Annotated in this window: 84 protein-coding genes and 3 pseudogenes; 68 read left to right on the top strand and 19 right to left on the bottom strand. The window is 53.1% G+C overall.

Annotation, left to right across the window (positions count from 1 at the left end; all coding sequences use genetic code 11):
* The first annotated feature begins 373 nt into the window (after nucleotides 1-373).
* The gene (locus tag OGX81_RS12130) at nucleotides 374-1,672 is read left to right on the top strand and encodes an MFS transporter (RefSeq protein WP_047461905.1); all 1,299 of its coding nucleotides are present in this window, start codon (nucleotides 374-376) and stop codon (nucleotides 1,670-1,672) included.
* On the opposite strand, the gene OGX81_RS12125 is transcribed toward OGX81_RS12130, so the two are convergent.
* The 5 genes from OGX81_RS12125 to trxC all read right to left on the bottom strand — a co-directional run bounded on the left by OGX81_RS12125 (nucleotide 1,669) and on the right by trxC (nucleotide 7,394).
* Nucleotides 1,669-1,992, bottom strand: a complete 324-nt coding sequence (locus OGX81_RS12125; RefSeq protein WP_058669113.1) for a YfiM family lipoprotein — start codon at nucleotides 1,990-1,992, stop codon at nucleotides 1,669-1,671. The two genes, OGX81_RS12130 and OGX81_RS12125, sit on opposite strands and share 4 nt — an antisense overlap.
* A gap of 48 nt (nucleotides 1,993-2,040) precedes the next feature.
* Complete coding sequence (gene pssA, locus OGX81_RS12120; protein ID WP_012131199.1) at nucleotides 2,041-3,396, bottom strand: CDP-diacylglycerol--serine O-phosphatidyltransferase; 1,356 nt, start codon at nucleotides 3,394-3,396, stop codon at nucleotides 2,041-2,043.
* Between the two features lie 114 nt (nucleotides 3,397-3,510).
* Nucleotides 3,511-6,171 carry a bifunctional acetate--CoA ligase family protein/GNAT family N-acetyltransferase gene (locus OGX81_RS12110; protein ID WP_104868327.1) on the bottom strand — a complete coding sequence of 887 codons (2,661 nt, stop codon included), beginning with the start codon at nucleotides 6,169-6,171 and terminating at the stop codon, nucleotides 3,511-3,513.
* A gap of 35 nt (nucleotides 6,172-6,206) precedes the next feature.
* Nucleotides 6,207-6,905: a tRNA-uridine aminocarboxypropyltransferase gene (gene tapT, locus OGX81_RS12105; protein WP_104868328.1), complete on the bottom strand. Its 699-nt coding sequence runs from the start codon at nucleotides 6,903-6,905 to the stop codon at nucleotides 6,207-6,209.
* Between the two features lie 69 nt (nucleotides 6,906-6,974).
* Nucleotides 6,975-7,394: a thioredoxin TrxC gene (gene trxC, locus OGX81_RS12100; protein WP_047461913.1), complete on the bottom strand. Its 420-nt coding sequence runs from the start codon at nucleotides 7,392-7,394 to the stop codon at nucleotides 6,975-6,977.
* Nucleotides 7,395-7,602: 208 nt separating this feature from the next.
* On the opposite strand from trxC, the gene OGX81_RS12095 reads away from it, so the two are divergent.
* Nucleotides 7,603-8,649, top strand: a complete 1,047-nt coding sequence (locus OGX81_RS12095; RefSeq protein ID WP_104868329.1) for a tRNA/rRNA methyltransferase — start codon at nucleotides 7,603-7,605, stop codon at nucleotides 8,647-8,649.
* A 98-nt stretch (nucleotides 8,650-8,747) separates the two neighbouring features.
* Here OGX81_RS12095 and ung read toward each other — a convergent pair whose 3' ends face one another.
* Nucleotides 8,748-9,437: a uracil-DNA glycosylase gene (ung, locus tag OGX81_RS12090; RefSeq protein ID WP_047461918.1), complete on the bottom strand. Its 690-nt coding sequence runs from the start codon at nucleotides 9,435-9,437 to the stop codon at nucleotides 8,748-8,750.
* A gap of 318 nt (nucleotides 9,438-9,755) precedes the next feature.
* On the opposite strand from ung, the gene grcA reads away from it, so the two are divergent.
* The gene (gene grcA / locus OGX81_RS12085; protein ID WP_012131205.1) at nucleotides 9,756-10,139 is read left to right on the top strand and encodes an autonomous glycyl radical cofactor GrcA; all 384 of its coding nucleotides are present in this window, start codon (nucleotides 9,756-9,758) and stop codon (nucleotides 10,137-10,139) included.
* Nucleotides 10,140-10,185: 46 nt separating this feature from the next.
* Here the strand turns inward: grcA and srmB are convergent, their stop codons facing one another.
* Complete coding sequence (gene srmB / locus OGX81_RS12080; protein ID WP_071258086.1) at nucleotides 10,186-11,523, bottom strand: ATP-dependent RNA helicase SrmB; 1,338 nt, start codon at nucleotides 11,521-11,523, stop codon at nucleotides 10,186-10,188.
* Nucleotides 11,524-11,654: 131 nt separating this feature from the next.
* On the opposite strand from srmB, the gene trmN reads away from it, so the two are divergent.
* Entirely contained in the window at nucleotides 11,655-12,392 is a 738-nt protein-coding gene (gene trmN, locus OGX81_RS12075; RefSeq protein WP_104868330.1) for a tRNA(1)(Val) (adenine(37)-N(6))-methyltransferase TrmN, read from the top strand.
* On the opposite strand, the gene nadB is transcribed toward trmN, so the two are convergent.
* Nucleotides 12,377-13,999, bottom strand: coding sequence for an L-aspartate oxidase (gene nadB, locus OGX81_RS12070; protein ID WP_049009471.1), 1,623 nt, complete (start codon nucleotides 13,997-13,999; stop codon nucleotides 12,377-12,379). The two genes, trmN and nadB, sit on opposite strands and share 16 nt — an antisense overlap.
* Before the next feature lie 273 nt (nucleotides 14,000-14,272).
* On the opposite strand from nadB, the gene rseD reads away from it, so the two are divergent.
* From rseD to acpS, 12 genes are all read left to right on the top strand, one after another.
* Nucleotides 14,273-14,428: a rpoE leader peptide RseD gene (gene rseD / locus OGX81_RS12065; RefSeq protein WP_146209167.1), complete on the top strand. Its 156-nt coding sequence runs from the start codon at nucleotides 14,273-14,275 to the stop codon at nucleotides 14,426-14,428.
* The gene (rpoE, locus tag OGX81_RS12060) at nucleotides 14,425-15,000 is read left to right on the top strand and encodes an RNA polymerase sigma factor RpoE (protein ID WP_006176728.1); all 576 of its coding nucleotides are present in this window, start codon (nucleotides 14,425-14,427) and stop codon (nucleotides 14,998-15,000) included. The genes rseD and rpoE overlap by 4 nt, the downstream gene beginning before the upstream one ends.
* A gap of 31 nt (nucleotides 15,001-15,031) precedes the next feature.
* Nucleotides 15,032-15,682, top strand: a complete 651-nt coding sequence (gene rseA / locus OGX81_RS12055) for an anti-sigma-E factor RseA (protein WP_047461936.1) — start codon at nucleotides 15,032-15,034, stop codon at nucleotides 15,680-15,682.
* Nucleotides 15,682-16,638 carry a sigma-E factor regulatory protein RseB gene (gene rseB / locus OGX81_RS12050; RefSeq protein ID WP_012131210.1) on the top strand — a complete coding sequence of 319 codons (957 nt, stop codon included), beginning with the start codon at nucleotides 15,682-15,684 and terminating at the stop codon, nucleotides 16,636-16,638. The genes rseA and rseB overlap by 1 nt, the downstream gene beginning before the upstream one ends.
* Nucleotides 16,635-17,114, top strand: a complete 480-nt coding sequence (gene rseC / locus OGX81_RS12045) for a SoxR-reducing system protein RseC (protein ID WP_012131211.1) — start codon at nucleotides 16,635-16,637, stop codon at nucleotides 17,112-17,114. The genes rseB and rseC overlap by 4 nt, the downstream gene beginning before the upstream one ends.
* A gap of 282 nt (nucleotides 17,115-17,396) precedes the next feature.
* The gene (lepA, locus tag OGX81_RS12040) at nucleotides 17,397-19,196 is read left to right on the top strand and encodes a translation elongation factor 4 (RefSeq protein WP_047461945.1); all 1,800 of its coding nucleotides are present in this window, start codon (nucleotides 17,397-17,399) and stop codon (nucleotides 19,194-19,196) included.
* 15 nt (nucleotides 19,197-19,211) lie between these two features.
* Nucleotides 19,212-20,186, top strand: a complete 975-nt coding sequence (lepB, locus tag OGX81_RS12035; protein WP_012131213.1) for a signal peptidase I — start codon at nucleotides 19,212-19,214, stop codon at nucleotides 20,184-20,186.
* A 221-nt stretch (nucleotides 20,187-20,407) separates the two neighbouring features.
* On the top strand, nucleotides 20,408-21,088 hold the full coding sequence (rnc, locus tag OGX81_RS12030) for a ribonuclease III (RefSeq protein WP_024130107.1): 681 nt from the start codon (nucleotides 20,408-20,410) through the stop codon (nucleotides 21,086-21,088).
* Nucleotides 21,085-21,990, top strand: a complete 906-nt coding sequence (era, locus tag OGX81_RS12025) for a GTPase Era (RefSeq protein ID WP_104868331.1) — start codon at nucleotides 21,085-21,087, stop codon at nucleotides 21,988-21,990. The genes rnc and era overlap by 4 nt, the downstream gene beginning before the upstream one ends.
* Nucleotides 21,991-22,001: 11 nt before the next feature.
* Nucleotides 22,002-22,739, top strand: coding sequence for a DNA repair protein RecO (gene recO / locus OGX81_RS12020; RefSeq protein ID WP_024130108.1), 738 nt, complete (start codon nucleotides 22,002-22,004; stop codon nucleotides 22,737-22,739).
* Between the two features lie 11 nt (nucleotides 22,740-22,750).
* The gene (gene pdxJ / locus OGX81_RS12015) at nucleotides 22,751-23,482 is read left to right on the top strand and encodes a pyridoxine 5'-phosphate synthase (protein ID WP_012131216.1); all 732 of its coding nucleotides are present in this window, start codon (nucleotides 22,751-22,753) and stop codon (nucleotides 23,480-23,482) included.
* The gene (gene acpS, locus OGX81_RS12010; RefSeq protein WP_049008359.1) at nucleotides 23,482-23,862 is read left to right on the top strand and encodes a holo-ACP synthase; all 381 of its coding nucleotides are present in this window, start codon (nucleotides 23,482-23,484) and stop codon (nucleotides 23,860-23,862) included. Before pdxJ ends, acpS begins: the two co-directional genes overlap by 1 nt.
* A 71-nt stretch (nucleotides 23,863-23,933) precedes the next feature.
* On the opposite strand, the gene yfhL is transcribed toward acpS, so the two are convergent.
* Together yfhL and OGX81_RS12000 are read right to left on the bottom strand one after the other, a co-directional pair.
* Nucleotides 23,934-24,194 carry a 4Fe-4S dicluster ferredoxin YfhL gene (yfhL, locus tag OGX81_RS12005; RefSeq protein WP_012131218.1) on the bottom strand — a complete coding sequence of 87 codons (261 nt, stop codon included), beginning with the start codon at nucleotides 24,192-24,194 and terminating at the stop codon, nucleotides 23,934-23,936.
* Between the two features lie 55 nt (nucleotides 24,195-24,249).
* On the bottom strand, nucleotides 24,250-25,098 hold the full coding sequence (locus OGX81_RS12000) for a MurR/RpiR family transcriptional regulator (protein WP_012131219.1): 849 nt from the start codon (nucleotides 25,096-25,098) through the stop codon (nucleotides 24,250-24,252).
* Nucleotides 25,099-25,213: 115 nt separating this feature from the next.
* Between OGX81_RS12000 and murQ the strand changes: the two genes are divergently transcribed.
* From murQ to tadA, 4 genes and pseudogenes are all read left to right on the top strand, one after another.
* Nucleotides 25,214-26,107, top strand: coding sequence for an N-acetylmuramic acid 6-phosphate etherase (gene murQ, locus OGX81_RS11995; protein ID WP_104868332.1), 894 nt, complete (start codon nucleotides 25,214-25,216; stop codon nucleotides 26,105-26,107).
* Nucleotide 26,108: 1 nt separating this feature from the next.
* Nucleotides 26,109-26,210, top strand: a pseudogene (locus tag OGX81_RS11990) (PTS transporter subunit EIIC); the annotation flags it as partial.
* Nucleotides 26,211-26,213: 3 nt separating this feature from the next.
* A complete protein-coding gene (gene yfhb / locus OGX81_RS11985; RefSeq protein ID WP_012131221.1) occupies nucleotides 26,214-26,849 on the top strand; it encodes a phosphatidylglycerophosphatase C in 636 nt (211 codons plus the stop codon).
* Between the two features lie 17 nt (nucleotides 26,850-26,866).
* The gene (gene tadA / locus OGX81_RS11980; protein WP_012131222.1) at nucleotides 26,867-27,409 is read left to right on the top strand and encodes a tRNA adenosine(34) deaminase TadA; all 543 of its coding nucleotides are present in this window, start codon (nucleotides 26,867-26,869) and stop codon (nucleotides 27,407-27,409) included.
* Nucleotides 27,410-27,442: 33 nt separating this feature from the next.
* On the opposite strand, the gene mltF is transcribed toward tadA, so the two are convergent.
* Nucleotides 27,443-28,990: a membrane-bound lytic murein transglycosylase MltF gene (gene mltF / locus OGX81_RS11975; protein WP_104868333.1), complete on the bottom strand. Its 1,548-nt coding sequence runs from the start codon at nucleotides 28,988-28,990 to the stop codon at nucleotides 27,443-27,445.
* A 267-nt stretch (nucleotides 28,991-29,257) separates the two neighbouring features.
* On the opposite strand from mltF, the gene purL reads away from it, so the two are divergent.
* The 5 genes from purL (at nucleotide 29,258) to glnB (ending at nucleotide 38,391) form a co-directional block, all read left to right on the top strand.
* Nucleotides 29,258-33,145 (top strand): phosphoribosylformylglycinamidine synthase, encoded by a 3,888-nt coding sequence (gene purL / locus OGX81_RS11970; protein WP_104868335.1) that lies wholly within the window; start codon nucleotides 29,258-29,260, stop codon nucleotides 33,143-33,145.
* 1,299 nt (nucleotides 33,146-34,444) lie between these two features.
* On the top strand, nucleotides 34,445-35,875 hold the full coding sequence (qseE, locus tag OGX81_RS11965) for a two component system sensor histidine kinase QseE/GlrK (RefSeq protein ID WP_047461964.1): 1,431 nt from the start codon (nucleotides 34,445-34,447) through the stop codon (nucleotides 35,873-35,875).
* Nucleotides 35,876-35,898: 23 nt separating this feature from the next.
* The gene (gene qseG / locus OGX81_RS11960) at nucleotides 35,899-36,642 is read left to right on the top strand and encodes a two-component system QseEF-associated lipoprotein QseG (protein WP_104868337.1); all 744 of its coding nucleotides are present in this window, start codon (nucleotides 35,899-35,901) and stop codon (nucleotides 36,640-36,642) included.
* Nucleotides 36,642-37,976, top strand: coding sequence for a two-component system response regulator GlrR (gene glrR / locus OGX81_RS11955; RefSeq protein ID WP_024130114.1), 1,335 nt, complete (start codon nucleotides 36,642-36,644; stop codon nucleotides 37,974-37,976). The genes qseG and glrR overlap by 1 nt, the downstream gene beginning before the upstream one ends.
* A 76-nt stretch (nucleotides 37,977-38,052) precedes the next feature.
* Nucleotides 38,053-38,391: a nitrogen regulatory protein P-II gene (gene glnB / locus OGX81_RS11950; RefSeq protein ID WP_002914032.1), complete on the top strand. Its 339-nt coding sequence runs from the start codon at nucleotides 38,053-38,055 to the stop codon at nucleotides 38,389-38,391.
* 95 nt (nucleotides 38,392-38,486) lie between these two features.
* Here the strand turns inward: glnB and hmpA are convergent, their stop codons facing one another.
* Nucleotides 38,487-39,677: an NO-inducible flavohemoprotein gene (hmpA, locus tag OGX81_RS11945; RefSeq protein ID WP_012131231.1), complete on the bottom strand. Its 1,191-nt coding sequence runs from the start codon at nucleotides 39,675-39,677 to the stop codon at nucleotides 38,487-38,489.
* A 325-nt stretch (nucleotides 39,678-40,002) separates the two neighbouring features.
* On the opposite strand from hmpA, the gene glyA reads away from it, so the two are divergent.
* Nucleotides 40,003-41,256, top strand: a complete 1,254-nt coding sequence (gene glyA / locus OGX81_RS11940; protein ID WP_058667916.1) for a serine hydroxymethyltransferase — start codon at nucleotides 40,003-40,005, stop codon at nucleotides 41,254-41,256.
* Between the two features lie 80 nt (nucleotides 41,257-41,336).
* Nucleotides 41,337-41,423: pseudogene (locus tag OGX81_RS22135) on the top strand (hypothetical protein); the annotation flags it as partial.
* A 17-nt stretch (nucleotides 41,424-41,440) separates the two neighbouring features.
* Here the strand turns inward: OGX81_RS22135 and OGX81_RS11935 are convergent.
* Nucleotides 41,441-42,634 carry an ROK family transcriptional regulator gene (locus OGX81_RS11935; protein ID WP_104868338.1) on the bottom strand — a complete coding sequence of 398 codons (1,194 nt, stop codon included), beginning with the start codon at nucleotides 42,632-42,634 and terminating at the stop codon, nucleotides 41,441-41,443.
* 114 nt (nucleotides 42,635-42,748) lie between these two features.
* Between OGX81_RS11935 and OGX81_RS11930 the strand changes: the two genes are divergently transcribed.
* The 4 genes from OGX81_RS11930 to OGX81_RS11915 all read left to right on the top strand — a co-directional run bounded on the left by OGX81_RS11930 (nucleotide 42,749) and on the right by OGX81_RS11915 (nucleotide 49,596).
* On the top strand, nucleotides 42,749-46,015 hold the full coding sequence (locus OGX81_RS11930; protein WP_104868339.1) for a DUF5107 domain-containing protein: 3,267 nt from the start codon (nucleotides 42,749-42,751) through the stop codon (nucleotides 46,013-46,015).
* A 71-nt stretch (nucleotides 46,016-46,086) separates the two neighbouring features.
* Nucleotides 46,087-47,526: a sugar porter family MFS transporter gene (locus OGX81_RS11925; protein WP_049009092.1), complete on the top strand. Its 1,440-nt coding sequence runs from the start codon at nucleotides 46,087-46,089 to the stop codon at nucleotides 47,524-47,526.
* 38 nt (nucleotides 47,527-47,564) lie between these two features.
* Nucleotides 47,565-48,368, top strand: coding sequence for an aldose 1-epimerase (locus OGX81_RS11920; RefSeq protein WP_502873608.1), 804 nt, complete (start codon nucleotides 47,565-47,567; stop codon nucleotides 48,366-48,368).
* An 88-nt stretch (nucleotides 48,369-48,456) separates the two neighbouring features.
* Complete coding sequence (locus OGX81_RS11915; RefSeq protein ID WP_047461985.1) at nucleotides 48,457-49,596, top strand: 3-phenylpropionate MFS transporter; 1,140 nt, start codon at nucleotides 48,457-48,459, stop codon at nucleotides 49,594-49,596.
* On the opposite strand, the gene csiE is transcribed toward OGX81_RS11915, so the two are convergent.
* The gene (gene csiE, locus OGX81_RS11910; RefSeq protein ID WP_058667907.1) at nucleotides 49,591-50,868 is read right to left on the bottom strand and encodes a stationary phase inducible protein CsiE; all 1,278 of its coding nucleotides are present in this window, start codon (nucleotides 50,866-50,868) and stop codon (nucleotides 49,591-49,593) included. The two genes, OGX81_RS11915 and csiE, sit on opposite strands and share 6 nt — an antisense overlap.
* Before the next feature lie 124 nt (nucleotides 50,869-50,992).
* Here csiE and OGX81_RS11905 point away from each other — a divergent pair, with 124 nt between their 5' ends.
* Both OGX81_RS11905 and OGX81_RS11900 read left to right on the top strand, forming a co-directional pair.
* Nucleotides 50,993-51,631 (top strand): DUF1007 family protein, encoded by a 639-nt coding sequence (locus tag OGX81_RS11905; protein ID WP_047461991.1) that lies wholly within the window; start codon nucleotides 50,993-50,995, stop codon nucleotides 51,629-51,631.
* Nucleotides 51,622-52,602: a nickel/cobalt transporter gene (locus OGX81_RS11900; RefSeq protein WP_104868340.1), complete on the top strand. Its 981-nt coding sequence runs from the start codon at nucleotides 51,622-51,624 to the stop codon at nucleotides 52,600-52,602. Before OGX81_RS11905 ends, OGX81_RS11900 begins: the two co-directional genes overlap by 10 nt.
* A gap of 104 nt (nucleotides 52,603-52,706) precedes the next feature.
* On the opposite strand, the gene suhB is transcribed toward OGX81_RS11900, so the two are convergent.
* Complete coding sequence (suhB, locus tag OGX81_RS11895) at nucleotides 52,707-53,510, bottom strand: inositol-1-monophosphatase (RefSeq protein WP_024130116.1); 804 nt, start codon at nucleotides 53,508-53,510, stop codon at nucleotides 52,707-52,709.
* A 118-nt stretch (nucleotides 53,511-53,628) separates the two neighbouring features.
* On the opposite strand from suhB, the gene trmJ reads away from it, so the two are divergent.
* The 11 genes from trmJ to sseB all read left to right on the top strand — a co-directional run bounded on the left by trmJ (nucleotide 53,629) and on the right by sseB (nucleotide 62,537).
* Nucleotides 53,629-54,360, top strand: a complete 732-nt coding sequence (gene trmJ / locus OGX81_RS11890; protein WP_071258072.1) for a tRNA (cytosine(32)/uridine(32)-2'-O)-methyltransferase TrmJ — start codon at nucleotides 53,629-53,631, stop codon at nucleotides 54,358-54,360.
* 231 nt (nucleotides 54,361-54,591) lie between these two features.
* Entirely contained in the window at nucleotides 54,592-55,083 is a 492-nt protein-coding gene (iscR, locus tag OGX81_RS11885) for a Fe-S cluster assembly transcriptional regulator IscR (protein WP_012131246.1), read from the top strand.
* Nucleotides 55,084-55,327: 244 nt separating this feature from the next.
* Complete coding sequence (gene iscS / locus OGX81_RS11880) at nucleotides 55,328-56,542, top strand: cysteine desulfurase (protein ID WP_024130117.1); 1,215 nt, start codon at nucleotides 55,328-55,330, stop codon at nucleotides 56,540-56,542.
* Between the two features lie 27 nt (nucleotides 56,543-56,569).
* Entirely contained in the window at nucleotides 56,570-56,956 is a 387-nt protein-coding gene (iscU, locus tag OGX81_RS11875; RefSeq protein ID WP_002913991.1) for a Fe-S cluster assembly scaffold IscU, read from the top strand.
* A gap of 17 nt (nucleotides 56,957-56,973) precedes the next feature.
* Nucleotides 56,974-57,297 carry an iron-sulfur cluster assembly protein IscA gene (iscA, locus tag OGX81_RS11870; RefSeq protein ID WP_004104506.1) on the top strand — a complete coding sequence of 108 codons (324 nt, stop codon included), beginning with the start codon at nucleotides 56,974-56,976 and terminating at the stop codon, nucleotides 57,295-57,297.
* A 95-nt stretch (nucleotides 57,298-57,392) separates the two neighbouring features.
* Entirely contained in the window at nucleotides 57,393-57,908 is a 516-nt protein-coding gene (gene hscB, locus OGX81_RS11865; protein WP_104868341.1) for a co-chaperone HscB, read from the top strand.
* 15 nt (nucleotides 57,909-57,923) lie between these two features.
* On the top strand, nucleotides 57,924-59,774 hold the full coding sequence (gene hscA / locus OGX81_RS11860; RefSeq protein ID WP_071258070.1) for a Fe-S protein assembly chaperone HscA: 1,851 nt from the start codon (nucleotides 57,924-57,926) through the stop codon (nucleotides 59,772-59,774).
* A gap of 1 nt (nucleotide 59,775) precedes the next feature.
* Entirely contained in the window at nucleotides 59,776-60,111 is a 336-nt protein-coding gene (gene fdx / locus OGX81_RS11855) for an ISC system 2Fe-2S type ferredoxin (RefSeq protein ID WP_012131251.1), read from the top strand.
* An 11-nt stretch (nucleotides 60,112-60,122) separates the two neighbouring features.
* Nucleotides 60,123-60,323, top strand: coding sequence for a Fe-S cluster assembly protein IscX (gene iscX / locus OGX81_RS11850; protein WP_012131252.1), 201 nt, complete (start codon nucleotides 60,123-60,125; stop codon nucleotides 60,321-60,323).
* Between the two features lie 59 nt (nucleotides 60,324-60,382).
* Nucleotides 60,383-61,666, top strand: a complete 1,284-nt coding sequence (gene pepB / locus OGX81_RS11845; RefSeq protein ID WP_049010618.1) for an aminopeptidase PepB — start codon at nucleotides 60,383-60,385, stop codon at nucleotides 61,664-61,666.
* Nucleotides 61,667-61,760: 94 nt separating this feature from the next.
* Complete coding sequence (gene sseB / locus OGX81_RS11840; RefSeq protein WP_012131255.1) at nucleotides 61,761-62,537, top strand: enhanced serine sensitivity protein SseB; 777 nt, start codon at nucleotides 61,761-61,763, stop codon at nucleotides 62,535-62,537.
* Nucleotides 62,538-62,627: 90 nt separating this feature from the next.
* Here sseB and sseA read toward each other — a convergent pair whose 3' ends face one another.
* A complete protein-coding gene (gene sseA, locus OGX81_RS11835; protein WP_024130118.1) occupies nucleotides 62,628-63,470 on the bottom strand; it encodes a 3-mercaptopyruvate sulfurtransferase in 843 nt (280 codons plus the stop codon).
* A gap of 210 nt (nucleotides 63,471-63,680) precedes the next feature.
* Between sseA and OGX81_RS11830 the strand changes: the two genes are divergently transcribed.
* From OGX81_RS11830 to OGX81_RS11775, 12 genes are all read left to right on the top strand, one after another.
* Complete coding sequence (locus tag OGX81_RS11830; protein ID WP_104868343.1) at nucleotides 63,681-68,615, top strand: alpha-2-macroglobulin family protein; 4,935 nt, start codon at nucleotides 63,681-63,683, stop codon at nucleotides 68,613-68,615.
* Nucleotides 68,616-70,928, top strand: coding sequence for a peptidoglycan glycosyltransferase PbpC (pbpC, locus tag OGX81_RS11825; RefSeq protein WP_110123748.1), 2,313 nt, complete (start codon nucleotides 68,616-68,618; stop codon nucleotides 70,926-70,928).
* Nucleotides 70,929-71,076: 148 nt separating this feature from the next.
* A complete protein-coding gene (ndk, locus tag OGX81_RS11820) occupies nucleotides 71,077-71,508 on the top strand; it encodes a nucleoside-diphosphate kinase (RefSeq protein WP_012131261.1) in 432 nt (143 codons plus the stop codon).
* Between the two features lie 285 nt (nucleotides 71,509-71,793).
* A complete protein-coding gene (rlmN, locus tag OGX81_RS11815; protein WP_012131263.1) occupies nucleotides 71,794-72,960 on the top strand; it encodes a dual-specificity RNA methyltransferase RlmN in 1,167 nt (388 codons plus the stop codon).
* 290 nt (nucleotides 72,961-73,250) lie between these two features.
* On the top strand, nucleotides 73,251-74,264 hold the full coding sequence (gene rodZ, locus OGX81_RS11810; protein WP_012131264.1) for a cytoskeleton protein RodZ: 1,014 nt from the start codon (nucleotides 73,251-73,253) through the stop codon (nucleotides 74,262-74,264).
* Nucleotides 74,265-74,290: 26 nt separating this feature from the next.
* Nucleotides 74,291-75,409 (top strand): flavodoxin-dependent (E)-4-hydroxy-3-methylbut-2-enyl-diphosphate synthase, encoded by a 1,119-nt coding sequence (gene ispG / locus OGX81_RS11805; RefSeq protein ID WP_012131265.1) that lies wholly within the window; start codon nucleotides 74,291-74,293, stop codon nucleotides 75,407-75,409.
* Nucleotides 75,410-75,518: 109 nt separating this feature from the next.
* Nucleotides 75,519-76,793: a histidine--tRNA ligase gene (gene hisS, locus OGX81_RS11800; protein WP_104868345.1), complete on the top strand. Its 1,275-nt coding sequence runs from the start codon at nucleotides 75,519-75,521 to the stop codon at nucleotides 76,791-76,793.
* Between the two features lie 13 nt (nucleotides 76,794-76,806).
* Nucleotides 76,807-77,427 (top strand): YfgM family protein, encoded by a 621-nt coding sequence (locus OGX81_RS11795; protein WP_012131267.1) that lies wholly within the window; start codon nucleotides 76,807-76,809, stop codon nucleotides 77,425-77,427.
* Between the two features lie 10 nt (nucleotides 77,428-77,437).
* Nucleotides 77,438-78,616, top strand: a complete 1,179-nt coding sequence (gene bamB, locus OGX81_RS11790) for an outer membrane protein assembly factor BamB (RefSeq protein ID WP_104868346.1) — start codon at nucleotides 77,438-77,440, stop codon at nucleotides 78,614-78,616.
* A 118-nt stretch (nucleotides 78,617-78,734) separates the two neighbouring features.
* Entirely contained in the window at nucleotides 78,735-80,207 is a 1,473-nt protein-coding gene (gene der / locus OGX81_RS11785) for a ribosome biogenesis GTPase Der (RefSeq protein ID WP_047462015.1), read from the top strand.
* Between the two features lie 300 nt (nucleotides 80,208-80,507).
* A complete protein-coding gene (locus OGX81_RS11780) occupies nucleotides 80,508-82,061 on the top strand; it encodes a peptide MFS transporter (RefSeq protein WP_012131270.1) in 1,554 nt (517 codons plus the stop codon).
* Nucleotides 82,062-82,191: 130 nt separating this feature from the next.
* The gene (locus OGX81_RS11775) at nucleotides 82,192-82,407 is read left to right on the top strand and encodes a zinc ribbon domain-containing protein (protein ID WP_058669111.1); all 216 of its coding nucleotides are present in this window, start codon (nucleotides 82,192-82,194) and stop codon (nucleotides 82,405-82,407) included.
* Here the strand turns inward: OGX81_RS11775 and xseA are convergent.
* A complete protein-coding gene (gene xseA, locus OGX81_RS11770; protein ID WP_104868347.1) occupies nucleotides 82,404-83,777 on the bottom strand; it encodes an exodeoxyribonuclease VII large subunit in 1,374 nt (457 codons plus the stop codon). The genes OGX81_RS11775 and xseA overlap by 4 nt on opposite strands.
* 161 nt (nucleotides 83,778-83,938) lie before the next feature.
* Here xseA and guaB point away from each other — a divergent pair, with 161 nt between their 5' ends.
* The 4 genes from guaB to OGX81_RS11750 all read left to right on the top strand — a co-directional run bounded on the left by guaB (nucleotide 83,939) and on the right by OGX81_RS11750 (nucleotide 89,325).
* A complete protein-coding gene (gene guaB, locus OGX81_RS11765; RefSeq protein WP_012131273.1) occupies nucleotides 83,939-85,405 on the top strand; it encodes an IMP dehydrogenase in 1,467 nt (488 codons plus the stop codon).
* 68 nt (nucleotides 85,406-85,473) lie between these two features.
* Entirely contained in the window at nucleotides 85,474-87,051 is a 1,578-nt protein-coding gene (gene guaA / locus OGX81_RS11760) for a glutamine-hydrolyzing GMP synthase (RefSeq protein WP_104868348.1), read from the top strand.
* A gap of 307 nt (nucleotides 87,052-87,358) precedes the next feature.
* A complete protein-coding gene (locus tag OGX81_RS11755; protein WP_200065235.1) occupies nucleotides 87,359-88,549 on the top strand; it encodes a tyrosine-type recombinase/integrase in 1,191 nt (396 codons plus the stop codon).
* A 122-nt stretch (nucleotides 88,550-88,671) separates the two neighbouring features.
* Nucleotides 88,672-89,325, top strand: a complete 654-nt coding sequence (locus OGX81_RS11750) for a hypothetical protein (RefSeq protein WP_200065237.1) — start codon at nucleotides 88,672-88,674, stop codon at nucleotides 89,323-89,325.
* A gap of 577 nt (nucleotides 89,326-89,902) precedes the next feature.
* On the opposite strand, the gene OGX81_RS11745 is transcribed toward OGX81_RS11750, so the two are convergent.
* Nucleotides 89,903-90,874, bottom strand: coding sequence for a LuxR family transcriptional regulator (locus OGX81_RS11745; protein ID WP_407056752.1), 972 nt, complete (start codon nucleotides 90,872-90,874; stop codon nucleotides 89,903-89,905).
* Between the two features lie 77 nt (nucleotides 90,875-90,951).
* Between OGX81_RS11745 and OGX81_RS11740 the strand changes: the two genes are divergently transcribed.
* From OGX81_RS11740 to OGX81_RS11705, 8 genes and pseudogenes are all read left to right on the top strand, one after another.
* Complete coding sequence (locus OGX81_RS11740) at nucleotides 90,952-91,182, top strand: helix-turn-helix transcriptional regulator (RefSeq protein WP_023308174.1); 231 nt, start codon at nucleotides 90,952-90,954, stop codon at nucleotides 91,180-91,182.
* A 5-nt stretch (nucleotides 91,183-91,187) separates the two neighbouring features.
* Nucleotides 91,188-92,045, top strand: coding sequence for a helicase RepA family protein (locus OGX81_RS11735; protein ID WP_116689969.1), 858 nt, complete (start codon nucleotides 91,188-91,190; stop codon nucleotides 92,043-92,045).
* Nucleotides 92,032-92,793 (top strand): ABC transporter ATPase, encoded by a 762-nt coding sequence (locus OGX81_RS11730; RefSeq protein WP_200065241.1) that lies wholly within the window; start codon nucleotides 92,032-92,034, stop codon nucleotides 92,791-92,793. Before OGX81_RS11735 ends, OGX81_RS11730 begins: the two co-directional genes overlap by 14 nt.
* A gap of 687 nt (nucleotides 92,794-93,480) precedes the next feature.
* The gene (traJ, locus tag OGX81_RS11725; protein ID WP_200065243.1) at nucleotides 93,481-93,834 is read left to right on the top strand and encodes a conjugal transfer transcriptional regulator TraJ; all 354 of its coding nucleotides are present in this window, start codon (nucleotides 93,481-93,483) and stop codon (nucleotides 93,832-93,834) included.
* Between the two features lie 81 nt (nucleotides 93,835-93,915).
* Nucleotides 93,916-94,710, top strand: a complete 795-nt coding sequence (trbJ, locus tag OGX81_RS11720) for a P-type conjugative transfer protein TrbJ (protein ID WP_200065245.1) — start codon at nucleotides 93,916-93,918, stop codon at nucleotides 94,708-94,710.
* A 187-nt stretch (nucleotides 94,711-94,897) separates the two neighbouring features.
* On the top strand, nucleotides 94,898-96,289 hold the full coding sequence (trbL, locus tag OGX81_RS11715) for a P-type conjugative transfer protein TrbL (protein ID WP_200065247.1): 1,392 nt from the start codon (nucleotides 94,898-94,900) through the stop codon (nucleotides 96,287-96,289).
* An 81-nt stretch (nucleotides 96,290-96,370) separates the two neighbouring features.
* Nucleotides 96,371-96,799, top strand: a complete 429-nt coding sequence (locus OGX81_RS11710; RefSeq protein ID WP_200065249.1) for a HigA family addiction module antitoxin — start codon at nucleotides 96,371-96,373, stop codon at nucleotides 96,797-96,799.
* Between the two features lie 18 nt (nucleotides 96,800-96,817).
* Nucleotides 96,818-97,153: pseudogene (locus tag OGX81_RS11705) on the top strand (integrase core domain-containing protein); the annotation flags it as partial.
* Nucleotides 97,154-97,436: 283 nt separating this feature from the next.
* On the opposite strand, the gene OGX81_RS11700 reads toward OGX81_RS11705, so the two are convergent.
* Complete coding sequence (locus OGX81_RS11700; protein WP_200065251.1) at nucleotides 97,437-101,351, bottom strand: hypothetical protein; 3,915 nt, start codon at nucleotides 101,349-101,351, stop codon at nucleotides 97,437-97,439.
* Nucleotides 101,352-101,510: the final 159 nt, after the last annotated feature.

Raw genomic sequence — 101,510 nt, 5'->3', positions numbered from 1 at the left:
CCCATGCGAGAGTAGGGAACTGCCAGGCATTAATTAAGTGAAGAGGCCATCCTGAGGGATGGCCTTTTTGCGTTCATGCGTCCGGGCGCAGCCGGATGGCGGCTGCGCCTTATCCGGCCTACAGACTGTGTGCAAAATACCCGGGATGTTTTTACAGGCCGGATAAGGTGTTCACACCGCCATCCGGCATATATGCGCTGTTCTGCCGGATGACTATTCCCTCCGTATACTCCTAAATCGTTTTCCTGCTAACTAAAATATCGATCTCTGTCACAAAATAAATAATAACAATTATATAACATTTCATTCACTAAAAAAGACAGTGAAAAGCACCGACGAGCTCGGGTGGATCTTTGGCGGGAGTATATTTCTAATGACTGAAAGCAGTGTAACTGTAAACGGGTCGCTGGCAAGCAGTGACACCCGTCGTCGCGTATGGGCAATTGTGGGGGCATCATCAGGGAATCTGGTCGAGTGGTTTGATTTCTATGTCTATTCCTTCTGCTCTCTCTACTTTGCGCACATCTTTTTTCCTTCGGGAAATACCACCACTCAGCTTTTACAGACCGCCGGAGTTTTCGCCGCAGGCTTCCTGATGCGTCCCATTGGCGGCTGGCTTTTTGGTCGGATTGCCGATAAGCATGGTCGTAAGAAATCAATGCTTCTCTCTGTTTGCATGATGTGTATGGGCTCGTTAGTCATTGCCTGCCTGCCGGGGTATGCCACGATCGGCACCTGGGCTCCGGCTCTTCTGCTGTTGGCTCGTCTGTTTCAGGGGCTGTCTGTTGGAGGAGAATACGGAACCAGTGCGACCTATATGAGTGAGGTAGCTGTTGAAGGTCGCAAAGGTTTTTACGCATCGTTCCAGTATGTCACTCTGATCGGCGGTCAGTTACTGGCACTGCTGGTTGTGGTTATCTTGCAGCAAACGCTGGAGGAATCTTCCCTCAGAGAATGGGGATGGCGTATTCCTTTTGCATTGGGCGCCGTACTGGCCGTTGTCGCGCTTTGGTTGCGTCGACAGTTGGATGAAACCTCAAAACAAGAAACCCGCGCGCTGAAAGAGGCTGGATCGCTCAAAGGACTATGGCGTAACCGTAAAGCGTTTATCATGGTACTGGGATTTACCGCTGCGGGTTCGTTGTGTTTCTATACCTTCACAACCTATATGCAGAAGTATCTGGTGAATACCGCCGGTATGCATGCCAATGTCGCCAGCGGAATCATGACGGCGGCGCTGTTTGTCTACATGCTAATTCAACCCCTGTTTGGCGCTCTCTCAGATAAAATCGGCCGACGGACATCAATGCTCTGCTTTGGCGCTCTGGCTGCGCTATTCACCGTACCTATTCTGTCAGCATTACAGAATGTCACTTCACCTTACGCAGCCTTTGGGTTGGTGATGTGCGCCCTGTTGATCGTGAGTTTCTACACCTCAATCAGTGGGATCCTGAAGGCAGAAATGTTTCCTGCCCAGGTGCGGGCATTGGGGGTAGGGCTTTCTTATGCGGTGGCGAATGCGCTGTTCGGCGGCTCTGCGGAATATGTTGCGCTGTCTCTGAAGTCCGTTGGTATGGAGACATCATTCTTCTGGTATGTGACCATTATGGCTATCGTGGCATTTCTGGTGTCGCTGATGCTGCACCGCAAGGGAAAAGGGTTACGTCTCTAGTTCCGCGCCATTTGCCAGACGGCGTAACCCGTGGTTGCGCCTGCGACATCCCAGGCGAAATCTTTCCAGCTCCAGCCGCTCCCTCCGGGGCGGCTGTCCCACATCTCTTTTGACGCACCGAGACTAATGGAGAACAGCAGCCCAACGGTTGCACTGCGATCGTGGCTCATTCCCTGATGCCGGGCATACTCATTCCCGGCGGCGGAAAGCATGGCTGATGCAATGAAGTGTTGCGCTTTATCCTGCCCGCTCCAGCTGTCATTGGACATATGGCTACAGCCTGAGAGTAACAACATGCTAAAAAGTATAAGGAAACGCACCGTGACCCTCACAGGAAAAACCCCGTCGCAGGGACGGGGCTTTTTGATTTACAGAATACGGCTGATTAATCTGTCGATTCGAATACGACGGAGTCTGCGGATGAGCTTACGGACTTTGACCGGATAGTCAGCGATGCTTTGTAGATCGCGGTAATGCTTAACAACCGTGGTGTGAGTGCGGATAAGCTCCAGCTCTTTCTCTCTCTGGGGAGCAAGTTCCTGTTTTGGATCGTGAATCAGAATTGCGTTTTCCAGATCCAGACGCCATGCTCGCGGGTTAAGGTTGTTCCCGGTGAGCAGCATCCACTTATCATCAACCCACATTCCTTTCAGGTGATAAGTATTGTCGTCATCTTTCCACAAACGCACTACGAGCTGATCGGTGTTGACGTAATACTGTAAGCGGCTGAGGAAGCGACGCAGGTTAATCTCGTAGAGATAGGGAAGTGCGCCGATGATTTTAAACGGTTCATCCTCAGGGATATAAAAGTCGTTGGCGGTTTTATCACCCACGATAATCTCAACCTTTTTCCCTTCGCGCAGCAGTTGGATGATGTTGCGAACCAGCAGTGCAGGCAAGTTGAAATAAGGTGTGCAAATTGTGAGCTTATGCTCTGCGCAGGGCATAAGATGGAAAATGGTCTTGTTCAGCAGGCTCGATTTTCCCAGCCCAACCAGTGGCGTAACGGAAAGTTGCTCGTTGTCGGCATCGCCCTGGAAATGGTATGACGCATCGCGCAATTCCTGGCGATACAAACGAATGTCGTTTTTAATCTCCGGGCTTTTCGGACGCTGGGCACTGTCCAGGCGATTTACGCCGCGACCGTTAAGCAGATTCTGCGTGACCCATTCATACATGATGTCGGCCATCTTTGCATTACGAATCAACTGGTAACGATCATAACGATATTTATCATGCTGATGCAGATAGACGTCGTTCAGGCTGGCGCCGCTGTAAAGGACGCTATCATCAATGATAAAGCCTTTAAAATGCAGTACGCCAAGCGCTTCACGCGTGTTAATCGGCACGCCGTAGACAGGAATATCGATGCCTGGGTTTTCTTGCGCCATTCGGCAATACCAGTCAGCGTTAGTATTGGACGCGGCTGCGCCAATGCGCCCACGCTGAGCGCGATGCCAGTCGACAAGTACCCGAACATCCAGCTCAGGACGTTGCCGCTTAGCCTCATAGAGCGCGTCGAGTATGCCCTTGCCGCCGTCATCCTGTTCAAGATACAGGGCAATAATGCAAATACGTTGCGTCGCGCTGGCTATCTTCTCCAGCAGAGTCTCCCTGAAATTAGCGGGAGCATAAAAGAAATCTACATCATCAACTGGCTGAGAGATCTTAGGTAGTTGGGCAAGGTGTTGTTGATGTTTATTACGCTTAAATTTTGACAACATCACAGTGCATTTCTTCTCTGTTCATTGAAGGGTCCTCTGTGCTATGCAGACGACATAAGCGAGCAATGATAACACCAGTACCCGTTAAAGTGGTCAACATTTCCAGTACCTTACTCACGATTCCTCGTATTGGGCCAGATTCAGCGTCAGCCCAACAATCCCCTCTTCGAGCTGGATATCAACATCAAACCCGAGCTTTCGGGCCAGTGCCACCATGCCGCGATTGTTTGGCATCGTAATGCCATTCAGGCGTCTCAGTCCGTGATCTCGGGTATAAGCAATCAATTTTTCCATTAATCGCCGGCCTAATCCTAACCCTTTGAGATCTGAGCGAACCAGCACGGCAAATTCCGCATCAATGTTATCCGGGTCGGAGATCGCGCGCGTTACCCCGAGGATCTCTTCAGTTTGATCAATACGGCGCACGGCAACAAATGCCATTTCCCGATCGTAGTCGATCTGCGTCATGTTGGCTAAATCTTCATGAGTAAATTCATTGATCTCGCTAAAATAACGGTAATACAAATCCTCTTTTGTCACCTGAGAAATGAACTGCTGTAGATAAGGCTCATCTTCCGGCAGGATAGGGCGAAACAGGCAACGTTCGCCATTTTTCATCTCAACCCACTCTTCAAGCTGCTGCGGATAGGGGCGAATAGCGAGTCGGCTCTCGTTGTCGCCATCATAAGGGGCGATATCCAGCGTGACGTCCAGCGCGGTAAACTCGCCAGCAGAAGCCAGCAGGGGATGGATATCCAGACGCTGAATTTCCGGGCAATCGACAATCAGGTTCGAGACCTGTACCAGCAACTGGCTTAACCCTGTGATATCCAGTGGGCGTAGCGCGCTCCGGCCACGAATTTTTTTACTTTTGATTCCCTGAATAACCAAATAGCGCGCCAGATTCATGTTTAACGGCGGCAGCGCGACGACGGCCTGCTCTTCGGGTCGCCACTCTACGCCGCCTTCGCCAAGCATAATCAGCGGCCCAAAGACCGGGTCGTGTTCGACGACGACGCGAAGTTCCTGCGCACCGGCACGGTTCGCCATACTCTGGACTAACAGACCGTGAATGCGCGCCTGGGGCCAGGCCATTTTTACACGATCGAAAATGGCATTCGCGGCTTGCTGAACTTCCGTTGCCGTGCGCAGATAGAGCATTACCCCCTGAACTTCCGATTTATGCGGAATATCCGGCGAACGCAGTTTTAACGCTACCGGGTAGCCAATTTGCTCGGCGATATGCACTGCTTCCGCGCTGTCGCCAGCAATCCAGGTGGGGAGCGTGTGTAACCCATACGCCTGCAAGATAGGCTGAACTTCATGGGTATCCAGCGACGTTGCGCCCTCTGCAATCGCCTGCTGTAACAGGTTATGCGCTTGAGCCGTGTCTGAGGTCAGGTTGCCTGGCAACACCGGGGTTTCCCGTAATTGCTTCTGGTTACGCCGGTATTCCACCATGTGCATAAAGGCAGTGATGGTGCCTTCCGGTGTTCGATAGGTAGGTAATCCCGCTTCACTGAACATTTTGCGGGCTTCCTGAGAGGAAAACTCGCCGCACCAGTTGGTGAGCAAGGTGACGAATTTCCCTCTGGGATGATGTTTCACCGCTTCAATGAGCGCGTGCGCGCTCTCGGTGCCAGGTGCGGCGGCGCTGGGTGAGTGGATCACCATCAGCGCATCAAAATCCTGGCTGGCGAGTAAGATATTCAGCGTTTTGACGTAGTGTTCACAGCTGGCATCATCACGCAAATCCAGCGGGTTGGCGATATCGACGTGAGCAGGCAGCGCTTCGCTTAGCTTAAGTCGGGTCTCTTCGCTCAGGGTGGCGAGCTTGCCGTTGCGCGACCACAGCTCATCCAGCGCCAGCGCGGCGGGCGCAGCGCCATTGCTGATGATCATCAACCTGTCGCCACGTAATGGCCGCATATGGCTCAGCGTTTCGACCGCCGAGAAGAGTTCGTGAGTATCCTGCACGCGTAAAAGCCCCGCACGCTGGATGGCGGCATCCCATGCCGGGTCCATGCCGACACTGGTATTTAACAAACGTTGCGCCGCTGGGCTGCGACCGCTTTTAATCACCAGAATGGGTTTATTTCGCGATGCGCTACGGGCGGCGGAGACAAAGCGTCGCGCGTCGCTCAGATGTTCGAGATAGAGCAAAATGGCGCTGGTTTTACTGTCGCGCGCCAGATAATCCAGCAATTCATCAACATCAATGTCCAGACTGTCGCCAAGCGCGATAAAATAAGAAAAGCCCATCTCCCGCTGTTGCGCCCAGTCGAGAATCGTATTGGAGACGGCGGCGGATTGCGAAATAAACGCGAGTTTTCCACGCTTGATCGGAACCGGAGAGAAACTGGCGTTAAGCCCTTGCCAGGGGGCGAGTAAACCCAGGCTATTTGGGCCGAGTAGTCGCATTTTATAGCGTTGGGCAGATGCCAGAAGTTCAGCGTGCTGCGCTGCGGGCGCCGACAAAATAATGCAGGTTTTACAGCCTTTTTCCCCCAGCGCCTCCAGCAACGCGATATTACGGCTGGCGTTGGTGCACAGAACGGCGAGATCCGGTGTAAAAGGCAAACTGGCGACGTCGGGCCAGGCCAGGACGCCTAAGACGGCTTTCCATGCGGGCGTTACAGGTAATACCGGGCCATTAAAGCCTCCTGCCAGCAGGTTACGCATCATCAGGTAACCTGCGCGATTGGGCTTCATCGACGCCCCTAGCACCGCTATCGATTTTGGTCGCAGTAGTGCTTCCAGTCCTCTCTGACTCATGCCGGTCTCCCTTACGCAGAAGTGACCGAATGATTTTAAACGCTTTCTGCTGTTTCTGTTGTGACGCTTCCCTGATGTTGCGTTTTTCCTGCCAGATAGCGCGTTTTAAAGCATGAGAAGTGATCGCCTAAATGGGTTGCCGCGGCCGTGTCGCCCGCCAGATCCAGCAGCGCTATTGCCACTTCGGCAGTGCAATACTGCCCTTCGGCATGAACTTCTCGCAGGTGATAGGCGGAAAGACGCGATAAATCAACGGAAATAACCGGCAGGTTATCGAGATAAGGGCTTTTACGGAACATTTTGCGCGCTTCCGGCCAGGTGCCGTCGAGCATGATAAACAGCGGCGGTTTTCCGGCTGGTGGCGTGAAAATGACCTCGCGTTCTTCCCCGGCATAGGAGGCGGGGAATACGACCATCGGCTGATAATCCGGGTTGTTAACCAGATCGAGCAGCGCCTGCGGCGGTTCGGTACGCGACCATTGAAAGGCCGTTGTATCCGGCAGAATATCGGCAATCAGACGCCCCGTATTGCTGGGTTTCATTGGCTCGGTATCAAACATCACCAGACAAAAACGGCTTGTCGCCTGAGAAGGCGAGAGCGTATCGCACAGGCAGAGTTTCAACGGGAGCAGACAGCGCTGACAGCGACGAATGCGGTTTCCTCTGGCAAGAAAAGGACGCGTGGCGCGTGCGAGGCGTTCGGCGCGTAACTGGAGAACAGCGTTATCAGTCATGGAAGAATACAGTGAAAAACGCTATTGTCGCAGAGGTGAAAACGGGGCACAAGATGCGCCCCGTGGAGATTACAGCGATTCGTTCAGCCAGCTGTCAAATGGCGCTTTAGGAACCGCGCCATTTAACATGTCGATGACTTCGCCGTTCTTAAAGATCATGATGGTCGGGATGCTGCGGATACCGAAACGGGCGCTGAGTTCACGTTCCGCTTCTGTGTTAACTTTCACAAAACGCACCTTACCGCTGCGCTCTTCCGCGACATCTTCAAAAATCGGGGCAAAGTTACGGCATGGGCCGCACCACGGCGCCCAGAAATCGACCACCACAGGGAGATCGTCTTTCAGCAGCTTATCCAGCGTTTCACCGGTCGCATTAATCACCTCTCCATCGAACAGGTCGTGACCACAGCGTCCACATTTTGCCGCATCCTGAATACGATCATCGGGAATGCGGTTGATTGCCTGGCAGCTGGTACAAACGGTATTCATAACTAACCTCTGGATGAGTAGGGTAGACTTTTCCGGCAATCACGCCGATATGTTTCCAATATGTTACATATTATCGATGAGACTGTTTTAAACAACAATGTGTTTTATTCAATGAGTACAATAGTCATTAGCTTTTAAATGAAATAATGGCTAACCGGGTGCACATCGGGTAATCTTCGCGCTTCGCGCAGCGCTGGTGGAGAAAAGCATGAACGATGAATTAAAGAACAAAAGCGGCAAGGTCAAAGTGATGTATGTCCGCAGTGATGATGACTCTGATAAACGCACCCATAACCCGCGTACCGGGAAAGGGGGAGGTCGTCCAGGAAAGTCTCGTACTGACGGTGGCCGTCGCCCCGCCCGCGATGCTCGTGATGAAAGAAGCGGTCAGATTCGCGATCGTAAGCGTGAAGACTCACCGTGGCGTACCGTTTCCCGTGCGCCAGGCGATGACACGCCTGAGAAAGCCGATCACGGTGGAATCAGCGGTAAAAGTTTTATCGATCCTGAAGTTTTACGTCGTCAGCGTGCGGAAGAGACCCGTGTCTACGGCGAAAATGCCTGTCAGGCCCTGTTCCAGAGTCGCCCGGATGCGATTGTTCGCGCATGGTTCATTCAGAGCGTGACCCCTCGCTTTAAAGAAGCGTTACGCTGGATGGCGGCTAACCGCAAAGCGTACCACGTTGTGGATGAAGCTGAACTGGCGAAAGCCTCTGGAACTGAGCACCACGGCGGCGTTTGTTTCCTGATTAAAAAGCGTAACGGTACGACCGTTAAGCAGTGGGTAAGCCAGGCGGACGCGCAGGATTGCGTGCTGGCGCTGGAAGATGTGGCTAACCCGCACAACCTTGGCGGCATGATGCGTAGCTGTGCGCACTTTGGCGTAAAAGGTGTGGTGGTACAGGACGCGGCGCTTCTTGAATCCGGTGCGGCGATCCGTACGGCAGAAGGCGGCGCGGAGCATGTTCAGCCGATCACGGGCGACAGCATTGTGGATGTGCTGGATGATTTCCGTCAGGCGGGTTATACGATCGTCACCACGTCCAGCGATCAGGGCAAACCGTTGTTTAGTACGGCGCTGCCAGCGAGAATGGTGCTGGTGTTAGGGCGTGAGCTGGAGTCCCTGCCGGAAGCCGCGCGTGAACCTGGCGATCTGTGCGTGAAAATTGATGGCACCGGAAATGTTGAAAACCTCAACGTCTCTGTCGCAACCGGCGTATTGCTGGGCGAATGGTGGCGTCAGAATAAAGCATAATCAGGTGTAACTGCCTGATGGCGCTGCGCTTATCAGGCCTACGGCAATGATTCGTAGGCCGGGTAAGGCGAAGCCGCCACCCGGCGCAAAGCAAAAACTTATTCGCTCTCTGCCGGTAATACCGGCATCCAGTCAATCGGCTTCTCGCCGTGCTGCTCCAGCCACTGATTCGCCAATACAAAATGGTTACAGCCAAAGAATCCCCGATGTGCCGACAACGGCGACGGATGCGGCGCTCTCAACACGTAATGGCGCTGGCGATCGATAATCGCCCCTTTCTTTTGTGCGTGCGAACCCCAGAGTAAAAAGACGACCCCTTCACGATGTTCGTTAACAAGGCTGATCACTTTGTCTGTAAAGGTTTCCCATCCCAGACTGGCGTGAGAATGCGCCTGGCCTGCGCGGACGGTCAGCACGGTATTTAATAACAATACCCCCTGACGCGCCCAGCTCTCCAGATACCCATGAGCCGGGCGGGTAAAGCCCGGTATGGACGTTTCCAGTTCTTTATACATGTTCAGCAGAGAAGGCGGTGTGGCAATACCCGGACGAACAGAAAACGCCAGACCATGCGCCTGCCCAGGGCCGTGATAAGGGTCTTGCCCCAGAATCACCACTTTGACATCACCGAGTTCAGTGAAGCGAAACGCGTTAAATACATCCTTCTGTGGAGGATATACTGTCATTCCTGACTGACGTTCGCCCGCAACGGTATGGAGTGTGTTAACAAAATAGGGCTGCTGCTTCTCATCTGCCAGCACATCGTGCCAGGTTAAATCGGTGGCCATCTCGCTCTCCTGCGAATTTTTCAATTTGCATAGCTTAACTGCTTCTTTCTATGGTGCAAAATCGCGTGCGTCACAAACCCGGCTACCCCTTAAAGATAGTTGAAAATTTATGTAAAAAGTTTATGTGTGGACGTGGCGTAAGTTGATGTAAAACAATAAATTCCATGCAATGCCCTCTTTGTGGTGTGGTTTTTGTTGATTTAAATCAAAGAATCAAGGGTGTGTGAGGGGTATATATACACTCAAGCAACAATGGTTTTACCAATTGGCCGCGAACAGGCCGATCATAATCAAACACTTTTGCCGGGGAGGCATCACATGATTACAGGTATCCAGATTACTAAAGCCGCTAACGACGACCTGCTGAATTCTTTCTGGTTGCTGGACAGCGAAAAAGGCGAAGCACGTTGCATCGCAGCGAAAGCCGGTTTTGCCGAAGATGAAGTGGTTGCAGTGAACAAACTGGGTGAAATCGAATACCGTGAAATTCCGATGGAAGTAAAACCGGAAGTTCGCGTTGAAGGCGGTCAGCACCTGAACGTTAACGTTCTGCGTCGCGAAACGCTGGAAGATGCCGTTAAGCACCCGGAAAAATATCCGCAGCTGACCATCCGTGTTTCTGGCTATGCCGTGCGTTTTAACTCCCTGACGCCGGAACAGCAACGCGACGTTATCGCTCGTACCTTTACTGAAAGCCTGTAAGGCTGACTGATAACATAAAAACGCCGGGTTAGCCCCGGCGTTTTTTTTACTCTTCGTTGGACTGCTCCTGCGCGTCCGTACCCGTACCAGCAGGCTTGCGGCGTTTACCAATGTTTTTGGTATCACGGTGACGTTTCTTCACGCGCGGCTTCTCTTTTTCTTGTTTTTTCTTCTCAGCACGTTTAGCCAGCACTTTCTTGGACGGCTTGCCGGTCAGTTTTTCGCTCGGCGCACGAGTGGTTGGACGCAATTCATCAATGACGCGCGCTTTCAGCGTCTCTTCAATATAGCGACCCACTTTTCCCAGCAGCAGATGGTCATGCGCTTCTACCAGGGAAATCGCCGTTCCTTTACGTCCTGCACGTCCGGTACGGCCGATACGGTGCAGATAGGTATCGCTGCTGCGTGGCATATCGAAGTTAAAAACATGGCTTACATCAGGGATATCAATCCCGCGAGCGGCGACGTCGGTCGCGATCAGCACGTTCACGCGGCCATCGGTCAGACGTTTGATCGCTTCGTTACGCTTGCCCTGTACCATCTCGCCTTCGAGATAGCAGTTATTGATGCCTGCTTCGCGCAGCCAGCCTGCCAGCTCATGTACACGCTCACGTTTACGCACGAAGACGATAGAACGGGTGGCTTCAGGTTGTTTTAACAGGTGTACCAGCAAAGCGGTTTTGTGCTGAATATCATCGGCACGGTAGTACCATTGATGAATCTTTTTGCGTTCGCGGGTAGACGGGGTCGCTGAGACCTCGACCGGATCTTCCAGCAGACGTTCCGCAAAATCGTTAATCGCGCCGCCTTCCAGCGTAGCGGAGAACAGCATGGTCTGTTTGCGCCAGCGGGTTTCACCTGCGATATGCTCGATATCCTGGGCGAAGCCCATGTCCAGCATACGGTCGGCTTCATCAAGAATCAGCGTTTCAACCGCGCGGCAGTCAAAGTTTTCTTCTTTAATATATTGCAGCAGGCGACCCGTGGTGGCGACCACAATATCCTGGTTCTCGCTGAACACCTCGGCATGGTTCATATAAGCCACGCCGCCGGTGATTGTCGCAATATCCAGATGGGTGTGTTTCGCCAGTTCACGGGCGTGATCGGCAACCTGCATCGCCAGTTCGCGGGTCGGCGTAAGGATCAGAATACGCGGCGGACCGGATTTTTTACGCGGGAAGTCGAGCAGGTGCTGCAACGCTGGCAGCAGGTATGCCGCCGTTTTACCGGTGCCTGTCGGCGCAGAACCGAGTACATCACGCCCATCGAGCGCAGGCGGAATGGCGGCAGCCTGAATGGCGGTCGGGCGAGTAAAGCCTTTATCCTGGAGGGCATCCAGCAGGCTTTCATCGAGTTCAAGTTCGGAAAAAGTCGTTACAGTCATGTTCTACCTCTGTGTGGGGCGCTGATTATAGACGTTACGGCTGCAATCTTCATCTGTTTGTATGGATATCGCTTCTCAGGTATTGTTTTCACCCTACGCTATTGCCGTTTTTCCAGGAAGGTTGTTCTTTCATGTCCCAGTCTACATCCACACTTCGTCGTAATGGATTTACCTTTAAGCAGTTTTTTGTGGCGCACGATCGCTGCGCGATGAAAGTCGGTACTGATGGTATTTTATTGGGAGCATGGGCACCAGTCGCAGGCGTAACGCGGATCCTCGATATTGGTACCGGCAGCGGTCTGCTGGCGCTGATGTTGGCGCAGCGTACCGACGAAAGCGTCACCATTGATGCCGTTGAACTGGACAGCGAAGCGGCGACGCAGGCGCAGGAGAATATCGCCCACTCACCGTGGCCGCAGCGGATAACGGTGCATACGGAAGATGTCCGGCAGTGGGTGCCGCGCCAGACCGCGCGCTTTGATCTTATCATCAGCAACCCGCCTTATTATGAACAAGGGGTGGAATGCGCAACGCCGCAGCGAGAGCAGGCGCGTTATACCACCACGCTCGATCACGAAGCGTTACTTACCACTGCGGCTGACTGTATTACGGAAGAGGGATTCTTCTGCGTGGTGCTGCCGGAACAGACTGGCAACATCTTCACGCAGCAGGCGTTAAGCATGGGCTGGCATTTGCGTTTACGTACCGACGTAGCCGAAACGGAGTCGCGATTGCCTCATCGGGTACTGTTGGCATTTTCCCCGCGAACGGGGGAATGCTTTAGCGATCGACTGGTGATTCGTGGGCCAGACCAGCTTTACTCTGAAGGGTACACGGCGCTGACCCAGGCGTTTTATTTGTTCATGTAAGCGTTGAGCGGCGAAAGCACCGACGGGCCGGATTCCGGCAGCAATGCGGGGTAATCCAGCGTATAGTGCAGGCCACGGCTCTCTTTACGCATCATCGCGCAGCGCACAATCAGTTCCGCGACCTGCACCAGGTTGCGCAGCTCCAGCAGATTATTCGATACGCGGAAGTTAGCGTAATATTCGTCGATTTCCTGTTGCAGCATCGTAATGCGTCGCAGGGCGCGCTCCAGACGTTTGGTGGTGCGCACAATGCCGACATAGTCCCACATAAACAGACGTAGCTCATGCCAGTTATGCTGGATCACGACCAGCTCATCCGGGTTTTCAACGCGACTTTCATCCCAGGCCGGAAGCGTACTAACGCTACGGGCATACGGCATACGTCTGTCGATATCCTCTGCCGCTGACCAGCCATACACCAGACACTCCAACAGGGAATTGGACGCCATGCGATTCGCGCCGTGCAGGCCGGTATAGCTTACTTCGCCAATGGCATACAGACCGTCCACATCGGTTCGGCCAAAATCGTCGACCATCACGCCGCCGCAGGTGTAGTGGGCGGCAGGTACGACCGGAACCGGCTCTTTAGTCAGATCGATTCCCAACCCCAGCAATTTTTCATAAATCATTGGGAAGTGCTGACGCACAAATGCTTCCGGTTTATGGCTGATGTCGAGGAACATGCAGTCTGCGCCGAGACGCTTCATTTCGTGGTCAATGGCGCGAGCGACGATATCGCGCGGAGCCAGTTCGCCACGCTCATCAAAATCAGGCATAAAGCGCGTGCCGTCCGGGCGTTTGAGATGCGCCCCTTCGCCACGCAGCGCTTCCGTCAGCAGAAAGTTTCGTGCCTGAGGATGATACAGCGCGGTAGGGTGGAACTGATTAAATTCAAGATTCGCGACGCGGCACCCGGCGCGCCAGGCCATCGCGATACCGTCGCCGGAAGAGATATCCGGGTTGGTGGTGTACTGATACACTTTCGATGCCCCGCCTGTCGCCAGAACGACTGACTTCGCGTGGCATGTTTCGACCGACTCTTTATTCCGATTCCAGATCCAGGCGCCGACGACGCGGCGTGTTCCTGGCAGGCCGATTTTATCGGAGATGATCAGATCGACGGCGTTACTCCGCTCCAGTACGCGAATATTCGGATGGTTCTGCGCCTTGCTGACCAGGGTAGTTTCCACTTCTTTGCCGGTGGCGTCAGCCGCATGCAGGATACGGCGATGGCTATGGCCGCCTTCACGGGTCAGATGGTAGCTCTCTTCCCCGTTCGGTTGCACCTGGGTGTCAAATAATACACCCTGATCGATAAGCCACTGTACGCAAGAGCGGGCATTGCTGGCGACAAACTCCACCGCGTGGCGATCGCAAATACCGGCCCCGGCGATCAGCGTATCTTCAACATGCGAATCGATACTGTCCGTCTCGTCGAAAACGGCGGCAATGCCGCCCTGAGCATAAAACGTTGAGCCTTCGCTCACCGGGCCTTTACTCAGGACTATCACCTGATGTTTTTCAGCCAGGCGCAGCGCCAGAGAGAGTCCGGCAGCACCGCTGCCAATAATCAGCACGTCACAGGAAAGTTCAGGAGTCGTAGTCATAGCGTTTGTTTAATTTACTAAACAGTGTTTGGGCAGCATAGCACCATACTGCGCGATACAGCACGTTTTATTTTTGAATGTGTTGCAATGGCTAAACATTAAAGGAAAATTCAAGGGGAAGTAAAACAAAGAAAATATTTTGCGAAGCAGGCCGTTAGCGCCAGATTATGTGATGAAATAAAGTGGCTGTTGGGTTACTCTTCAAGCGGCTAAAAGGGCATTTCTATACAGATAGTGCGTTGTTCAGACTCTGTAGACTTATAATGAGAGATAATGATCTGTCTACAACATGACAAACAAAAACAGATGCGTAACGGAACTTTACGAAAAAGAGACACTCTAAGCTGTTGCTTGCTCATAGTGCAGTTTATGCAGTGGCGTTTCGAGAGCGCGTGGAAATTTGGTTTGGGGAGACTTTACCTCGGATGAGCGAGCAGTTAACGGACCAGGTCCTGGTTGAACGGGTCCAGAAGGGAGATCAGAAAGCCTTTAACTTACTGGTAGTGCGCTACCAGCATAAAGTGGCGAGCCTGGTTTCCCGCTATGTACCGTCGGGCGATGTTCCCGATGTGGTGCAAGAGTCATTTATTAAGGCCTATCGCGCGCTGGATTCTTTCCGGGGGGATAGCGCTTTTTATACCTGGTTGTACCGTATTGCCGTCAATACGGCGAAGAATTACCTGGTTGCTCAGGGACGCAGGCCGCCTTCCAGCGATGTTGATGCGATTGACGCAGAAAACTTCGAAAGTGGCGGCGCATTGAAAGAAATTTCGAACCCTGAGAACTTAATGTTGTCAGAAGAGCTGAGACAGATAGTTTTCCGAACTATTGAGTCCCTCCCCGAGGATTTACGCATGGCAATAACCTTGCGGGAGCTGGATGGCCTGAGCTATGAAGAGATAGCCGCTATCATGGATTGTCCGGTGGGTACGGTGCGTTCACGTATCTTCCGTGCGCGGGAAGCTATTGATAATAAAGTTCAACCGCTTATCAGGCGTTGACGATAGCGGGATACTGGAAAAGGTATTAGGCATGCAGAAAGAAAAACTTTCCGCTTTAATGGATGGCGAAACGCTGGACAGTGAGCTGCTGAAAGAACTGGCTCACGACCCGGAAATGCAAAAAACATGGGAGAGTTATCACCTGATCCGCGATTCCATGCGGGGTGATACCGCTGACGTTCTCCATTTCGATATTTCCGCCCGCGTAATGGCCGCCATCGAAAATGAGCCGGTACGCCAGACGGCGCCGCTGATTCCTGAGGCCCAGCCCGCACCGCACCAGTGGCAGAAAATGCCATTCTGGCAGAAAATGCGTCCGTGGGCGGCGCAGCTCACTCAAATGGGTGTGGCTGCATGCGTATCACTTGCAGTTATTGTTGGCGTCCAGCACTATAATGGACAATCTGAAACGTCCCAGCAGCCCGAAACGCCGGTATTCAATACATTACCGATGATGGGCAAAGCCAGTCCGGTGAGCCTGGGAGTACCTTCTGACGCGACGGCTAACGGCGGTCAGCAACAGCAGGTGCAGGAGCAGCGTCGTCGCATTAATGCCATGTTGCAGGATTACGAACTGCAACGCCGACTGCACTCCGAACAGCTTCAGTTTGAGCAGGCGCAAACACAGCAAGCCGCTGTACAGGTGCCAGGAATTCAAACTTTAGGAACGCAATCGCAGTAATGAAGCAACTTTGGTTTGCCATGTCACTTGTGGCGGGTAGCCTGTTCTTCTCTGTTAACGCCTCGGCCAATACTGCGTCCGGGGCGTTATTGCAGCAGATGAATCTGGCCAGCCAGTCACTGAATTACGAGCTGTCATTCGTCAGCATCAATAAACAAGGCGTTGAGTCTCTGCGTTATCGACATGCACGCCTGGACAATCGTCCTCTTGCACAACTGTTGCAAATGGATGGCCCGCGCCGGGAAGTAGTGCAGCGTGGTAACGAAATCAGCTACTTCGAACCTGGGCTCGAACCGTTCACCCTGAACGGCGACTATATTGTCGATTCTCTGCCGTCCCTTATCTATGCCGACTTTAAACGTCTTTCTCCCTGGTATGACTTTATTTCCGTAGGCCGCACCCGCATTGCCGACAGGCTGTGTGAAGTCATTCGTGTTGTCGCGCGCGACGGCACCCGTTACAGCTATATCGTATGGCTGGATACCGAAACAAAGCTGCCGATGCGGGTGGATCTCCTTGACCGGGATGGTGAAACGCTGGAGCAGTTCCGCGTGATTTCCTTCGCCGTGAATCAGGACGTCGGTAATAGCATGCAGATGCTGGCAAAAGCGAATTTGCCGCCATTGCTTTCTGTTCCTGTGGGGGAAAAGGCGAAGTTCAACTGGAGCCCGACGTGGTTGCCGCAAGGGTTTAGCGAAGTCTCCAGCAGCCGACGCCCGCTGCCTACGATGGATAATCTGCCTATCGAGTCACGCCTCTATTCTGACGGCCTGTTCAGTTTCTCTGTGAACGTGAATCGCGCGACGCAGAACAGCACCGATCAGATGCTGCGAACCGGGCGCAGAACGGTCAGCACCAGCGTGCGTGAAAACGCTGAAATTACGATTGTCGGCGAGCTTCCGCCGCAAACCGCGAAACGCATTGCGGACAATATTAAGTTCGGGGCGGCACAATGATTAAAGAGTGGGCGACCGTTGTCTCCTGGCAAAATGGCCAGGCACTGGTGAGCTGCGACGTCAAAGCATCGTGCAGCAGTTGCGCCTCACGAGCCGGATGCGGCAGTCGCGTGCTGAATAAACTCGGGCCGCAAACCACACATACCATTGTGGTGCCAAGTGCCGAACCGCTGGCGCCTGGTCAAAAAGTGGAACTGGGCATTGCCGAAGGCAGCCTGCTGGGGTCAGCAATGCTGGTTTACCTGTCGCCGCTGGTTGGGCTGTTTATCTTCGCGGCGTTGTTCCAGGTACTGTTTGGTTCTGATATTGCCGCGTTGAGCGGCGCGGTGCTGGGCGGCGTCGGGGGTTTTCTGATTGCGCGCGGCTACTCGCGTAAACTGGCTGAACGCGAGGCTTGGCAGCCGGTCATTCTTAACGTTGCTCTTCCTCCCGGTCTGGTTCGTGTTGAAACACCATCTTCCGAAACGAACCCGTGATATTTTTGCCGGATGGCGGTTTCGCCTGATCCGGCCTGGGAAAGATAAGCAGACCTCCCAGGCCCGATAAGCTCGCGCCATCGGGCATCATGCTTCCCTTACGACGTTTTACATCAGAAAAGCGATGCCGTTTCCGGTTCCCGCTATCCTTGCTGTATGAACATTTCCTCGCCTCAGTGTTGTAGTGTAGAATGCGGCGTTTCAGTTAAACAGACGTTAAGCTCAGAACAGCGACTTCTAAGAGCCTGCTCAGGCAGGCGTAAGGCACAATAATTACTCTATATGAAGAACATACGTAACTTTTCGATCATTGCTCATATCGACCACGGTAAATCGACGCTGTCTGACCGCATTATCCAGATCTGCGGTGGCCTGTCTGACCGTGAAATGGAAGCGCAGGTTCTCGACTCAATGGATCTTGAGCGTGAGCGCGGTATTACTATCAAAGCGCAAAGCGTGACGCTGGATTACAAAGCGGCTGATGGTGAAACCTATCAACTGAACTTTATCGACACCCCAGGCCACGTTGACTTCTCATATGAAGTTTCCCGCTCACTGGCGGCGTGTGAAGGCGCACTGCTGGTGGTTGACGCCGGGCAGGGCGTCGAAGCGCAAACGCTGGCGAACTGCTATACCGCGATGGAAATGGATCTCGAAGTGGTGCCGGTTCTGAACAAGATTGACCTGCCAGCCGCCGATCCTGAGCGTGTGGCTGAAGAGATCGAAGACATTGTTGGCATTGATGCGACCGATGCCGTTCGCTGCTCGGCAAAAACCGGCGTAGGCGTACAGGATGTGCTGGAACGCCTGGTGCGCGATATCCCGCCGCCGGAAGGCGATCCAGAAGGCCCGCTGCAAGCGCTGATTATCGACTCCTGGTTCGATAACTACCTCGGCGTAGTGTCGCTGGTGCGTATTAAAAACGGCACCATGCGTAAAGGCGACAAAGTCAAAGTGATGAGCACCGGGCAGGTTTATAACGCTGACCGTCTGGGGATCTTCACGCCGAAGCAGATTGACCGTACCGAACTGAAGTGCGGCGAGGTAGGCTGGCTGGTTTGCGCAATTAAAGACATTCATGGCGCCCCGGTTGGCGATACATTAACGCTGGCGCGTAACCCGGCAGAGAAAGCGCTGCCGGGCTTCAAAAAAGTGAAGCCGCAGGTATACGCCGGCCTGTTCCCGGTGAGTTCTGATGACTATGAGAACTTCAGGGATGCGCTCGGCAAGCTGAGCCTGAACGATGCCTCTCTGTTCTACGAGCCGGAAAGTTCAACCGCGCTGGGCTTCGGTTTCCGCTGTGGCTTCCTGGGCCTGCTGCACATGGAGATCATTCAGGAGCGTCTGGAACGTGAATACGATCTGGACCTGATCACCACCGCGCCGACCGTTGTGTACGAAGTGGAAACCACGGCGAAAGAGATTATCTATGTCGATAGCCCGTCCAAGCTGCCGCCGCTGAATAACATCTATGAACTGCGCGAGCCGATTGCCGAGTGTCATATGCTGCTGCCTCAGGCATACCTGGGCAACGTCATTACGCTGTGTGTCGAGAAGCGCGGCGTCCAGACCAACATGGTGTACCACGGTAACCAGGTGGCGCTGACTTATGAAATCCCGATGGCGGAAGTGGTGCTCGATTTCTTCGACCGCCTGAAATCAACGTCTCGTGGTTATGCGTCGCTGGATTATAACTTCAAGCGCTTCCAGGCGTCCGATATGGTGCGCGTTGACGTGCTGATCAACAACGAACGTGTCGATGCGCTGGCGCTGATCACTCACCGTGGTAATTCGCAGAGCCGTGGTCGTGAGCTGGTGGAGAAGATGAAAGAGCTGATCCCTCGTCAGCAGTTCGACATTGCGATTCAGGCGGCGATTGGCACGCATATTATTGCGCGTTCTACCGTGAAGCAGTTGCGTAAAAACGTTCTGGCCAAGTGTTACGGCGGTGATATCAGCCGTAAGAAAAAGCTGCTACAGAAACAGAAAGAAGGTAAGAAGCGAATGAAGCAGATCGGTAACGTCGAACTGCCTCAGGAAGCGTTCCTCGCCATTCTGCATGTCGGTAAAGACAGCAAATAATCCTAAGGAGTTGGCATGGCGAATATGTTTGCCCTGATTCTGGTGATTGCCACACTGGTGACGGGCATTTTATGGTGCGTTGATAAATTTATCTTCGCGCCAAAACGTCGGGAACGTCAGGCAGCGGCACAGGCCGCTGCGGGTGATTCACTGGATAAAGCCACGTTGAAAAAAGTGGCGCCTAAGCCGGGCTGGCTGGAAACAGGGGCTTCGGTTTTTCCGGTACTGGCGATTGTGCTGGTGGTGCGTTCATTTATCTATGAACCTTTCCAGATCCCGTCGGGTTCGATGATGCCGACGCTGTTAATCGGTGACTTTATTCTGGTGGAGAAATTCGCCTATGGAATTAAAGATCCGATTTACCAGAAAACGTTGATTGAAACGGGTCATCCGAAACGCGGTGATATCGTGGTCTTTAAATACCCGGAAGATCCGCGCCTGGACTACATTAAACGCGCTGTCGGCCTGCCGGGTGACAAAGTGACGTACGATCCGGTAGCCAAAGAGGTTACTGTACAGCCAGGGTGCCGTTCCGGTCAGGCGTGTGAAAACGCGCTGCCGGTGACTTACTCTGACGTTCAACCCAGCGATTTCGTGCAGACCTTTGCCCGACGTAATGGGGGAGAAGCCAGCAGTGGGTTCTTTGAAGTGCCGTTAAACGAAACGAAAGATAACGGCATTCGTCTGGCGGAGCGTAAAGAGACGCTGGGCGACGTAACCCACCGTATTCTGACCGTACCGATCGCACAGGATCAGGCGGGGATGTATTACCGTCAGCCGGGGCAGCAACTGGCGACCTGGATCGTACCGCCAGGACAATACTTCATGATGGGTGATAACCGCGATAACAGCGCGGACAGCCGTTACTGGGGATTTGTACCGGAAGCGAATCTGGTTGGTAAAGCGACCGCGATCTGGATGAGTTTCGACAAACAGGAAGGTGAATGGCCGACCGGCGTACGCTTAAGCCGTATTGGTGGGATCCATTAATTTCTGATAATCGTTCATGTTGTCGTCATTGCGGCGACAACATGAATTATTTATTGGATAAATCTCCGCAGACTAACGACATCCCCTGTCGTTGTGTATAGAATATTCCCCCGAAGTTTTAGGTTGGCGCCGTCAGGTTGCCACGGCACACTAAACAGCGTTGGTTTCCTCAGGTCTGTTTCGTGTGCTGAATTGTTGACGCATTCATTTATTGGTATCGCATGAACCCCATCGTAATTAATCGGCTTCAACGGAAGCTGGGCTACACTTTTACTCATCAGGAGCTGTTGCAGCAGGCATTAACCCACCGCAGCGCCAGCAGTAAACACAATGAGCGTTTAGAATTTTTAGGCGACTCGATTTTGAGCTTTGTTATCGCCAACGCGCTTTATCACCGCTTCCCGCGTGTGGACGAAGGTGATATGAGCCGTATGCGCGCCACGCTGGTGCGCGGCAATACGCTGGCGGAATTGGCCCGTGAATTTGATCTGGGTGAATGCCTACGTTTAGGGCCAGGTGAACTGAAAAGCGGCGGCTACCGTCGTGAATCTATTCTGGCGGATACCGTAGAAGCGTTAATCGGCGGCGTTTTTCTCGACAGCGATATCCAAACCGTCGAGAAGTTGATCCTTAACTGGTATCAAACGCGCCTGAATGAAATCAGCCCGGGCGATAAACAAAAAGATCCGAAAACGCGTTTGCAGGAATATTTGCAGGGTCGTCATCTCCCGCTGCCGTCTTATCTGGTGGTGCAGGTGCGCGGCGAAGCACACGATCAGGAATTTACTATCCACTGCCAGGTCAGCGGCCTGAGTGAACCGGTGGTTGGCACGGGTTCGAGCCGTCGTAAGGCGGAGCAGGCTGCCGCCGAACAGGCGCTGAAAAAACTGGAGCTGGAATGAGCGAAGATAAAAGCTATTGCGGATTTATTGCCATCGTCGGACGTCCGAACGTAGGCAAATCCACCCTGTTGAACAAGCTGCTCGGACAGAAGATCTCGATCACGTCCCGTAAAGCACAGACCACGCGTCACCGTATCGTCGGTATCCATACCGAAGGGGTGTACCAGGCTATCTATGTTGATACGCCGGGGCTGCATATGGAAGAAAAACGCGCCATCAACCGCCTGATGAACAAGGCGGCAAGCAGCTCGATTGGCGACGTTGAGCTGGTCATTTTTGTCGTGGAAGGCACCCGCTGGACGCCGGACGACGAGATGGTGCTGAATAAACTGCGCGACGGTAAAGCGCCGGTCATTCTGGCCGTTAACAAAGTGGATAATGTACAGGAAAAAGCCGATCTGCTGCCGCATCTGCAATTCCTGGCAAGCCAGATGAACTTCCTCGATATCGTGCCTGTTTCTGCGGAAACTGGCATGAACGTGGATACCATCGCTGGTATCGTGCGTAAACACCTGCCGGAAGCGACTCATCACTTCCCGGAAGATTACATCACCGATCGTTCACAGCGCTTTATGGCGTCTGAAATCATCCGTGAAAAACTGATGCGTTTCCTCGGTGCCGAACTGCCGTATTCCGTGACCGTTGAGATTGAACGTTTCGTTTCTAACGAACGCGGCGGTTATGATATTAACGGCCTGATCCTCGTTGAGCGCGAAGGGCAGAAGAAGATGGTCATTGGCAACAAAGGGGCCAAAATCAAGACCATCGGTATCGAAGCGCGAAAAGACATGCAGGAAATGTTCGAAGCGCCTGTACACCTGGAACTGTGGGTGAAAGTGAAATCCGGCTGGGCCGATGACGAGCGTGCGCTGCGCAGTCTCGGTTATGTAGACGACCTCTGAGTTAGCACTACGTGGAAGGCTGGCAGAGAGCTTTCGTCCTGCATAGTCGCCCCTGGAGCGAAACCAGCCTGATGCTGGACGTCTTCACGGAAGAGTCGGGACGCGTGCGTCTGGTTGCCAAAGGCGCACGCTCTAAACGTTCCAGTCTGAAAGGCGCATTACAACCTTTTACGCCACTGTTGCTCCGCTTTGGCGGGCGCGGCGAGGTGAAAACCTTACGCAGCGCTGAAGCGGTCTCTCTGGCGCTCCCCTTAAGCGGCATCACGCTTTATAGCGGTTTGTACATCAACGAACTGCTTTCCCGCGTTCTGGAATACGAAACGCGCTTCTCTGAACTCTTTTTTGATTACCTGAACTGTATTCAGTCGCTGGCTGGCGCGACCGGTTCGCCCGAACCTGCGCTTCGCCGTTTCGAGCTCGCCCTGCTGGGACATCTGGGCTACGGCGTGGATTTTCTGCATTGCGCAGGGAGCGGCGAGACGGTCGATGACACCATGACCTACCGCTATCGCGAAGAGAAGGGATTCATGGCCAGCGTGGTCATTGATAACAGCACCTTTACCGGGCGGCATCTGAAAGCGCTGGATGCACGAGAATTTCCTGATGTTGATACGTTGCGCGCGGCGAAACGCTTTACCCGCATGGCGCTAAAGCCGTATCTTGGTGGTAAGCCGTTAAAAAGCCGGGAACTGTTTCGACAATTTATGCCGAAACGGCCAGGGCGGGCAGAAAATACGAATAATGATTAACGAGGATTGTCATGGCTGAATTACTGTTAGGCGTCAACATTGACCATATTGCCACTTTACGTAATGCGCGTGGTACTGCTTACCCCGACCCGGTACAGGCGGCGTTTATCGCCGAGCAGGCGGGGGCGGATGGTATAACCGTACACCTGCGCGAGGATCGTCGCCATATTACCGACCGTGATGTACGCATTTTGCGCCAGACGCTGGATACGCGTATGAATCTGGAAATGGCGGTGACTGAAGAGATGCTGGCGATTGCCGTTGAGACGAAGCCGCATTTTTGCTGCCTGGTACCGGAAAAACGTCAGGAAGTGACCACCGAAGGCGGGCTGGACGTCGCGGGTCAGCGTGACAAAATGCGTGATGCCTGCAAACGGCTGGCAGATGCAGGCATTCTGGTATCGCTGTTCATTGATGCCGATGAAGAACAGATTAAAGCCGCTGCGGACGTTGGCGCACCGTACATTGAAATCCATACTGGCTGTTATGCGGATGCCAAAACGGATGCTGAGCAAGCGCAGGAACTGGCGCGTATCGCCAAAGCGGCGACGTTTGCGGCAAGCCTGGGGCTGAAAGTGAACGCCGGTCATGGCCTGACCTATCACAATGTGCAGGCCATTGCCGCGCTGCCGGAAATGCATGAACTGAACATCGGTCATGCCATTATTGGGCGGGCGGTCATGAGCGGCCTGAAAGAGGCGGTCGCCGAGATGAAACGCCTGATGCTGGAAGCGCGCGGCTAATGGCGATTCTGGGGTTAGGCACGGATATTGTGGAGATCGCCCGCATTGAGGCGGTGATCTCCCGTTCTGGAGAGCGCCTGGCAAGACGCGTGCTTAGCGACAACGAATGGACTATCTGGGAGACGCATCAGCAACCGGTGCGTTTTCTCGCCAAGCGTTTCGCGGTAAAAGAGGCGGCGGCAAAAGCGTTCGGCACCGGCATTCGCAACGGGCTGGCGTTCAATCAGTTTGAAGTGTTTAACGATGAGCTGGGTAAACCGCGTTTGCGTTTGTGGGGCGAGGCGTTGAAACTGGCGGAGAGGCTGGGCGTGGCGCATATGCATGTGACATTAGCGGATGAACGTCATTACGCCTGTGCGACGGTGATCATCGAAAGCTAGATTCGGGACTTTGTAGGCCGGATAAGGCGTTTACGCCGCCATCCGGCCTGGCGTCATCCCATCAGGGTGGGTTACAGCTTATCCGCGTGATGCATCAGAACAAACTTATCCCACAGCTGTTCTTCCGTTTCGACATGCGCCGGGTCTTTGAGAATGGTATTGGGGATCGGGCACACCTTCTGGCAGGTCGGCGTTTCGTAATGGCCCACGCATTCGGTGCATTTGTCGCTGTTAATCTCGTAAATGCTGTCGCCCATTGAAATCGCCTCATTCGGGCATTCAGGCTCGCACATATCGCAATTGATACACTTTTTAGTGATTAACAGGGCCATCAGGAAACTCTCAAAACATCACAAACCGGGCGGGCATTATACGCGCATTCTTTGCTCAGACCAGTTTTTTTACCAGGGCCTCACTGTGGCGAATACGCTCCGGCGCGCGCCCCAAATCCTGCTGTACCAGCGCCATAAAGAGCAAATCCGTCAACATCGTCTGCGCATGCGTAGAGGAGATTGCGGCGCTGCGCGTGGCCTGCTCTTCGGCGATCGTATACAGGCAACGAGTGGCGCGTTGTTGCAGGGCATTCGGTGTAAAGCCGGTGATCGCCAGAACCTTTCCTCCCACCCGCAACGTTTCATCCGCCGCCATATTCAACTCTCTGCGCTCGCCGCTATAGGAGATAGCCAGCAGGAGATCGTCCGGCGCCAGCGCCTGCACGGTGGCTAACAGCGCATGCATATCGTGTTCGGCGACGACATTGAATCCTATCTTCATCAGCTTCCAGGCGAAGTTCTGCGCCACCAGGCCCGATGTGCCAATACCGGTTATGACAACACGCCGGGCATTGCGCAGCATCATGACGCTTTCGAACAATTTCTCTTCGCTGTTAACATCGAGCGTTGCGTGCATTGCGGCGACATTTTCCTCGATCAATTTTTCGCCGACAAGCCGCATCGGATCGTCGCCCCGGATCTGATTATGTACCGGAATAGAGTGAGGATTTGGATTGCTGGCCAGCGCTTCGCTGATCGCCAGCTTCAGTGCCGGAAAGCCTTTGAAGCCCAGTTTCTGCGCGAATTTCACCACGCTGGACTGACTGACGCCCGCCTCAACGGCAAGCTGTTGTGAGCTGAGATGCCGTGTATCATCCGGCTGAGCAAGAATATAATCAGCAAGCTTTTTATCGCTTTGTGCGAGGTCCGGATAACGCTGACGTATACGAATCAAACAGTTCATGAGGACTCCTGGCGAAAAACATGACGGGGATCATAAAAAGATTTTCCCTCGCCCGAAAGAATATAATATTCCATTATTATAGTTATTATGAATTAAAAATTCCTAAGGAACAAAAATGAATCTCGGCTCGTTAGTTTCAGAAACCCGCAATCCACAGACTATGGATCTTGACGCACTCCCTACGCTTGAGCTGGTTCATCGTTTTAATCAACAGGATACGCTTGTAGCGCAAGCAGTAAAAGAGACGCTGCCAGACGTTGCCCGCGCAGTAGATGCCGCCGCCGACGCCTTAAAGGCGGGAGGGCGCATTATTTATATGGGCGCAGGCACCAGCGGACGCCTTGGCGTTCTGGACGCCTCCGAATGCCCACCGACGTTTGGCGTACCGCACGGGCTGGTGATTGGGCTGATTGCCGGCGGGCCTGGCGCGCTGCTGAAAGCGGTGGAAGGCGCGGAAGACAGTCAGCAGTTAGGGGAGGACGATCTCCTGGCGCTTAACGTGACCGCGCAGGATCTGGTTGTCGGGCTGGCGGCGTCCGGTCGTACGCCGTACGTCATTGGCGGGTTGAAATACGCGTGTCAGGTGGGCTGCGTCACGGTGGCTATCTCCTGTAATCCCGATTCTCCCATCGCGCGTGAGGCTGACATCGCCATTTCGCCGGTCGTTGGGCCGGAGGCGCTAACCGGCTCGACGCGACTGAAATCCGGTACTGCGCAAAAACTGGTGCTCAATATGATCTCCACCGGGGCGATGGTGAAGTTCGGCAAGGTGTACCAGAACCTGATGGTGGACATGAAAGCCACCAACGTTAAGCTCGTCGACAGAGCGTGCCGGATGGTGGTTGAGGCTACCGGGATTATGCGTGAAGAGGCCGAAGCGCTGCTTAAGCAGACAGATTTCGAGGTTAAACCGGCCATTCTGATGGCGCTTACTGGGCTGAATGCCGAAGACGCAAGGGCGAAATTGTCCACTCACCAGGGATTTCTACGGGCGGCGTTAGAACGCTAACGTTACCGGAAAATTGAGGTTCTATCTGTTAGTCTATCTGGTAACGATTATCGCCGGGTTTCGGTTAACCCGACTATTGGGCTTCAACAATCCAGAGGAGTAGGGTTTGGTTAATCACGAGCGTCGTGTCGTATTTTTTGATTTGGACGGTACGTTGCACCAGCAGGATATGTTTGGCAGTTTCCTGCGTTATCTGTTGCGTCGCCAGCCGCTGAATGCGTTGCTCGTGCTGCCGTTATTGCCGGTTATCGGGATTGGCTTGTTGATTAAAGGTCGGGCGGCGCGTTGGCCGATGAGCCTGCTGTTATGGGGTTGTACCTTCGGTCACAGTGAAGCGCGGCTCAAGGCGCATCAGGCGGATTTCGTTCGCTGGTTTCGCGATAACGTCACGGCGTTTCCGGTTGTTCAGGAGCGCCTGACGACCTATCTGTTAAGCTCTGACGCTGATATCTGGCTGATTACCGGCTCTCCGCAATCGCTGGTGGAACAGGTCTATTTCGATACGCTCTGGCTGCCACGCGTGAACCTGATCGCCAGCCAGATGCGGCGTGGCTACGGCGGCTGGCTGCTGACTATGCGCTGTCTGGGGCACGAGAAGGTTGCCCAACTGGAACGCCAGATTGGTGCGCCGTTACGTCTGTACAGCGGCTACAGCGACAGTAAGCAGGATAACCCGCTTCTCTATTTTTGCCAGCATCGCTGGCGCGTCACGCCGCGAGGGGAGCTCCAGCAACTCGAATAGAGTTAACGATAGCGCCCATGTATAATGCGCCCGCTTTTATTACCGGAGTGTCTCCTTTGTCTGATGTTGAATTTAGCCACGAATACTGGATGCGTCATGCGTTGACGCTGGCAAAACGCGCCTGGGATGAGCGTGAAGTGCCGGTTGGCGCGGTATTGGTGCATAACAATCGCGTCATTGGCGAAGGCTGGAACCGTCCGATAGGTCATCATGATCCCACTGCGCACGCTGAAATCATGGCGCTACGTCAGGGCGGGCTGGTGCTTCAGAACTACCGTTTGCTGGATACCACGCTTTACGTGACGCTGGAGCCGTGCGTGATGTGCGCGGGAGCAATGGTACACAGCCGTATTGGTCGGGTGGTATTTGGCGCTCGCGACGCGAAAACCGGCGCGGCAGGGTCGCTGATGGACGTATTGCATCATCCGGGCATGAACCACCGCGTAGAGATCACCGAAGGTGTGTTACGCGATGAGTGCGCAGCGCTGCTCAGTGATTTCTTCCGCATGCGTCGCCAGGAGATCAAAGCGCTAAAAAAATCTTCGCAAGAATCGTTGTAGGGCGGCCACGCGAAAGCGTCCAGCCCTGTGAGATTAGTTTTCGTCTTTCTTCTTCAGTGAAAACGGCAAAGAAGGAGAGTGTGACAGGTAGTTCGATGACGGCTGCGATAAGAAAGAAGAGAAAGGAAATGTCTCCGTGTCAAACTCGGTCGGAGACACTGCCGGGTAATCCTGCGCCAGCTTTATCGCTTCTGCCGTCTGCTTCTCTTTTTCTTGCAGATAGCCGACCAGGCTAATCTGATACTTCCGAATATTTTCCACATAAGCGTAGGCTTCATGCCCGCGCGCATAGCCGTACGTCAGCTTGCTGTAATATTGTTTCTGGCTGAGCAGCGGCAGCCGTTGTTTTACATCGGCCCAGCTATCCGGGTTGCCCCTGGTCTTGACCGTCAACGCACGGGCGTCAAGCATATGCGCATAGCCCATGTTATAGGCGGCGAGCGCAAACCAGATACGCTCCTCTTCCGGCACGGTTTCAGGCACTTTGCCCATCATATCCTGGATATAACGCACACCGCCGCTGATGCTCTGTTCCGCATCGGTACGGTCCGTCAGCCCCAGACTTTGCGCGGTGTTTTTGGTGAGCATCATCAGACCGCGAACGCCCGTCGGGGAGGTGGCCAGCGGGTCCCAGTGTGACTCCTGATAGGAAATTGCGGCCAGCAGGCGCCAGTCTATCTCCTGCGCGTATTTTTCAAACAACGGCTGGAGATCGGGCAGTACGCCGTCCACGGCCCGCAGGAAGGTGCGGGTATCGACATAATCAAAATCGTCGCCGTGCCCCAGATACTTCTCTTCCATACGCGCCAGTGAGCCGTCTTCATTAATAGCGTTGAAGAAATCGAGCAGCGCAGCGGAAAGCGTGTTGTCATCGTCCAGTTGGCTAAACCAGGTGACAGGCTGCTCATCGGTGACATCCAGCGCGACGGCCAGTTCAGGATGTACGCGCTGGAACAGGCTGATCGCGACAGAATCGGCAATGGTATAGTCCAGATTGCCGCTGATGACTTCGCTGAGCAGCGCCGCCGTCCCTTTTTTGTCATCGACTTTCCAGCTCAGATCGGGAAATTTTGTCTCTTTCAGCGCCTGCAAGTCATTCACCACGACATGCCCAGGCGCGATAGAGAGCTGGCTTTCATTCACCGTGGCCAGCGTGCGAGGCCGGTATTGTCCTACCCGGTAAACCAGCTGTTGCGAAACGGAATAGTAGGTCGGGCCGGGTTGATAGTTCTTCACGCGCTCGCTGTTGTAAACCAGTCCTGCCGCCAGCAGATCGGCGTTGCCGTTATCTAAATCGTCAAATAGCTGGCTGATATTCTGGCGTACGGTAATTTTCAGCTTTACGCCAAGATAGCTGGCGAACTGCTGTGCCAGTTCGTAATCCAGACCGTATTTTTTTCCGTTAATGCGGGCATAGGTCAGCGGCGACTCTATTGTTGAGACGCGTAACTCTCCCCGCGATTGGATCGCGGCGATACGATTGTCGGCTTTGCCGAACCAGGGGATTGATGGCCAGAGGGCCGCTGCCAGCAGCAGAGTCAATATGCCGATGAACAGATAATTAATCTTTAATTTTTTCAATTAGTTAATTCTCTGAATCGTGCGTAATCTCAGCCTGCTAATGTCATTTTGGTGGGTTAAAATCATCATGAATGTGCGGCATTTTGCGCAACAATGCGCCAGTTGGCAACTAATTAGAATGATTGGCCGCACCGTATGATAAGAAAAGGAGGCGATTTTATTTCGACGCAAACGGTTTCGTCGGGGCGTCAGATTCTTTATAATGTCGCCCGTTTCCCCCCTTGCGCACACTTAAAGCGCCTCAGGCGCTTCGAAGACGAGAGACTTATGATGGAAATTCTGCGTGGTTCGCCTGCACTGTCTGCATTCCGTATTAACAAACTGCTGGCGCGTTTTCAGGCGGCCAATCTTCAGGTCCACAATATTTACGCTGAGTATGTCCATTTTGCTGACCTGAGCGCCCCCTTAAACGAGGATGAGCACGCGCAACTTGCACGTTTGCTGAAATATGGGCCGAGCTTAAGCAGCCATACCCCTGAAGGAAAGCTGCTGCTGGTCACGCCGCGTCCTGGCACCATCTCCCCCTGGTCTTCCAAAGCGACTGATATCGCCCATAACTGCGGTCTGCAACAGGTAAGCCGCCTGGAGCGCGGCGTTGCATACTACGTTGAAGCCGCTACGCTCACGGCTGAACAGTGGCAGACGATTGCCGCTGAACTGCACGACCGGATGATGGAGACCGTGTTCTCTTCTTTATCTGATGCGGAAAAACTGTTTGTTCATCACCAGCCTGCGCCGGTTGCCAGTGTGGATCTGCTGGGTGAAGGGCGTCAGGCGCTGACTGACGCCAACCTGCGTCTGGGTCTGGCGCTGGCGGATGACGAAATTGATTACCTGCAAGACGCCTTCACGAAACTGGGGCGCAATCCGAACGATATCGAGCTGTATATGTTCGCACAGGCAAACTCCGAACACTGTCGCCATAAGATTTTTAACGCTGACTGGGTTATCGACGGGAAACCGCAGCCGAAGTCGCTGTTTAAGATGATCAAAAACACCTTTGAAACCACGCCGGATCATGTGTTGTCTGCCTATAAAGATAACGCGGCGGTGATGGAAGGTTCTGACGTGGGACGCTACTTCGCTGACCACGAGAGCGGTCGCTATGACTTCCATCAGGAGCCTGCGCATATCCTGATGAAGGTGGAAACCCATAACCACCCGACGGCGATCTCGCCGTGGCCGGGCGCGGCGACCGGTTCCGGTGGTGAAATTCGTGATGAAGGCGCAACCGGACGCGGCGCGAAGCCAAAAGCGGGTCTGGTGGGCTTCTCCGTGTCTAACCTGCGTATTCCGGGCTTTGAACAGCCGTGGGAAGAAGATTTTGGTAAACCAGAGCGTATCGTTACCGCGCTGGACATTATGACTGAAGGCCCGCTGGGCGGCGCGGCGTTTAATAATGAATTTGGTCGCCCGGCGTTGAACGGGTACTTCCGTACTTACGAAGAAAAAGTAAACAGCCACAACGGCGAAGAGCTGCGCGGCTACCACAAGCCGATCATGCTGGCGGGCGGGATCGGCAACATCCGCGCCGATCACGTACAGAAAGGCGAGATCGTCGTTGGCGCGAAGCTGATCGTGCTCGGTGGGCCGGCGATGAACATTGGCCTGGGGGGCGGGGCGGCGTCCTCTATGGCTTCTGGTCAGTCGGATGCGGATCTCGATTTTGCCTCCGTACAGCGTGATAACCCGGAAATGGAACGTCGCTGCCAGGAAGTGATCGACCGCTGCTGGCAGTTAGGTGATGCCAACCCGATCCTGTTTATTCACGACGTCGGGGCAGGCGGTCTCTCCAACGCGATGCCTGAGCTGGTGAGCGACGGCGGGCGCGGCGGTAAATTTGAGCTGCGCGATATCCTCAGCGATGAGCCGGGCATGAGCCCGCTGGAAATCTGGTGTAACGAGTCTCAGGAGCGTTATGTGCTGGCCGTGGCCGCCGACCAGTTGCCGCTGTTTGATGAGTTGTGCAAGCGTGAACGCGCGCCGTATGCGGTGATCGGTGAGGCCACCGAAGAACAGCATCTGTCCCTGAACGACAGTCACTTCGATAATCAACCGATCGATCTGCCGCTGGACGTGCTGCTGGGTAAAACGCCGAAAATGACCCGCGACGTGCAGACGCTGACAGCGAAAGGCGATGCGCTGGATCGTGCTGATATCACGATTGCTGACGCGGTTAAACGGGTTCTGCATCTGCCGACCGTGGCGGAGAAAACATTCCTGGTGACCATCGGTGACCGTACCGTGACCGGTATGGTGGCGCGCGATCAGATGGTCGGCCCGTGGCAGGTGCCGGTGGCGAACTGCGCGGTGACCACCGCCAGCCTCGACAGCTACTACGGTGAAGCGATGTCTATCGGTGAACGTGCGCCGGTAGCGTTGCTGGACTTTGCCGCTTCCGCCCGTCTGGCCGTTGGCGAAGCGCTGACGAACATCGCCGCGACCCAGATTGGCGATATCAAACGCATCAAGCTGTCCGCAAACTGGATGGCGGCGGCCGGTCATCCGGGTGAAGATGCCGGTCTGTATGACGCGGTGAAAGCGGTAGGCGAAGAACTCTGCCCGCAGCTTGGCCTGACGATTCCGGTGGGCAAAGACTCTATGTCGATGAAAACCCGCTGGCAGGAAGGCAACGAGCAGCGCGAAATGACCTCGCCGCTGTCGCTGGTGATTTCCGCGTTTGCCCGCGTGGAAGATGTGCGTCATACCATCACGCCGCAGCTCTCGACCGAAGATAACGCGCTGCTGCTGATCGATTTGGGTCAGGGGCATAACGCGCTGGGCGCAACGGCGCTGGCGCAGGTGTATCGTCAACTGGGCGACAAACCGGCAGACGTGCGCGATGTGGCGCAGTTGAAAGGCTTCTATGATGCGATTCAGGCGCTGGTGGCGCAGCGTAAACTGCTGGCGTATCACGACCGTTCCGATGGCGGCCTGCTGGTCACGCTTGCCGAGATGGCCTTTACCGGTCACTGCGGCATCCAGGTTGATATTGCAACATCTGGCGACGATCGTCTGGCGGCGCTGTTTAACGAAGAGTTGGGCGCAGTGATCCAGGTGCGGGCGGCCGATCGCGAAGCGGTCGAGGCGCTGCTGGCGAAGCACGGTCTGAGTGACTGCGTACACTATTTAGGTCAGGCCGTTTCCGGCGACCGTTTTGTGATTGAATCCAACGGGCAGGTCGTCTTCAGCGAAAGCCGCACCACGCTTCGTACCTGGTGGGCGGAAACGACCTGGCAGATGCAGCGCCTGCGCGACAACCCGGAATGTGCCGATCAGGAACATGACGCAAAAACCAACGATGCCGACCCGGGTCTGAACGTGAAATTGTCGTTCGATATCAATGAAGATATCGCCGCGCCGTATATTGCTACCGGCGCACGTCCGAAGGTTGCCGTACTGCGCGAACAGGGCGTGAACTCCCACGTTGAGATGGCGGCGGCGTTCCATCGCGCGGGCTTTGACGCGATTGATGTGCATATGAGCGATCTGCTGGCTGGCCGTATTGGGCTGGGTAATTTCCAGGCGCTGGTTGCCTGTGGCGGTTTCTCTTACGGTGACGTGCTGGGCGCGGGTGAAGGCTGGGCGAAATCGATTCTGTTCAACAATCGCGTACGCGACGAGTTCGAAACGTTCTTCCACCGCCCGCAGACGCTGGCACTTGGCGTATGTAACGGTTGCCAGATGATGTCTAACCTGCGTGAACTGATTCCGGGGAGCGATCTGTGGCCGCGTTTTGTGCGTAACCATTCTGACCGTTTTGAAGCGCGCTTCAGCCTGGTGGAAGTGACCCAAAGCCCGTCTCTGCTGTTGCAGGGAATGGTTGGCTCACAGATGCCTGTCGCGGTGTCCCACGGTGAAGGGCGCGTTGAAGTGCGTGACGATGCGCATCTGGCAGGGCTGGAAAGCAAAGGTCTGGTTGCGCTGCGTTATGTCGATAACTTCGGTAAGGTTACGGAAAACTACCCGGCCAACCCGAACGGATCGCCAAACGGCATCACTGCCGTTACCACGGAAAACGGCCGCGCCACCATTATGATGCCGCACCCGGAGCGCGTCTTCCGTACCGTCAGCAACTCCTGGCACCCGGAAAACTGGGGCGAAGACAGCCCGTGGATGCGTATTTTCCGCAATGCGCGTAAGCAGTTAGGTTAATCCGCACGTAAATGGCCCGATAAGCAAAGCGCTATCGGGCCTGGACATACGCGTAGGCCGGATAAGGCGAAGCCGCCATCCGGCAAGGAAGCTTCCGTGAAGGGCGTGTATTTATCCGTTAAACGGAGAACCTTTTTATTCTGGTAAATTTTTCCGTTCACTTTATGTCCCGCATTTCTCTGAAGACTCACTACCCGTGAACGTGCAAGGGAGGCTCGCCGCCGCCTCCCTTGCAACCCTGGCTCTCCGGCAAGGAAAATCGCCGCTGCGCGGTTTATTCGCCTTATTCCGTCTGCCTTTCGGGTCGGGGCCGAGCCTGCGTCCCGGCAGGCCGTCCCCTCCGCCCGCGTCCCTGCGGGCGGACCCGGTCAGCCGTCAACGTCTCATCGATTTTCAGCCGGAACAGGGGCATTGCTGCAATGCCCTGATTTTCAGTTGCACCGGTTTTGCTGTTAAAAAAACAAACCGCAGAAATGGTCAGGTGTGGGCAGATCCGGCTGAAAATTGCCGACGTGTTTCCGTAAGGCCGGAGGAACCCGCATGGATGCGGGTTCAGGGCGCGCTTTGCAGGGATGCTACCTCGCGCCCGCCCCGGTAGCCTGGAGGAATAAGCGGAGGGGATTGCGAAGCAACAATTTTCCTGCCGGGAGCGGGGATTGTTAAGGGGGCAGCGATAGCCCCCTTAACGCGTTCACGGGTGATGAAGCGCCAGAGAAATGCGGGACATAAAGTGAACGGCATAATACTCCGGGATACTATGTTCTCTCTTCAGAATAATTCCGCTCACTGGATGGCAATATTTTTTGCCCTGCCATCAACCATAAAGGTGTCGGGAAATGCCGACATCAGTAGATTGTTTGTGTCTCCAAAAGGAGACATTTAACTCATTGATTTATAAAGATAGCGTAAGGTTTGTTTTTAGGTGTCTCTGAATGGCGACATCTTGATGAAATTCTGTTCGTTTTGTAACGGTGATGGTTTCTCTATAAAACCAAATAAAATCATAATGTTAATTGTTTGTTTTTAAAATTGGCACACTTACTGCATAATAGTAACCAGTGGCTCATTCACCTTCTTATGTCAGCCCCTTCGGGAAGCGCTACATAAACTTCGAATGACGCACAACAAGGTGCCTGCCGTCCAACTTCTGATAATAGCGTCGCTTTATCAACCCCCGGGCGAAACGTCGAGTTAGGCACCGCCTTATTCCATAACAAAGCCGGGTTAATCCCGGCTTTGTTGTATCTGATGTTCCCCTCGGTTAGCATCCTTGTATCCTTATCCGATGAGAGTAACGCCTTGAAGCGCTGGTCTGTTTTCCCCCGGTCTTTGCGACAACTGGTTATGCTGGCATTTCTGCTGATTCTGTTGCCTTTGTTGGTACTGGCCTGGCAGGCCTGGCAAAGTCTCAACGCGCTTAGCGCCCAGGCGGCGCAGACTAACCGCACCACGCTGATAGATGCCCGGCGCAGCGAAGCGATGACCAACGTGGCGCTGGAGATGGAGCGCAGCTACCGGCAATATTGCGTGCTCGACGACCGTACGCTGGCGAAGGTGTATCAGAGCCAGCGAAAACGCTACAGCGAAATGCTGGACGCACATGCGGGAGTATTGCCGGACGCTAAACTTTACCAGGCGCTACGCGATGATCTGAACGGTCTTGCACAATTACAGTGTAAAAATAGCGGCCCTGACGCTACCGCCGCCGCGCGGCTGGAGGCTTTTGCCAATGCCAATACGGAAATGGTGCAGGCAACGCGCACGGTGGTGTTCTCGCGCGGGCAGCAGTTACAGCAGGAAATCGCAGAGCGCGGACAATTCTTTGGCTGGCAGGCGCTGGTGCTGTTTCTGGTCAGCCTGGCGATGGTGCTGCTTTTTACAAGGATGATCATTGGGCCGGTGAAAGGGATAGAACGGATGATTAACCGGCTGGGAGAAGGGCGCTCTCTGGGGAATACCGTGTCGTTTACCGGGCCGCGCGAGCTGCGTTCGGTGGGGCAGCGCATTATCTGGTTGAGTGAACGTCTGTCCTGGCTGGAATCCCAACGGCATCAGTTTTTACGTCACCTGTCGCATGAGCTGAAAACGCCGCTGGCCAGTATGCGCGAAGGGACAGAGCTGCTGGCCGATCAGGTCGTGGGGCCATTGACGCCGGAGCAAAAAGAGGTCGTCGGCATTCTGGACGATAGCAGCCGCAACTTACAGAAGTTGATTGAGCAACTGCTTGATTACAACAGGAAACTGGCAGACAGCGCGATTGAGATGGAAACCGTGGAGCTTGAACCGCTGGTGGATATGGTGGTTTCCGCTCACAGTTTGCCTGCGCGCGCTAAAATGATGCATACCGAGGTCAGGCTGGCTATCGACAGCTGTCTGGCCGAGCCGATGCTATTAATGAGCGTGCTGGACAATCTTTATTCCAATGCGGTGCACTATGGCGCTGAATCCGGTAACATTTGTATTCGCAGCAATGTATATGGTTCAAAGGCGCACATTGATGTGATCAATACGGGCACGCCGATCCCGGAAGCGGAAAGGGCCATGATTTTTGAACCCTTTTTCCAGGGAAGCCATCAGCGTAAAGGTGCGGTGAAGGGGAGCGGATTAGGGTTAAGTATCGCCAGGGACTGCATCCGTCGTATGCAGGGGGAACTGTATCTGGTCGATGAGAATGCGCAAGAGGTTTGCTTCCGTATCGAACTGCCGCTATCTGCATCGAAAAACCACTAAAAATGAAGCTAAGCCTGGTGAGTATGCCACACGTTTTTGTTCGAGTTCTGAAGCGATTATTTCCCCGAAGAGGATGGTTAGCGAGTGTGCCTTGCCTGGTGCTGATGGGGTGCGCGCCACATGCCGCGAAGCATGTCGTAAATGATGCGTCGCAGGAAAAAATTCCACCGTATCAGCTGGCGGATTATCTCTCTACCGACTGTTCGGATATCTGGTTACTCAAAGGGCCATCGACGGATAACAATCCGCTTTACTGGCAGCGGGCGATTGATTGTGCCGATCGCCTGTTGCCTGTTCAGTCACGCAATGAAGCGCGGGCGCTGGAAGATGGCAGCTGGCAGAACACGTTCAAACGCGGGATTCTGCTGGCGGATGCTAAAATTACGCCCCTTGAACGGCGCGATATGGTCACTCGCCTCGATGCGCTAAGCGCGCAAATTCCCGCTCAGGTGCGCCCGCTCTATCAGCTCTGGCGCGACGGCCAGGCGCTACAGTTACAGCTTGCCGAAGAGCGTCAGCGTTACAGTAAACTCCAGCAAGCGTCGGATAGCGAGCTTGATACGTTGCGTCAGCAGCATCAGCACTTACAGGCGCAGCTCGATCTCACGACGCGCAAGCTGGAGAATCTGACTGATATTGAGCGCCAGCTCTCCACGCGTAAACCCGCAGGCAACTACAATCCTGACGCGACACACGGAAATGACAAACCCGCAGCGCCTGACGACGGCGCATCTTCCACACCGCCACAAGATGAGGTAACGCCATGATAAGCCGCAAACCGGCACATCTGCTGCTCGTGGACGATGACCCGGGGCTGTTGAAACTGCTTGGGATGCGCCTGACCAGCGAAGGCTACAGCGTCGTGACGGCGGAAAGCGGTCAGGAAGGGCTGCGCGTACTGAATCGCGAGAAAGTGGATCTGGTCATTAGCGATCTGCGGATGGATGAAATGGATGGCATGCAGCTGTTCACGGAAATCCAGAAAGTCCAGCCTGGCATGCCCGTCATCATTTTGACCGCACACGGCTCCATTCCTGATGCCGTGGCGGCGACGCAAAAAGGCGTGTTTAGCTTTCTGACCAAACCGGTCGATAAAGATGCGCTGTATCAGGCCATTGATGACGCGCTTGAACAATCGGCGCCAGCAATGGACGACAGCTGGCGCGAATCAATCGTTACGCGCAGTCCGTTGATGATACGCCTGCTGGAACAGGCGCGGATGGTGGCGCAATCGGATGTCAGCGTGCTGATTAACGGGCAAAGCGGCACCGGGAAAGAGATTTTCGCGCAGGCTATCCATAACGCCAGCCCGCGCAGCAGTAAACCTTTCATCGCCATTAACTGCGGCGCGCTGCCGGAACAGCTACTGGAGTCCGAACTGTTTGGCCACGCGCGCGGGGCGTTTACCGGCGCGGTCAGCAACCGTGAAGGGTTATTTCAGGCGGCGGAAGGCGGCACGCTGTTTCTTGACGAAATCGGCGATATGCCCGCGCCGTTACAGGTTAAGCTGCTGCGCGTTCTGCAAGAGCGTAAAGTCAGACCGCTTGGCAGCAATCGCGATATCGATATTGATGTGCGCATTATCTCCGCAACGCACCGCGATCTGCCTAAGGCGATGGCGCGAGGTGAATTTCGCGAAGACTTATATTACCGTCTGAACGTGGTGAGTCTGAAGATCCCGACGCTGGCGGAGCGTACGGAAGATATTCCGCTGCTGGCGAATCATCTTCTGCGCCAGTCAGCAGAGCGGCATAAACCGTTTGTGCGGGCATTTTCAACGGATGCGATGAAGCGTCTGATGACCGCAAGCTGGCCGGGAAACGTGCGTCAGTTGGTGAACGTTATTGAGCAGTGCGTGGCGTTAACTTCCTCGCCGGTCATCAGCGACGCGCTGGTGGAGCAGGCGCTGGAAGGCGAAAATACGGCGCTGCCGACGTTTGTTGAGGCGCGTAATCAGTTTGAGCTTAACTACTTGCGTAAACTGCTGCAAATCACCAAAGGGAATGTCACCCATGCGGCGAGAATGGCAGGGCGTAACCGGACGGAATTTTATAAGCTGCTCTCGCGCCATGAGTTGGATGCAAACGATTTCAAAGAGTAGTTTTCATGCCGTAAAGTAGCGTGAATTATGTTACGTTTATCAGATTAAAAGACAGGCGACCTTTTCAAGGAATAGCATGAAAAAGATTGATGCGATTATTAAACCCTTCAAGCTGGACGACGTCCGTGAAGCGCTGGCTGAGGTAGGCATTACCGGTATGACGGTTACCGAAGTGAAAGGTTTTGGGCGTCAGAAAGGCCATACCGAGCTGTACCGTGGCGCGGAATATATGGTGGATTTTCTGCCGAAGGTGAAAATTGAAATCGTGGTGACCGACGATATCGTGGATACCTGCGTTGACACCATTATTCGCACCGCGCAGACGGGGAAAATCGGTGACGGTAAAATTTTCGTCTTTGACGTTGCGCGCGTGATTCGTATTCGTACCGGCGAAGAAGACGACGCGGCAATTTAAGCCGCGTCGTGCTTGCCGGATGGCGGTGTAAACACCTTTCAGGCCTACAAAATCCCGTAGGCCTGATAAGCGCAGCACCATCAGGCATGACTTAATTACAGCACTTTATGTGGGCCGAAGCATTCGTAATGAATGTTTTCGCTTTTCACGCCCAGCCCTGTCAGCTGCTTCGCAGCAAACTGCATAAAGCCGACCGGACCGCACAGATAAAACTGCATTGCCGGATCGCTGATCGCACTTTCCAGTTTGTTTAAATCCATCAGACCTGTGCTGTCGAACGCGCCATTCGCACGATCGGCTTCTGTCGGTTCGCGATACCAGGTATGTGCGGTAAAGCGCGGCAGGGTTTTACCCAGCTCGCTCACTTCATCTGCGAACGCATGCACGTCGCCGTTTTCCGCCGCGTGGAACCAGTTCACCTGCGCGGTGTGGTTGGCTTTGGTCAGCGTATCCAGCATGGCCAGCATTGGAGTCTGGCCTACGCCTGCGGAAATCAGGGAAACAGGCGTATCCGTTGCGACATCCATGAAGAAATCACCTGCCGGAGCGGCTAAGTGGACGATATCGCCGACGCTTGCGTGGTTGTGCAGCCAGCTGGAAACCTGACCGCCATCTTCACGCTTAACTGCGATGCGATAACCTTTACCATCCGGCTTGCGGGTCAGGGAATACTGACGGATCTCCTGATGCGGGAAGCCTTCCGGTTTCAGCCAGACCCCCAGGTATTGACCCGGATGATATTCTGCGACCGGGCCGCCATCGACCGGTTCAAATTCAAAGCTGGTAATCAGGGCGCTGCGCGGCGTTTTCGCGACGATGCGGAACGGACGAGTGCCTTCCCAGCCGCCATTCTTGCTGGCGTTTTCGCTGTAGATTTGCGCTTCGCGATTGATAAAGACATTGGCCAGAACGCCATACGCTTTACCCCAGGCATCCAGCACTTCCTGGCCTGGGCTGAACATTTCGTCCAGCGTTGCCAGCAGGTGGCCGCCAACGATGTTGTACTGTTCTGGTTTGATCTGGAAACTGGTGTGCTTCTGGGCGATTTTTTCTACCGCAGGCAGCAGCGCAGGCAGGTTTTCGATATTGCTGGCATAGGCCGCGATGGCGTTAAACAGCGCTTCACGTTGATCGCCATTTCGCTGGTTACTCATGTTAAAAATTTCTTTGAGTTCAGGGTTGTGGGTAAACATGCGATCGTAGAAATGGGCGGTCAGTTTTGGACCGGTTTCAACCAGCAGGGGAATGGTGGCTTTTACTGTGGCGATGGTTTGAGCGTCAAGCATACTGTCTTCCTTTATCTGAGACTTTAATGATGTATGTCAAATGCATCTTATAAAAAATAACCCTGTATTGTAAATGGTTCTTTGTAACTTTGCGTTTTTAACGTTACAACGTGAAAAATCTGCATCACAAACCTGAAAAGAAATCCGTTGAAATTCGTAAGGTCTTCATTCGACAAAGCCTTGTACAGCATGAAGGTAATCGTTTGCGTAAAATCCTTTGTCAAGACCTGTTATCGCAGAATGATTCGGTTATACTGTTGGCCGTTGTCCCACGGGATTGCCTTTTTAGGCCAAAATTTATCGTTAGCTGAGTCAGGAGATGCGGATGTTAAAGCGTGAAATGAACATTGCCGATTATGATGCCGAACTGTGGCAGGCTATGGAGCAGGAAAAAGTACGTCAGGAAGAGCACATCGAACTGATCGCCTCCGAAAACTACACCAGCCCGCGCGTGATGCAGGCGCAGGGGTCTCAGCTGACCAACAAATATGCTGAAGGATATCCGGGCAAGCGCTACTACGGCGGTTGCGAATATGTGGATGTCGTTGAGCAACTGGCGATTGACCGCGCGAAAGAACTGTTTGGCGCAGACTACGCCAACGTCCAGCCGCACTCTGGTTCTCAGGCTAACTTCGCGGTCTACACTGCGCTGCTGCAACCGGGCGACACCGTTCTGGGTATGAACCTGGCGCAAGGTGGCCACCTGACTCACGGTTCTCCGGTAAACTTCTCCGGTAAACTGTACAACATCGTGCCTTACGGCATCGATGAGTCCGGTAAAATTGACTACGAAGAGATGGCGAAGCTGGCTCAGGCTCACAAACCGAAGATGATCATCGGCGGCTTCTCTGCTTATTCCGGCGTCGTTGACTGGGCAAAAATGCGTGAAATTGCCGACAGCATTGGCGCGTACTTGTTTGTTGATATGGCGCACGTCGCGGGTCTTATCGCCGCAGGCGTTTACCCGAACCCGGTTCCGCATGCTCACGTTGTGACCACCACCACGCACAAAACCCTGGCGGGTCCGCGCGGCGGCCTGATCCTGGCGAAAGGCGGTGACGAAGAGTTGTACAAAAAACTGAACTCTGCTGTTTTCCCTAGTGCTCAGGGTGGCCCGCTGATGCACGTGATCGCCGGTAAAGCGGTGGCGCTGAAAGAAGCGATGGAACCGGAGTTCAAAGTCTACCAGCAGCAGGTTGCCAAAAACGCCAAAGCGATGGTGGAAGTGTTCCTGAACCGTGGCTACAAAGTGGTTTCCGGCGGTACAGAGAACCACCTGTTCCTGCTGGATCTGGTGGACAAAAACCTGACCGGTAAAGAAGCTGACGCCGCGCTGGGTCGTGCCAACATCACCGTTAACAAAAACAGCGTGCCGAACGATCCGAAGAGCCCGTTTGTTACTTCCGGTATCCGTATCGGTTCTCCGGCCATTACGCGTCGCGGCTTTAAAGAAGCAGAAGCCAAAGAGCTGGCTGGCTGGATGTGCGATGTGCTGGACAACATCAACGATGAAGCGGTTATCGAGCGCATCAAAGGCAAAGTGCTGGACATCTGCGCACGCTTCCCGGTTTACGCGTAAGCGATACGCCTGGCATCGTGAAAAAGGCTTCCTGCGGGAAGCCTTTTTTATTTCCGGGTCATGCCGTGCGGGCGAATCCAGGCGTGACTTTGATACCCGGTTATATGAATAATTTTAATACCACGCCGGTGGTTTTTCGTTCGACAAGCGGATCTCCTTTCATCGCTGGGTGTCGGACTCATACTCAGAGCGCGTTTAGCTGTGATTCGACGTACAGATAGCCGATCCCCATCAACTGTTGCGAACGACTGAGTGTGCCAAAGCCGATCCGGGTGGACCTTGCCTGCGGGTTATCGCCATGATCAAAGGGATTAAACCCCGTTTGCTGCACCAGCGTATTCAGCCAGCTTTCGCCAAAGGCGCAACTGCGGCCATAAATCCAGATTTGGTTAATATTCAGGATATTCAGAAAGTTATATAAACTCAGGCCAATCGCGCTGGCGGCGTGTTCCACCCAGGCCTGGATGCGGACATCGCCCTGTTGCCAGGCGGTAATCAGTTGATCGATGGTGATAGTTTCTGGGTCGCAATCCGCCGTGGGCTGCGTTTTCATCCACCGTCGGGCCTGTTTTTTAAGCGCGCTGAGCGAGGCCACAGTTTCCAGACAGCCGTAGCGGCCGCAATCACAGGCCACCCCGTCCGGGTTGACGATGGTATGTCCGATCTGACCGCAGCCATACAAACTGCCGCGCCAGATGTTGTCGTTGATGACAAAGGAGGAACCAATCCCGTAATCGACGTTAATGACGCAGAAATCGCGGTTTGCCGCCGGGTTTTGCCACTTCTCCGCCAGCGCCAGCATCACGCAGTCATTGTCTAACCGCACCTGTACGCCGAGCATCTCCTCCAGCAGATATTTAATCTCAACCGGGGTTTTCCACGGTGCCTGCGGCATGGTTTTTGACGCCCCGGTAATGGGATCGACCTGACCGTGAACGCCTAATGCCAGATTGATGGTCACGTCGGGATAGCGCTGACGATATTCCCGCCAGTGCGCGGCAAGCGCGGTCAGCAAGGCTTTTGGCGAACCGGCATTGATCTCCGCATGGCGCCAGTCGCCCACGGCGACCAGACGCGCATCTGCCAGCTGGCTGGTGATGCTGGTGGGCGTCACGTTCATGCACAGCGTCCAGTCTCCCTGTTCGGGCAGATGATAGCTGCCGCTACTCAGCCCTCGTTGGCTTAACGTCTCCCGGGAATGGCAAATTCTTCCCTCATCGATCAACTCCTCCAGAATATTGCTGACCGCCGGAATCGACAGGCCGCTGAGCTGCGCCAGCCGGGATTTACTGAGCTGTTTTTCACGCCACAGGTGCGACAGAAAGATCTGCTTGTTGGCTTGCCTGACCCGGGCGTTATTGAACCCTGTACGCTGCATACACTTAACTCCCTTAACTATATTGCGTGAGCATTGCGTATTTTAACGCCAGTTATCTGCCCCAGAATAGCAGCAAGGTGAAATTTTACTTTTGTTTGTTTAGTGGAGAATGACATGTACGGTTCAGTTAAGGTCTGGCAGGAAACACTCTCACTCCCTACGTGGACAACCGGCGAAGAAGATCCAAACCCGATGTTCCTGGAAAAGCGGGTTTATCAGGGGTCTTCAGGCGCGGTTTATCCTTATGGCGTCATCGATACGCTGACCGGTAAACGTGAAATGCGCGAGTATCAGGCAGTCTGGATGGAGAATGATTTTATTCGCATCATGCTGTTGCCGGAGCTGGGCGGACGTGTTCATCGCGCGTATGACAAAGTGCAGCAGCGTGATTTTGTTTACTACAACGAAGTGGTGAAACCTGCGCTGGTCGGGCTGCTGGGGCCGTGGATCTCCGGTGGGATTGAATTTAACTGGCCGCAGCATCACCGTCCTACCACATTTATGCCGGTGGATTTTACCTGTCAGCAGGGCGAACACGGAGAACAAACCGTGTGGATGGGGGAAGTAGAACCCATGCGCGGCTTGCAGGTGATGACCGGATTTACGCTGTACCCCGATCGGGCATTAATTGAAATCACCGGAAAAGTCTTTAACGGCAACGCTACGCCGCGCCATTTTTTGTGGTGGGCAAACCCGGCGGTGAAAGGCGGAGACGACCACCAGAGCGTTTTCCCGCCGGACGTCACTGCCGTATATGATCACGGTAAACGGGATGTCTCCGCCTTTCCGATCGCGACGGGTACTTATTACAAAGTGGACTACTCTGCCGGCGTGGATATCTCGCGTTATAAAAATGTGCCGGTGCCGACCTCTTATATGGCTGAAAAGTCAGATTATGATTTTGTCGGCGCCTGGCATCATGGCGAACGAGGGGGACTGCTGCATGTGGCCGACCACCATATTTCGCCGGGTAAAAAACAGTGGACGTGGGGATACGGTGATTTTGGCGTGGCCTGGGATCGCAACCTGACCGATGACAACGGCCCGTACATTGAACTCATGACCGGGGTCTTCACCGACAACCAGCCAGATTTTACCTGGCTTGCGCCGTATGAAGAGAAAGTCTTCGTGCAGAATTTCCTGCCCTACAGTGAACTGGGCATGGTGCAAAACGCCAGTACGCAGCTTGCGCTGCACCTTGAGCGAGAAGGGAACCAGCTTTCATCCGGCGTTTATGCCGTTGCGCCGCTACATGACGTTCAGGTAACGCTTTGTGCCCAGGGGCAACCGTTCTTTGAAAAAACACTCACGCTGGAACCCGGTCAAAGCTGGCGCGCCGATCTTTCTGACGCGGGCCACGCGCGGGTGAAAATGACCGTTGCCCGTCGTGATGGCGTCACGCTGCTGGCGTATGAGGAGCATATCGCGGAGGACTTGCCGTTGCCGAAAGCGGCCTGTGCGCCCGAACTACCAGAGGCGCTGTCCAGTACTGATGAGCTCTATTTTATTGGTCAGCATCTGGAGCAGTACAACCATGCCAGCCGCTATGCAGAAGAGTATTACCAGCGAGCGCTGGACGTGGATCCGCATGACTATCGCAACAATGTCGCGCTGGGCACGCTGGCGCTGAATCGTGCGGACTGGGCGCAGGCAGAGCGCTGTGCGCAGTACGCCTTACAGCGGGCGCATAAGCTCAATAAAAATCCGCGTGATGGGGAGGCGAGTATGCTGCTGGCCGCCGCGCTGGAACGCCAGGGCAAGGACGACCTCGCCCGCGAGCACTATTACAAAGCCAGCTGGAGCGGCAACTGTCGTGACGCGGCCTTCTGGTCGCTGGCGCGAATCGCCATGAAGCGGAATGATTACGACGATGCGCTGGAGAAAGTGAATCTGAGTTTGCGCTTTAATGGCAGCAATAATCTGGCGATGGGGCTGAAAGCACTGGTTCTGGCCGGACTCGGGCGCACAGCCGAAGCGCTGGCGTATATTTCACAGCAGCTTATTGAGTACCCGCTGAGTTACACCCTGCATTATGCGCGTTGGGCTATCCGTCAGGATGAGGCGGCGAAAGAGGCGCTTATCGCCATTACCGGGCGCCGTGGCACCAACGCCTGCGAGCTGGCGGGCTGGCTGGTCTCTTGTGGGCAAAAAGAGGCCGCCCGCGCGGTGCTGACGCTGCTCGACAGCCAGGAGACGCTGCCCATGCTGTGGCGCGCATCGCTGAGTGATGATCCGCAACCGTTTATTGCGCAGGCTCGCGACTGTTTGCACAACCGCGTTCGTTTTCCCAACACGCTCGACGAAGTGCAAATGCTGCAAACGCTGTCGGATTGCGCCTTCGCTCGCTATCTGCTGGGTTGTTTCTGGTACAGCAAACGTTGTTATGAAGAGGCGGTGAATTGCTGGCAGTTTACGCTGGAGCAGGAACCGAATTTCGCGCCGGTGCATCGGCTGCTGGGGATTTACGCCTGGAACAAACAGCACGATGCGCAGAAAGCGCTGAAATACCTGTCTCAGGCGGTTGCGCTGGAGCCGAAGAATGCCCGCTTCCTGTTTGAGCTGGATTATCTGAACAAACTGATGGCAGCGCCAGCCGAGGCGCGTTTACAACGGCTGGAGGCCAGCAAAGAGATTGTTTTCCATCGCGACGATCTGACCGTGGAATTGCTTAGCGTATGGAATAGCCTCGGTCGCTACGAAGCGGCCGCCGGGGTGTTGCGCGAACGTGTTTTTCACCCCTGGGAAGGCGGGGAGGGCAAAGCCACCGGGCAATATTTACTGAATCAGATCCATCAGGCGCTGGAGGCTATTCGCCGTGGCGAGCCGCAAAACGCTACCGTTTTGCTTCAGCAGGCGTTGCACTATCCGCACAATCTCGGCGAGGGGCGTTTACCGGGACAAACGGATAATGACATCTGGTATTTGCTGGGCTATTGCGCGCGCCAGCAAGGTCATCATGATGAGGCGCAGCGCTATTTCACCCGCGCGACTCGCGGAGGCAGCTCGCTGGACGCGGGACGTTACTACAATGACCAGCCGGTGGATTATCTCTTCTGGCAGGGGATGGCGCTGAAAGCGTCAGGTGACTGCACTGAAGCGAACCTTCTTTTCCAGAGTTTCCTGCAATGGGTGGAGACGCAGCGTGACAAGGTTCCCGACGTCGATTTCTTCGCCGTATCGTTACCGGATCTGGTGGTGCTGGATACACCCGAACAGGAGAAACACCAGCAGCACTGCCTGTTCATTACCGCGCTGGGCCATCTGGGGCTGGGTGATATCCCGGCGTGCCAGCAGGCGCTAAACGCGCTCCTGCAACGCAATCCGACGCATGACAAGGCGCAACTGCTGCGCCATGCGCTCAACGTACCGTTATTTCAATAGACCCTGAACAGGTGGAGGCGACTCCACCTGAAACCTGCTGTTCCCTGCGTTTCCCTGAAAGAGGAATCATAATGAATAACACGCAGACACATTTAAGAATCGGTTATGTCTGGACTATCTGTCTGGTTGCCGCCTGCGGCGGCTTGCTGTTTGGCTATGACTGGGTGGTGATTGGCGGCGCCAAACCGTTCTACGAAGCCTATTTTTCAATTACCGATCCCGCGCAGTCCGGCTGGGCGATGAGTTCAGCGCTGGTCGGCTGTATCTTTGGCGCACTGATGTCCGGCTGGTGCGCTGATAAATTTGGGCGAAAAATGCCGCTGATTCTGGCCGCGATCCTGTTCAGCGCATCGTCCTGGGGAACCGCTGTCGCCAGCAATTTCGATATGTTTGTGATTTACCGTATCGTTGGCGGCGTAGGAATCGGCCTGGCGTCCGCCCTTAGCCCGCTGTACATCGCGGAAGTCAGCCCGGCGGAAAAGCGTGGCCGTTTTGTGGCGGTCAACCAACTCACGATCGTGATCGGCGTACTGGCGGCCCAGCTCATTAATCTGATGATTGCTGAACCGGTGGCGACCGACGCGACCCGGCAGGCGATTGTTGAAAGCTGGAATGGGCAGATGGGCTGGCGCTGGATGTTCGGCGCGGAACTGGTGCCTGCGCTGGCGTTTCTGGTTCTGATGTTCTTTGTGCCGGAATCACCGCGCTGGCTGGTCAAAGCGGGCAAACCTGAACGCGCCCGCGCCATGCTGCAACGGATTGGCTCAGCGGAGTATGCCGGGCAGACGTTGCGGGAAATAGAACATACTCTGCTGAAAGACAACCACAAAGTGGCCTGGTCAACGCTGTTGCAGCCGCAGATTAAACCGATTGTCATCATCGGCATGGTGCTGGCCGTCTTCCAGCAATGGTGCGGGATCAATGTGATCTTCAACTATGCGCAGGAGATCTTCGCTTCCGCAGGGTTTGATATCAACGGAACGTTAAAATCCATTGTCGCCACAGGGATCATTAACCTCGTCTTCACCCTCGCAGCGCTGCCGCTGGTCGATAAAATTGGTCGCCGAAAACTGATGCTGTTTGGCGCTTCAGGACTCACGGTGATTTATGTACTGATTGCCGCCGCTTACGGGATGGGGATTATGGGCTGGCCGGTTCTGGTGCTGGTGCTGGCGGCTATTGCGATTTACGCCCTGACGCTGGCGCCTGTCACCTGGGTTCTGTTGTCGGAAATCTTCCCGAACCGCGTCCGTGGTCTGGCGATGTCGCTGGGGACGCTGGCGCTCTGGATTGCCTGCTTCCTGCTGACCTACACGTTCCCGCTGCTTAATGCGGGGCTGGGAGCGGCGGGCAGTTTCCTGCTTTACGGCGTTATCTGCGCGATGGGGTATTTCTACGTGCTGCGCAATGTGCCTGAAACGAAAGGCGTGACGCTGGAGGCGCTGGAAGAGCAACTGGCGGCGCGGCATGTGAAATCCAGCCCGTCAACTCAACAGCGAAGCGCACGGTAACGGACGATACGCTGACATTACAAAACACGCATCTGCGGATGTGTGTTGATCCACAGGGCGGCAGATTGTTGAGTTTGTTTTCATTAGCGCATCAGCAGGCCGTTTTACGTGAAGGATGCGGCGTAAAACCCGGCGAATGCGGCCTGTTCCCCATGCTGCCGGTCGCCAATCGCGTTGCCGAAAACCGTTTTCTGTTCCGCGGAGAGGAGGTGAATCTTCCCCGGCATGAGGAGGATGCCGTTTTCTTTCTGCACGGTGACGGCTGGCTCAGGCGCTGGGATACGATTGCCGTTCATGAGGATGCCTGTCATCTGCGTTCAGGTCGTCAAATGGCATGCGGTTATGATTATGTCGCGGATCTTCACTATCAGCTGGACGCCGCTGTGCTTCATGCCTCGCTGACGATAACGCACCGGGGGGAACGACCGATGCTTTATGGTTGCGGATTCCACCCGTACTTTGCTTTTGATTGTCACAGTACCGTGCAGTTTGCCGCCAGCGGTTACTGGCCGGAAGGTAAGCAGCATCTGCCGCAGGAATGGCAGAGCGATATTCCCCGGCAGGCGGATTTTTCCGGTGCGCAATATGGCGAGGATGCGTGGCTTAACGTAGGGTATTCCGGCTGGAGCGGGCGGGCGATCGTGCAGCGTGATGTGATGAAGGTCACGCTTTTATCGCAAACGCCCTGGCTTATGCTATTCAGAATGCAAGGGGAGTCATTCTTGTGTCTGGAACCGCAGTCGCACCCGGTAAATGCCCACAACATGCCGGGGCAACCGGGACTCCAGGCTTTAGCTCAGGGAGACCAGTGCCATTTCGCGATGCAAATCGCTGTTGTTTAGGCCAAAAAAGATGTTATTCGCCTGTTAATGCTCTCTTGCGCCAGCCTGCATTTATCGCCAGACTATCGCCTCCATACGGGAGGGAATCATGGTTTTGCACTCCACGCGCTGGCTGGCGCTCGGTTATTTTACCTACTTCTTTAGCTACGGTATTTTTCTGCCATTCTGGAGCGTCTGGCTTAAAGGCCTGGGACTGACGCCGGAAACCATCGGTCTCCTGCTGGGGGCGGGGCTGGTGGCGCGTTTCCTCGGTAGCCTGTTGATTGCGCCACGGGTGAGCGATCCTTCCCGCTTGATTTCTGCGTTACGCCTTCTGGCGCTGCTGACGCTGGTGTTTGCCCTCGCATTCTGGGCAGGGACGCACGTTGCGTGGCTGATGGTGGTGATGATCGGTTTTAACCTCTTCTTCTCGCCGCTGGTGCCGCTCACCGATGCGCTGGCCAATACCTGGCAAAAACAGTTAACGATGGACTATGGCCGGGTGCGTTTGTGGGGGTCCATTGCGTTTGTGATCGGCTCGGCGTTGACCGGGAAGCTGGTGAGCCTCTTTGATTATCAGGCGATTCTGGGGCTATTGACGCTTGGGGTGGCCTCGATGCTGCTAGGTATGCTGCTGCGACCGAGCGTATTGCCGCAGGGGGAAAGCCGTCATCAGGAAAGCGCGGGCTGGCCTGCCTGGCGTACGCTCGTCGTTCAGAGCTGGCGCTTTCTCGCCTGCGTGTGCCTGCTGCAAGGCGCGCATGCCGCTTATTACGGCTTCAGCGCGATTTACTGGCAGGGGGCGGGCTATTCCGCTTCGGCAGTGGGGTATTTGTGGTCGCTGGGCGTGGTGGCGGAAGTGGTTATTTTTGCGCTGAGCAACAAACTGTTCCGCCGTTTTAGCGCTCGCGATCTGCTATTGCTCTCCGCCGTATGCGGCGTCATTCGCTGGGGATTAATGGGCTGGAGCACAGCGCTGCCGTGGCTGATAGCGATCCAGATTCTGCATTGCGGCACTTTTACCGTTTGCCATCTGGCCGCGATGCGTTACATCGCCGCTCGCCAGGGAAGTGAAGTGATTCGTCTACAGGCGGTCTATTCTGCCGTGGCGATGGGCGGCAGCATCGCCATCATGACCGTATTCGCCGGATTCCTGTATCAGCATTTAGGGAACGGCGTATTCTGGGTGATGGCATTGGTGGCGTTGCCTGCTATTTTCTTACGGCCTAACGTCGCCGCGTCATCATGATTCCAGTATTTTGCGGATCTGCTGCTGTTGGTGTGCGGTAAGCGACAGGTCCGCATGAATCAACGGCGGCGAAAAGAGCGGCAGCGGTGTGGCATACGGGGTGACAATCAGCGCCACGCCGCGCGGCGAACCGTCTTTCTGGAAGGTCTGCGTCGGCACATGCTTAATATTGAGCGGCAGGAGCGTCAGTTCTCGTAATTGCTGCTCAATATGTGCCTCCAGTTCGCCGTTATTGCCTGTCAGTAACACGATCTGCTTTTCGTGCAGATCGTTCTCCTGCATCAGCCATGCGCCAAAAATCACCGCGACCAGCCCTGTCTCTTCATCAGAGAAACGCACACCGTATTCGCTTTCAAACCCGGCGAGGGCGTCACGCGTGGTGCGCACCAGCCGAGGGTAGAGGCGACTGAACTCTTCCGGCAGCGTGTTATCAATACCAATGGCGAATAAACTTCGGCTCAGCGCCTGGGCAAGGTGCACATAGAGTTGGTCGTTAAGTCCTTGTTCGTCGCTGAAGCGTACCTGCCCCATTTCCCGAAAGCGCAACACCAGTCGGGCGACAGCCAGGCGCAGGCGGCGATCCTGCTGATGGTTGTCGTGGATAGGGTCGGGGATGCGAATCATGGAAAACAGTAAAGCCATAAACAGCGTTTCGTCGGGCGGCGCGTTTTGCATGACGCGGCGCTGCCAGTGACGGCCAATCTCCAGCGCGAGCGGGTATTCGGCGCAGGACTGCGCCCACTGTTTCTGTAGCGGATTAAACGCTGGTGCGATGCCCGCATGATGCTGTAGCAGGCAATATTGTAAAAACAGCCGCAGAAACTGCACATCCCGGCATTCAAACGGTTTTTGCAGCCGCCGCGAGCAAAGGTTGATCAGCGCATGCAGATTGGTATCGTCATACAACGTACGCGCGATCCCTCTCCGTTTAAGCTCGGTTTTTAATGCCGGCGTAAACTGTTGCGTAATGAAAGTCGGGCATATGCGTAAGCCGCGTCTGAGCCAGTGTAAAAGGCACAAACGTTGGTTGAGCGCAGCCCCCTCGATTCGGTAGCGTCCGTTCTGACCCGTTGTGATGGCGAGTCGATGATAGCGCTGGATCTCCAGGCCTGTTTCGGTGATATCCTCACGGGCAATTTCATCATCGACGCCATTGAGCGCGCTGAATGTTTCCGTGGTGGCGATTTGCCCCGGCTGGAAAAGCGTCAGTAAAACCTGGCAGCGGCGCTGGGGAGCAGAAAGTACAGACGGCGAAGTAAGCGTTGGCATCATCTGTCTGGTCTCCCGTTAGTTTGTTTGATAAGGATAGCTAAAGTTTGTGCGTGGAAATGGTTATAAGAGGGCTTTACGCCAGGAATGCTGGCGAGCATCACAGAATTTTTAACGTGAGGAACAGATGCAATTAGTTAAACGCAGCGCTTTAACACTCTTTCTCGCTGTTTTATCTTTCACAGCGCAGGCGCACCCTCATAGCTTTATTCGATTGCAGACGCAGCTGGTGAGTGAAAACGATCGGTTTGTGGCGCTAAAAATGCGCTGGACGATGGATGAAATCACCTCCGCCGACCTGCTTTACGACGCGGGAGACGCGAAGCCCGGTTCGGAGATCTGGAAAAAGCTGGCGGCGGAAGTGATGGCGAACGTGCTCGGCCAGCACTACTTCACCGAAGTGTGGCACAACGGACAAAAGGTCAAGTTTAAAAATCGCCCGACGGAATACGGAATGGAACGGGAAGCGCACCAGGCGGTGTTGACGTTTGTCCTGCCGCTGGCTGAACCGCAGCCGCTGAGCGGCCAGACTTATACTTTCTCGACCTTCGATCCCACATACTATGTGGATATGAGCTACGCCAACGATCGGGACGCCTCGTTGCCGCAGGCGTTAAGCACACAATGCAGCATGAGCGTGCATACGCCGACGCCGAGTGAAGAGACGCTCAGTTTTGCGCAGTCGCTGGATAAAGAAGACGCGCCGCCGGAGGATATGGATTTGGGTAAACAGTTCGCGCAGAAGGTAACGGTGCAATGTCAGTAATCTCCCAACAACGTCCGCGCTCCCGACGCTGGCTGCCGCTGTGGCCGCTGGCGGTATTTCTGTTGCTGGCCATCGCGGGCGGGCTGTGGTTATGGCAGGCCTGGCCGCAGGTGATGGTGAAAAGCATTGTCTGGCAGCGGGAAGTGAATCAGCAGATGAGCGCCTTATTAAAAGCGGTGGCGGCGAATCCGGCGCAGGCGGGCGGTTCGCTGCTGTTGTTTAGCTTTCTGTATGGCGTACTCCATGCGCTGGGGCCGGGTCATGGAAAAGTGGTGATTACCACATGGCTGGCGACGCATCCATCAAAGCTGAAATCAAGCATCGGCCTGACGCTGGCCTCATCGTTGTTGCAGGGGCTGGTGGCCATTGCGCTGGTGGTTGTGGTGCTGACGGTATTGCAGCTTCCGGCGAGGCAGTTACATCTGAGTAGCTTCTGGCTGGAGAAGGGCAGTTATGCGTTAGTCGGCGTGCTGGGAATATTGCTTTGCTGGCGGGCGCTAAAGACGCTTCGCGCGCTGCTGCGCAAGCCGAAATTTATCTCATTTACGCCGCATCATGTTCACCACGAACATTGCGGCTGTGGGCATCAGCATCTGCCGAACCCAGAGCAACTCAGGAATGGCGATGACTGGCGCGCGCGGCTGATGATTATTCTGTCGATGGGGATGCGCCCCTGTTCCGGCGCGATTATGGTGCTGCTGTTCAGTAAAGTTATTGGCGTCTTTAGTTGGGGAATGGCGTCGGCGCTGGCGATGGCGGCGGGAACCTCGCTGACCATTACCTCTCTGGCGTTGCTGGTTCACAGTTTCCGCACGCTGGCAGTAAAATTAAGCGGCAATAAAACGCCGGTATTGTGGCGACAGATTGGCTGGACAACGCTGGCGTTAGCCGGTGGCGTGATTTTGGTTGTGGCTGCTGTTGTGATGTGGGTCAGTGCGGTGCCGGTGGGCAGGGGATTAAGACCGTTTTAGCACAGTTGTAGGATGAATGCCTGATGGCGCTTCGCTTATCAGGCCTACGGGAAACTCCCCTGGTAGGCCGGATAAGGCGCTAGCCGTCATCCGGCATCAAACGATTAACGCTTCAGCGCATCACTCAATTCGTCGCGCATGCTTGCCAGCATCGCTTTAACCACGCGTGGGTTACCGGCCACGATGTTACCGGTCGTCATGTAGTTATGGCCGCCGGTAAAGTCGCTGACAATACCGCCCGCTTCACGCACCAGCAGTTCGCCACCGGCGAAATCCCACGGACGCAGACCGATCTCAAAGAAACCGTCAACGCGACCCGCAGCCACATACGCCAGATCCAGCGCAGCAGAACCGGTGCGACGGAAGTCAGCGCATTCGGTGAACAGTTTGCTAACGATATTAATGTAGGTGGTCGCATACTGTTTGGCTTTGAACGGGAAACCGGTCGCCAGGATGGTGCCATCCAGGTCGCGCGCGGTGCTGCCGCGCAGACGGTAACCGTTCAACTGTGCGCCCTGACCGCGAGTGGCGGTGAACAGTTCGTTACGCATAGGATCGTAAACTACCGCGACTTCAGTACGGCCTTTGATGCGTACGGCGATAGATACCGCGAAGTGCGGCAGACGTTTGATAAAGTTGGTGGTGCCATCCAGTGGATCGATAACCCATTGAACATCCTGATCGGTACCTTCATGTTCACCGCTTTCTTCGGTAATGATGGTGTGCTGTGGGTAAGATTTGCGGATCGTTTCGATAATAATCGCTTCGGCGGCTTTATCGACGTTGGTCACAAAATCATTGCTGCCTTTCTGGCTGGTTTCTACTGAGTCAGGCGTTTCGTAGTGTTTGGCAATTACATTACCCGCCTTGCGCGCTGCGCGCACGGCGATGGTCAGCATCGGATGCATCGGTCTCTCTCACTGGATGTTAAAGAACGGGAAAACGGCGCAGAGTATAGCAGCGAGTTCGGAATATGTCTCCGTTTTATGATAATATGCCCGAATAATCTTTAGCCGAAGAAAGACAATGCTGCAAAATATTCGAATTGTGCTGGTGGAAACCTCTCACACCGGCAATATGGGTTCTGTTGCCCGCGCCATGAAAACAATGGGTTTAACAAACCTGTGGCTGGTCAATCCGTTGGTCAAGCCGGACTCCCAGGCTATCGCGCTGGCGGCTGGTGCCAGCGATGTGATCGGCAATGCACAGATCGTCGATACGCTCGATGACGCGCTGGCAGGGTGTAGCCTGGTGGTCGGCACCAGCGCGCGTTCCCGCACGCTGCCGTGGCCGATGCTGGACCCGCGCGAATGCGGTCTGAAAAGCGTGGCGGAAGCCGCGAATACGCCGGTTGCGCTGGTCTTTGGCCGCGAGCGCGTTGGTCTGACCAACGACGAACTGCAAAAATGCCATTACCATGTGGCGATTGCCGCAAACCCGGAATACAGCTCGCTCAACCTGGCGATGGCGGTACAGGTGATCGCCTACGAAGTGCGTATGGCCTGGCTGGCAACGCAGGAAAACGACGAGGCGGCGGAACATGAAGAGACGCCATATCCGCTGGTGGACGACCTGGAACGTTTTTACGGCCATCTGGAGCAGACGCTGCTTTCAACTGGCTTCATCCGTGAAGGCCATCCGGGGCAGGTCATGAACAAACTGCGTCGTCTGTTTACGCGTGCGCGCCCGGAAAGCCAGGAACTGAACATCCTGCGCGGCATTCTTGCTTCTATTGAGCAGCAGAATAAAGGCAAGTAAGCGTGTTGATGCCGGATGGCTGCACGATTTGCAGGCCGAATATTGTAGGCCGGATAAGCGAAGCGCCATCCGGCAAACAGAAACGGCACTGAAGGTTAAATACCTGACTAAATTAGTCAAGTAAATAGTTGACTGATTTAGTCGGGAATGTCAGACTTGACCCTGCTATGCAATACCCCCATTTTACAATAAAAAACCCCGGGCAGGGGCGAGTTTGAGGTTAAGTAAGACATGAGACTGACATCTAAAGGGCGTTATGCCGTGACCGCAATGTTGGACGTTGCGCTCAACTCCGAAGCGGGCCCGGTACCGTTGGCTGATATTTCTGAACGTCAGGGAATTTCCCTTTCTTATCTGGAACAGCTGTTTTCACGTTTGCGTAAAAATGGTCTGGTTTCCAGCGTACGTGGCCCAGGCGGTGGTTATCTGTTGGGTAAAGACGCAGGTAGCATCGCGGTTGGCGAAGTGATTAGCGCTGTTGACGAGTCGGTAGATGCGACCCGTTGTCAGGGCAAAGGCGGCTGTCAGGGCGGCGATAAATGCCTGACGCATGCGCTGTGGCGTGATTTGAGTGACCGTCTGACCGGTTTCCTCAACAACATTACCTTAGGCGAACTGGTGAATAACCAGGAAGTTCTGGATGTGTCTGATCGTCAGCACACCCATGACGCGCCACGTAGCACCCGCACGCAAGACGCAATCGACGTCAAACTGCGCGCGTAATTTACCCGCCCTGTTTCGGGGCGTTGCTGCGTTGGCCGCGCTTGTTCACCTCAGTCACTTACTTATGTAAGCGCCTGGGCTTCACAAGCTTGTCGCCTTGCTGCACCGCAAAACAGTTAGGGTAAAAAATTATAATAGATTTCAGAATCAGGCCGGGGCGTTTACTCGCCCCGTGTACTCGGTCGTACATCCAGCCGGTTGCCTGATTCCTTGCATTGAAGCGATGTACGGAGTTTATAGAGCAATGAAATTACCGATCTATCTCGATTACTCCGCAACCACGCCGGTGGACCCGCGTGTTGCCGAGAAAATGATGCAGTTTTTGACCCTGGACGGAACCTTTGGTAACCCGGCCTCTCGTTCACACCGTTTCGGCTGGCAAGCTGAAGAAGCGGTAGATATCGCCCGCAACCAGATCGCAGAACTGGTTGGCGCCGATCCGCGTGAAATCGTCTTTACCTCCGGTGCGACTGAATCCGACAACCTGGCGATTAAAGGTGCGGCCAACTTTTATCAGAAAAAAGGCAAGCACATCATCACCAGCAAAACCGAGCATAAAGCCGTGCTGGATACCTGCCGTCAGCTTGAGCGCGAAGGGTTTGAGGTTACTTACCTGGCGCCGCAGAGTAACGGCATTATCGATCTGAAAGAACTCGAAGCGGCGATGCGCGATGACACCATTCTTGTGTCCATCATGCACGTCAACAACGAAATCGGCGTGGTGCAGGATATCGCGACCATCGGCGAAATGTGCCGTGCGCGTGGCATTATCTACCACGTTGACGCCACCCAGAGCGTGGGCAAACTGCCTATCGACCTGAGCCAGCTGAAAGTAGACCTGATGTCCTTCTCCGGCCACAAAATCTATGGCCCGAAAGGGATTGGCGCGCTGTATGTGCGTCGTAAACCGCGTATTCGTATCGAAGCGCAGATGCACGGCGGCGGTCACGAGCGCGGTATGCGTTCCGGTACGCTGCCTGTACACCAGATCGTCGGTATGGGCGAAGCTTACCGTATCGCGAAAGAAGAGATGGAAACCGAGATGGCGCGTCTGCGCACGCTGCGTAACCGTCTGTGGAACGGCATCAACGATATCGAAGAAGTTTACCTGAACGGTGACCTGGAGCAGGGCGCGCCGAACATTCTCAACGTCAGCTTTAACTACGTTGAAGGCGAATCCCTGATTATGGCGCTGAAAGATCTGGCGGTGTCTTCAGGTTCCGCCTGTACGTCCGCAAGTCTGGAACCGTCCTATGTGCTGCGCGCACTGGGCATGAATGACGAGCTGGCGCATAGCTCTATCCGTTTCTCTTTAGGTCGTTTCACTACTGAAGAAGAGATCGACTACACCATTGAGCTGGTGCGCAAATCCATCGGTCGTCTGCGTGACCTTTCCCCGCTGTGGGAAATGTTCAAACAGGGCGTGGATTTGAACAGCATCGAATGGGCTCATCATTAATCGGTATCGGAATCAGGAGAATTTATAATGGCTTACAGCGAAAAAGTAATCGATCATTACGAGAATCCACGCAACGTGGGTTCCTTTGACAACAGCGACGAAAACGTAGGCAGCGGCATGGTGGGTGCACCGGCTTGCGGCGACGTGATGAAGTTGCAGATTAAAGTCAACAATGAAGGTATCATTGAAGACGCGCGTTTCAAGACTTACGGCTGCGGTTCCGCTATCGCGTCCAGCTCCCTGGTCACCGAATGGGTGAAAGGGAAGTCTCTGGACGAAGCGCAGGCGATTAAAAATACCGATATCGCAGACGAGCTTGAACTGCCTCCGGTGAAAATTCACTGCTCCATTCTGGCAGAAGACGCAATTAAAGCCGCTATTGCGGATTACAAAAGCAAACGTGAAGCAAAATAAGAAGAGTTGAGGTTGTTATGTCGATTACACTTAGCGACAGTGCTGCAGCGCGAGTAAATACCTTTCTGGCAAACCGTGGTAAAGGGTTTGGCCTGCGCCTGGGGGTGAGAACTTCCGGCTGTTCAGGTATGGCTTATGTACTGGAATTTGTTGATGAACCGGCGGCAGAAGACACCGTGTTTGAAGACAAAGGCGTAAAAGTCGTGATCGACGGTAAGAGCCTGCAATTTCTGGACGGTACGCAGTTAGACTTCGTAAAAGAAGGTCTGAACGAAGGGTTTAAATTTACCAACCCGAACGTAAAAGACGAGTGTGGTTGCGGCGAAAGCTTCAACGTGTAACGTGCTTACCGATAACCCCACCGTGGTCACCTGCGCGTGGGGTTTGTTTTACCTGACTCCCTGAAACATCAGAGAGTCGATGCCCTGAGAATGTTATGGACTACTTCACCCTCTTTGGCTTGCCAGCCCGCTATCAACTCGATACCCAGGCGCTGAGCCTCCGTTTTCAGGATCTTCAACGTCAGTATCATCCTGATAAATTCGCCAGCGGTACGCAGGCTGAGCAACTCGCCGCCGTACAACACTCCGCGACCATTAATCAGGCCTGGCAAACGCTGCGTCACCCTTTGACGCGCGCCGAATATTTACTGTCACTACACGGCTTTGATCTGGCCAGCGAGCAGCATACGGTGCGCGATACTGCGTTTTTGATGGAACAGCTGGAACTGCGTGAAGAGCTTGATGAAATAGAACAGGCAAAGGACGAAGCGCGACTGGAAAGTTTCATCAAGCGCGTGAAAACAATGTTTGATGCCCGCCATCAGCTGATGGTGGAACAGTTGGACAACGAGACGTGGGACGTGGCGGCGGACACCGTGCGTAAACTGCGTTTTCTCGATAAACTGCGAAGCAGCGCCGAACAACTCGAAGAAAAGCTGCTCGATTTTTAATTCCCGGAAGCGAATATGGCCTTATTACAAATTAGTGAGCCTGGTCTGAGCGCTGCGCCGCACCAGCGTCGTCTGGCGGCAGGCATCGATTTAGGTACTACCAACTCATTGGTTGCGACCGTTCGCAGCGGCCAGGCAGAAACGCTGGCCGATCACGACGGTCGCCATCTGTTGCCGTCAGTCGTTCACTATCAGCAGCAGGGCCACACGGTCGGTTACGCGGCGCGCGCGAACGCGGCGCAGGACACGGCTAACACCATCAGCTCGGTAAAACGCATGATGGGCCGCTCGCTGGCGGATATTCAGACGCGCTATCCCCATCTGCCGTATCAGTTCCAGGCTAGTGAAAATGGTCTGCCGATGATTGAAACGGCGGCAGGTCTGCTCAACCCGGTACGTATTTCTGCCGATATCCTGAAAGCGCTGGCGGCGCGGGCGACGGAAGCGTTGTCGGGCGAGCTGGATGGCGTGGTTATTACCGTGCCTGCTTACTTTGACGATGCACAGCGCCAGGGAACGAAAGACGCGGCGCGTCTGGCGGGGCTGCACGTCTTGCGTCTGCTCAATGAACCTACGGCGGCGGCGATCGCCTACGGTCTGGACTCCGGCAAAGAAGGCGTTATCGCGGTTTACGACCTCGGCGGCGGCACCTTCGATATCTCTATTTTGCGCCTGAGTCGCGGCGTGTTTGAAGTGCTGGCGACCGGCGGTGATTCCGCGCTCGGCGGCGACGACTTCGACCATCTGCTGGCCGATTATATCCGTGAGCAGGCGGGCATTGCCGATCGCAGCGATAACCGTGTCCAGCGTGAACTGCTGGATGCCGCCATCGCGGCAAAAATCGCGCTGAGCGATGCCGATTCCGTTAGCGTCAATGTGGCGGGCTGGCAGGGTGACATCACCCGTGAACAGTTTAATGACCTTATTGCCGCTTTAGTTAAACGTACTCTGATGGCCTGTCGCCGCGCATTGAAAGATGCGGGCGTTGAGGCGCAGGAGGTGCTGGAAGTGGTGATGGTCGGCGGCTCCACCCGTGTGCCGCTGGTGCGCGAACGCGTGGGCGAATTTTTTGGTCGTCCGCCGCTGACGGCAATCGACCCGGATAAGGTCGTCGCCATTGGCGCGGCGATTCAGGCGGATATCCTCGTCGGCAACAAGCCGGACAGCGAAATGCTGCTGCTGGACGTGATTCCGCTGTCGCTGGGGCTGGAAACCATGGGTGGCCTGGTGGAGAAAGTGATCCCGCGTAACACCACCATTCCGGTGGCGCGCGCGCAGGACTTCACCACTTTTAAAGATGGTCAGACCGCGATGTCGATCCATGTCATGCAGGGCGAGCGCGAGCTGGTGCAGGATTGCCGTTCGCTGGCGCGCTTCGCGCTGCGCGGGCTCCCGGCGATGCCAGCGGGCGGGGCGCATATCCGCGTCACCTTCCAGGTGGATGCCGATGGCCTGCTGAGCGTCACCGCGATGGAGAAATCCACCGGCGTTGAGGCGTCTATCCAGGTCAAACCGTCTTACGGTCTGACGGACAGCGAAATCGCCACCATGATTCAGGATTCAATGAGCTTTGCCGAGCAGGATGTAAAAGCCCGTATGCTGGCAGAGCAAAAAGTGGAAGCGGCGCGCGTGCTGGAAAGCCTGACCGGCGCGCTCGCTGCTGATGCCGCGCTGCTAAGCGCCGCAGAACGTCAGGTCATTGATGATGCCGCCGCGCACTTGAGCGAGGTTGCGCAGAGCGATGATGTTGACGCGATAGAACAAGCCATTAAAAACGTAGACAAACAAACCCAGGAATTCGCCGCTCGTCGCATGGACAAATCTGTTCGTCGCGCGCTGCAAGGCCATTCCGTGGACGAGGTTTAATATGCCAAAGATTGTTATTCTGCCTCATCAGGATCTCTGTCCCGATGGCGCAGTTCTGGAAGCTGAGACCGGCGAAACCATTCTTGACGTTGCCCTGCGTAACGGTATCGAGATTGAACACGCCTGTGAAAAATCCTGTGCCTGCACGACCTGCCACTGCATCGTGCGTGAAGGTTTCGATTCCCTGCCGGAAAGCACGGAAGACGAAGACGATATGCTGGATAAAGCCTGGGGTCTGGAGCCGGAGAGCCGTTTAGGCTGTCAGGCGCGCGTCACCGATGAAGATTTGGTGGTCGAAATCCCACGTTACACAATCAACCATGCACGCGAGCATTAACAGAGGGTAGTATGGGACTGAAGTGGACTGATAGCCGCGAAATCGGCGAGGCGCTGTACGACGCGTTCCCCGATCTCGATCCTAAGACCGTTCGTTTCACCGACCTGCATCAATGGATTTGCGATCTTGAGGATTTTGATGATGACCCGCAGGCATCAAATGAAAAGATCCTTGAGGCTATCCTGCTGGTCTGGCTGGACGAAGCTGAATAAATAAACGGGCTGCCCACGGGTGGCCCGTTTTCCTGTATGCGCGAAGAAGGAAAAGAACAATGACTGAAGCGATGAAAATTACGCTCTCCACCCAACCGGCTGACGCTCGCTGGGGAGACAAAGCCACATACAGCATCAATAATGACGGCATTACCCTGCACCTGAACGGTAAAGATGATTCCGGTTTAATCCAGCGCGCGGCGCGTAAAATCGACGGCCTGGGCATTAAACACGTACAACTGACCGGCGCTGGCTGGGATGTGGAGCGTAGCTGGGCATTCTGGCAGGGTTACAAAGGGCCGAAAGGCAGCCGCAAGGTCGAGTGGCCAGATCTTGACGATGAGAAGCAGAAGGAACTGGACAACCGTCTGGCGATCATTGACTGGGTGCGCGACACCATTAACGCGCCGGCGGAAGAGCTGGGGCCGGAACAGCTGGCGCAGCGTGCCGTTGATCTGCTGTGCAGCGTCGCGTGCGATCACGTCTCTTACCGCATTACCAAAGGCGAAGATCTGCGCGAGCAAAACTACATGGGGCTGCATACCGTTGGCCGGGGTTCCGATCGCGCGCCGGTGCTGCTGGCGCTGGATTACAACCCAACCGGCGATAAAGACGCGCCGGTTTACGCCTGTCTGGTGGGCAAAGGCATTACCTTTGACTCCGGCGGTTACAGCATCAAGCAAAGCGCATTTATGGACTCGATGAAGTCCGATATGGGCGGTGCGGCAACGGTAACGGGCGCGCTGGCATTTGCGATTACCCGTGGTCTGAACAAACGCGTGAAGCTGTACCTGTGCTGCGCGGATAACCTGATCAGCGGCAACGCGTTTAAACTGGGCGATATTATTCATTATCGCAACGGTAAGAACGTGGAAGTGATGAACACTGACGCGGAAGGGCGCCTGGTGCTGGCGGATGGCCTGATCGACGCCAGCGCGCAAAAACCAGAGCTGATCATCGATGCGGCGACGCTGACCGGCGCCGCGAAAACCGCGCTGGGTAACGACTACCACGCGTTGTTCAGTTTTGATGACGCGCTGGCGGGGCGTCTGTTGGCGAGTGCGGCAGAAGAAAACGAACCGTTCTGGCGTCTGCCGCTGGCGGAGTTCCACCGCAATCAGTTGCCTTCTAACTTTGCGGAACTGAACAATACCGGTAGCGCGGCGTATCCTGCCGGGGCGAGCACCGCAGCGGGCTTCCTGTCGCACTTTGTCGAAAACTACCAGCAGGGCTGGCTGCACATTGACTGCTCTGCAACCTACCGTAAAGCGCCGGTTGAGCAGTGGTCGGCAGGGGCGACCGGTTTGGGTGTGCGCACCATCGCTAACCTGTTAACAGCATAATTATGTAGGCCGGATAAGCGTTAGCGCTATCCGGCAAGATAACGGCGGGGGCGCTTCGCTTACCCGCCCTACACGCATCTCTATTGTGATCCTTATGTCCGAAACAAAAAACGAATTAGAAACCCTGCTGGAGAAGGCGGCGACTGAACCCGCGCATCGTCCGGCATTTTTCCGTACCTTACTGGAGTCCACCGTCTGGGTGCCAGGCACAGCGGCTGAAGGCGAAGCGATTGTTGACGATAGCGCGCTGGATTTGCAGCACTGGGAAAAAGAAGACGGCACGACGGTCATCCCGTTTTTTACCTCTCTGGAAGCCTTGCAGCAGGCGGTAGAAGACGAGCAGGCATTCGTGGTGATGCCGGTGCGCACGTTATTTGAAATGACGCTCGGCGAAACGCTCTTCCTGAACGCAAAACTGCCTACCGGTAAAGAGTTTATGCCGCGTGAGATCAGCCATCTGATCGGCGAAGAGGGCAATCCGCTGAGTACACAGGAAGTGCTGGAAGGCGGTGAATCGCTGATTCTGTCTGAGGTGGCGGAACCACCTGCGCAGATGATCGACTCCCTGACCACGCTGTTTAAAACCATCAAACTGGTTAAGCGCGCCTTTCTTTGCACTATTAAAGAGAGCAATGACGCTCAGCCGAATCTGTTGATTGGCATCGAAGCGGATGGCGACATCGAAGAGATCATTCATGCGGCGGGCAGCGTGGCGACTGATACCTTGCCCGGCGATGAACCGATTGATATCTGTCAGGTGAAAAAAGGTGAGCAGGGCATCAGCCACTTTATTACCGAGCACATCGCGCCGTTCTACGAGCGCCGCTGGGGCGGGTTCCTGCGCGATTTTAAACAGAATCGGATTATCTGATCCCGGTAGCCGGATGGCGTTCACGTCATCCGGGACAACCCGCACTGTAGGCCGGATAAGCGCAAGCGCCATCCGGCACATTACAAAACGTTAGGCCGGTTCTACCGGTAAATCATTACGCGCGCCCCATTCGCTCCATGCGCCGTCATACAGCGCGACATTGGGCACATCCAGCGTGGCGAGCGCCAGCACCACGACCGCCGCAGTGACACCTGAACCGCAGCTGGCGATAATCGGTCTGTCAAAACTGACGCCGTGACTGAAGAAAATGACGTCCAGTTCATCGGTCGTTTTTAATTCCCCTTCACGCACCAGCTCTGTCCAGGGCACGTTCAACGCGCCGGGAATATGGCCACGCTTCAGACCCGGACGCGGTTCATCGGCTTCGGCATTAAACCGTGGCGCCGGGCGGGCATCAACGATTTGCGCGGTTCTTTCATGGCTCGCCAGAAGTACATCGGTCAGACGCACAACCTTCTCCGCCGTGAATTTAACGTCAAATTCCCCTTCCGGGAGTTCCACTTCGCCTTCCTGAAGCGGCAGCTCATCGCGCTGCCAGCCCGCCAGACCACCGGCAAGAATTGAGACGTTTTCTACGCCAAACGTTCGCAGCATCCACCACGCGCGCGGGGCGGAAAACAGGTTGCCTTCATCGTAGACCACCAGATGTCTGTCCTGGTGTACGCCCAGTTCACGCATCGCCACGGCGAAGGCTTCCGGGCGCGGCATCATGTGCGGCAGCGGCGAGGTGTGATCGGAGAGCGCTTCAATATCGAAAAAGAGTGCTCCGGGGATGTGGCCTGAACGATATTCACCCGCAACATCCCTGTCTTCCTGTCCGGGAGGCGCCATGCGGGCGTCGATAATTTGAATTTGCGGATCGTCGATATGCTCTGCCAGCCAGTCGGCGGCGACAAACCAGGAGGTGGACATAGGCGTCTCCATCTTTTGCCATAATAATGCCAAATTGTCGGACGTTTACCGCAAAGGGACAAGTAAAAGAGGCTGATTTGGCTGGTGAAACCACATTTCTGATGAAAAAATCAGAACTTATATAACGAATACTGGCTTTCACAACGGGAAATCTCACGCATAATAGTTACTCTACGTTGCTAACGGGCCACTGTGGCCAGGGATGAAAGAATGAAACACATACGCGTAGCCGCTTGCATGCTTATGCTGGCGTTGGCGGGGTGCGATAACAACGATAACGCGCCAACGGCGGTGAAAAATGATGAGACGCCCGCCGCGCAATCCGCTCCGACGAAAGATCCGGCACAACTGCAAAAGCTGGCGCAACAGAGCGAAGGTAAAGAACTGACGCTGCTGGACGCCTCCGAAGTCCAGTTGGACGGCGCGGCGACGCTGGTGCTGACGTTCTCCATTCCGTTAGATCCTGAACAAGATTTTGCCCGCACCGTACATGTGGTCGATAAAAAAAGCGGCAAGGTTGATGGCGCCTGGGAGCTGTCGCCGAATCTGAAAGAGCTGCGCTTGCGCCACCTGGAACCCAACCGCGATCTGGTGGTGTCCGTTGAACGTGATTTAACGGCGCTGAATAAAACCGCCTTTGGCCGCGCGTATGAAAAAACCATTACCACGCGGGACGTTCAGCCGAGCGTCGGCTTTGCCAGCCGTGGCTCGCTGCTGCCGGGAAAAGTGGTGGAAGGCTTGCCGGTCATGGCGCTGAACGTGAACGAGGTGGATGTAAACTTCTTTCGCGTGAAGCCTGAGTCGCTGGCGGCATTCGTCAGTCAGTGGGAATACCGTAATGCTCTTTCGAACTGGGAATCTGACAACCTGCTCAAAATGGCGGATCTGGTCTATACCGGGCGTTTTGATCTCAATCCTGCGCGTAATACGCGTGAAAAACGCCTGCTGCCGCTGAGTGACATTAAGCCCCTGCAACAGGCGGGCGTGTACATTGCGGTAATGAATCAGGCCGGACATTACAACTACAGTAATCCTGCCACGCTCTTTACCCTCAGCGACATTGGCGTTTCCGCCCACCGTTATCACAATCGCCTTGATATCTTTACGCAGAGTCTGGAAAACGGCGCGGCGCAGCAGGGGGTTGAGGTTGCTCTGCTTGATGAGAAAGGTCAGACGCTGGCGCAAGCCGCCAGCGATGCGCAGGGGCATGTACAGCTGGAAAATAGTCAGCAGGCGGCGCTGTTGCTGGCGCGAAAAGACGGACAAACCACGCTGCTGGATCTGAAACTGCCCGCGCTGGATCTGGCGGAGTTCGCGATTGCGGGCGCGCCGGGCTACAGCAAGCAGTTCTTTATGTTCGGCCCGCGCGATCTGTATCGTCCTGGGGAAACGGTGATCCTCAACGGACTGCTGCGCGACAGCGACGGTAAAACCTTGCCCGATCAGCCCGTCAAACTGGAAGTGGTAAAGCCGGACGGTCAGGTACTGCGCACCGTTGTCAGCCAGCCTGAAAACGGGTTATACCGCTTTACGTATCCGCTGGATAGCGGTGCACCAACCGGCATGTGGCACATCCGCGCGAACACGGGCGATAACCAGCCCCGGATGTGGGATTTCCATGTCGAAGATTTTATGCCGGAGCGAATGGCGCTTAATCTCAGCGCGCAGAAAACGCCGTTAGCCCCGTCGGAAGAGGTGACGTTCTCCGTTGTTGGTTACTACCTGTACGGAGCGCCTGCCAATGGCAACACGTTACAGGGGCAACTCTTCCTGCGCCCGCAGCGTGAAGCGGTACAGGCGCTGCCGGGCTTCCAGTTTGGCGATATTGCGGAAGAAAACCTTTCCCGCAGCCTGGACGAAGTCCAGCTTACGCTGGATGAAAATGGCCGTGGCGACGTCTCCGCCAACAGCCAGTGGCAGGAAGCGCATTCGCCGTTACAGGTGATCCTACAGGCAAGCCTGCTGGAATCAGGCGGTCGCCCGGTCACTCGCCGTGCGGAACAGGCTATCTGGCCTGCCGATACCTTGCCGGGTATTCGTCCGCAATTCGCCTCTAAAGCGGTGTATGACTATCGCACTGACGCCACGGTTAACCAACCCATCGTGGATGAGGGCGGTAACGCCGCCTTTGATATTGTCTACGCCGATGCGCAAGGCAATAAAAAAGCCGCTTCGGGTTTGCAGGTTCGTTTGATCCGTGAACGGCGCGATTATTACTGGAACTGGTCGGAAAGCGAAGGCTGGCAGTCGCAGTTTGATCAAAAAGATCTGGTTGAAGGGGAGCAGACGCTGGATCTCAGCGCCGATGAAACGGGCAAGGTGAGCTTCCCGGTTGACTGGGGATCGTATCGTCTCGAAGTGAAAGCCCCGAATGATGCGATCAGCAGCGTGCGCTTCTGGGCAGGTTACAGCTGGCAGGATAACAGCGACGGCAGCGGCGCGGCGCGCCCAGATCGCGTCACCCTGAAGCTGGATAAACCCACCTATCGTCCTGGGGACACCATCAAACTGCATGTCGCCGCGCCGGTGGCGGGTAAAGGCTACGCGATGGTGGAATCAAGCGACGGCCCGCTCTGGTGGCAGGAAATAGATGTACCTGCCGAGGGTCTCGACCTGTCGATTCCCGTCGATAAAGCCTGGAATCGACACGATCTCTACCTGAGCGCGCTGGTTGTGCGTCCGGGCGATAAGTCGCGTTCAGCGACGCCGAAACGCGCGGTTGGGCTGCTGCACCTGCCGTTGGGGGATGAAAATCGTCGTCTGGATCTGACGCTGGAAAGCCCGGCTAAAATACGTCCAAACCAGCCGCTGACGGTGAACGTCAAAGCCAGCGCTAAACATGGCGAAACGCCAAAACAGATCAACGTACTGCTCTCTGCGGTGGACAGCGGAGTGTTGAATATCACCGATTACGTTACGCCAGATCCGTGGCAGGCATTCTTCGGGCAAAAACGCTATGGCGCGGATATTTATGATATCTACGGTCAGGTGATTGAAGGGCAGGGACGTCTGGCGACGCTGCGTTTTGGCGGCGACGGCGATGAACTCAAACGCGGCGGCAAACCGCCGGTCAACCATGTCAACATCGTGGCGCAGCAGGCGCTGCCGGTCACGCTCAATGAGCAGGGCGAAGGTTCCGTTACGTTGCCGATTGGTGATTTTAACGGCGAGTTACGCGTTATGGCCCAGGCATGGACGGCAGAGGACTTCGGCAGCAGTGAAAGCAAGGTGATTGTTGCCGCTCCGGTGATTGCGGAACTGAATCAGCCGCGCTTTATGGCGGGCGGCGATACTTCGCGCCTGACGCTGGATGTCACTAACCTGACAGACAAACCGCAGATGTTGACGATTGAACTCGCCGCCAGTGGGTTACTGGAACTGGTGAGTCAGCAACCTGCTCCGGTAAACCTGGCGCCGGGCGTGCGTACGACCTTGTTTATCCCGGTACGCGCAAAAGAAGGGTTTGGCGAGGGAGAATTGCAGGCCATGCTGACCGGCCTGAACCTACCTGGCGAGACGCTTCCCGCTCAACATAAGCAGTGGAAAATTGGCGTCCGTCCGGCCTGGCCTGCGCAGACGGTAAATAGCGGAACGGTGCTTCAGGCGGGGGAAACCTGGCATGCGCCCGCCCAAAACCTGGAGAACTTCTCGCCGGTAACGTTGCAGGGGCAGTTGCTGCTTAGCGGCAAACCGCCGCTGAACCTGGCGCGCTATATTCGGGAGCTGAAGGCTTATCCGTATGGTTGTCTGGAGCAAACCGCCAGCGGCCTGTTCCCGTCGCTCTATACCAACGCGGCGCAACTGAAGGCGTTGGGGATCGCGGGCGATACCGATGAAAAACGCCGTGCGGCAGTCGACACGGGGATCTCCCGGATGCTGCAAATGCAGCGTGATAACGGCGGTTTTGCCCTGTGGGATAACAACGGGCCGGAAGAATACTGGCTTACCGCATACGCGATGGATTTCCTCGTGCGCGCTGGCGAGCAAGGGTACAGCGTTCCGGCCGATGCGATTAACCGGGGAAATGAACGCCTGCTGCGCTATTTGCAGGACCCGGGCATGATGTCGGTGCGCTATAGCGACGATACCCAGGCCAGCAAATTTGCCGTTCAGGCGTATGCGGGACTGGTGCTGGCGCGTCAGCAAAAAGCGCCGCTTGGCGCGCTGCGTGAAATCTGGGAACGCCGGAGTCAGGCCGCGTCGGGCTTGCCGCTTCTGCAACTGGGCATTGCGCTGAAAAATATGGGCGATGCCAGCCGCAGTGAACAGGCGCTGACGCTGGCGCTGAACACGCCGCGCCGTGACGCGCAGCAATGGATGGCGGATTACGGTAGCCCGTTGCGTGATAACGCGCTCATGCTGTCGCTGCTGGAAGAAAATAAACTGCAACCCGAGGCGCAAAATACGCTGCTGACGACGCTTTCTGAACAGGCATTTGGTCAGCGCTGGCTTTCGACGCAGGAGAGTAATGCGCTGTTCCTTGCTGCGCGCACGCTACAGGATCTGCCGGGGACATGGCAGGCGCAGACTTCGCTCGCTGACCAGCCGTTGACGGGCGATAAAGCGCAAACGCGTAATCTGGATGCCGATCGGCTTTCCGCGTTGCAGGTGACCAACAGCGGCGACCAACCGCTGTGGCTGCGTCTGGACAGCAGCGGATACCCGCAAACGGCGCCCGTACCTGCCAGCAATGTGTTGCACATCGAGCGCCAGATTCTGGGAACCGATGGTCAGAGTAAATCGCTCAGTTCCCTGCGCAGCGGTGAACTGGTGCTGGTCTGGCTCGAAGTGAAAGCGAGTCAAAATGTGCCAGACGCGCTGGTGGTCGACCTGCTGCCTGCCGGTCTGGAGCTGGAAAACCAGAACCTGGCAAACAGCAGCGCCAGCCTGCAAGACAGCGGCAGTGAAGTGCAAAACCTGTTAAATCAGATGCAGCAGGCGGATATTCAGCATATGGAATTCCGTGACGATCGCTTTGTCGCGGCGGTGGCGGTTAACCAGGGGCAGCCGGTGACGCTGGTGTATCTGGCGCGCGCGGTGACGCCGGGAACCTATCAGGTTCCTGTCCCGCAGGTGGAGTCAATGTATGTTCCACAGTGGCGGGCGACGGGATCAACCGAGGGGCTTTTGATTGTCACGCCATAAATGATCGTCCTGCGCAGTCTACGCGGTGGCTGGCGCTGGCTGGCCATCGCTCCATTTCTGATGATTCTGACAGTCTGGGCGGCGGACAAAATCTGGCCGCTGCCGCTGCATGAGGTCAATCCGGCACGGGTGGTGGTGGCGCATGACGGCACACCGCTGTGGCGCTTTGCCGATGCGGAGGGGATCTGGCGCTATCCCGTGACGATTGAAGACGTTTCTCCCCGCTATCTTGACGCGTTAATTAATTATGAGGATCGCTGGTTCTGGCAGCATCCGGGCGTGAATCCGTTTTCGGTACTGCGTGCCGCCTGGCAGGATCTGTCGTCAGGACGCGTGATTTCCGGCGGCAGTACGTTGACCATGCAGGTGGCGCGACTGCTGGACCCGCATCCGCGAACCTTTGGCGGTAAATTTCGCCAGCTCTGGCGCGCGCTCCAGCTGGAGTGGCACCTGTCCAAGCGTGATATTCTGACGCTGTATCTGAACCGTGCGCCGTTTGGCGGAACGTTGCAGGGCATCGGCGCCGCCAGTTGGGCTTATCTGGGTAAACCACCGGCGCAACTGAGCTATTCGGAAGCGGCGTTGCTGGCGGTTTTACCGCAGGCGCCGAGCCGCTTGCGTCCCGATCGCTGGCCGGAACGCGCGCAAGCGGCGCGCAATAAAGTGCTGGAGCGGATGGCGGCGCAGGGCGTATGGTCGGCCCGGCATGTTCAGGAGGCCCGCGAAGAACCCGTCTGGCTGGCGCCCCGACAAATGCCGCAACTGGCGCCGCTGTTCTCACGCATGATGCTGGGCAAAAGCAACGGTGACAAAATCGTCACCACGCTGGATGCCGGGTTGCAGCGTCAGCTTGAAGAGCTGGCGCAAAACTGGAAGGGACGGCTTCCGGCGCGCAGTTCGCTGGCGATGATCGTTGTCGATCATACCGATATGAGCGTGCGTGGTTGGGTTGGATCGGTGGATATGAATGATGACAGTCGTTTTGGTCATGTGGATATGGTCACTGCGATCCGATCGCCGGGATCGGTGCTTAAACCCTTTGTCTATGGGCTGGCGCTGGATGACGGGTTGATCCATCCCGCCTCGCTGTTACAGGATGTGCCGCGCCGTACCGGCGATTATCGTCCGGGAAACTTTGACAGCGGGTTTCATGGCCCCGTCAGCATGAGCGAAGCGCTGGTGCGTTCGTTAAATTTGCCTGCGGTACAGGTGCTGGAAGCATATGGCCCAAAACGTTTTGCGGCAAAACTGCGTAACGTTGGCCTGCCGCTGTATCTGCCTGCGGGCGCGGCCCCTAATCTTTCCCTGATTCTGGGCGGCGCGGGCGCAAGGCTGGACGAGATGGTGGCGGCATACAGTGCGTTCGCCCGTCATGGCAAGGCGGCAACATTGCGCTTGCAGCCCGGGGATTCGTTGCAGGAGCGTCCGCTGATGTCGCCGGGTGCGGCGTGGATCATCCGGCGGGTGATGGCCGATGAAGCGCAGCCGTTACCGGATAGCGCCCTGCCGCGCGTAGTGCCGCTCGCCTGGAAAACCGGCACCAGCTATGGCTATCGCGACGCATGGGCGATAGGTGTTAGCTCCCGCTACGTGACTGGCATCTGGACGGGCAGGCCCGACGGCACACCCGTTGCCGGACAGTTTGGTTTTGCCAGCGCGGTGCCGCTGCTTAATCAGGTGAATAATATGCTGATGGCGCGCGCCGCGACGCAGCCTGAAGATCCGCGTCCGGCGTCGGTGAGCCGGGGCGTTATCTGCTGGCCGGGCGGACAGGCGCTTTCGGCGGGAGACAATAACTGCCGCCGTCGACTGGCGACCTGGCTGCTGGAGAACAGCCAACCGCCGACGCTGCTGTTACCTGAACAGGAAGGGATTAGCGGCATTCGTTTTCCTGTCTGGCTGGATAATGACGGAAAACGCGTCGCCGCCGATTGCGCCCAGGCGCGGGAGCAGACGTTGATTGTCTGGCCGTTGCCGCTGGAGCCCTGGTTGCCCGCTGCTGAACGCCGCGCTGCGCGACTGCCGACGGCTTCGACGACCTGCCCGCCGCTGGGGCAGGATGCGCCTTTACCTCTACAGTTAACGGGCGTGCGTGATGGCGCGATAGTGAAACGGTTACCCGGCGCTTCCGGGGTGGATTTATCGATTCAGAGCAGTGGTGGCGCGGGGGCGCGCTGGTGGTTCCTCAATGGTGAGCCGTTGGGAGAACGCGAGCGGAATATTACGTTACATCTTGCCGAAAAAGGCGAGTATCAATTACTGGTTATGGATGCTGCTGGACAGATTTCTGCGCTGCGATTTACTCTGCAATAGACCTGATAGCAACAGTTTGTTGCTAATACTCATCTTATTTTAAAAAAATGTTACCTTCATCCATAGGCAATAACCCGGATGCTCTTTATAATCCGCGCCAGGTCGTACAAGCATATATACAACAGCAGAACACATTACAGAGGTAATCATGGCGATTGAACGTACTTTTTCCATCATCAAACCAAATGCGGTGGCAAAAAACGTTATTGGCAACATCTTTGCGCGCTTTGAAGCAGCAGGGTTCAAAATTGTCGGTACGAAAATGCTGCACCTGACCGTTGAGCAGGCGCGCGGTTTCTATGCCGAGCACGATGGTAAGCCGTTCTTCGACGGTCTGGTCGAGTTCATGACCTCTGGCCCGATCGTGGTTTCCGTACTGGAAAGCGAAAATGCCGTGCAGCGTCACCGCGACCTGCTGGGTGCAACCAACCCGGCTAACGCGCTGGCGGGCACCCTGCGTGCCGACTACGCGGACAGCTTCACCGAAAACGGCACCCACGGTTCAGATTCTCTGGAATCCGCTCAGCGTGAAATCGCCTATTTCTTTGGTGAAGGCGAAGTGTGCCCGCGCACTCGTTAATAAATCAGTGATGTAGTATGTAGGCCGGATAAGACGCATCTGCGTCGCCATCAGGCAGTCGCGCAATGCCGGATGGCGCTGATGCTTATCCGGCCTACGACTTATCAGGTCTACGACGCTGCTCTGCCTTTACACATTATTTTCGCTAATGTCCCGCGCAGGCGTGGCATCCTTGCGATAGAATTTGTACAATGCAGCGCCCCAGGACGAGCACCGCTCACTGGGGCGCTTCTTTTTTCAACCCTCCAGGGGCCATAACGTGTAATAACGAGGCCGGAATAGAATATGTCTGAACAAATTGTCACGTCTGAAATCATCACCCCGGTTGTTCCTGATAAAAATGGAAAAATTAACCTGCTGGATCTGAACCGTCAGCAGATGCGGGAGTTTTTTAAAGAATTAGGTGAAAAACCCTTCCGCGCCGATCAGGTGATGAAGTGGATGTACCACTATTGCAGCGATAACTTTGATGAGATGACCGACATCAACAAAGTGTTACGTGGCAAACTGAAAGAGGTGGCGGAAATCCGCGCGCCAGAGGTGGTGGAAGAACAGCGTTCTTCAGATGGCACCATCAAATGGGCGATTGCCGTTGGCGATCAGCGCGTGGAAACGGTCTACATCCCGGAAGACGATCGCGCCACGCTGTGCGTCTCTTCGCAGGTTGGTTGCGCGCTGGAGTGTAAATTCTGCTCAACTGCGCAGCAGGGCTTTAACCGTAACCTGCGCGTCTCTGAAATTATCGGCCAAGTGTGGCGTGCGGCGAAAATCGTCGGCGCGGCGAAAGTCACCGGGCAACGTCCGATCACCAACGTGGTGATGATGGGCATGGGTGAACCGCTGCTGAACCTGACCAACGTCGTACCGGCGATGGAAATCATGCTGGATGATTTTGGTTTCGGTCTGTCTAAACGCCGCGTCACGCTGTCGACGTCAGGCGTTGTTCCGGCTCTGGATAAACTGGGCGACATGATTGACGTTGCGCTGGCGATCTCTTTGCATGCGCCGAACGATGAAATTCGCGATGAAATTGTACCGATCAACAGAAAGTACAACATCGAAACGTTCCTCGACGCGGTTCGCCGTTATTTGCAGAAATCCAATGCGAATCAGGGACGCGTCACAATTGAATACGTCATGCTGGACCACATTAACGATGGAACGGAACATGCGCATCAGCTGGCGGAACTGCTGAAAGATACGCCGTGTAAGATTAACCTGATTCCGTGGAACCCGTTCCCGGGCGCGCCGTATGGCCGGAGTTCCAACAGCCGCATCGATCGTTTTTCTAAGGTGTTGATGAGCTATGGTTTCACGACCATTGTGCGTAAAACACGCGGCGATGATATCGATGCCGCTTGTGGTCAGCTTGCCGGGGATGTGATTGACCGTACCAAACGTACTCTGCGTAAGCGTATGCAAGGTGAGGCTATCGACATTAAGGCGGTCTGATACGGCTTGCGCCATTGTGTGTTTTGTGTACAGTGGCGCAATGTTGGTTGAATGATGCCTCAAGTTGTACTTATCTGGTCAATATTAACGGTGCGTTTTTGTCAACTTTAGGGCAGTATGTAGCGGTGCAACAATAGTTTAGCCTTAAGGATTAAGCTGTTTTGTCATAAGTAGCCTGACAGTCTTATACTGTCCAACTAAGGTTAACTGACCAGATGTTTCGCGGTGCGGGTGGGCATTGTGTCTCACCGGCGCCTGAACCCCAATTTACGTACCAGCAGCTGTAGCGAATGAATACTGAAGCCACGCACGACCAAAATGAAGCACAATCCACCGGCGTTCGTCTGCGCAATGCCCGTGAACAACTCGGACTCAGCCAGCAGGCGGTTGCAGAGCGACTTTGCCTGAAGGTTTCCACGGTACGCGATATTGAAGAAGATAAGGCCCCGGCCGATCTCGCTTCAACGTTTTTGCGCGGGTATATCCGCTCTTATGCGCGTCTGGTGCACATCCCTGAAGAAGAACTGCTGCCCGGTCTGGAAAAACAGGCGCCGGTTCGTCCTTCCAAAGTCGCGCCGATGCAGAGCTTCTCTTTAGGTAAGCGTCGTAAAAAGCGCGATGGCTGGTTGATGACGTTCACCTGGCTGGTGCTGTTTGTGGTGGTTGGCCTGACGGGGGCCTGGTGGTGGCAAAACCATAAGGCGCAGCAGGAAGAACTCACCACGATGGTCGATCAATCCTCTGCTGAACTGAATGCCGGCGGCGATAGCGCCCAGAGCGTACCGCTGGACACCAGCGAAGCCGCAAGCCAGGATTCAACGCCAGCGCCAACTGCGCCTGTTGACTCTACGGCGACAAACGCCGTGCCGCAGACGCCGGATGCGTCCGCGACGACCACGGCGCCTGCCGCAGACGCTCAGCAGAATGCGGTCGTTGCGCCTTCTCAGGCGAATGTGGATACCGCAACCACGGCGCCTGCCGCGACGGGTGATACGGCGTCATTGCCGACCGATCAGGCGGGCGTGGCTACGTCAGCGGTCGATCAGAACGCGCTGGTGATGAACTTTACCGCCGATTGCTGGCTGGAAGTCACCGATGCGACAGGGAAAAAACTGTTTAGCGGAATGCAGCGTAAAGATGGCAATTTAAACCTAACCGGTCAGGCGCCTTATAAGCTTAAAATTGGCGCCCCGGCTGCGGTACAGATCCAGTATCAAGGAAAACCTGTCGATCTGAGCCGTTTTATCAGAACTAACCAGGTTGCGCGTCTGACCCTTAATGCCGAACAATCGCCGGCGCAGTAACAGACGGGCAACGCGGGAGATTTTTCATGCATAACCAGGCTCCAATTCAACGTAGAAAATCGAAACGTATTTACGTTGGGAATGTGCCGATTGGCGATGGCGCCCCCATCGCCGTACAGTCAATGACCAATACGCGCACGACGGATGTGGAAGCGACGGTCAATCAAATTAAAGCGCTGGAACGTGTTGGCGCGGATATCGTCCGCGTCTCCGTGCCGACAATGGATGCCGCAGAGGCGTTTAAGCTGATCAAGCAGCAGGTTAATGTCCCGCTGGTTGCTGATATCCACTTTGACTATCGCATTGCGCTGAAAGTGGCGGAATATGGCGTGGATTGCCTGCGAATCAACCCAGGAAACATCGGTAACGAAGAGCGTATTCGTACCGTTGTCGACTGCGCCCGCGATAAAAATATCCCTATCCGTATCGGCGTAAACGCCGGATCGCTGGAAAAAGATCTACAGGAAAAATACGGTGAGCCGACGCCGCAGGCGCTGCTGGAATCGGCGATGCGCCATGTGGATCATCTCGATCGCCTGAACTTCGATCAGTTTAAAGTCAGCGTGAAAGCCTCGGATGTTTTCCTCGCGGTAGAATCCTATCGTCTGTTGGCGAAACAGATCGAACAACCGTTGCATCTTGGGATCACCGAAGCGGGCGGCGCGCGCAGCGGCGCGGTGAAATCGGCGATCGGCCTCGGTTTACTGCTGTCGGAAGGCATTGGCGATACGCTGCGCGTCTCTCTGGCGGCCGATCCGGTAGAAGAAATTAAAGTGGGCTTCGATATTCTGAAATCGCTGCGCATTCGTGCGCGTGGGATCAACTTTATCGCTTGCCCAACCTGTTCCCGTCAGGAGTTCGACGTCATCGGCACGGTCAACGCGCTGGAACAACGCCTTGAAGACATCATCACGCCAATGGACGTTTCCATCATCGGCTGTGTGGTGAACGGGCCGGGCGAAGCGCTGGTTTCGACGCTGGGCGTAACGGGCGGCAACAAAAAAAGCGGCCTGTATGAAGACGGCGTGCGTAAAGACAGACTCGACAACGATGATATGATTACGCAGCTTGAAGCCCGTATCCGCGCGAAGGCCAGCATTATGGACGAAGCGCGTCGAATCGACGTGCAGCAGGTTGAAAAATAATAACGCGATGGGAAGCGGCGCGCTTCCCGTGTATGATTGAACCCGCATGGCTCCCGTATCGTTTGGGAAGCGCTGAGGGTTCATTTTTATATTCAGAAAGAGAATAAACGTGGCAAAAAACATTCAAGCCATTCGCGGCATGAACGATTATCTGCCTGGCGAAACCGCCATCTGGCAGCGCATTGAAGGCACACTCAAAAACGTGCTCGGCAGCTACGGTTACAGTGAAATCCGTTTGCCGATTGTAGAGCAGACCCCGTTATTCAAACGCGCTATCGGTGAAGTCACTGACGTGGTTGAAAAAGAGATGTACACCTTTGAGGATCGTAATGGCGACAGCCTGACGTTGCGTCCTGAAGGGACGGCGGGTTGCGTACGCGCCGGTATCGAACATGGTCTCCTGTACAATCAGGAACAGCGCTTGTGGTATATCGGGCCGATGTTCCGCCACGAGCGTCCGCAGAAAGGGCGTTATCGTCAGTTCCATCAGTTGGGTGTCGAATCCTTCGGTCTGCAAGGGCCGGATATTGATGCGGAGCTGATTCTGCTGACCGCGCGCTGGTGGCGTGCGTTGGGTATTGCTGAACATGTGAATCTGGAGCTGAACTCCATCGGTTCGCTTGACGCGCGCGCCAACTATCGTGATGCGCTGGTGGCATACCTTGAACAGCATAAAGAGAAGCTGGACGAAGACTGTAAACGCCGCATGTACACCAACCCGCTGCGCGTGCTGGATTCCAAGAACCCGGACGTTCAGGCGCTGCTCAACGATGCGCCTGCTCTGGGCGACTATCTGGATGACGACTCCCGCGAGCACTTTGCCGGTCTGTGCAAACTGCTGGAAGCGGCGGGTATCGCTTACACCGTCAACCAGCGTCTGGTTCGCGGTCTCGATTACTACAACCGCACCGTATTTGAATGGGTAACCAACAGTCTGGGTTCTCAGGGCACAGTGTGCGCCGGCGGTCGTTATGACGGTCTGGTGGAGCAACTTGGCGGTCGCGCAACCCCGGCGGTGGGCTTTGCGATGGGTCTGGAACGACTTGTTTTGTTAGTTCAGGCAGTTAATCTGGAATTTAATGCCGATCCTGTTGTCGATATATACCTGGTAGCCTCAGGCGCGGATACGCAGTCTGCGGCGATGACACTGGCGGAGCGCCTGCGTGATGAAAATCCGGGTGTGAAACTGATGACTAACCACGGCGGCGGCAACTTTAAGAAACAGTTTGCCCGTGCCGATAAATGGGGCGCCCGCGTTGCACTGGTGCTGGGTGAGTCCGAAGTGGCTGACGGCACCGTTGTAGTGAAGGATTTGCGCTCTGGTGAGCAAACGGCAGTCGCACAGGATAGTGTGACCGCACATTTGCGCACGTTATTGGGTTAAGGAGAAGGACAGCGTGGAAATTTACGAGAACGAAAACGACCAGGTTGATGCGATCAAACGCTTCTTTGCTGAAAATGGCAAAGCGCTGGCTGTTGGGGTGATTTTAGGGGTTGGCGCGCTGCTCGGTTGGCGCTACTGGACCAGTCATCAGACGGAGTCCGCACGCTCTGCTTCTCTGGCATATCAAAATGCGGTGACCGCGGTGAGCGCGGGCAAACCGGATAGCATCTCCGCTGCGGAGAAATTCGCCACGGAGAATAAAAATACCTACGGCGCGTTAGCTTCTATGGAACTGGCGCAGCAGTTTGTTGATCAAAATGAACTTGAGAAAGCCGCAGCCCAGCTACAGCAAGGACTGGCGGCCACCAGCGATGAGAACCTCAAAGCGGTGATTAATCTGCGTCTTGCCCGCGTTCAGGTGCAGCTCAAGCAGGCCGATACCGCGCTGAAAACGCTCGATACCGTAAAAGGTGAAGGATGGGCTGCGATTGTCGCCGATCTGCGTGGCGAAGCGTTGCTGAGCAAAGGCGATAAACAAGGCGCGCGCAGCGCATGGGAAGCAGGCGTGAAAAGCGATGCCAGCCCGGCGCTGAGTGAAATGATGCAGATGAAAATCAATAATTTGTCCATCTGAGAGGGACCCGATGCAATTGCGTAAATTACTTCTGCCAGGACTGCTTTCTGTTACGTTATTGAGCGGTTGTTCACTGTTTAGTGGCGAAGAAGATGTTGTCAAAATGTCCCCGTTGCCGACGGTGGAAAACCAGTTTACGCCGTCTACCGCATGGAGTACGTCTGTAGGTAGCGGTATCGGCGAGTTCTATTCCAACCTGCACCCGGCGTATGCCGATAACGTGGTCTACGCGGCTGACCGTAAAGGCATCGTAAAAGCGGTAAACGCGGATGACGGGAAAGAAGTCTGGTCCGTGAACCTGGCGGAGAAAGACGGCTGGTTCTCCAGAGCGCCTGCGTTGTTGTCTGGCGGCGTAACGGTCTCCGGCGGCCATGTCTATGTTGGCAGCGAAAAAGCGCAGGTTTATGCGTTGAACGCGGCTGACGGTACGACGGCATGGCAGACGAAAGTCGCCGGTGAAGCGTTATCTCGCCCGGTTGTCAGCGATGGCCTGGTGCTTATTCATACCAGCAACGGTCAGTTGCAGGCGCTGAATGAGGCGGACGGCGCGATCAAATGGACCGTGAACCTCGATATGCCGTCGCTTTCGCTGCGCGGTGAGTCCGCTCCGGCTACTGCGTATGGCGCCGCCATTGTGGGTGGTGATAACGGTCGCGTCAGCGCCGTGCTGATGCAGCAGGGCCAGATGATTTGGCAACAGCGTATTTCCCAGGCGACCGGTTCGACTGAAATCGACCGTCTGAGCGATGTCGATACCACGCCGGTTATCGTCAATGGCGTCGTTTACGCGCTGGCTTATAATGGTAACCTGACGGCGCTGGATCTGCGCAGTGGTCAGATTATGTGGAAACGTGAACTGGGCTCGGTGAATGATTTCATCGTTGACGGCGATCGTATCTACCTGGTGGATCAGAACGACCGTATTCTGGCATTGACCACCGACGGCGGTGTGACGCTGTGGACGCAAAGCGATCTGCTGCACCGCCTGCTGACATCGCCTGCGCTGTATAATGGCAATCTGGTGGTAGGCGATAGCGAAGGTTATATGCACTGGATTAACGTTGAGGATGGTCGTTTTGTGGCTCAGCAAAAAGTGGATAGCTCCGGCTTCCTGACCGAACCGGTCTCTGCCGATGGCAAACTGCTGATCCAGGCGAAAGACGGTACGCTGTACTCTATTACGCGTTAATCGTCACGGCCGCACGCTTTGAAAAACGGCTCCTGGTGCAGGGGCCGTTTTACTGTTTTTAACAACGGCGCAAAAATCGCGCGCGTTGTTTGATGATTTTTTAAATGAGGCTTTAAACATGGTACCTGTGGTCGCGCTTGTCGGGCGCCCTAACGTCGGAAAATCCACGTTATTTAACCGTCTAACTCGCACCCGAGATGCGCTGGTTGCGGATTTCCCGGGTCTGACTCGTGACCGTAAGTACGGTCGTGCGGAGATTGAAGGCCGCGAGTTTATCTGTATTGATACCGGCGGTATTGATGGCACCGAAGACGGTGTGGAAACCCGCATGGCGGAACAGTCGCTGCTGGCGATTGAAGAGGCTGATGTTGTGCTGTTCATGGTGGATGCGCGTGCTGGCCTGATGCCAGCGGATGAAGCGATCGCCAAACATCTGCGCTCCCGCGAAAAACCCACGTTCCTTGTGGCAAACAAAACTGACGGGCTCGATCCCGATCAGGCGGTTGTCGACTTCTATGCGCTGGGTTTAGGTGAAATTCACCCGATTGCGGCTTCTCACGGTCGTGGCGTGCTCAGCCTGCTGGAGCATGTTCTGCTGCCGTGGATGGACGACGTCGCCCCGCAGGAAGAGGTGGATGAAGACGCCGAATACTGGGCGAAACTGGCAGCGGAAGAGAACGGGGAAGAGGAGCCGGAAGATGACTTCAACCCTCAGGATCTGCCAATCAAACTGGCGATTGTCGGTCGTCCGAACGTAGGTAAGTCCACACTGACTAACCGTATTCTGGGTGAAGACCGCGTAGTGGTCTATGACATGCCGGGAACGACGCGCGACAGTATCTATATTCCGATGGAACGCGACGAGCGTGAATACGTGCTGATTGATACCGCAGGCGTACGTAAGCGTGGGAAAGTCACCGATGCGGTAGAAAAATTCTCCGTCATTAAAACGTTGCAGGCGATTGAAGATGCCAACGTGGTGATGCTGGTTATTGATGCGCGCGAAGGGATTTCCGATCAGGATCTGTCGCTGCTGGGCTTTATCCTTAATAGTGGGCGCTCACTTGTCATCGTCGTGAACAAATGGGACGGCCTGACCCAGGAAGTGAAAGAGCAGGTGAAAGAGACGCTGGACTTCCGTCTGGGCTTTATCGACTTTGCGCGCGTACACTTTATTTCTGCGCTGCATGGTAGTGGCGTGGGCAACCTGTTTGAGTCCGTACGTGAAGCGTATGACAGTTCAACCCGTCGCGTCAGCACCGCCATGCTGACCCGCATCATGACTATGGCGGTTGAAGATCACCAGCCGCCGCTGGTTCGCGGTCGCCGCGTGAAGCTGAAATATGCCCACGCCGGGGGATATAACCCGCCAATCGTGGTGATTCACGGCAACCAGGTGAAAGACCTGCCGGACTCTTACAAGCGCTATCTGATGAACTACTTCCGCAAATCGCTGGACGTGATGGGAACGCCTATCCGTATTCAGTTTAAAGAAGGGGAAAACCCGTATGCGAATAAGCGCAATACGCTGACCCCGACCCAGATGCGTAAGCGTAAACGTCTGATTAAGCACATTAAGAAAAGCAAATAATCGTCGCTGACGTTGATAAAACCCGCGCCTGTCGCGGGTTTTTTTGTTTTGCTCCAGCCGATGGTTTCCCTGTGTGATGTCAATGACTATTCGTTTTCTTCCAACTTTAAATCTAAGAAAGTAGACAATTGTCGAATTTTCATCTTAAAGTCCAGGGGTTGGTACTAGACAAAACTGGCTCCAGGTTATCAAATGGTTAAATAACCCTTCGCCGCATGTAAAAAAATCGGCCAGATACGTAACTGGTCGGCGTGCATTGCGGTGTTTATAAGCACAACGACATACCTTTTCGGGAGAATTATGCAATCCTCTGTTAATCAAAAAGAAAGCCGAACGTTCTTCGGCCATCCTTATCCGCTCGGTTCGCTGTTCTTCACCGAGATGTGGGAACGTTTCTCGTTTTACGGCATCCGTCCGTTACTGATCCTGTTTATGGCTGCGACCGTCTATGACGGGGGCATGGGACTGGCGCGTGAAAACGCCTCCGCGATTGTCGGTATCTTTGCCGGTACGATGTATCTCGCGGCGTTGCCTGGCGGCTGGCTGGCGGATAACTGGCTCGGCCAGCAGAAAGCGGTCTGGTACGGCTCGATTCTGATTGCGCTCGGCCACCTGTCGATTGCGCTCTCTGCCGTGATGGGCGACAACCTGTTCTTTATCGGCCTGATGTTTATCGTGCTCGGTTCTGGCCTGTTCAAGACCTGTATCTCGGTCATGGTGGGGACGCTGTATAAAAAAGGCGATGCGCGTCGTGACGGCGGTTTCTCGCTGTTCTATATGGGCATCAATATGGGGTCGTTCATTGCGCCGCTGATCTCCGGCTGGCTGATTAAAAGCCACGGCTGGCACTGGGGCTTTGGTATCGGCGGCATCGGGATGCTGGTGGCGTTGATCATCTTCCGCGTGTTTGCCGTTCCGGCAATGAAACGCTACGACAGCGAAGTGGGGCTGGACTCTACCTGGAACAGCCCGGTAGTGAAGAGAAACGGCGTGGGCGCATGGCTGCTGGCGCTGGCAGTAGGCGTGGTGGTTATCGTTGCGCTGATCGCTCAGGGCGTGATTGTGATTAACCCGGTCGCGGTAGCCAGCATGCTGGTGTACGTGATTGCGGCGTCTGTTGCGCTCTACTTTATCTACCTGTTTGTTTTTGCGGGCCTGAACCGTAAAGAGCGCGCACGACTGCTGGTCTGCTTTATCCTGCTGGTTTCAGCCGCATTCTTCTGGTCTGCGTTTGAGCAAAAGCCGACCTCATTCAACCTGTTCGCCAACGACTACACTAACCGCATGATCGGCGATTTTGAGATTCCAGCCGTATGGTTCCAGTCGATCAACGCCCTGTTTATCATCCTGCTGGCGCCGGTGTTCAGCTGGGCATGGCCAAAGCTGGCGAGCATGAACATTCGCCCGAGCAGCATCACCAAGTTTGTTATCGGTATTCTGTGTGCGGCGGCGGGCTTTGGCCTGATGATGCTGGCGGCGCAGAACGTACTGAATAACGGCGGGGCGGGCGTATCGCCGTTCTGGCTGGTAGGCAGCATTCTGATGCTGACGCTGGGCGAGCTGTGCCTGAGCCCGATTGGTCTGGCGACCATGACGCTGCTGGCGCCGGAAAGAATGCGCGGTCAGATGATGGGGCTGTGGTTCTGTGCGAGCGCGCTGGGTAACCTGGCTGCGGGCCTGATTGGCGGCCATGTGAAGGCCGATCAGCTCGATATGCTGCCGGACCTCTTCGCGCGTTGCTCCGTCGCCCTGCTGATTTGCGCTGCGGTGCTGATCGTGCTTATTGTTCCGGTTCGTCGTATGCTGGAAAATACACAGACTAAAAATGAGCAGAAGCCGGTCACTAACGCCTGATGCAACATTCGACCTGGCCGGGGCGTGAGTGACGCCCTGGCAGTTCAACGAATGAGACGGGAACAGGCGTTCAGGGATTTATTGGTCATGGGTTTTGATGCTCAGCTCGCAACATATCAAAGGAGTTACCGTGTCGATTACCTGCCCGGATTGCCATACAGAGCTGGAACCGCAAAACGGTGCGGCGCACTGCGACAGCTGCAATAAAGATATTGAACTTGAAGCGCGCTGCCCGGAGTGCCATAAGCCGCTCCAGGTGTTAAAAGCCTGCGGCGCGGTGGATTATTTCTGCCAGAATGGTCATGGGCTGATCTCTAAAAAGCGCGTGGAGTTTGTGCCGCTTTAATCCGTCTTTTTCCTGCGCGTTTTCTTCGCGGTCGTCACGCCTTTCACTTCGCTTTCCACCCAGCCGTCTGACAGCCGGGTGGTGAGCACATCACCGGCTTTCACCTGTCTGGTTTGCTTCAGCACCTTGCCGTCCGTCGCCGTGGTTACGCTATAACCACGCGCCAGCGTGGAGAGCGGGCTGACGGCTTCAAGATGCGTTACCGCATTGCCAAAGCGTTCGCGTGTGGCGCTCAGACGTGCGCGCACGTTCTCGGCCAGACGATACTCCAGCTGCTGAATACGCGTTTGCGCACGATAAATTCGCGGCTGCGGGTTTTGCTGGTTTAAACGCTGAAGGACACGTTGCTGGCGCGAGGCCGCGCGCTTGAGTTGATTATCCAGCGCGAAGTTCATCCGCTGGCGCAATCTTTCCAGCATTGTCTGCTGGCGCGCCAGGCGCAGTTGCGGGTGTTGCTGCTGTAACCGATGGAAAAGCTGCGTAAAACGGCGGTTGCGGTTTGCCAGATAGTAATCCATCGCCATCCCGAGGCGTTGTTGCGCGGACTGAATCTGGCGCAGCAACTCCTGCTGATTACGGCTGACTATCTCGGCGGCTGCGGAAGGCGTCGGCGCGCGCAGGTCGGCAACAAAATCGGCGATGGTGACGTCGGTTTCATGGCCGACGGCGCTAACGACCGGAATGCGGCTGGCGAAAATCGCCCGCGCGACGCGTTCATCGTTAAAACTCCACAGATCTTCCAGTGAACCGCCGCCGCGCCCGACGATCAGCACGTCGCATTCACTTCGGGCGTTAGCCCGTTCAATGGCGCGAACAATCTGGCCCGGCGCGTCATCACCCTGAACAGCGGTCGGGTAGATGATAACCGGCAGGGAGGGATCGCGGCGTTTCAGGACATGAAGAATGTCATGTAAAGCGGCACCGGTTTTTGAGGTGATCACCCCGACGCAGTGAGCGGGCGAGGGGAGCGGTTGTTTATACTGCTGATCGAACAGCCCTTCAGCCTGCAATTTTGCTTTCAGCAGCTCATATTTCTGCTGGAGCAGGCCTTCACCCGCAGGCTGCATGCTTTCAACGATGATCTGATAGTCGCCGCGTGGCTCATACAGGGTGATATTGGCGCGAACCAGCACCTGTTGCCCGTGCTGCGGGCGAAAAGTGACGCGGCGGTTGCTGTTACGGAACATCGCGCAGCGTACCTGGGCGGTGTCATCCTTTAGCGTAAAGTACCAGTGACCGGAGGCGGGCTGCGTGAAATTAGAGATTTCACCGCTGATCCATACTTGCCCCATTTCCTGCTCAAGCAGCAGACGAACCGTCTGATTAAGGCGGCTTACGGTAAAGATTGAGGAGGTCTGAGAGGATAACATGTGAGCGGGATCAAATTCTAAATCAGCAAGTTATTCAGTCGATAGTAACCCGCCCACAGGGGATCGCAAGCATTATTTGCAAAAAAGTGTGGATGCAATCGGTTTCGCTCTGTATAATGCCACGGCAATATTTATCCACCCCCAGGTTAGAGATATTGCCCATGCTACGTATTGCTAAAGAAGCTCTGACGTTTGACGACGTCCTCCTCGTTCCCGCTCACTCCACCGTTCTGCCGAATACTGCCGACCTCAGCACGCAGTTGACGAAAACCATTCGTCTGAACATCCCTATGCTCTCCGCAGCAATGGATACCGTGACGGAAGCGCGCCTTGCAATCGCCCTGGCACAGGAAGGCGGCATTGGTTTTATCCACAAAAACATGTCTATCGAGCGTCAGGCGGAAGAAGTTCGCCGCGTGAAGAAACATGAATCCGGCGTGGTTACCGACCCGCAAACCGTTCTGCCAACCACCACGCTGCGTGAAGTGAAAGAACTGACCGAACGTAACGGTTTTGCTGGCTATCCGGTTGTCACCGAAGATAACGAGCTGGTCGGTATCATTACCGGTCGTGATGTGCGTTTTGTCACCGACCTGAGCCAGCCTGTCAGCGTGTATATGACGCCGAAAGAGCGCCTGGTCACGGTGCGCGAAGGTGAAGCGCGTGAAGTGGTTTTTGCCAAAATGCACGAAAAACGCGTTGAGAAAGCGCTGGTTGTGGATGACAGCTTCCATCTGATCGGCATGATCACCGTAAAAGATTTCCAGAAAGCGGAACGTAAACCGAACGCCTGTAAAGATGAGCAGGGTCGTCTGCGCGTTGGCGCGGCAGTCGGCGCGGGCGCGGGCAACGAAGAGCGCGTTGACGCACTGGTTGCCGCAGGCGTTGACGTACTGCTGATCGACTCCTCTCACGGCCACTCCGAAGGCGTTCTGCAACGCATTCGTGAAACCCGTGCCAAATACCCGGATCTGCAAATCATCGGCGGCAACGTAGCAACTGGCGCAGGCGCGCGCGCGCTGGCAGACGCTGGCGTCAGCGCGGTGAAAGTGGGTATCGGTCCAGGCTCTATCTGTACGACCCGTATCGTCACTGGCGTAGGCGTTCCGCAGATTACCGCGGTTTCTGACGCGGTTGAAGCGCTGGAAGGTCTGGGCATTCCGGTTATCGCCGATGGTGGTATTCGTTTCTCCGGCGATATCGCCAAAGCGATCGCCGCAGGCGCAAGCGCGGTAATGGTCGGTTCCATGCTGGCGGGTACTGAAGAATCCCCGGGTGAAATCGAACTGTACCAGGGCCGTTCTTACAAATCCTACCGTGGTATGGGTTCTCTGGGCGCGATGTCCAAAGGCTCCTCTGACCGTTATTTCCAGAGCGATAACGCGGCAGACAAACTGGTGCCGGAAGGTATCGAAGGCCGCGTAGCGTATAAAGGCCGCCTGAAAGAGATCATTCACCAGCAGATGGGCGGCCTGCGCTCCTGTATGGGTCTGACCGGCTGTGGTACTATCGACGCGCTGCGTACCAAAGCGGAGTTTGTACGCATCAGCGGTGCGGGTATTCAGGAAAGCCACGTTCATGACGTGACCATCACCAAAGAGTCCCCGAACTACCGTCTGGGCTCCTGATTTTCTTCGCCCGACCTCGTGTCGGGCGATTTATTTAATCTGTTTCACTTGCCTCGGAATTAGCGTCAATGACGGAAAATATTCATAAACATCGCATTCTCATCCTGGATTTTGGTTCTCAGTACACTCAGCTGGTTGCGCGTCGCGTGCGTGAACTCGGCGTTTACTGCGAACTGTGGGCGTGGGATGTTACGGAAGCACAAATTCGCGAATTCAACCCAAGCGGTATTATTCTTTCCGGCGGCCCGGAAAGCACCACTGAAGAAAACAGCCCGCGCGCGCCGGAGTATGTGTTTGAAGCTGGCGTGCCGGTATTCGGCGTGTGCTACGGCATGCAGACGATGGCGATGCAACTGGGCGGCCATGTTGAAGCATCCAATGAACGTGAATTTGGTTACGCGCAGGTGGAAGTGAGAGCCGACAGCGCGCTGATTCGCGGCATTGAAGACTCCCTGACCGCAGACGGTAAGCCGCTGCTGGACGTGTGGATGAGCCACGGCGATAAAGTTACTGCTATCCCGTCTGACTTTGTCACCGTTGCCAGCACCGAAACCTGCCCGTTCGCCATTATGGCTAACGAGGAAAAACGTTTTTACGGCGTGCAGTTCCACCCGGAAGTCACGCACACCCGTCAGGGTATGCGCATGCTGGAACGCTTTGTGCGTGATATCTGCCAGTGTGAAGCGCTGTGGACTCCGGCGAAGATCATCGACGATGCGGTAAATCGCATCCGTGAACAGGTTGGCGACGACAAAGTGATCCTCGGCCTGTCTGGCGGCGTTGACTCTTCCGTTACCGCGATGCTGCTGCACCGTGCCATCGGTAAAAACCTGACCTGCGTATTCGTTGATAACGGCCTGCTGCGTCTGAACGAAGCCGAGCAGGTAATGGACATGTTCGGCGATCATTTTGGTCTCAACATTGTTCACGTTCCGGCGGAAGAACGTTTCCTGACCGCGCTGAAAGGCGAAAACGATCCAGAAGCGAAACGTAAGATCATCGGTCGCGTATTCGTTGAAGTCTTCGACGAAGAAGCGTTCAGACTGGAAGACGTGAAATGGCTGGCGCAGGGCACTATCTATCCTGACGTTATCGAGTCCGCCGCTTCCGCCACCGGTAAAGCACACGTCATCAAATCTCACCACAATGTGGGCGGCCTGCCAAAAGAGATGAAGATGGGTTTGGTTGAGCCGCTGAAAGAGCTGTTCAAAGACGAAGTGCGCAAGATTGGTCTGGAACTGGGCCTGCCGTACGACATGCTGTACCGTCACCCGTTCCCGGGGCCGGGTCTGGGCGTACGCGTGCTGGGTGAAGTGAAGAAAGAGTACTGCGACCTGCTGCGTCGTGCGGATGCTATCTTCATCGAAGAGTTGCACAAAGCGGATCTGTACAACAAAGTGAGCCAGGCGTTCACCGTGTTCCTGCCGGTTCGCTCCGTTGGCGTAATGGGCGATGGCCGTAAATACGACTGGGTTGTCTCCCTGCGTGCGGTAGAAACCATCGACTTTATGACCGCGCACTGGGCGCACCTGCCGTATGATTTCCTCGGCCGCGTCTCTAACCGCATCATCAACGAAGTCAACGGCATCTCCCGCGTGGTGTATGACATCAGCGGTAAGCCGCCAGCAACGATTGAGTGGGAATGATTTCGCGTCTGGCAACAGCCTGCACGTAAAAGCAGTAAAGTACATCTAAGCCCGCGTAACTGCGGGTTTTTTTGTTTTTATGTCTGGCACTTTCTGGCAGCTGTTAGCAACGGGAAGCACGGTTTTTTCAATGGAATTTTTGATGGTACTCTCTGGTTTTGAATTCAGGTTTGAAAAAGTACCATGTGATAAATTTCGGTTGAGTTATGGTATTTGTTTTTTATAAATTAATTAAAAACAGATAGTTAAATAACTTTTCTGAATTTTTTACAACATGGTATTTTTTGATAAAGGAAAACAATAAACCATGTTGACTGACACTAGGCTGCGTCACCTTAAGCCGAAGGAGAAACTCTATAAAGTTAATGACCGTGATGGTCTGTATGTTGCGGTCACTCCGGCTGGAACGATCTCATTTCGTTATAACTATTCAATAAACGGAAGACAGGAGACCGTTACTTTTGGCCGCTATGGTGTGGGAGGAATCACGCTTGCAGAAGCGCGTGAACGGCTCAATGAAGCCAAAAAAATGGTTGCCAGTGGAAGATCGCCTGCGAGGGAAAAAGCCAGAGATAAAGCGCGTATCAAAGATGCGGAGACTTTTGGTGCGTGGGCTGAGAAATGGTTACGCGGTTACCAAATGGCTGAATCGACGCGTGATATGCGGCGTTCGGTATATCAAAGGGAGTTGAAGTCAAAATTTGCGCAGCAGAAATTGACCGAGATTACACATGAAGACTTACGCGCATTAACCGATAACATTGTCGAGAGAGGGGCACCGGCGACAGCTGTGCACGCCAGAGAGATTGTATTGCAAGTCTATCGCTGGGCTATTGAGCGCGGTCAGAAGGTTGAGAATCCCGCTGATCTGGTACGGCCTGCAAGCATAGCGAAATTTGAGCCTCGTGACAGGGCATTGACGCCAGTTGAAATTGGTCTGATGTATCGGTACATGGAACGGGTAGGAACGACGCCATCAATCAGAGCATCGGTTAAACTTTTGCTGTTAACGATGGTACGTAAAAGTGAGCTTACTAACGCAACCTGGAACGAGATCAATTTTAGTGAGGCATTATGGACGATACCAAAGGAGAGGATGAAACGACGTAATCCACATTTGGTTTTTCTTTCCAGACAGGCAATGGATATTATGATTGCTCTCAAAACCTTTGCCGGTAGCTCTGATTTTATCCTTCCTTCGCGGTACGATTCCGATGCGCCAATGAGTAGCGCTACTTTAAACCGGGTTTTGACACTGACGTATCGTCTGGCTCAGAAAGAAGGGGAGTTGTTGCCTAAGTTTGGTCCCCATGACTTACGGCGTACTGCCAGCACCTTGCTACATGAGGCCGGGTACAATACTGACTGGATTGAGAAGTGCCTTGCCCATGAACAAAAGGGGGTACGAGCTGTTTATAACAAGGCTGAATATCGTGAGCAGAGGGCTGAGATGCTACAAGATTGGGCGAATATGATTGATGAATGGACTAGTAAGTAGTTAACAATCAGTATGTTAAATGGATATGCTTCTTTTATCTACGCCAGGAGAGCAATTTTAGCCGCTAAAATTTACTGAATCTTTACTGGTTTTATCTGGATTGCATAAAAGGAAAAATAAGAGTGCCTGAGTTGTCTGTAATTATACAATGGATGAATCAATACCCTAAGACCGGCTGGCTATTGCTGTGTATCTATATTGTACTCGGTGTAGTTCGTCACAGAGTAATTAATGCTGAATCTGGAAGCGTATTTCGTGGACTACTCAATCTTAGGAAGCGCCGGCTAGAGCAAATGCTGACACAGCCATATTTGAATAAAAATGCGGTCCGTCTGGCAAAGCGTGAGCTTCGTCAGCGCAGCCTTTATCGGCTCACAGGCTTGTATAATTATCGGCTCACAGGCTTGTATAATTATCGGCTGCAGGATTTGGCTGTAATAATGTGTGATCGTTATGGGTTGCGGGCTGGTTATCTCAAGCCGTGGCGTAACTGGCTCGAAGAACGGGATGGACGGATTGTGTTCAACAGGAAATGGCATTGTTTTCGCTGGCGTCTTTTTCTGGCGGGTCAGATTGCAAACACAGTTCTACTAATATTATTCATTATGTATATAGTTTCTCATTCTTCGGCCGAAATGATCGCACCGCTTATGTTACTCTTCATGCTTGTATGGTGGTTTCCGTGGCTAATGGTCACCTCGGTACCTACCCCTAGGTGGACTCGCGAAATGGAAGTCTATCTTGAGAAATTTAACGCTGAACAGACCATGGTTTAAACTGTTCTTTATTACCATGCATTCAGAGTGAATTGTCAGAGTTTTGGAAGATTCCATCCTACGAGTAATACTCACAAGGTAATTCACATAATCAATAGGTTAAGTCATAAGCTTCTTGACCCTACATGAGAAGACGAATTTTAGCTGCTAAAATTTTGGGCATATTTGGACCTAAATGCCACCGACATGATTCTAATAATTAAGCCAGTACCTAATGAGCCAAGATAAGACAACTGTAAACGCCCCTTGGCTTAGACTTGCTTTCAGGAAAGCGAATGCTTTTTATGGTCAGGGACAAGTAAGGGGATGAGCCATTGCATAACCATAAAACCAATTCGTTCTATGTCATTACAGATCGGCTTCAGTGATTTACTGGTGAGGTAGTATCACTGTGATCCATTTTGCATAACGCTTACAGCTGCGCTACAAACAATAAACTATAATACTGTATTTTCAAAATCATCAATTTGAAGCAGGGTAATCGAGAAAAAACCTCGTAAGTGGCTGGTTATAATTCAATAAAGTGGATGATATTAAGACTTAAACTGCCACCATAATAGCTCGTGGATATACTATTTTAAATATAAAATTCTTTCCTCACAGACGCTAAGGCCTTGGACACAGCCTGCTTTGTCATAGTTGTGTAGTGGTTTTTTTCTAAAACCTGTGCGGTTTCAAACTGGTTAAAACCTTGGTGTTTTAATATGATTATTTTTTTCTTAGTATCAGTGAATTTGGAGTCAGCCATTCGTCTGGCGATATTCCTAAGTTTATCTAGATCTGTTGGGGTTAAAGTTTGACCCTGCATCCACTCATGAAAATATGTATCAATCAATATATCCCCTGTGTTTGCGTTAGCTTTAAGCGGTTTAGCGCATTGCCGTCTAAGCCTTATTAATTCTTTATTGAACTGTTCGAGAGACCGCTTTCCTTGTCTGTATTTGGGATTCCATAGACCATTGGTGAGTTTGGGCCTATGGTCAGAACAATATCGATGACTAAGGACCTGTTTTTCATGAACGGGGAACTCATTATCGTTAGCAACAAATTCTGATATCTCACTAATAAACTTGGAAAATTCGGTTAGATTACCGCAGAACTCGCAATAACCGAGCTTACGCTGTGAATTTATAGTTACTCCTTCTGCAGGAGAGGATTTCTTCGGCCGCTTGGATGCGCACTCACTGACTAATTCAATAAGAGACTCAATCGTAGCGGTAAAGCATTTATCAAGAGAAGTTTGTTGATCTAAAGTCAGAACGAAATTACGCAAAAGAAGTCTTTGTGCCTGTACTACGACGTTTAAACCCACTTTTTTAAGTACTTCACTAAATCCTAGATTTACTCCAGAAATGTAGTCTTTATGACTTGGTGGCAGGGAATTTACATAAGCAGCTACTGCTGGATCAATCAATTCCTGTATCAGACGCAGTATTGGATACCTCCGTGAAAATATGGAGTACGGAGAACTACGCTCTACAAATAATTTAATTGCAGCTGCAACTGTGAGGTCACAGCCTTCCCAGATAGTAATTTTCATGTCAACCATTTTAGCCAATGAATAGGTTTTAGCAAGTGGTAATGCTTGGCATTGTATAGGCCTGATTGGAAACAGGAGGAAGGCAGATGCAAACAAAGGCACATAGCACGCTCATTAACAGAAAAACACTTCTGGAAATGATCCCATTGTCAGCCCGCACTATTTATAACCTTGAACAGCGAGGCGAGTTTCCTCGCCGTATAGCACTTACTAGCCGAAATGTTGCATGGCAGTTATCCGAAGTAGAACAGTGGATTGCGGATCGTAAATCAGCAATGTTTAAAGCGGCCAGACCCGGTGTTGTTTTAGGTAGGTAACAGCAATGTCATTGAACATAATGGAAGCATTTGAAGCTAAGCCACAACCAATTGATTACGTCTTGCCTAATTTGGCTATTGGTACTATCGGAGCGATTGTTTCTCCGGGAGGCGTTGGAAAGTCAATGCTGGCATTACAATTGGCTGTGCAGATTACTTGTGGTGTAGATCTTTTAAACTTTGGTGAATATCCGACTGGGTTGGTGGCATATTTACCTGTGGAGGACTCTGAAACCATCGTTCACCATCGTTTATATGCTTTGGGAAAATATCTAACAGCACGTCAGCAGCAGATTGTAGCTGATAAGCTACTGGTCGAACCTTTGGTAGGGAAGTGTCCAAATATTTTCTTGCCGGATTGGAGCAACTTGATCAATGAAGTTTCAAAAGGTAGACGCTTAATAATTTTGGATACTCTTCGCCGTTTCCACCTGGAGGATGAGAATAATAGCGCAGCAATGTCCAAAGTCATTGGAAAGCTAGAAGGTATTGCTGCTGATACTGGATGTTCGATTATATTTCTACATCATTCAAACAAAGGCGCTGCTACGATGGGTGTTGGTGATATACAGCAAGCAAGCAGGGGTAGTAGCGTCCTAGTTGATAATATACGGTGGCAATCTTATCTGGCGGGCATGACCGCCTTAGAAGCGAAGACGTATGGTATTTCTGATGATGTTCGAGGTCAATTTGTTAGATATGGAATAAATAAAGTAAATTATGGGGAACGTGCGCCAGATCGTTGGTTACAGAGACATGAGGGGGGAGTATTAAGGATAACGCAACTCAAATCGAAGAATAAAAAACAAATAGCAAAAGAATGTATGTCTTCATTGAGTGGTGCAGAAAATGATAACTGGTAATAAAGTTACACCTACTAGTACAGCTCTGCAGGCTAGAGTCATTCTGTACCAACCAAGTCAACGTCCCTTGGCGCTGAAGGGGCAGTGGATGGAGACTAGTTTTGGTCGTTGTCGAGTTACCGGAAGACTAGGACAACGTCATGCGGATATTGTGGAAACAATGCTCTATGTGGCCGAGAAACGTCGAGAAATTTCTGATGGAGGAATCGAGTTATTAGTAGATCCAGCGAAAGTACGCCGAACGCTATCCGATGCACAATACAGTTATGATCGAATTAAAAAACTACTCGTTGATCTACGAGTGGCAACTGTTGAAATAGAAACACCAGAATTAGAAAAAAACGGTTATTGCATTCTAGGCGGTTTAATTGACCATGTCGTACCCTCACCAATGACTAGGCGTAATCCTCTAACTGGTGGTGAACGTAACCTATGGAGAGTACGCTTGGGTGTTGCATTGGTAATGTTGTTGAAGCGAGATTTGCATTTTCATCATGATCCTGGTCCTATTGCTCGTCTCCAGCATGGTATTAGCCAAGCAGTTGCACGTCATATATTAACACATAAGCACGATCCTAAAGGCGGCTGGCATATTGATACATTAATTTTAGCTGTCAGTGGTGAAGGTACTAATAATATGACATTACGTAACTATCGGAGGAGATTAAAAGAAGATAGCAAACAATTTCTAGCGATTGGCATTGAGATACAAAATTCTAGGATAAAACGAGCTACAACGGCCCGGTAGCGTGTCGTTACGGCCCGGCGATGTGCTGTAACGGCCCGCCAGTGTGCTACAGAGGCCTGACTTTTTAACTCCTTTGCAGGTTATTTAGGATCAATCAGTATATTCAGGCTTTGAAATCACCTGCCTGAGCAGGCGCTTTCAAATCTAGAATCGGCCAAAGGCCGATGGTTGTACGCCAGAAGAAGAGATTGCTTACACGCTTAGTATATTGACACTTGAGGTAGATTTTATGACATATGAGGTACGCCCCAAGCTTTAGGCATAGGGAGGTAGATTTTAGCCGCTAAAATCTGCAATGCACATGCTCTGATAGGGTAAGTAAAAAAGTGCATGAGAAAATAAAAGACTTCTTACAATATATCGAAACATAAATACAGTTGGTGGACGCCCATTTATAACTACTAAAGGTCATTTTCAAAAGGGAGAAACATAGTTTCCTTGCAAAAAACACATTTGCTGCAGATCTTTAATCGAGTAATCCTATATTAATACGCTAAGAAAATACATCCTGTACACTGAAATACACATTGTCGTGCACAGATATACAACGGCAACTGCAGGGCAGGACATGTAAAGTAGGCCCACCGATACGGTGTTCCAACTTTACCACTCCCTATTCGCCGCATCGCGGCTCAAGGGCGTCCTGCTCTGCGAGGCTGCCAGGCTACCGCCTGTATGGAGAGCTATATGAAAGTTACTCAGACTAGAAAAAATAGTACGCCAATAAAAGTTTATTGTTTACCCGAAGAAAAAATTCTCATCCAAGAAAATGCAGAAGCATCTGGATTAAGTGTTGCCTGTTTTGTTCGTAGAGTTGCAATGGGTTATCAGGTTGATTCTATCGTAGATATAAAACAGGTTAATGAACTTAGCCGAGTAAACGCTGATCTTGGAAGACTTGGCGGATTACTTAAATTATGGCTCGCAAATGATACTCGAACAGTTGATTTTTCACCCACACTGATAAGAACCTTGCTTGCGAAAATAGAATCAACTCGGCAAGAACTAAGGAACATTATGGATAAAATATTGGATAAATAAATGTGTGGTTTCCTATATACCTGCGTCTGTTAACAGACAGAGTGTTAAATATTACTAATCTGTTGAAAAAGAGGTGAGAAAATGAATTTAATGTTCCGATTGGTTTCATCACAAAGAGGGATTTTAGCCGCTAAAAAAGCTTTAATAGTTCCTTTCGTGGCGTCCGTCATGGCATTACCGGTGAAGGCCGGAATTCCCGTTATTGATGGCACTAATGTGGTACAGACCACAATCAGCGCAGTTAACAACGTTCAGGCTGTGGCTAAACAAATCCAGCAGTACCAGACGCAGCTGCAGCAGTATGAAAACATGCTGCAGAACACCGTAGCTCCTGCGGCCTATATCTGGGACCAGGCAAATTCAACAATTAATAAATTGTTGCAGGTGCAGGATACCCTTAATTACTACAAGAATCAGGCCGGGAGTCTCGATGCGTACCTGAAACGATATCAGGATGTTAACTACTACAGGACATCACCTTGCTTTAACAGCAATGTTGAATGTACCGCGTCTGAAATTAGTGCACTGCGTGAAGCTGAACAGAACAGCTCAGGGGCGCGTAAAAAGGCCAATGACGCAGTATTTAAGGTAATTGACGAACAGCAGAACACCCTGCAGAGCGATGCTGATAATCTTGCCGAATTACAAACTCAGGCAAGCGGCGCACAAGGGCAAATGGAAGCTATTCAGGCGGCAAACCAGCTTGCCAGTGCACAGACAAATCAGTTACTGCAAATCCGCTCACTTCTGGTAGCCCAGCAAAACGCTGCAGCAACATTGGCACAGGCTCAGGCAGATAAAGAATCACAACAGATAGCCGCTGATGAAAAAGCGTTAGCCGGAGAGAATACACCAAGCCCGAAGCGAATTTGGTGAGGAAATGCAGAATGAAAGATAATCTTTTGATTGTATTTATTCTGATCAGTTTATTGGCTATATGTTCTTGCGATAAAAATGATAAAGATTGTTTATCGACGCCAGATAATAAATTTGATGAACATAAATACGATAAATGTGCTCTACGGAGTAATAATAAACCAAGCCCTAAACGAGAATGGTAATCATGAAAATAGTAAGTAAGCTCACCTTTTTAGGTATCATACTTTTCTTTTCTATAAATGCCTATGCTGGTCAATTAGATAGTAGCGGGCTACTTGATGCTTTATTAGATAAGTTTCAACAAGTAGCCAGTACATGGACAACAGTAATTGCTGACTATGCAAATTGGCTCTTCTGGGGGCTGGTATTAATAAGTATGGTTTGGACATTTGGTATGATGGCGATGCAAGGGGAAGGGTTGACAGGCGTACTTGCTGAAATAGTTCGCTTTTTTGCCGTCATTGGTTTTTTTTATTATCTTTTAATCAACGGTCCATCCATATCGCAATCTATAATTAATTCAATGAGACAACTTGCAGCAAACGCTTTAGGAATAAATACTGGTATTTCGCCCTCAAGCATAGTTGATATGGCGTTTGCGATATTAACAAAGGTCAGTTCAGCCGCATCAATTTGGTCGCCAATGATATCCACCATTATGATAACAGTCGCGATAATCGTTTTGGTAGTGATGTCCCTTATAGCGATAAATATGCTAATCATGTTGGTTTCTGCATGGGTGTTATGTTATGCAGGAATTATATTGCTTGGGTTTGGTGGTTCGAAATGGACCTCTGATATAGCAATTAATTACTTACGAACTGTTTTATCGATTGGCATTCAATTATTCACGATGACATTAATTATTGGGATTGGACAATCATTTATAGATCAATATTTGTCTCTTATTAAAGATGATGTTCCTGATCTTAATAGTCTTATCGTTTTGCTTCTGGCGTCAATTATCCTGTTAGTATTAACGAATAAGCTACCATTGTTGTTATCAGGTGTTGTAGGAGGGGCTTCTTTACAAGGGATTAGTGGATTTGGGGCAGGTATGATTACCGGCGCTGCCGCTACCGCCATCAGCGGTGCTGGAGCAATGGCAATGGGGGCATCAGCTCAAGTCAGCGGCGGAGCCTCTGCATTAAAGGCAGCATTCGAGTCTGCGCAAGCTGCCATGGCCGAAGAATTTGGTTCAGGCGGTGGAGGCGGTTCCGGTGGAGGATTTGGCGGCGGGGAAGATACCGGTTCTGTAGATACTTCTGGAGGCCAACCCTCAGGCAGTTCTGGTGGTTCGTCAGCAGGTCGCAGTTCAGTTAGCACCAGTGGAGGAAGTCAGGGGTTTGCTTCATTCTCACGAGCTGGCCGCATGGCAAGCCATATGGGAAGCAGCATGGCCAACGGAGCTGCTGAGTACCAGAAAATGAAGCGAAGTAGCAATTCTTCTCGTGTCCAACAAACTATTGGAGGGGAGTTGGCGACTCAGATACGTAAGCAAACAGCTACTCATCGGGATAACCGCGAACATGATGATTTTGCCGGTGATGGCTTATCGGGTAATAATAAATCTTGAATCACGCGCGTCAGTGAACGAGGTAGCGTGGGCTGACGCTTTCACTGAACGAACCTCACTCCTGCAACTGAAAGGAAAAACATGTCCAGGACTCCCTATACACGCTTACGCATTGAGGGCTTCCGCAAAGCAGAGGCTTCCCTGAGACTTGAAGGAATGGACCCCAGTGGTACGCCTCTGTACGAGTCCGTTAAGGCACGTATTATTTCAGGCGAGCTGACGTATGAGCAGGGGCGTTCAGAGATTCTTGCATACTACACAAAAGCAGATACCGCAGGGCCTGTGACAGTGGGAGAAATGTTGGCAGAGGAATTTTTAAAACCAATGAACATGTCTGATGATGAATTAGCGGAAGCTATGGGTATTTCTCGACAAGATGTTAAAGATATTATCTGTGGTATGCGTCGTCTTAGTGATGATGAAGCCCGCGTTCTTGCTGGCATATTTGATACTGATGAGTATTTTTGGAGCAATCTGCAGATGTTGCAAGATCGTAAAGAAGGAAAGTAGAAATAACTCATCTGCCATAATATCCCAGCGCAGCGGCTGGTCAGAGTGTTGGAAAGGAGCTTGGCGAACCGGGGGTATCCACTGAAACAGAAGATGGACAACTCCCCAGAACTGGTTTCACTGACACAGCTGGCTGAAGAGCATTGCGTCATGCTGGAATTTGTCAACCCGAGAAAATCGAAGCAGAATGCGTTTATCGAACGTTTTAACCAAACGTATCGGACTAAGATTCTGAATTTTTACCTGTTAAGAACCTTGAATGAAACGAGGTAAATCACAGAGTCCTGGCTGACGGAATACGATAGCCAGTGGCCTCATGAATCCCTGAATAACTTGAAGCACTCAAAAGTGCGTGGAACTAAAACAGGAGTGCTTACAATCACAAGGATAAATGCTAAAGCTGTAACTTGTTTCTGGACAAAAGCCCTTTACAGCCGCCGCACAAAGAGCATGAACTGATGAGAAAATGTATGGGTATTGGTAGGTTGGGATGAAGATTGAATTCTAATATTTTCTCCACCCAATTATATTGGGGGCGCTACGCTCTTACCAACCAACCAACCAACCAACCAACCAACCAACCAACCAACCAACCAACCAACCAACCGAGCTAAAGAGTACTCCGAATAGTTTATCATTAGCCTCTTAACATATGCTCTTCAGCATCGCGATTTTCTTCATATTTAATTTGATGATCAATGTTCTCTATGAAACTTACAGCCCAGTTTCTTACATTAATGTTAGCATGGTAGGTCAAATTTTTAAGTATCTCCTTATCAGCCTCTAAATATGGCACTAAAGATCCTATCCACGATCTGCTTGAAAAGTTAGCAGATATTTCACTAAGGAATGATTTATTATGAGAGAATTCTTCTAATAATTGAATCAACAATGGGTTAACTACACGCTGCTCGCCATTTGAGATGAACATTGAAATCGCCCGAGCCACAATAAGAAGAGCAACATCATCCTTGCACCAAGCAACAACAACCTCTGGTTTTAATATATCAAAAATACTAATATCTCTTTTTTTATAAGATTTCCCACTTCCAAGTAAGTCAGTTAAGTAATACGATTTATTTGCGTTTCTATCATTGAATTTGTTGGAGATCTTTGGCCAGATATAATTCCCGTGCAGCTCAAATGCTTTATAAAAAGCATTATTTAGGTAATCCCATAAATCAGAATAATCAACGTTATTACCGCCAACTTGGTCAATTATATGCGAACATAGTTGTAATGCAAATTCAGCGTTTTCAGACTTTAATAGTCGTTCCACTGAGTTTAGCCAATGATAGCTATCCGAATAGCGACTCTTATCTTCTTTTTTAAAAGAAACATTAAGAACCAGATGGACCAAAGTCAGCCTTAGCTGAGTAAAGTCCACATCTTCACGACCAAATATGTACATATTCATATTATCAAGTGCTACCCAATTTGCAGTCGCATCAATTTCACTGAGTGACATACAAAAATGAGATATTTGCTTTTCAGTTAAATGCTCTGTCGCGTGTCCATAAACGAGCGTAGCGGCTGAATAACTAGGGAGCTTATCTTCAGCTATCAGTCGAATGAAAACATCTAAATGTGTAATATCAAAGCGACCTGTGCGTATCGCGTCAGGATAATATTTAATGAGCTTTTCATCTGAACCTATTAACTCAACTATTTCTTTCCATTTAACAGGTTCCTTTATATAAAGTCCAGAAAGTAAACCAGAAAAGAACTGAGTACTTACAGTTTTATGATTGCGCAAATGTTCGAGAGTTACATTGAGTAGTTCTTCTGTATAATCTGCTTCTAGGACCAAATGCTTTGCAAAAATCCAGCTTTGTTTCTGCTCAGGAAAAGTCATCAACAGTTCAAAATGTTCATACAAATCAGCAAGCCTGTTTACAAGGACTTTTGCTAGATCCTTAGCATCTTCAGCTGCCATATCAATATAGTGGCCATTGTCGTCTTTTTTATGCTCTCTCGACGGATTAAATACGACTAATTTTAATAGCTCCTCAATACTATTTTCATCGGGCGTTAATAATTTTTCCCACGACATTAAGATATCGATTTGTTCTTGATTCATTCCTTTGGCATCATAATTTAAAGCATGGGATATCGATTGAGCTGCGGCAGGCCAGTATTTACCTGTTAACTTGATTACTTCTTTTATAAAATAGTCCAATTTATCCAGTAGGTTATATCGAATTAATCCCCTAATTTCATGACCAAAAGCATCTTTAACCTGTTCGATCAAATGTCCACGTTTAATAATCATAAGTAGAATTTCTAATAATGACTGCCAGTAATCATAAATTTCTTGATATTTTTTTGGATTCCATTCTTTTAGCTCTGGCTTAGTGCCTTGAAACTCTGCTCTTATAGTTCTGGTGCCTCCGTGAGTGTCCATTGCCGTTTTAATAGCATTTATTATTACCACATCTGCGCTTTCTAAATCTAAAGAAAGAGCTTTATTCAAAATTTCTAGCCTTTGATCAAAATCAGCTTCTGTACCAGATAATTGCCAGCGAAATAATTGTGCGAACTGTCTCAGTGAATTATTGCTATAATTTTCGTTTTCAAATTGTGCTAATTTAAATAAAACCCATGCACTTTTATCAAAACAAGACTTATGAAAAACAAGCATCTCTAATGCCCAGACAAAGTTGCGTCTTACATCGCCTTTAATATCGAGTATCTCTTTATCAGTTAATTGTAAAATAACTCTGTGTAACTGATTGTTCGTAACAGCAGGGTTCACTTCAACTAATGCGCGAAACAGTCTTGAACCCTGTTTGGATAGTAACAATTCCGCTTGGCCGAAAGGGTTATTGGCAGCACAAAAGTTTTCGACAAATGACTGAACATTTATCGATGAGTCTAGGTATCTTATTTGATCACAAAAACTATCAAGCAGCATAGCTGGAAGGCTGGAAACAATTTCACTTTGTCTGTCAAATGCACTTGTATTCCACCATTCCATTGCCAAGTTTAAAGCTAATGGTTTAGGGACTACGCGAGCTAGGCTTCCAGTACAATTAATCAATTCTTTATGATTGAATGTCATAATTGTATTTTCGAAAGTTATCTGGTCTGTTCCAGCAATACGCTTTAAAAATTCAGCATCTTCATTGATATCATCTCTGCTCCCTTTCTGAAACCTAAAATAATCGAAAAGAGAAAAGACTTTAAGCAATTCTCTAGCTTGGTCACTCAGGCTTCCATCGCCATTTATTAATTTTTCTACAAGGTTTGATTCATCAAATTTGGTTGTAACACGCCCCTCTTGCTGTAGCTCTTTGATAGCCATTTGTGCAAGCAGGGGGAACCCCTCAATAAATTTCTCTAATTGCTGTTTTGATGAGGGATCTAGATCTGGAAGTCGACTTTCGATAATATTGCTTATTTGCTCTGCTCCTAATTTTTCTAATTTTATACGAATGCTATTTGTTAGTTTCTTATTTTCTTCGTGATAAAAATAAGTAGTGATGAGTTTTAGAGGCGAATTGTTAACCTCAATTGCATTTGTGGCGTAATTATGTAGTTCCACTGAGCAGTTGTCTATTATAATAAACCCTACCGCACCGTTCTCGGCTGCTGTTTTTATTGATTCTTGAACCCTATTAATATTTTCAGAGCCACTAAACACAATGAAATCATTATCTTTTATATTGTTTCTGTTTTTGTATTCAATCAATAATCGTGACTTTCCTAAACCAGATAAACCAGTAAGTCTTATAAAACAAGCATCAGAGTTTATTGCTTCTGATAGTGCTGAAAATGCTATTTTTCTTGGTTCATCTTCTTCATACGAAAGCTCGTGCTTACGTTCATCGTATTTAAGCCATTCTTTAATAGGCTTAGCTGCATCTAGATTAAATTTTCCAACTGAAGGAGAGTTTTTAATAAATGACTTTAGTAGGATGACCTGTGTGTCATCTTTTGAATTTGGTTTTACAATAGAGCTATGATCGACTCCATTTATTGTTTCGATAGGGTGGTATCTAAATAGGCTTTTTGAACTTACTGAAGATACTACAGTTTCATTTGCATCAATAATGCTCAGTATGTTCAACTGCTCACTTAACTTTTTATCTACCCAATCTTCATCTAAAGCATCTAAATCACTTGAGTTGTTAACAAGCGACTTCAAATGTCTGTTATTAAATGCAATGAACTTACCGATATTTGCTAAACCTGAACCACCGTGAGGTACATCAAAAAAGCATACCTTTTTGATGTTATGTTTAGTTCCTAGTTTACTAAGCCTCACGAGAAGACGTTTAATAACTAACCCTCCCATACTATGGCCTACTAAAATGATTTCATCATTCCCAAGGTCACATCTAGCCTTTATATCGGTAAGCAGTCCATTAGCAATATTTAAAATTGTTGGGGCAGATTTAAAGAATTGTGTTATGAAATTGGGTGATGTGTACCCATACTCAATGACTTGATGCTCAATATCAGGGTCATCAATTATATACTGTGGGAAATTACCCCAAGTCTTGTCTATTTTACCACCTAAGCCATGAACAAAAACTATAAACTTATTCATCAGTTATCCTTTTTTGAAGTCACCTTTAAATGTATTTTGGTAACAGTGTGTTTCATTTTTAGAATTCTATCTTTAAGCCTAATAAATATTGTTTGTATATGGCTGTATTAACTGTAATGTTAACAAAAAATGCTTCACAAAATGAAATGTTTATGGACA

Origin of the sequence: Citrobacter sp. CK206 (genome assembly GCF_030333125.1) — a bacterium.
Taxonomy (GTDB): Bacteria; Pseudomonadota; Gammaproteobacteria; order Enterobacterales; family Enterobacteriaceae; genus Citrobacter_B; species Citrobacter_B koseri.
The sequence above is the reverse complement of the archived record's forward strand: the minus strand, read 5'-3'. Positions and strand labels throughout refer to the sequence as shown.

Bases quoted from the DNA above. Each gene is read 5' to 3' on its own strand.
- OGX81_RS11710 (WP_200065249.1), top strand. From the start codon at position 96,371: ATGTCCAGGACTCCCTATACACGCTTACGCATTGAGGGCTTCCGCAAA.
- bamB (WP_104868346.1), top strand. From the start codon at position 77,438: ATGCAATTGCGTAAATTACTTCTGCCAGGACTGCTTTCTGTTACGTTA.
- OGX81_RS12110 (WP_104868327.1), bottom strand. From the start codon at position 6,171: ATGAGTCAGAGAGGACTGGAAGCACTACTGCGACCAAAATCGATAGCG.
- OGX81_RS12130 (WP_047461905.1), top strand. From the start codon at position 374: ATGACTGAAAGCAGTGTAACTGTAAACGGGTCGCTGGCAAGCAGTGAC.
- traJ (WP_200065243.1), top strand. From the start codon at position 93,481: ATGAAAGTTACTCAGACTAGAAAAAATAGTACGCCAATAAAAGTTTAT.
- pepB (WP_049010618.1), top strand. From the start codon at position 60,383: ATGACTGAAGCGATGAAAATTACGCTCTCCACCCAACCGGCTGACGCT.
- pdxJ (WP_012131216.1), top strand. From the start codon at position 22,751: ATGGCTGAATTACTGTTAGGCGTCAACATTGACCATATTGCCACTTTA.
- OGX81_RS11830 (WP_104868343.1), top strand. From the start codon at position 63,681: ATGAAACACATACGCGTAGCCGCTTGCATGCTTATGCTGGCGTTGGCG.
- sseA (WP_024130118.1), bottom strand. From the start codon at position 63,470: ATGTCCACCTCCTGGTTTGTCGCCGCCGACTGGCTGGCAGAGCATATC.
- OGX81_RS11780 (WP_012131270.1), top strand. From the start codon at position 80,508: ATGCAATCCTCTGTTAATCAAAAAGAAAGCCGAACGTTCTTCGGCCAT.
- OGX81_RS11735 (WP_116689969.1), top strand. From the start codon at position 91,188: ATGTCATTGAACATAATGGAAGCATTTGAAGCTAAGCCACAACCAATT.
- rlmN (WP_012131263.1), top strand. From the start codon at position 71,794: ATGTCTGAACAAATTGTCACGTCTGAAATCATCACCCCGGTTGTTCCT.
- der (WP_047462015.1), top strand. From the start codon at position 78,735: ATGGTACCTGTGGTCGCGCTTGTCGGGCGCCCTAACGTCGGAAAATCC.
- csiE (WP_058667907.1), bottom strand. From the start codon at position 50,868: ATGATGCCAACGCTTACTTCGCCGTCTGTACTTTCTGCTCCCCAGCGC.
- OGX81_RS11730 (WP_200065241.1), top strand. From the start codon at position 92,032: ATGATAACTGGTAATAAAGTTACACCTACTAGTACAGCTCTGCAGGCT.
- hscA (WP_071258070.1), top strand. From the start codon at position 57,924: ATGGCCTTATTACAAATTAGTGAGCCTGGTCTGAGCGCTGCGCCGCAC.
- suhB (WP_024130116.1), bottom strand. From the start codon at position 53,510: ATGCATCCGATGCTGACCATCGCCGTGCGCGCAGCGCGCAAGGCGGGT.
- grcA (WP_012131205.1), top strand. From the start codon at position 9,756: ATGATTACAGGTATCCAGATTACTAAAGCCGCTAACGACGACCTGCTG.
- OGX81_RS12095 (WP_104868329.1), top strand. From the start codon at position 7,603: ATGAACGATGAATTAAAGAACAAAAGCGGCAAGGTCAAAGTGATGTAT.
- rodZ (WP_012131264.1), top strand. From the start codon at position 73,251: ATGAATACTGAAGCCACGCACGACCAAAATGAAGCACAATCCACCGGC.
- srmB (WP_071258086.1), bottom strand. From the start codon at position 11,523: ATGACTGTAACGACTTTTTCCGAACTTGAACTCGATGAAAGCCTGCTG.
- trmN (WP_104868330.1), top strand. From the start codon at position 11,655: ATGTCCCAGTCTACATCCACACTTCGTCGTAATGGATTTACCTTTAAG.
- rpoE (WP_006176728.1), top strand. From the start codon at position 14,425: ATGAGCGAGCAGTTAACGGACCAGGTCCTGGTTGAACGGGTCCAGAAG.
- rseB (WP_012131210.1), top strand. From the start codon at position 15,682: ATGAAGCAACTTTGGTTTGCCATGTCACTTGTGGCGGGTAGCCTGTTC.
- OGX81_RS11925 (WP_049009092.1), top strand. From the start codon at position 46,087: ATGAATAACACGCAGACACATTTAAGAATCGGTTATGTCTGGACTATC.
- lepA (WP_047461945.1), top strand. From the start codon at position 17,397: ATGAAGAACATACGTAACTTTTCGATCATTGCTCATATCGACCACGGT.
- tadA (WP_012131222.1), top strand. From the start codon at position 26,867: ATGTATAATGCGCCCGCTTTTATTACCGGAGTGTCTCCTTTGTCTGAT.
- tapT (WP_104868328.1), bottom strand. From the start codon at position 6,905: ATGACTGATAACGCTGTTCTCCAGTTACGCGCCGAACGCCTCGCACGC.
- rseA (WP_047461936.1), top strand. From the start codon at position 15,032: ATGCAGAAAGAAAAACTTTCCGCTTTAATGGATGGCGAAACGCTGGAC.
- OGX81_RS11905 (WP_047461991.1), top strand. From the start codon at position 50,993: ATGCAATTAGTTAAACGCAGCGCTTTAACACTCTTTCTCGCTGTTTTA.
- iscX (WP_012131252.1), top strand. From the start codon at position 60,123: ATGGGACTGAAGTGGACTGATAGCCGCGAAATCGGCGAGGCGCTGTAC.
- era (WP_104868331.1), top strand. From the start codon at position 21,085: ATGAGCGAAGATAAAAGCTATTGCGGATTTATTGCCATCGTCGGACGT.
- ispG (WP_012131265.1), top strand. From the start codon at position 74,291: ATGCATAACCAGGCTCCAATTCAACGTAGAAAATCGAAACGTATTTAC.
- ung (WP_047461918.1), bottom strand. From the start codon at position 9,437: ATGGCCACCGATTTAACCTGGCACGATGTGCTGGCAGATGAGAAGCAG.
- acpS (WP_049008359.1), top strand. From the start codon at position 23,482: ATGGCGATTCTGGGGTTAGGCACGGATATTGTGGAGATCGCCCGCATT.
- OGX81_RS11755 (WP_200065235.1), top strand. From the start codon at position 87,359: ATGTTGACTGACACTAGGCTGCGTCACCTTAAGCCGAAGGAGAAACTC.
- pbpC (WP_110123748.1), top strand. From the start codon at position 68,616: ATGATCGTCCTGCGCAGTCTACGCGGTGGCTGGCGCTGGCTGGCCATC.
- trmJ (WP_071258072.1), top strand. From the start codon at position 53,629: ATGCTGCAAAATATTCGAATTGTGCTGGTGGAAACCTCTCACACCGGC.
- OGX81_RS11920 (WP_502873608.1), top strand. From the start codon at position 47,565: ATGTGTGTTGATCCACAGGGCGGCAGATTGTTGAGTTTGTTTTCATTA.
- hmpA (WP_012131231.1), bottom strand. From the start codon at position 39,677: ATGCTTGACGCTCAAACCATCGCCACAGTAAAAGCCACCATTCCCCTG.
- pssA (WP_012131199.1), bottom strand. From the start codon at position 3,396: ATGTTGTCAAAATTTAAGCGTAATAAACATCAACAACACCTTGCCCAA.
- iscS (WP_024130117.1), top strand. From the start codon at position 55,328: ATGAAATTACCGATCTATCTCGATTACTCCGCAACCACGCCGGTGGAC.
- OGX81_RS11700 (WP_200065251.1), bottom strand. From the start codon at position 101,351: ATGAATAAGTTTATAGTTTTTGTTCATGGCTTAGGTGGTAAAATAGAC.
- fdx (WP_012131251.1), top strand. From the start codon at position 59,776: ATGCCAAAGATTGTTATTCTGCCTCATCAGGATCTCTGTCCCGATGGC.
- ndk (WP_012131261.1), top strand. From the start codon at position 71,077: ATGGCGATTGAACGTACTTTTTCCATCATCAAACCAAATGCGGTGGCA.
- OGX81_RS11935 (WP_104868338.1), bottom strand. From the start codon at position 42,634: ATGCAGCGTACAGGGTTCAATAACGCCCGGGTCAGGCAAGCCAACAAG.
- OGX81_RS11915 (WP_047461985.1), top strand. From the start codon at position 48,457: ATGGTTTTGCACTCCACGCGCTGGCTGGCGCTCGGTTATTTTACCTAC.
- rnc (WP_024130107.1), top strand. From the start codon at position 20,408: ATGAACCCCATCGTAATTAATCGGCTTCAACGGAAGCTGGGCTACACT.
- xseA (WP_104868347.1), bottom strand. From the start codon at position 83,777: ATGTTATCCTCTCAGACCTCCTCAATCTTTACCGTAAGCCGCCTTAAT.
- guaB (WP_012131273.1), top strand. From the start codon at position 83,939: ATGCTACGTATTGCTAAAGAAGCTCTGACGTTTGACGACGTCCTCCTC.
- glyA (WP_058667916.1), top strand. From the start codon at position 40,003: ATGTTAAAGCGTGAAATGAACATTGCCGATTATGATGCCGAACTGTGG.
- nadB (WP_049009471.1), bottom strand. From the start codon at position 13,999: ATGACTACGACTCCTGAACTTTCCTGTGACGTGCTGATTATTGGCAGC.
- lepB (WP_012131213.1), top strand. From the start codon at position 19,212: ATGGCGAATATGTTTGCCCTGATTCTGGTGATTGCCACACTGGTGACG.
- rseD (WP_146209167.1), top strand. From the start codon at position 14,273: ATGATCTGTCTACAACATGACAAACAAAAACAGATGCGTAACGGAACT.
- qseG (WP_104868337.1), top strand. From the start codon at position 35,899: ATGCCACACGTTTTTGTTCGAGTTCTGAAGCGATTATTTCCCCGAAGA.
- OGX81_RS11900 (WP_104868340.1), top strand. From the start codon at position 51,622: ATGTCAGTAATCTCCCAACAACGTCCGCGCTCCCGACGCTGGCTGCCG.
- iscA (WP_004104506.1), top strand. From the start codon at position 56,974: ATGTCGATTACACTTAGCGACAGTGCTGCAGCGCGAGTAAATACCTTT.
- OGX81_RS11745 (WP_407056752.1), bottom strand. From the start codon at position 90,874: ATGGTTGACATGAAAATTACTATCTGGGAAGGCTGTGACCTCACAGTT.
- OGX81_RS12000 (WP_012131219.1), bottom strand. From the start codon at position 25,098: ATGAACTGTTTGATTCGTATACGTCAGCGTTATCCGGACCTCGCACAA.
- iscU (WP_002913991.1), top strand. From the start codon at position 56,570: ATGGCTTACAGCGAAAAAGTAATCGATCATTACGAGAATCCACGCAAC.
- iscR (WP_012131246.1), top strand. From the start codon at position 54,592: ATGAGACTGACATCTAAAGGGCGTTATGCCGTGACCGCAATGTTGGAC.
- purL (WP_104868335.1), top strand. From the start codon at position 29,258: ATGATGGAAATTCTGCGTGGTTCGCCTGCACTGTCTGCATTCCGTATT.
- rseC (WP_012131211.1), top strand. From the start codon at position 16,635: ATGATTAAAGAGTGGGCGACCGTTGTCTCCTGGCAAAATGGCCAGGCA.
- yfhL (WP_012131218.1), bottom strand. From the start codon at position 24,194: ATGGCCCTGTTAATCACTAAAAAGTGTATCAATTGCGATATGTGCGAG.
- trxC (WP_047461913.1), bottom strand. From the start codon at position 7,394: ATGAATACCGTTTGTACCAGCTGCCAGGCAATCAACCGCATTCCCGAT.
- hscB (WP_104868341.1), top strand. From the start codon at position 57,393: ATGGACTACTTCACCCTCTTTGGCTTGCCAGCCCGCTATCAACTCGAT.
- trbL (WP_200065247.1), top strand. From the start codon at position 94,898: ATGAAAATAGTAAGTAAGCTCACCTTTTTAGGTATCATACTTTTCTTT.
- glnB (WP_002914032.1), top strand. From the start codon at position 38,053: ATGAAAAAGATTGATGCGATTATTAAACCCTTCAAGCTGGACGACGTC.
- trbJ (WP_200065245.1), top strand. From the start codon at position 93,916: ATGAATTTAATGTTCCGATTGGTTTCATCACAAAGAGGGATTTTAGCC.
- guaA (WP_104868348.1), top strand. From the start codon at position 85,474: ATGACGGAAAATATTCATAAACATCGCATTCTCATCCTGGATTTTGGT.
- OGX81_RS11930 (WP_104868339.1), top strand. From the start codon at position 42,749: ATGTACGGTTCAGTTAAGGTCTGGCAGGAAACACTCTCACTCCCTACG.
- OGX81_RS11740 (WP_023308174.1), top strand. From the start codon at position 90,952: ATGCAAACAAAGGCACATAGCACGCTCATTAACAGAAAAACACTTCTG.
- murQ (WP_104868332.1), top strand. From the start codon at position 25,214: ATGAATCTCGGCTCGTTAGTTTCAGAAACCCGCAATCCACAGACTATG.
- sseB (WP_012131255.1), top strand. From the start codon at position 61,761: ATGTCCGAAACAAAAAACGAATTAGAAACCCTGCTGGAGAAGGCGGCG.